Below are 112,988 nucleotides of genomic sequence, written 5' to 3'. Positions count from 1 at the left end.
CGCGGCCAGGCCGAGGGCGCCTGCCAGCACGATCGCCGTTCGTTTTGCATTCATCATGTGTTGGTCTTTCACGCGAATCGGGGAGGTTTCCGGCGCGGCCCTGCTGGTCGGCCGGACATTTCCTAGCTGCTGTCGCTTACGGATTTACCGGTGATCACCTCGCAGCCGGTAATCGTTTGTCACGGTATTCCCGCGGACGGAAGGGGGTCAACATCGGCTTTTTCGATAAAGTTTCTGTCGTAACTTGTTTTAAACACCCGGGTCCGGGGCCGCCCGATCTCGAACTCACGGCCGCCCGACCGGCACCACTGGGGGGCGGCCGAAAAGAGGGCAGCCGAAACACCTGTGGATCATTTGCCAGGGGACCAGGTCCAGGAGTCAGGGGCAGCGCTTCCACGCGAAGTCATAGCGTGCACTACTGCTCGTGGATTCCATCGACACAAAGCTCATCTTGTCGCTGCCCGAGGTTCCGGGATCCACGCGCAGCTCGGTGTTGATGTTGAGGGCGCGATCCTCGCCGCATGCCTTGTAGGCGAGGTGGGGCGTGGAGATCACGTCGGTGAACTGCCAACCATCGAAATACGGGCCCTGGAGCGCGTGATCGACCTTCGAATCGTCCCGTAGTCCCTGGAAATAGTAGCGCGTTCGCAGCCGGACGCTCGCGCCGCGCTCCAGCCCGGCGAAACCGCGGTAGTCGGCGCCGCCGATGGCGTAGGTGTAGTCGTGCGGGGCTTTGACCAGCAGGCTGATCTGGCAGTTCTTCCGGGAGGCCGTCACCGGCGCGCCATTGCCGGCGTAGGCGAGATCGCGGCTGTGGTTGACGGTGAAGCCGGTCCTGTCCTCGGACATCACGACCGTCCCCGACCCCTTCGCGCAGCCGGAGCCGTTGACGGAGACCACCTCGATGCTAGCGCCCTCCGGCATGGCCGGCGCCGGTGCCGCGGACGTGGGAGCAGCCGTCGGGGCGGTCAGGCCGAGGGTACCCGCTAACGCCGTCGCCGTACGTTTGGAATTCATCATGTGTTGGGCTTCCAACCGAATCGGGAGGGGGACCGGCGCGGCCCTGCTGGTCGCCCGGACATTTCCTGGCTGCCGTCGCTCGCGACTTCTCCTGCGATCACCTCGCAGCCGGTAATCGTTCGTGACCGTATTCCTATCCGAGGAAGGGGGTCAACGGCGTCTTTTTCGATAGACTTTCTGTCTTAACTTTTTTAAACATCGGCGTCCCAGGCAGTTCGATCTCATGCTCCCACCCGCCCCACCAGCCTCGAACGTTCCATCCTCCTGGAAAGGGTCGGCCGAAACTCCTGTTGATCGCTGACCGAAGCAGCGCTTCCAGAGGGCCGCCCGACCGCCGCGCGACCGACTCCCGGTGATCGGGCAATCACGCAAACGGTTGCTTGTGCTCACGCATCGAAAGGCGTTCGTGGCCGAAGGTGATGGGCTGTTTTCGAAAAAGCGCTTCTTCGCGGGTGAGCGTCTTCTCCATAAAATCGATAGGTCTCCATGGGCCGGTCCGGCGAAGGTGGACCCGTCCAAGCCCGGCGGCCCGGCCCTTGAAGTTAATCGAAGCCGTCCGCGTCCCCGGGGTGCGCAGGTGGGAGCCGCGCGGGTGGACCTGCGGCTGCTGTTGTCCAATCGGCGCATTGGGGGCCATGGCGCGATGAATGCCGGGAGTCACGGAGGGGGATCGGCCAAGGGGTGAGGCGGCGGCGCTGTATTGTGCCGGGTGAGACCGTTGTCCGCTGCCAATCGGCGGTGCCCTCCAGTTAAGGCCCTCGCGCCCGCCGCTCGGATTGTTTAGCCTGAAAACAACTTTTGTCTGGTTTGGTGGGATGATCATGGGTGAGCGTTTCGAGGAGCATCTGCCATCGGTTCCGGGCCTCGATCCGAACGTCGCCAATTCCGCTCGCGTGTGGGACTACTGGCTCGGCGGCCACCAGTTCTACGAGGCCGACAAGGCGATGGCCGACGAGATCGAGCGGGTGCTGCCCGATATCGTCGCGCAGGCGCGGGCCGACCGGCTCTTCCTGAGCCGGGTCGTGGAGTTCTTCGCGGGAGAGGCGGGCATCGGCCAGTTCCTCGACATCGGGACGGGCCTGCCGACCTCCAACAACACCCACGAGGTCGCCCAGCGCCTGCGCCCCGACGCCCGGGTCGTCTACGTCGACAACGACCCCCTCGTACTGGCGCATGCGCGCGCGCTGCTGACCAGCACGCCGCAGGGGGTCACCGCCTACCTGGACGCCGACCTGCACGACCCGGACCACATCCTGGACGAGGCGGGCCGCACGCTCGACCTCGACCGGCCCGTGGCCGTCACCATGCTCGGCGTCGTCTGGCACATCATGGAGGACGAGCAGGCGCGCCGGATCCTGGGCCGGCTGATGGGGCGGCTCGCCCCGGGCAGCCATCTGGCGATCAGCCACCAGACCGACGAGGTCACGGGCGTGCGGGCGCGGGACGCCGTCGAGATGTGGAACCGGGACGCCGCCCCCAAGGGCGTCTGGCGTTCCAAGCGCCAGTTGGAGGATCTGTTCGGCGCGGTGGGCCTGGAATTGCTGGAGCCGGGCATCGTGTCCTGCAATCGATGGCGGCCCGAAACCACCGACCTCCTGCCGGATGAGGTCGACCAGTTCGGTGGCGTGGGCCGAAAGCCCTGACCTTCCCGGCATGACCGCCTGCGCATTCCTGCCCGTATTTCGGTCGGGGTTTCCAGGTGCGCGGCGATCAGGCAAGCTTGCGGGGCGACCGACGGCAACCGGAGTCGGCCAGGCGGCAACCGGGGTCGGCCGTCGGAAACCGGTGGCAACCGGGGCTCGACCGGCGGTGCGTCCAGGGGAGGTGAGGCGTGCACACACTGTGGCTGCCGACGGAAGACCCCGACGCGCTGACGCGCCCCCGGCTGCTGTTGGCGGCCAAGCTACGTGACCTGCGCGAACGCAACGGCGTGACGTCCGAGACGGCGGGCGCGGCCATCGGGTCGCTGCCCCTGCTGAAGGCGATGGAGCGGGGGGTGACCGCGTCCGACCCGCACCACGTGATGGCGCTCGCCTCCCTGTACGACCTGACCGACCACGCCGCCCGCCTGCAACTTCTGCAACTTGCCCTCAGCTCGCGGCAGGAAGGCTGGTGGCAGCCGTACCGCCCGTTCATCCGCTCGTGGTTCCTGCCCTACCTCGGCGCGGAGCAGGCCGCCGAGATCATCCGCTGCTACACGGTCGGCGCCGTCCCCGACCTGCTCCAGCATCCCGCCTACGCCGCGCACGTGATCCGCGGCGCCAACCCGGGGGCCGACGCCGGCGAGCTGGCCAAACGCCTGGAACTGCGGATGCGGCGCCAGCGCGTCCTGCACGAGCGCAACCCGCCCCGGCTGTGGGCGATCATCGACGAGACCGCCCTCCGCCGCCGGGTCGGGACCCCCGAGACCACCTACCGCCAGCTCGACCACCTGCTGGACCTGTGCGAGCTGCCGCACGTGACGATCCAGATCATCCCGCTGACCGTCGGGCATGACCTGCCGCGCAGCCCGATCACGCTGGTGCGGGTGCTGCACGACCAGGACGTCCGGCAGGTGGTCTTCCTGCAACAGTTCAACGCCGCCTACTATCCGGATGATCACAAGCGGCACCTGTACGCGATGGACCTGCTGGCGGTCATCGCCGAGCCCCCCGCCCACACGCCCGGCCTGCTGCGGGAGATGATCTCCGCGCTGTGATCCGGCTGGGGACAAATGTCTCGTATGCCACAGAATTGACTCGGCGGGCGTGACAGGCTGGCCAGTGGCGACAGGGCCATCCCGTCCTGGACGATCACCTGTGCGCGGCGATCCCGCTCGCTTCACCGACAGCCTCGACGGACGTATCCTCCGATGCCGAGTGGACGCGGCGCGCCGAGGCGACGTGCAACGTTCAGCACCTGTCCGCACGCCAGCGCAAGGACGGACCGATGGCAACGACGCCGCGACGGACCCCGGCCCACCAGCTGATGGTCAACTGCCTGTACCACTCGCACATCCAGCACGGACAACCCCCGCTTCCACAGATCCTGCGGACGCTGAAGCGGCTTCCCGAGCTGTACACCGACTTCGCCGGCGCCGCCGACGGCACCGGCCTGTCGTCCACCGCGAACATCCAGAAGATCATCATGGGCTCGCACCACAGCCTGCCGAGCGCGGTGCAGCTGTCCCGGCTGATCCTCGCCTTCCAGCACCTGGCCTGGGCCGACGGCGTGCTCCGCAGCAATCCCGGGCTCTCGACCCTGCCCGGCTGGCAGGCGCTGCTGAGCGAGGCGCGGACCCTGGACAAGGAGCAGGAACGCCAGGGGATCTTCCTGCGGGACGCGCGACCCTACCCCGAGGAGCCGGTGCGGCTGCCCGTCCCGGGGCCGGGCTCCGAGCCGTCCCGCGCGCTGACCAGGGCCGAGCCGGTCGAGATGACCAGCATCGAGCTGCACGGCCTGACGACGCTCGGGCCCTACGCCCGATCGCTCGCCGTCCGGGCCGCGACCGGCGACCCCGGCGTCCTGTTCGAGGTGGCCCTCGCCCTGTTCGCCTCGGGCGACCCCTATGACCAGCGCGCGGAGTCGTTCGCCGCGAACGCGGCCGCCGCCGGGGTGTCGCCCGCCACCGATCTGCTCATGGCCTGCAAGGTGGGTTGCGCCGCGCGGGCGCAGTTGACCGTCCAGCAGGCGCGGGTCCTGGAGCATGCCGCCGCCTACTCGGGCGACGAGGACGCCGCGCTCTTCTTCTCCGGCTGCGTCGACCGCGCCGTCATTCCCGGGGCCAGGAAGACGGCGCCGCTCCTTGAGGACTGACCCGTTCGATTCGTGATCTGTTCTCGTCAGCCCGATCAGCGTTTCTTGGCGTTTCGTGGCTTTTCCTGCCGCGACCTGGTGGTTCACTTTGTTTTTTCCGGCCAAACCGGTACATAATCCAGGGTCGGTGCGCAAGGGTATGGGTGTTCATTCGCTCGTCCGGAGTCTCCCCACGATGCTGAACCTCCTCCTTGGCAGAGGCAATGGTCACGCCTTACGAAAAAGCTTCTTTACCGTGAGCCGCCGCCATGGCGCGGCGCCACGCTGCCCAGAGGAGGTCGAGTTGGCGATCGTCTTGACCACGACCTGGATGCTGGTCACCGGCAGACGGCTCCACCAGTACCCCGCCCTGCACGGCCTGGACTCCGAGCAATTGATCGAATTCTGGGCCGAGGCCGCGGACGGGACGGCGCCCTGGAAGGCGCCGACGAGCGAGACCACCGAGGACACGAGGTCATGAAACCCCGGTACAGGACCTGCTTCGCGGTCGACATCTCGCGTTTCACCGGCCGGGACGCGGTGCACCAGGCGCAGGTCCGCACCGCCATGCACGAGATGGTCAAGGCGGCGTCCGACGCCGCGAACGTCCCCTGGCGGTCGCAGAAGAACATCGACCGGGGCGACGGCGTCCTGGTCGTCACCGGAAGGGTCGGGGTCGAGGTGCTGTTCCGGGACTTCATCGCCAAACTCGGAGGCGCGGTGCGCGGATACAACATGCTCGCCTCGCCCGCCGAGAAGATACAACTCCGCCTGGCCCTGGACGCGGGCCATCTCCTCAAAGACGCCGAAGGCTTTTCGGGGATCGCGCTCAATCGGGCGTGCCGCATGCTGGACGCGCCCGAGTTCAAGGCGAGGATGACCGCGCGGAAGGCGGAGTTCGCCGTGATCACATCGAACGAACTCCACGAGGTCGTCCGCGGTTACCGGCTGCTCGACGACACGCAGCTCGAAAAGATCCCGGTCGATGTGAAGGAGACGCACACGGACGCCTGGATGTGGATTCCCTGACCACCCACTCGCACGGCATTCTCGGCGAGGCCCGCAATGGCGGGCTCGCGGCCTTCGGTGAGGACGCGAGGGGCCCTGCCGTCCTCGATCACGTGACCGATCGTCGCCGGGGCGCGGTGTCCCTGCCGGCGAAGAAGGCGACCAGGCTGCCCACCGCGAAGGCCAGAAGCAGGAAGGTGCCGACGGCGGCGCCGATGGTGGAGCCCCATTCGCCTTTGCCGCCGTCCGCCTGGACGAAACGTCCGACGTCGCGTCCCGGCAGCCGGTTTCCCGCTTTGACCGCGCCGTCGTCCGCTCCTCGCAGTTCGACGCCGTACCTCACCTCGTTCCCGGTCTGCGGCGTGAAACGGCCGTACCAGGAGCACCGCCGCGCGCACCGCCACTTCTCCGCGAGGAGGACGCCGGGGCGCCCGCGCCCGGCGGCGGCGTCACGCGTCGCCCCGCCCTCCTCGACCGCGAAGACGAGCAGGTACACCGCCCCCGCGAGCAGCGCCAGCGGCAGGGCGAGGCTCGCCGCGGTGACGAACATCGACGCCACGGACCGCCGCGTCCCCCTCGGTCCAGCGTCATCGATCATGGTCTGAGCATGCCGCCGGCGCGGCCGATTCGCCATAGCCGGGCACTTGCCGGCTTCGTTTTCACCGTGTGCCGCCGCCGAGGTCTCGCTTTACGAGAGCCATGAGTGATTGTACGGTCACTCACATGGCCCGAGGCATCCTCTCCACCGCCGAACTCCGCCGACCGGTCGTCGCGGCGACCGCCGTCCGGGCCTTCGCCCACGGCGGCTACCACGGCACGACCGTCGCGGACGTCGCGCGCGCGGCCAAGATCTCGCCCGCCTACGTCTTCAAGTTCTTCCCGAGCAAGGAGAAGCTGTTCGCCGCCGCCCTCGAATCCTGCTTCGACCAGGTCGTGGACGCGCTCGAACGCGGCGCGGGCGCCGCCGCCTCGGCGGACCCGGCGGACATCCTCGACGCGATGGGCGACGCCTACGCGCAGCTCATCGCCGACCGCACGCTGCTCATCCTCCAGGTGCACGCGCAGTCGGTCGCCGAGATCCCCGAGATCGGCGCGGGCCTGCGCGCCGGGCTCAAGCGGGTGGTCGAGCTGGCCAGGGCCCGCTCCGGAGCGCCCGACGAGGCCGTCCAGCGGTTCATGGCCTACGGCCAACTCTGCCACCTGATCGTGACGGCCGGGGTCGACGAGATCCCCGAGGGATGGGCGCGGCTGCTGGACGCCGGAATCCGCCACCCGTAGCCCAGGAATAGAACGCGTTCGCTCCAGGTTCTGAATCTCAGTAGAAGTGAGTGATCAGCCACTCACTCTCTCGCCCGAAGGGAAAAGGATCATGATCGTGCACGGCAACCGCTTCACGTTCAAGCCCGGCGCCTCCCCCGAGCAGGTCGAGGAGGCCCTGGAGAGCCTGCGAAACCAGGGGCGGTCCATCCCGGCCGTGACGTCCTTCACCGTCGGACGCGACCACGGTGGCGAGTACGAATGGGGCGCCACCTTCCTCATCGAGGACCTGGACGGCTACTGGGAGTACCTCACCCATCCCTCCCACCTGCGGACGGACCGGATCGGCCTGCCGCTCGTCGACAGGTTCGCCTCGTTCGACATCACCGACGACCTCGACCCCGGGATGGGCGCCAAGATCGCGGCCCTGCACCAGCGCCGCTACGACCGCGACCCCGAACTCACCCGCCTCGTCTCCGACCTGGGCGAATACAGCGGAAGTGCCGCGCCGGGCCCGCACGCCTGAGCAGGGTCAAAAGTCGCCCTCGGCGACCTGCAGCACGGTGAGGCCCAGGTCGGCGCGCCACATCCGCACGACCGACGCGCGATCGTCCAGGACGGCCGTCACGGGCCCGACCGGTGCCACGAACCTCTCATAGAGGGCGCGTTTGATGACCCGGTCGGGCCGGTGGTCCCCGGCCGGCCGCATCAGCAGCGCCTCACCCGGGACACCGACGTGCGCGGCGATCCACACACCGGTCGCCGCGCGGCACTCCTCCGACCGGCCCGACAGGTAGATGATCCGGTGCCCGGCCGCGTCCAGCGCGCGGACGACCTCCACGATCGGCGTGTGCGGGACGTCCTCTCCGACGCGGCTCCAGTCATAAGGGGAGCGGACGTCGTCGGTGTCCTGCCGGAGGGCCACGGTCCCGTCGAGATCGACCAGGTAGAGCCCCCGCGCGGCGGGCCTCGCCAGATGCGCGGCGCGGACGTCGTGCAGCCAGCTCTCGACACGGTCGCGGTCCGGCTCGTCCGGCAGCGGCGTGCGGGCGGCGGCGAAATCGTCCTCGGCCCGCGCCAGAACCCGGCGGGCCTCGGCGAGGTCACCGGCGGCGACGCGCTCCCCGAAGCCCAGATACCACCCCGGATCGGACAGCCGCACGTCCAGCTCACCCGTCCGGTACAGGCCGAGCCCCTGGTGGACGAGCCGCGCGAGATGGCGGGCGTGCTTGGCGGTCCGCTTGCGGGTGTCGGCGCTGAAGGACCCGTCCCCGCGGGTCTCCATTCGCTTGAACTGCTGCGTCGCGTATCCCAGATAGGCGTCCTTCACCCGCGCCGCCGACAGAAACGCCGCCCGAATCCCGATGAGCTGGTCGCCGAGAGCGGAACGGGCCTCATACAGCTCGTCGGGCAACCACATCAGCTCGGTGACGGTCGGATTCGCCTGAAGGGAGAGCGCGGCGAATTTCCCCGCCTCATGAAAGGTCACATCGGGTTTCGTCGTGACCGTCGTCGCCGCACGTCCGGCGGGCGGGGTCAAACCGTGGAACTCGACGGTCGGCGCCGCATACACGCCGAGCCGGTCGATGTCGGAACCGGGCCCCGCCAGCCCATAGGCGGTGGACCCGACAATGCCCGACAGCAGCACGTTCGCAGGCTCAACCATGGCACCCCCGCACGACACAGAACAGCACACCGCCGATCATGACATCCGCCGCCGCCGATGAGCACGACGTTTGGCAGGTATTGAACGTGTTGCGGGAGCCGGGCCGGGGACGACGTCGGTGGTCGTTCACCTCAGGAGGTCTCCCATGCGCCGCTCCCTGCCCGTGTCCGCCGGCTTCGCCGCGCTGGTCATCGCCCTGTCCGGCTCCCAACTCGCCACGGCGCCGCCCACCCGGGCGCCTCTGGCACACGTCGTGCTGGCGGTCCACGGCGGAGCCGGCTCCCTGCCCCGCGGCAGCCTGACACCCGAAGAGGAAAAGGCGTACCGCGACGGCCTGACCAGGGCCCTGCGAACCGGCTACGCGCAGATCAAGAAGGGTGAACCGGTACTGGACGCGGTCGAAAAGGCCGTCAACGTCCTGGAGGACGACCCGAACTTCAACGCGGGCAAGGGCGCCGTGTTCAACGCCGACGCCGAACAGGAACTGGACGCCTCCATCATGAACGGCCGCGACCTGCGATCGGGTGCGGTCGCCGGCGTCCACCACACCAAGAACCCCATTTCGCTCGCCCGGCTGGTGATGGAGAAATCCCCGCACGTCTTCATGGCGGGCAAGGGCGCCGACGACTTCGCACTCCGCAATGGCGTCCCGTACACCACCCAGGACTATTTCTGGACGCAGCGCCGCTGGAACCAGCTCATGGAGGCCAAGCACCCGAAGCCCGGCGCGAAGACCGAAACCGGTGGCACGGTAGGCGCGATCGCCCTGGACGGCTCGCACAACCTCGCCGCCGCCACCTCGACCGGCGGCCTGACCAACAAGCAACCCGGCCGGGTGGGCGACTCCCCGGTCATCGGCGCCGGAACATACGCCGACAACCGCACCGCGGCCATCTCCTCCACCGGCACCGGCGAAGCCTTTATCCGCAGCGTCGCCGCCCACGACATTTCCGCGCTCATGCAGTACGCCCACATGCCCGTGGCCAAGGCCGCCGCGACGGTGGTAAACGAAAAGGTCCCCGCACTAGGCGCGACCGGCGGCGTCATCGCCCTGGACCCCAGAGGCAACCTCGCCACCCCGCACAGCACCAAGGGCATCATCAACGGCTACATCACCGCGGACGGCAAAATCACCACCCGGCTCTACGACGACGAAACCCCCGCAAGTTAGCGGCTGACCGCGTCCCGCGCCACCATGACCAGGACGTGCGACGAGAGCGAAGCCCGGCGCAGGGCCTCGGTGAAGACCTCGATGACCCAGGCCGCGACGTCCCACCGCCATCCGCGAACGGAGCAGCCGAAAGTCTTGGCACGGTCGCCCTGCCGATCCTCCCAACCCGTGACCGCTCCCAGGGGATGCGCGAGGTCGCCCCTGGCGCTGACGCGGATCTTCCCCTGCCCCGTCTCCTCGACCGCCGATGCGATGGCATGGACGTCCACGCCGGGAGGCAGGCCCGCGACGGTGACGGTCACCTCGTTCTCCGGCTGAAGGAAGTCCGTCAGTTCGTGCCAATCGTTGATCGAGGCAAGCGCCTCCCGAGCGTCGGCGGCCACTTTCATGGGCACGACCGCGTGCACTCCGGCCAGCTCCCACGTGCCGACGGCGTCGAGCGTGTCCCTGAGGACCGCCGCGAGCGGATGAAACGGAAGCCGCTGGGCGGGATGGGGGCTGACCCTGACCTGGTACCAGGCGATTTCACGGATTCGCCGGTCCTGTGTCCAGTCTCCACCCGCTTCCAGATGCGACCAACGCCGGACGGACGGCCATCCGTAGGCGTCCGCCCGGCTCAGGGCGAGAGCGTTGACGCCATCCTCAACGCTCTCCACATCATCGAGCCGCCAGCGCTCGGTGACGACGGGGTTCACACGCAGCACCCCATGCAGCCCAAGGAACAGTTCGTGCCGCTCCACGTCGGCATATCTTGGACCCCGGGCCACGGCGCCTCACTCTCGACAAGGGTTCGGCGTCAGACCTTGCACTTAAGGGTGAAGCCATTGGAGTACCACTTTTCTGGACCGTCGGTGTAACCGATGATGTCGACATCGACCACGGTACGGAACTTGACCTTGGTCGTACGATTCTTGCACTTTTCCCGCGCGTTCGCTCGCTTGCTGCTCCCCGGACCGACGGTGCGCTTGCCCGTGGCGACCGTCTTCCACTTCGCGCCCTTGTGCGCCTGGAGCCAGACGGTGACCTTCGCCTTGGTGGCCTTGCCGGAGATCTTCTCCCACCAGCCGTGGACCGACACCTCCCCGCGCGTGATGTGTGGGTTGTCGCCCCTGGTCCTGAAGTACGTGACGTCTCCGGCCAGCACGGGTGCCTCGACGCCGGCGCGCTGCGCCCGCTGCGGCCCGCCGGCGGCAATCGCCTGGCCGCCGTCCGCCGGGGCTGGCGTCGCGGCCGACGCGGCAGTACCGAGCCCCGTCAAGGACAGGGTGGTCACGCCCAGAACGGCCCCTACCAGCAGCCTTTTATGAATGTTGCGAGGCAACTCTTGCACCTTTCATGAGAAATTGGGCGCGCGGAAGTCGGCTATGCCGTTGACGACGGATCGATAGCTGGATCACATCCGGGCACGCCGACTTATCCAGGCATTCCAATGAGATGTGTGGGTAGCGCGATGGTCGCGACGTATGTGCAGCGGATGAAGGGCGAGTGGCGCGCCCCTGATGGCCAGGCAGCGGCGCTTTCGCGGCGCTGTCCTCTCCTCGGGGGTCTTTTTGCGCCGAACATGCCTGAGGCGGGCGGCGCCGCGCCGAACGCGCCCGCCTCTGATCAAGATCATAACCGATGATGGCCGTTCCTTGATCATCATCGGAAGCGGAGAATCAGGGCGGAGCCCTACCGATGAGTCTCCGCGACGTCATCGGCGACGCACGCTGAGCGGTGTTTCCGCTGTTCCCCGCCCTGTTCCTGGCCGAGGCGGCTTTCCGCGCCGAGCGGTTCGGCGCCCAAATCCGACGGCGCCGACCGTTGAATACCTTGGCGGTTAGAAGTGTCAGCCACTGCATATTTACGTGGGCTGTCCCGAATGGCACAGTTCCATTGACGACAAGTCCTGAATCGATCACTATCCGTGCACGCACCCGCCCGCTCGGCGCTCACCACCGAGGCCCTCCTCCCTGCCGACCTTCGCCAAGGCGGATGAGGAGGAGCCGCGGGCCCTGGCGGGGGCGATTCGAACCCCCATGGCGGCCGGGGGCGCGGCTCCCGTCGTGTCGGGACGAGACCCTTCGCGTGCCCTGCTCCCCTATCGCGGACGGTGAGCGCGCAGGATCAAATCCGTGGTCTCGCTGCTGCCGAAGTGGGAGCGGCTGCGAGCCGAACCCGGACTCGCCGCCAAGGAGCAGGAGGAACTGGCGGGCACCGCGACCAGGAGCGGGCACGTCGAGCCGACCGTCCTGAGCGCATCCGACCGAATACTCGGCCAGCCCTTTATGGGCGGCGGAACCCTCACTGTCCCGCCACATTCGCTGCAACTCGGGATGGCGGTTAAGCTCGGCGATCCTGATGCGGAGCTGCGACTCGTGAAGCCGGAACGGTTCGCGATAGCCGCACCGCAATAGTGCGACCCGCTCGGCCTCGGCCAACTCCAGGACCCCGTAAGTCGCTGTACATGGCCTGCTTGCTGACACCGGCGACCGCAGACGCTCCAGGACTTCCACGTAGACGTCCGAGGGTGGAGGCTGCGAACCCCAGGTGGGGGCGATGAGGCCCAATCTCGGGGACGCTCTCGTGAGTCTCAGCAAGATCGGTTGCGAACCCTGGCAGGGGCGATGAAGACACGAGTCGAGGGATACGACGGCAACATCGTCTCGTTGTTGCGAACCCTCGTAGGGGCGATGAGGACGCGAAGGACGTGTGGGACGAGCCGATCGACACCGGGTTGCGAACCCTGGTAGGGGCGATGAGGAGCCCACGGTAAAGCTGTACGTCTGTTCGGGGGAGAGGGGGCGGGTTGGAGCGGGTTTTGCAGCGAGCCTTTGGTTGTGCTGTTGGGCCCGGTGTGGTGCTGAAATCTACACCTGCGGTGCGCCGAGTTCTGGCCGTTCGAGCTGAGATCGGCGGCTTCGTGGTCGGCACTGGTCTTCTGAGGTGTGCCGTCGTCGAGTACGGGAGGCCGTGTGCGGACGTCGGTCATCGGACGGACGTGTCGGCGAACTCCGCTACCCGGTCCGTCCAGTCCACGCCCGCGGTGGCGACCAGGAGCGCGAGGCGGCGCACCATCCGTCCGGCCGGCTCTGGTGCGAGGCCCAGGTCCTGGGTCGCCACGGCGACCGGGTCGGCCTGGTGGCCGATACCGATCGCGCATACGGCGGTGGTGACCTTCCGGTACGTTCTGCGGCGCGTCGCGTGCGGGTCGGGCTCGTCTGCGCGGGTTGTGAGCAGGCGGGTCAGCGTCGCGCGGGCATGGAGCCGGTCCGCTGCGAAGGCGTCCTGCGGGTCTGTGGGAGGCTCGATGTTCACCGGCTCCTCGATGTTGGCGGCGAAGAAGCCCGGGTTGGCCGTGCGGAGGGCGGACAGCGCCCTTCCCATGCGCCGGGACGCCTCCGCGTGCGTCAGGCCGTGGCGTTCCCGCAGGTCGTCCGGTACTTGGAACGGGTCGGAGACCCTGCGGCGTATGCGGAACACCACCATGATGAGCATCTCCAGACCCGCGGGATCCTCACGCAACGGGGCGGCCCAGACCGCCTGGCGCAGGTCCCGGTCCGGACGCGCCGCCGCGCCCCGGCGAACCGCGTCCGCGCGTCGCGTCTGCGCCTCCAGATGCCGCAACGGGTAGTGGACGAGTTGCGCCCGTGCGGCCCGCAGCCACGCGGGTTCGGCGATGTTCCCCGCTTCCCGAAGCCTGGGCGCCCACGCGCTGGAGTCCTGACCCTGTGCGTCTGCTGACAGCAGGTGTTCCCCCAGCAGGGCCATTTCTCGGACGGGCCGCCCCGCGCGGGTCGCCGGGACCTTGTCCAGGGCGGAACGCAGCCGCTTGAAGCTCGCCATGAGCAGGTCGTCGGCCGTCGCCTCGCAGTCGGCGCACCACCTCGACCCGGTCGGCGCGCCGCAGGCACGGCCGGCATGCCTTGCCCGGAGCAGTGGTCCGCGCGCTGCCGCGCGCAGCGCCGGGGCGATGAAGGCGTGGAACGCGTCGAACGCGATGTCGCCATCGGGGTGGGCCAGGTGGGAGAGGGGCCGCACGGAACCTCCTGAGGTAGTCCGAACAGACCGGCCGTCCCACGGACATGAATCCGGGGACCCGGTCTTCCTCAGGAGGCGCGAGGGCCTCGAAACGCTCTTCGGCCGCAGCCGTCGAACGCTCACCAGTATCGGAGTGACCCTCCGTTAACGTCAAGCGGCTTACCGGATCCGGGGCCGTGCGTGATCACCGGGCGTCCGCTCCCAGTTCTTCGAGTTGGGAGCGGAGGCGTGTGTAGTCGGCGACGAGCACCGGGCCCGGGTCGCTGCGTGGCCGGTCGAGTGCGTCGATGGCTCGACGTAGCTCTTCGAGGACCGCCTCGGGGGCGGGTGGCTTCTTCGACGGTCTTCGTGTACCCCGGCCGAGTTGTTCTTCGCGGAGTCTGTCGAGCAGGTGCGCGTAGGGGGTCTCGTTGCGGTAGGCGTTCAGTCTTGCGAGCGGTGTGAGGCGTTGCCTCAGGGATTTCCATGCGTCCCAGTCGAAGAGACCCGGGCGGAGCACCTCCACGGCTGTGTAGCAGGCCGGCCATGGCTCGTCCGCCAGGACGTGCGCGATCAGTTCGAGGCGTCGGCGGGCCATTTCGCGGCGGGTGTCCATGTTCGTGGTCGGCGCCGCGTGGCCGTACAGGTCGTGGTGGAGCCGGGCTGCCGTGTCGCGGGCGGCGGCGAGGGCCGGTGAGCCGGTGTCGAGGAGTTGCCAGGCGGTGCGTGTGTCGAGGCGGCGGACGGCCGACGAGGCGAGCCGGGCGAGGCGGGCGTCCATGCCGAGGCGGCAGAGGGCGAGGCCGGCCTCGTTGAGCACCGTGCGCAGCGCCCGGTCGCGGCCGAGTTCGGCGACGCGCAGCGGGCAGGCGGCGTTCAGGGACCACTGCACGCCCGCGGCGACCATGCCGTTGACCGCGACCGGCTTTCCGGAGTTGATGACGAGCAGGACCTCGTCCACGTCCCGGAGGCTGGTCGAGCCGTACCGGCCGGTCGGTTCGGCCTCGCCGAGCGCGGCGAGGAGGGCGGCGTTGATCGCGGCGGCGTCGCCCGGCTCGGTGGAGAAGGGGCCGAGGGCCGCGGCGTCGAGGCTGCCGGCGGGTGCGGTGGCGCGGGCGAGCGTCACCCAGGACCGGGCGCGCTCCATCGTCTCGCCGCTGGCGAGCAGGCGCAGCCTGATCCGGCCGGGCCGGGCGAGGGCGCCGCAGCGGTGGGACGCCCAGTCCATGACCTTGTGGACGGCGGCGTGCCCGTCCCTGTCGGCCGGGTCGTCCGCGGGGGTCTTCCCGACGCACATCAGGACGAGGACGTCGCCCGACCCGAGGACGGGCCATGCCGTCATGCCCCGTTGTTTCACCAGGCCGGGCACCGGGTCGGCCTTCTCCCACTGGTCGGCGTTCGCGAGCAGCGAGCCGGGCAGGCGGCGCGCCTCGGGCGGGGCGAGGTGCGCTTGGTGCTTGGCGCTGTCCTCGAAAAGGCTGATGAACTGCGCGTCGCCCACCAGGGCCGCGTGGTGCGTTCGGGGGATGGGCGAGAGCCTGCGGCGTGCTTCTCCGATCAGAGCGGCGCCGCCGTGGCGCTCCGGGTCGCTCAGCTTTCTCGCGAGTTCTTGCAGTAGTCGTCGTGCCGATGCGGAGACCGCGGCGTCCTCTTTGCGGGACGGCTTGCTGATCCGCTGGGTGAACCACGTGCGGAGCAGGGCGTGGTCGATGGCCTCGCCTCGCGCGAGACGCTCGAAGAAGGCGGCCTGGACGGTCGGCCACAGTTCGCGGAACTTGGTGAGCGCCCCCGCGTCCATGCCGGGGACGATGCCCTCGGCCAGGCTGATGTCGGCGCGCTGGCGGGCGGCGAGGAGCCGCCAGAGGTCCGCGTTCGACGGGTCGACCGTGGCGAGTTCGTCCCAGAAGCGATGCCGGAGCAGCCAGTCGCGAAGCGTGTCATGCGGGTCGATCAGGTCGCGGAGCCGGTAGGCGGCGGACGGATCGTCCACCGGCAGCAGGGTCATCGGCACACCCGTCTCGATGCCCGCGAGCAGGACCCCGGCGCCGAGGGCGTAGGAGCCGGCCCCCGAGGTCAGCAGGCATTCGCCGGGGGCGAGCGCGGTGAGCACGGGTTTGAGCGAATCGACGCCGTGCCGGACGGTGGGCTCGGCGACCTGGACGATGTGGAGCCTGTCGCGGGCGAACGTGCGGCCGCAGAGGCCGTCGGCGGAGCACAGGAGTTCCTTCATGTGCCGCGCGTGTTCCGCGAAGGGGCGGCGCGAGAAATTGTGGGTGTTCGTGGTCGCGATGATGAGCAGGCCGCTGATGTCGGTGCCGGTCTCGGCGAGGCCGTCGAAGACCTTGCGCAGGGGTCTGCGGTCGCCGGCGCTTCCGTGGAAGTCGATCGGGCCGGGGGTCGTCGCGAGCGGGGGCCGGCCGAGGTCGCCGCCGCCGATCGGGTGGATCAGCAGCGGCGCCGCGTCCGGCTCAGGAACTCTCTTCGTCGTGGACGTCAAGATCGCGGCCTCGGGGGTCGCCCGCGGAGGGGAGGGAGCGGCCTCGGTCTGGGGCGACGCTTCCGTCCTTGACCTTCTCGTTGGCGGTGAACCAGGCGTATGACTCTCCGGCGGGATTCGGGGGTGTGCGCGGTGCCCGTAGGCCCTTGGGACGCGCACGGGGGTAGTGGACGGGGAGATCGGCTCTGCCCTGCGCGGCCGCGCGGAACGCGCCTTCGATCGTGGCGAACCCCGGCTGGTTCGCCGCTTCCCGCTCGAAGGCCCGGACGCAGTTCTCCACCACGGTTTCGGCGGACGGGTCGGGGAGCTCTCCCGCGAGGTCGCGATAGTACTCCGACCATTGCGCGCCGGTGTGGAGTTTCGTTTCCCTCGGGTCCAGGGAGAGGCGGACGCTGCCGAACCCGAGCGGTTTGCCGAGGCCGAGGCGGTGGTGGTGGTCGTCGCCGAGTGTCAGCAGCCAGAGCAGGGCGCCCAGTTCCACCTCGGGAATGTCGCGGACGCCGATGCCGAAGGTGAACTCGGTGCCCTCGGCGATCCAGCCGCGCACGGAGCGGTTCTGCTTGTCGCGCTGCGGCTCGCCGGTCGTCTGGAACGCCGTCCCGTCGCGCGTGAGGCGTTCGTCGGCGGGCGCGTTCGGCCGCCGGTACTCCCGATACAGTTCGCCGTCGATGAGTTCCTGCGTGGGGTCGCCCGTCGATTCGGTCTCATTCCAGTAGGACTCGGCCGTCGCCGCCCGCCGATGATGCCAGTAGACCTTGCGTCCGCGGAGGGCACGGTCGGGGTCGCGGTGCACCTCGTTCTTGGGCGTGCCGTCTTTGATCGGCCGGTCCGGTTCGGCGGCGCTCTCGGAGAGGTAGAAGCGGCCCTGGGTGGGTTTCGGCTGGGCGAGGATCGACAGCGGCAGCCCGTCTCCCGGGAACCGTCTGACGGCCTGGCCGGGGGCGGTGACGCAGGTGACGCCGTTGACGCGCACCCTGCCCCGGTACGCGGCCGGACGGGTGCCGGATCCCTCCTGCGCGACCCAGCCGAACACGCGGTCGGCCGGGGACAGGTCTCGGAAAGAGGGGGCGGGCTCCACCTTGGGCGGAACCAGTTCGGCCGGACTCGCACTGGCGAGGTCGCGCGGGATCATGACCGGATAGAGCGCCTCGATTCGCCCTGTGGGCATGTACGCCCAGCAGAAGGTCCCCGGTGTGAGCCTGCGCCGGTCTTCGTTGTTCCGGTGGGGGCTGATGTCGAGTTCGCCGCCGGTCTCGATGTCCTGCTCATGTCGGCGATGGTGCTCCATGAGAGCGTCCCAGCGTTCCCGGAGCTCGTCGGTCAGCTTGACCCGGTTCGGATTCTGTTTGATGAAGACCCGCTCATCAAGCTTCTTCTCCGCGTTCTGGCCGGTGATGAATACATACCCCTCCACCCAGCCGCCGGGTCTGCTGCCGGAGTACGGCCTGATGTCGGTGACCTCTTCGGTGTTCTTGCCGCGCCTCGTCTTGACCCAGACGCGATCGCCGTGTTCCGGGGGCCGTTTCGGCGAATACCGGGGGCCGGGCCTGTCCCGGTAGGAGGAGAGCTTGACGGCGCCCCAGAACTCCAGTGTTCTGCCGTCGGCGCCGACGCGGACCGGGCGCATGTAGCGCGCGTCGTCGGCGATTCGCCGCCAGCCCAGCGGGTCGTCGTGGCCGTTGAACACACCGAACCGGCTGTTGGTGATCGCCTCGTAAGCGGTGCGCAGCATTCCCTTGAGCGCGGTGGCCGGTAGATGAGGGCGGCCGTCGCGCAGCAGTACCGGGTAGGTGAGGTGTCCTTCCTCGGCGCCCGGCGTGTTGTGGGCGCGGGCTGTGTCGAGTAGCAGCAAGGGTGTTCGGACGGTGAGCCGGACGCCGATCGTGCCCGTCCAGTTCTCCTCGTGCAGCCGGTCGGCGCCCTGCGGGACGGCGTCGGCGAAGGAACCCGTCATACCCTCGCGGGAGAAGGCGGGGACGAAGGTGTAGGGGTTGAGGAACGGCTCTCCGCGTCCGCGCGGATCGGGTTTGGCGGACGGCGTCGCACGTGCCTTCTTGGTGGGCGCCTTCCTGGCCCTCGGCGGCTGTGATCCTCCGACGGGCTTTCTGCGGAAGAAGACATCGCTGGGCTTGGGCGGCCTTGCCTCGGTCATACCTTCCCTCCGCGCAGCGGTTCTGAGACTTCGAAGGACAGCAGGCGTTCTTCGGCGATGTAGGCGTTGCCGTGCGCGCTGTCGTGGGCGATGTACTCGCGGGTCGTCAACTCCACGCGGTCGCCTCGGCCGAATTCGCCTGGAACGCGCAGGCTGCCGATGCGTTCCGTGGTGAGCGTCGTCCAGCCGTCCGACGTCATGACGGCCTTCCCCCACAGCAGGTAGCCGCCGTCCACGGTTCCGGCGGCGTTCACCGGATCGCACGGGGTGAAGGACGGAGGCAACGCCGTCGGGTCCTCGGTGAGCAGGACCGTGCGTCCGGAATCCTGAAGCCAGCGCAGTTCGGTGTGCTCGTCGAATGCGCGGGCCTCGAAGACACCCTGGAAAGTGGAGCGACGTGCTTCGGCGGTGGTGACGATCGCATAGCGCCATGGCGTGGTGAGCAGCGCGAACCCGTCCGGTGCGCTTTCCATGGCCTCGGTGAAGGTGAGGCCGTCGCATGCGGCGACGTGCAAGGTCGTGCCGGTCATCGCGCCCCTCCCGCGTATTCGCGCCACGCGGCCGCGATGTCGCCGTGCCGAAGGGCGTCTTCGAGAGTGGTCCGCGACGTCCAGCCGTTGCCGGAGAACTCGATGGACTCGATCGCGACATCGCCGAAACCCCGGTTGACCATGCCCCCGAGCGGGACACGGCGCTGCTCCAGATCTCGCAGGACCAGCAGGAGCAGCGCCAGGGCCACATTTCTGTGGCCTCCGAGCCGGGTGAGATCGACGGTCAGCCGGATCGGCTCCCAGTCGACGCCGTGCGGTTCGAGGACGCTGAACAGCAGGTGGTCGGCGGCGCCTCCCGTCCAGCGGTCGATCGCGACGTGGTCGGCCTGGTCGAGCCCGCGGGCCGCGAGCGCGTCGCGGATCGAGGGCGGCAGGTCCTTCGCGTCGTCGGGGTCCGGCGCGCCGTTCACCACGACGTCCCACACCTCGGAGGGGACGACCGTCTCGCTCACGCACTCGTGGACGGTCAGCGCCCCCGCGCCCCACGGGTGGGTGGACGGTTCGCGGCGGGCCGCCCCGAACAGGACGCAGACGGCGTCCAGCCCGTCGAGCTGTTCGAGAAAGGCTTCGGCGTGCCGCCGCGCGGCCGTGTCGCCTGCCGCGTCCTCGATCGGAGGGCGCGGGGCGTCGAGGCCGCGGGCGGTGCGTTCGATGAGTTCGGCGTGGCTGCGGAGGGCGCCCTTGATGGAGCCGCCGCTCAGCGTGAGCTTCAGCATGTCGGGCCCGAGCCGGGTGGTCAGCGGCAGCGTCTTGATCGCCGCGCCTTCACCGGCGGCCCGGACCATGACGGGCGCGTCCGGTTTCCACCGGAGCTGGACGGTCAACGTCTCGCGGCGCGCGGGCAGGGCGGCGGCCCCCGCGTCCACGCGCGACTCCTCGAACACCTCGGGCTCGCCGCCGAGGAAGGCGAGGAGGCCGGCTCGGCCGGTGAAGTCGTGTTCGTGGACGTCGAGCGGCGACGCCATCAGCGTCACGACGCCGAGGCCCCTGCCGTTGGCGGCGCCGACCCCGATCTCCTCGGCCTTCAGGGCGGCCAGCAAGGCGCGCAGGCGGGCGCGGTCACGGTCGAGGGTGTGGCCGGTCGTCTCGACGTCGAGGTCGAACGACAGAAAGTGCCCGGCCGGGACGATCGTGCGGGCGTACAGGAAGGCCGAGGCGGCGGCGCCGGTGACACGGTCGATGCCGACGCCGTGGACGACCGGCAGCGCATGCGGTCTGAGGGGTTCGTTCGGGATTCCGTCTCCGTCGGTCCCGGTCGTGGTGGTGACGACGGCGTCGCGGACGACGATCCGGCTGGCCTGGCCGGAGTCCGGCTCCCCGTCCCGGATGTATCCCCACATGTCGTCCAGCAGTGAAGTTTCGGGATCGGCGCCGCGCATCCAGTCGCGCAGGACCCCGGCGAGGCTGGTGCCGGGGACGTAGACGCGGTCCTGCCCGTCCACGGCGACGGGCAGCGCCTCGGCCGGATCGAGCGCGACACCGCCCACGTGCAGCGGCGTCTGGGTGCGCAGCCAGCCGCGCACGCGGAGCCTCCGGTCCATCGGACGTCCGGTCATGCGCGTGCCTCCTCGGGGCGGGCTTCCTTCCGGGTGCCGGCTTCCCCGCGGCCGTGCGCGTTCCTGCGGGCGTGGGCGTTCCTGCGGACGTGGGCGGCCAGGCATGCCGTGAGCAGCGAGCGCAGGGCCTCCGCTCGCAGCTCGCGGGGGAGGGCGTCCGGGCCGTCGACGGTCAGGCACAGGCCGCCCCGATCGTCGAATCCCAACGTCTCCCAGACGTCCTGCCTGGCCAGCAGGGTGCGGATCGCCGTGGTGATGTGCGGCGCGTTCCACCGTCCGGTGAGGCGGACGACGCGGGCCTCAAGCGCGTCCGGCTCCTCGCCGAGGTGGTCGAACAGGCGGCGGAGCGCGTTCAGCCGGGTCGCCGAGAGGTCGACGATCGCGCCGAGCACCTCGTCCGGCCGGGCGGCCCGCTCCTCGGCGAGCCGCCAGATCTCCGCGCGCCACGCGGCCGTCTCGATCAGCCGCGCTCCGGCGTGCCCCGGGTCGGTCGTGGGCAGCTTTCGCGCCGCCGGACCCGGCTGCTCGTGCGGCCGCCCGCCGCCGCCTTCCGGCGCCTTGTTCATGAGGAGGGGGTCGTTGATACGGATCTGGCCGAAGCCCTCGCCGCGCCGCTCGCCGATGCCCGACCGCTCGACCTCCGCCAGGACGTCCGCGCCGATGCGGCCCGCCTCCACCGCGAAGGTCAGGCAGCCGCCCGCCGCGAACCCGAGCAGGACCGGCCTCGGCAACCGCCATTTGCGGTGCCAGGAATCGGTTCGGGCGACCTCGTAGCTGGTCGGCGTCCGGTCGCGCTCGTGCAGGACCGGTACGAGCTTCACCCCCTCCGCTCCGGCGGCCGCGAACGTTCTGACGAGGAGAGCGGCGAGGTCACGCGGGTCGTCGCTCGGCGCGAGCCTGCCGTCGCGGACGAGGACGTCCGACAGCAGCCAGACGCTCAGGCGGCCCCCCGTCGTGATCGGCACCGCCTCGGACGCCGGCTCGGCGGGCTCGGCGGGCTCGGCGGTGACGGACACAAGGCCGTAGTCGTCCTTGCGGGACCGCCCCAGTTGCCACCGGCCCTCCAGGCTCGTCCACCAGCCGTCGGCCAGGATGCCGCGCCGGGCCCTGACCTCTGCCACCAGCACGGTCCCGGGCTTGAGCGCCTGGTAGACGTAGACGCCGCCGAGCGCCTGGGCGGGACGCTGCGACCTGTCCTCGATCGTGTTGTGCATCCTCAGGACGAACTCGGGCGCCTCGACCGCCACGTTCGGCGCGGCGGTGACATAGCCCTCACGCACCCGCTTGAACGACCTGCCCTTGGGGTGCCCCTCGGCCATGCGGTTGAGGTAGACGTCCCTGTCCTCCTTGTCGCGCTCGAAGACGCGGGGGACCGGTCGCCCCCGCGCCCCGCCCACCTGCGGGGTCGCGGGCGTCACCACGAGATCGCCGCAGCGCGCCGCCGCGGCGGCGGCGGGCGAGCCGAGCCGCTTCAGCACCGGCCCCAGCAGTATCCAGCCGGGCACATGGTCACGGCCCTCGACGAGGTTCCCGACGGTGCGGTGATGCGCGAGCAGCGGTGCGTCGAGCGTCATGCGCATGACGACGTGCTCCCAGCCGTCGCCCGCCACCGGTCTTCCAGCGGAGTCGGGTTGCGGCGGGCCTTCGGGGTCCGGCGGCGGCACCGGGTTCTCCGTCCAGCGCGCGAGATCGTCACCGCTCGGAGGCAGCCCCGCGCCCCCGAGATCGAGACGGCACCGGCCCGACCCCCTGCGCCGCTTCGCGCCGATCCCCTCCACCAGCCGCGCCCCCGCCCACAGCAGCGCGCGAGCGCAGCCGAGTTCCTCCTCCGTAAGCCCGGCCGGGAGCTCCGCCGCGCCTTCCAGCGTGACGCCGCCGCGCGCCATCTCGTCGAAGCGCAGCATGTCGTCCCTGGCCGCGCCGGTCGACGGGTCGTGCGCGACACCGGGTTTCACGAACGTCACCGCGTCGAGCAGGCGCCGGTCCCCCGCGATGGCCGGGCCGAGTCCGCCGGAAAGGCGGAGCGGACCCAGATAGCGCAGCGCGGCCGGACGCGGGTGCCGCGCCGGTGCCGCCGGTGTCTCGCCCGCCTCGGCGCTCAGGAAGGCCGGCTGGTAGCCGAACAGGTAGTCCACCCAGGAATGCCAGATGCCGGTCGCGGTCTCGGTGTCGAGGGCGCGTGCGGCGATCTCGCAACCGTCCCGCCAGACGCCGTTGAGGGACTTCGCCGGGACGAACGGCAGCCCGTGCTTCTCGTCCTTCAGCACCTGCCGGCTCAGCCGGCCGTACTGCCCGGTGCCCGCGCCGATGTGCCAGTCGCTCAGCATGCGCAAGGTCAGCGATACGGAATGGCTCATGACGCGTCCTTCGAACGCAGGAAGGGGGCGGCGTTCAGCGCGTCCAGGAGCCCCGTGCGGTGTGTACTCCCGTCCTGCCAGAACAGTGAGCCATCGTGGGCGAGCCCCTGCACCGCGTCCTTCCCCAGCCATGTGGAGACCACCTGGAATCGCGATTGCGCGGCCTCGCGTCCACGGAACAGGGCGGACCGCAGTTCGTGCGCCTGGGCCGCCGAGATGACGAGGCCTCCGTCCTCCCTGGCGGTCAGGGCGGCGACCTGTCTTTCCAGGTCGCGCCAGTGCCGGTGCCGCGCCCACTCGGCATCGCCGCCGTCCCCGACGACGTAGGGCTGCCCGGTCAGGCACGTGCCCCCGCCATCGACGGTCTGCTGCTCGCGCAGGCGCTCCAGGTCGGCGTACGCGCTCTCGAAGAGGACCTGGAACGACAGGGCGCTCCTGTCCTGCCCGAGCTTCTTCTTCACCACCTTCGCCTCGTCGGTCAACTCGCCGGCCAGATGGACGGCGCGGTGGAACGGATAGGCGCGCTTCACGATGGCGACCCCGGCGCAAGCACCCAGCCCGCGCAGGTCCTCCACGTGTTCGAGCACCCCGCCGACCGCGTCGTGCTCGCCGGCCAGCCGGGTGAACCCCTCCAGGTAGTCGCGTGCGAACCGCAGAGCCAGCTCACCGTCACAGACCACGGTGAGGTCGTCGCCGCCGAGAACGAGCGGGAGGACCGGCGGTTCGTCCGTGCCCGCCGACCATCCGGCGCCGCGCAGTTTCTCCAGCGCCGACCGGAAGGCGTCCCGTGCGCACTCGTCCACGCCTTCGGACAGGGCGCGGTACCTCCGTACGTAGTCCGCCGCGAGCCTGACGCCCTGCGCCGCCATGAGGGACGGGAAGCGCTCGAACACCTTCCCCATGCCGTTGCCGTCGGCATGGACCACCGCGACCCACTCCGCCTTGTGGTTCAGATGGTCGACGATCGAGGAGAGCTTGCGACGCGCCACCGCCTCGTCGTCGGCTTCGACGCAGAGCCCCATCTTGCCCGCCAGCCGCAGCAGCGCCCGATCGAAGGCGTGCAGTTTCGCCAGGCTCGGCGCCGACCGAGCCTCAGGCACCCGCCCCTCCGCAGGCAACCGCCGTTCCGCGAGCGCCCGCCGTTCCGTGAGTGGCCGCCCGTCCGCAGGCGGCCGCTCCTCCGCAGGCGACTGCCGTTCCGTGAGTGGCCGCCCGTCCGCAGGCGGCCGCCCCTCCATAGGTGACTGCCGTTCCGTGAGTGGCCGCCCGTCCGCAGGCGGCCGCCCCTCCATAGGCGACTGCCGTTCCGCGAGCGGCCGCTCCTCCGCAGGGGACTGCCGTTCCGTGAGTGGCCGCCCCTCCGCAGGCGGCCGCCGTTCCGTGAGTGGCCGCCCGTCCGCAGGCGGCCGCCCCTCCATAGGCGACTGCCGTTCCGTGAGTGGCCGCCCGTCCGCAGGCGGCCGCCCCTCCATAGGCGACTGCCGTTCCGTGAGCGGCTGCCCCTCCGCAGGCGGCCGCTCCTCCGCAGGGGACTGCCGTTTCGTGAGTGGCCGCGCTTTTATGGACGGCTGCTTTTCCGCAGGTGGCCGTCCCTCAGCCAGCAGCCGCCCTTGCATGAGCGGCTGTTCTTCCACAGGCCGCTCTCCTGCCGCGGGAGGCCGTCTGCCCGGGGGCGGCCCGCCCTCGGGGAACTCGACGACACCGCGAGCCGGAAGCCCGCTGGACCCGCACCGCGCCGCGATCGGCACGCCGGGAAACCGCAGCCTCGGCCCGCGCCTGCCCGCTCGGGCGACCACGAGAAGCTCCCGGGCGTCCGCGATGCACCGGGCGACCACCTCGGTGTCGCCCCATGTGACGGCCTCGCTGACCGCACCGCACACGTCCAGGCCCGGCGCCTCGCGCAAGGCCGCCCCGGTGATGATCCCGACGACCTTCCTGCCGACGTTCTCGTCCCTGACCAGCATCGTCACGCCGCCCGCGTTCGCGGTCACCACCTCGATGCCGTGCTCCTCGACGCGCTGCTCGCGGCCGTCCACGCCGGGCGCCCCCACCTCCGCCAGGGCTCTGTCGAGCCACTCGCCCTCGACGCAGGTGATCAGATGCGAAGCGCCGACGTTCTCGCGACGCTTGTTCGACCCGAAGATGTAGTTCTGGTTGCCCGCCGTGCTCAACACGACCGCGTACACGTCCACCCCGCGCCCCTTCTCACCGGCACCATCGACAGGGACTGATGGACGGACCCGCGACGGGCCCCGACGGTCGTTCAGAGCGGCGTGCTGAACGCGCCGATCGACCGCCTTCCGCCGAACACCGACGGTGACCGACTTCGGCCCCCGGGACGCACGGTCCGTCCCCGTGGGTCTCCCTGGCACCAGAACGGTGGCCGCCCGAGCCGTTGCACGGCGCCGGCGCCGCAGCGGGCCCTGGGTGCGGCCTCCGTCCATCAGTACGTCGCGTCCACGGCGACGGAGGCGAGGCGCGATGACCGAGACAACGAACGCACCGACGATGACGGTGGTCGGGGGGCCCGCCGCGACCCCGTCGCGGACCCACCGCGTGATCACCGACGGGGCCACCTGGAGCGGACTCGGTGGTGCGGGCGCGGGCGGGTTCGGTATCGAGGCCGCCAAGTCGATCATGACGGGAGCCCCGGCCGGACGCGGGTGGTTCGTGCTCGGCTGCCTCGCCGGGCTCGCCTGTCTGGGGCTCGGCGGGTGGCTGCGCGTCCGCGCGTCCGGCAGGACCCGGATCGGGCTCGTCGTCACCGCGTCCGACAGCGGACGCGGCGCCACGCGCGCCGCGGCGCTGGAGAACAAGGCCGTGGAGTACAGCCGGCGGACCTGCTCGGTCACCGTCCGGACCCGGCTCGCGCTCTCCGAGACCCGGCCGTGGCCCGCGGAGGGCGTCGACGCGCTCGCCGACGAGACGCTCGCGGCGGCGGGCATCGCGGAACGGCTGGTCAGCGGCGCCACCCGCGTCAACGTGATCCCGACGATGCCGCTGCCGGCCGGGTTCCGGTTCGGCGCCAGGATCGGCCACACCCACCCTCGCGAGATCGTCGTCCACGCGGTCCGGCAGGGGGACGGCGACCCGTCCTATTTCGCGGCGATCAGTCTCCGGGAGGGCCCGCTCACGACCGAACCTCTCACCGTGGAGCCGGTGGAAGCCATTGGGGGCGGGGACGAGTCGCGTGCGGCGCTCGCCGTGGACCTGCAGAACCTCGGTGCCGACTTCGTCCAGCCCGTTCGCGCCGCCTGCCGCGAGCACGGGATCGGCAACCTGCTGCTCCTCCGCCGGCACACCACCGGCCTGCTGGACGAGACCGCCGAGACCTACACCGCGATCGTGGAGCAGGTCTGCCGTGCGTGGCGGGATGCCGCCCTGCCGGCGGCGGCCCGCACCGGGCGGCACTCCGCCTTCCTCACCGGGCCGGTCGCCGTCTCCATCGCCCTCGGCGCCCGGCTCGCGCACATCCAGCCCGACCGCTGGACGGCCTTCGACTTCGACAACGCCTCCAGCACCTATACGCCCTTCCCATCCGATAGCGCGTAAAGGTCTGGATTTCACTAAAAGTGGGGATTTGTGGTGACCCCTCTGAGGGGCGATGAGCGCGAGCCTGCGGACGAATCCGACAAAAAACTCGATCAGTTGCGACCCCGGCAAATACCGTTCGAGTGGGTCGATCTCCCAGGTCAGCATATCCACTCCCGCGCGCCAGGCCACATTCGGACAGGCGATGTCGTGATCGAGTTTATTGAAGGCCCATCGTGCGCGCCGGGGGCCGCGTAACGTCCCGCGACGTGGTCGAAGAGCCGGGATCCACGCTCGCACGGGGGTCTGACAAAACGTCGTCCATCAGTCCCTCCTGAAGTTCATGTCTCCTGTTCGCGAGAAAGGACCGATTTGATGCGTTTGCGAGTAACTGTTCATACGGGGGCCCGGGAGCTTCCGTGGGAGGAGGTGTTGGCGCCTGGCCGGGCGTTGTCGTATGCGCTGCTGGAGCGGGGCGCCCCCGAGCTGGGGAAGGCCCTCCACGCGAACGGGTGGGGTCCGCTCGGGCTCGCTCCGTTCGGGTACGGCGCCCCGGTGTTCCCCGCGGCGCGGCGGCGGCGTGGCGTCTACGCCGCGGACGGCCCCGGCATCGTGGAGTTCGGCAGCCCGCTGGTCGCGGTGGTCGAGGGGTGGGCGGCCGCGCTGGCGTCGATCCCCGTGCTGGCCTGGGGAGCGACCGCGTTCATCGTCGACGGCGTCGAGCCGGTCGAGGCGCCGAGGTTCGAGTCGGGGAAGGCCGTCTTCCGCACCGAGACGCCGGTGGTGATGAAGAGCTCCGGACGGGATGATTCCGGCGCCCGCACGCACCGGCAGTCGTGGTGCCTTCCGGGCGAGCCCGAGTGGGACGTCTACATGCAGGGCAATCTGCGGCGCAAGGCGGCGACCCTCGGCCTGGATCCGGAGGTCACCCTCGAAAGCGTCGGCTGGATCGGGCCGAAGCGCTCCTTCGCGGTGGGGAGCGGCGGCGGCGGAAAGAAGCCGGGCGCCAGGGTCGAGGTGATGGTGTCCGGCGCGCCGGAGACGCTCTCGGCCCTGCACTCGTGGGGGCTCGGACAGGCCAACAGCACCGGCATGGGCTGGATCGGTGCCTGACACCGCCTCGAACCCGGCCCTGGTGCTGACCGCGAGCCCTTTGCAGCGCGTAGGGGCGTTCGCCTTGGCGGCACTCGCCAAGGCGGGGCACCCACGTGAGGTGTCAGGTGAGGTCCTCCACGACGCCGTCGGACGGATGACAGGCCATCTCCTGGAGACGGTCAAGGTGGCGAAGGCGGCGGATCCCGGCGGATTCTGGCTCGGCGCCAGTTACCTCCTGTGGCCGAATTCGAAGCTGAACCCGACCGCACGCGGGAAGCAGTCCTTTTCGGAGCGCGACCGGCTGATCCGGGAGTGGCGGGCGTATCCGGATCCGGCGGGATGGCCGGGGGCGCCGTGCGCGTACTGCGGACGCCCGGCCTGCGACTGGTACGGAAAGGTCGACATCCCTCTGGGCGCGAGCGCCGCGCACCGCAACACCACCGCGCCAGGTCACGAGGGCACGCCGTTGTGCTACCCGTGCGTCGCGAGCCTGTGGGCCTTCCCGTACGGGGCGTCGCTGTCGGGCGGCCGGGCCGCGCTGATGCATTCCTGGGACGACGATTTCCTGGCGAGGATGACCGCGACGACGGTCACGCGGACCCTGCGTCAGGCCTCCGCCGGGCCGTCCGAGAAGCAGAAGCCCGGCCCGTACGCACGTGAGCTGTGGGTGCTGCAAGCCGTGCGGGTCTACGGCCAGCGGATCACCTCCGGTGTGGAGCTGATCGTCTTGTCCAACTCCAACAAGGAGCAACTGCTCGCCACGCAGGAACTGAGCCAGCCGGTCGCGGAGTTCCTCCGGTCCACCAACAAGAACCCCAAGCGCAGTGCCGCGTATCCGGTGCTGGTAGCGACCCAGGGGACGAAGCAGGTTCCGGGAGAGGCGTTTCTGGCGAAGCGCGCCTTCACCCGTCCGGCGCAGGTTCTGGACTTCGCGATCGGACATGTGCTGAAGCAGATCTCGGCGGCGGCCCTGGTTCCCGCCGAAACGACCGTGTTGGGCCCACTCCTTTACGCCTACTGCCGTGAGGTACTGACCATGGACGACAAGGACGTCGAGCGGATAAGGGAACTGGCCCGCCGTCTGGCCGCCCTGCTGGGGCAGGACAGTCGCCGAGGGCCGTTCCGCGAATTCATCCAGGCCAACGGCAAGGGCGGGAACCTGCACGGCTGGTTCCGCTCCAAGGGCGTGGACTGGCTCCTTTTCGAGCGGCCGAAGGACACCCCGCCCGTCCTGCTGCCGGTGCGGGACTACCGGCTGCTGTTCGAGGACGAGCGGTCCTGGTCCTGGCGGCGGCTGCTGGTCTTCGCGGTGCTGGAGGCGCTGGCCGAGGCGGGATGGGAGCCGAAGGGCCCGCAGGAGGAACTCCAGGAGATCAAGGAACTGGTCGACGCCGTCGGCGGCGGCCAGGAGGAAGGGGTACAGCGGTGACGTTCCTGGTGGGGCAGCAGGTTCTCCAGATCAAGGCCGGTGCGCCCAACAACGGGCGGGGCGAGGACAACCGGGGCATGGTCAAGAAGTTCTCGACCGGCCGGGGGGACAGGTATCCGTATGTGTCCGCGCAGGCAGGACGCCGGTGGCTGCGTGACAGCCTGCCCGCCGGTGAGCCGACCTCGCCGGTGATCCGCAGCGGGGAGGGGAAGAAGCAGCAGGCGTACACGCGCGGCCGTCCCGACCTCTACCTGGACGACGACCTGTTCGGCTACATGATCGCGGTCAGGGCGGACGAGGCGGGCAGGTCGCAGACGTTCATGCGCGACACGGTGCTGGCGACCGGCACCCTGGTCTCGGTCGTCCCCGGCAACCCGGTCATGGACTTCGGCACGATGAGCCGCGACTTCGGGCCAGGGACGAACCCCGTCATCCACGAGCACGAGATGTACACCGCCGACCTGGCCGGCGACCTGCTCCTCGACCTGCCGCGCGCCGGAACCTTCGAGACCGGCGGCAGCACGACCAAGGCCGCGCTGCCCGGCGGCCTGGCGAAGGAGGTGGTCGAGCGGGGCGGCAGCGAGGTCGTCCTGCGCGACGTGCGGTGCGTGCGGTTGCCGATCGAGGAGCGGCGCCGCCGGATCGCGGTGCTGCTGCGGACGATGACGGTGGTCAAGGGCGGTGCCAAGCGGTCCGCCCACTACGGCGACCGGACGCCCGGCCTGGTGATCCTCGCGCCGGTCAAGGGCGGGACCAACCCGTTCACCCGGGTCGTCCGGGAGCGCGAGAAGGCGACCCACTTCGACGCCGACGTCCTGCGCGAGGAGATCGAGGCGTGGGCCGACGAGTTGGACGGCCCGGTACGCGTCGGGTGGGCTCCCGGGTTCCTCGGCAGCCAGCGCGACCGCGCCGGCAGCGACCTCGCCGACCTGATCAAGGAGGGGCGGCTCGTCCTCGGGCACCCCCGGACCGTCCTGAACACCCTGGCCGACGAGATCGAACGCGGCGACCACGACCACTGGTTCGACGACCCGCGATAGCGCGCCCGCGCCGTCCGCTTGGAGTACGCCCATGTCCGAAGCCCTGGAAGTGACCGTCACGGCTCCGGTCGTCAGCTTTCGCAACCCCCTCTATGACGGGCTGCAAATCGGGTTGCCCTGCCCGCCGCCGTCCACCGTCGGCGGGATGCTGGCCGCGGCCGCCGGAGGATGGGACCGTGTCCCCCCGCACACCCGGTTCGCCATGACCTTCCACGCCGCCGGATCGGGCCGCGACCTGGAGACCTACCACCCGCTCGGCAGCCCCGGCACCACGACCAACGCCACCATCAAGGACCGCGACTTCCTGGCCCTCGTCACGCTGACGGTCTGGCTCACCGAGGACATCGGCCTGTGGGCCCGCGCGATCCGCCGCCCGGTCTGGCCGCTGCGCCTCGGACGCAGCCAGGACCTGGTCGCCACCACCGCCCGCCGCGTCGAGCTGACCACGTCCACCGGCCGCCAGAACCACGCCGTCGTCCCGTTCGGCCTGCCGAACGCGACCGGCACGGCGATGCGGCTCACCACCGCCATCTCCGCCGACCGCGCCCGCTTCACCTGGGACGACTACCGGTACGACCCGGGCGGCGCGCGCACCGAGATCGACGCCGGCCTCGCCACCGGGGGCGGGCAGGCCCTCGCGCTCCTCCCACCCGTCCATCCGGACCGGAGCACCTGAGACCATGGCCGTGACGGACCTCAGAGCGAAGAGTTCGCCCAGGCCGGGAGTCCCCGGCGAGCTGCTGACCAGCCATCTGCTCAACACCCTGGACGCCGTGCGGGTGATCCGCGCCCGGGTGGGTGACATCCCCGGCATGCCACCCGAATTCTGGACGTCGGCGGCGCTCGCCGCGCTGCTCCACGACGCGGGCAAGGTGCCGGACGGCTTCCAAGGGATGATCGGCAACCTCGCCCGGCAGAAGCCGGTCGTCTGGGGTGAACGGCACGAAGTGCTGTCCCTGGGATTCGTGCGCCTGCTCCTGGCCGACCTGCCCGCCGAGCAACGTGACCGTGTGGCGGCGGTGGTGGCCGGTCATCACCGCCCTTTCACCTCGGGTCTGGAAAGGGCGTCCAAGCTGCCGCTGTTCACGCAGTACGCCGACGACCGCCCCGAGGACTTCGCCGGCAGGTTCACACCCGCGTCCCCGGAACGCCTCACCGCACTCATGGAATGGTTGCACGCCACCGGCCGCCGCTACCGGCTGCCGTTCCCCGAAACTGTCCCGGCCCATGACATCCGGCAACTGGCAGACGCCGCCCATCGGCAATTCCAGAACGTCATGGACCGCTGGGAATGGGAACTCCCGCCCGGCGACGCCGGCGGCACGACGGCCGTCCTGCTGCTGGGTGCGGTCACCATGGCCGACCACCTGTCCTCCGCGCACGCGCCCTTGGCCGCCCGGAACCCGCTGAACGAGAACTATCCCGCCCGACTGGCGGAGCGTCTCGCCGGCAAAGGCCACGCCCTGCGCCCGCAGCAACGACAGGCCGCCGACACCCTCGGCAACCTCCTCCTGCGTTCCTGGACGGGAAGCGGCAAAACCGAAGCGGTTCTCCTGTGGGCGACCACCCAGATCGACGACCTGGCAGCCCGCACGAACGGAAATCCCCGGGTCTTCTACCTACTGCCCTACCTGGCCAGCATCAACGCCATGACCGGTCGCCTCGCCGAAGACCTGCACTCACCCGACGGAATCGGCGTCGCTCATTCCAAGGCGGCCTCCTACCACCTCGCCCGGTCCCTTTCCGACGGATGCGCCGGTGATGACACCGACCTCACCGACGCCGCCGCCAAAGCGCGTTCCCGCGCGGAGGCCACCAAGAACTTCCGCGAACTCCTGCGCATCGGCACCCCGTACCAACTCCTCCGAGGCGCGCTGGCGGGGCCCGTCCATTCCAGCATCCTCACCGACAGCGCCAACTCGGTCTTCATCCTGGACGAGCTGCACGCCTACGACCCGCGCCGCCTCGGCATGATCCTCGCCATCCTCGGCTTCTGGCACCGCATCGGCGGACGCGTCGCCGTGCTCTCCGCGACCATGCCCACCGCCCTCGCCGACCTGGTCACCCGAGCCCTGGACGGCCGGACGACCCTGGTCCAACCGCCGGCGGAGCTCCAGCCTCCCGTCCGTCACCGGCTGCACACCCGCCAAGCCCACCTCACGGACGAGAGGTCTCTCGCCGAGATACGTCAACGACTCACCGACGGCCAATCCGTTCTCGTCGTCGCGAACAACATCCGCGATGCGATCGGCCTCTACGAAGCCCTCGGTCCCTTCTGCGTAGAACTCCACGGCGAAGGCTCCGCTCACCTACTGCACTCGCGCTACCGCCGCATGGACCGGACCGCCATCGAGACCGCCGTTCGGAAACGCTTCGCCAGCGGAACGCCCCGCCGACCGGGCCTGCTGGTCGGGACCCAGGCACTCGAAGTCTCCCTCGACCTCGACCTGGACTCCTGCCACACCTCGGCCGCCGACCTGGAAGCCCTCGTCCAGCGGTTCGGCAGAGCCAACAGGCTCGGCGCCCTGGCACCCGTCCCGGTGGTCGTCCACCAGCCCGCCTATGCCACCCGCGGCGGCGAGCTGTGGGCCGACGGCGTCTACGAGGCCGAGCCCACCCTGCACGGCTGGGACATCCTCACCCGCCACGACGGCCGGACCATCGACGAACAGGTCATCACCGGGTGGCTCGACGAGATCTACGCCGGCCCCTGGGGCCGCACCTGGGCCGAAAGGGTCGAATACCACCGCCGGGAGTTCGAAGCTGCGTTCCTGGAATTCTCGCACCCCTTCGACGACCGCTCCCACCTCGCAGAGGTGTTCGACCGCCAATTCGAAGGATCCGAAGTGATTCTTCGGCAAGACCATGACGACTACAGGACTTCCTTGGAGCAGGCGGACGACAAGGCGGTCTCCCGCCTGCACGCCGACCAGTACCTCATCCCCGTCCCGTCATGGTGCACATCCCTTGGCGGCTATGACAAACGCCTCAAGATATGCGTCGTAGAAGGCGACTACGACGAACACCTAGGCTTACGGGCCATCCATCCCGATCCACATGAAAAATACGAACCGGGTGAGATCCTTTGATCGAGGCCGAGGATGTCGGCGGCGTCCACATCAAATACCTCTACCACTGCCGCCGCCAACTGTGGCTCTACCTGCGCGGGGTCCGCCCCGAACATCTGAGCGGCAGCGTGCGGCTCGGCGAGGCCGTACACGAGACTTCGTACACCCGCCGCGGCCCGGTCGACCTCGGCGCCGCCAGACTCGACTTCATCGACGGCCGGCGCTGGGTCCACGAGGTCAAGTCATCGGCCCGTCCGACCCCCGCGGACGAGGCCCAGGGGCGGCACTACTGCTACCGGCTCGAACACATCGGCATCGACGCCCAAGGCGCGATCCTGCACTACCCCAGAACCCGCCGCACCCACCGCCATCCCTACACACCGGAGGCCGCCCGGCTGGCCCAGGCCGACATCGCCCAGGTCCTCGCCGTCGCCGCCGAGAGCACCTCACCCACCCGCCTGGCACGCTCGGCCTGCCGGGGCTGCGGCTACACCGACTACTGCTGGACGGAATGACATGCCCGCCGCCGCACGCACCTACTGGCTCACCGGCCCCTGCCGCATTCGCCGCAAGGACGAGTCGCTCGTCATCGAGCGCGAGGGCACCGGCAAGGTCCACATCCCGATCACCGACGTCCGCGACATCGTCGCCTGCGCCGAGACCGACATCAACACCTCGGTCATCGCGCTCCTGAACCGCCACCGCGTCAACGTCCACTTCCTGAGCCACTACGGCGACTACGCCGGATCGCTCCTCATCTCCGACACCAGCACGTCCGGCGAGACCGTCCTCGCCCAGGCCCGGCTGGCCGAGGACCCCGAGGCCGCACTCCAGGTCGCCCGCGCCATCGTCGCCTCCACTGCCTTCAACGTCCGCCGCGTCATCGACCGGAAGCTCCTCGCCCACCCCTACGACGTCCTGCGGAAGGAACTCGAAGCCGCCGAGAGCTCCGCCCGCCTCATGGGCATCGAGGGCAATTTCCGCCGATCGGCATGGGAGGTCCTCGACACCGAACTCCTCGGCTGGCTCCAACTCCGCGGCCGCAGCCGCCGCCCGCCCAAGAACGCCGGCAACGCGTTCGTCAGCTACGTGAACGGCATCACCTACGCCCGAACCCTCACGGCCCTGCGCCTGACACCCCTGCACACCGGTATCGCCTTCCTGCACAGCAGCATGGAACGCCAGCGCCACTCCCTGGTACTCGACATCTCCGAGATGTTCAGGCCCCTCTTCGCCGAGCGCCTGCTTTTGCGGATGAGCAAACGGAACCAACTCAAGGAGCACCATTTCGACAGCGGAGCCAACCAGGCCATGCTCAGCGAAACCGGGCGCAAACTGGTCGTCCAGGCCGTCCGCGACGAACTGTCCGTCACCGTCGCCCACCGCACCCTGAACCGGCCCGTCGCCTACGACGAACTGCTCTACCTCGACGCCCTGGCCCTCACCCGGCGATGCCTCGAAGGCACCCCCTACAAACCCTTCCGGATCTGGTGGTGAACCGTGCACGTCATCGTCGTCTACGACACCGCCGCCGAGCGGAACCCCCGCATCCTGCGAACCTGCCGCAAGTACCTGCACCACGTCCAGCGAAGCGTCTTCGAAGGCCAGGTCACCCAGGCCCAACTACGCCGCTTCCAATCAGAGGTCGAAACCCTCCTGGACCTCACCTACGACAACGTCATCGTCTACACCTTCCCACCAGGAACAACCCCCGTCCGCCACGCCTGGGGCGCCGCCGAACCCGCCCCCACCGACATCCTCTAGGGCTCGCCATAGAGCGGAAGCCAAACGTTTTCTCGTGGCTTCCGCCCGTCCGATCGCCGTTGCTGGCACAATCCGCGGCATGGAACGTGTGCTTGGAATCGGTGGGTACTTCATGAGGGCCGCCGACCCGGCGGCCCTCAACGCGTGGTATCGCGATTGCCTGGGTTTGGACACGGACAACAACGGCCTGTGGCGCCAGGATGACGGGCCGACGGTATTCGCGACGTTCGAGTCCGAGACCGACTATTTCGGGTCCCGCACCCAGCAGGCCATGCTCAACTTCCGCGTCCGCGACCTGGACGCGATGCTCGCGCAACTGCGCGTCAAGGGAGCGGACGTGGCGGAGGAAACGCAGGACATGGAAGGTGTCGGCCGGTTCGGCTGGGTCACCGACCCGGAGGGCAACCGGGTGGAGTTGTGGCAGCCCGCCTGACCGCTCGACCATGGCCCGGCAACCGCGCGGCACGCGCGTGACGGCGCGCCTCTCCGCGCCGGGTGGGTCAGAAGAACCAGGGGTCCAGGGCTTGGCCGTGCGGGACGATGTCGCTGAACCGGCCGCCGTAGAAGCCGAGCGGATCGCCCTCGCGGGTGCAGACGCCGGTCACCGCGCCGAACACGACCGTGTGGTCGCCCGCTTCGACGGTGCGCTCCAGGTCGCATTCGAGGTGGGCCAGTGCCTGCGGGACGACGGGCACGCGGTGGCCCTCGTACTCCAGGCCGAGTCCGGCGAAGTGGTCCTCTCCCCGCCGGGCGAAGCGGAGCGCGATCTCCTGGTGCCGCCGGGAGAGGACGTTCACGACGAATCCGCCTGCGGTCGTCACGGCCTCGACGCTGCGGGCGCCGTGGTTGAAGCAGACGAGCAGCAGCGGCGGGTCGAGGGAGACCGAGGTCAGCGAGTTGACGGTCATACCGTGCGGGACGCCGTCGAACTCGGTGGTGACCACGGCGACGCCGGTGGCGAACCTGCCCATGGTCTGGCGCATCAGCAGCGGGTCGATCAGTGACGGTGCCGTGGTCATCTCCTACTCCTTACCGCCTGCCGGGTAGCGGACCTCGAAGGTCAGGACGCCCTGCTCGGAACGCCAGGGACCATGCGGCATGCCCGGCGGACGGCACGCGTACTCGCCCGCGGAGAACGTCCGGTTCAGCGTCAGGTCCACGAACGAGCCTTCGAGGATGTAGACCTCTTCCCAGAAGTCATGCCTCTGCACGCCCATCGGCGTCGAGTCCGCGCCCGGGGCGTAGCGGAGGATCCGGGTGGCCACGCCGCTCTCGGGGTCCCTGCTCAGGATCCGTTCGGTGATGAGCGGGTCGTCGCCGGGGCAGACCGTGAACTCGACGTCGGTCACGGGGAAGAACTCGTACTCGGGCTTGCTCACGCCGGCGCCTCCTCCTTCAGGTCCGCGACGGGCAGTCCGGGCGCGTCGTAGGACGCGAGGAACTCCTCGACCGTGCGCACCGGGGTGTCGTAGTCGAAGTTGCGGAACGCGTAGCCCTTCACGACGAACGGGGCGCCGGCGTAGAACAGCTCGTACTGCTGGTGCCGTCCGGCGAACTCGCTGCCCACCGCGTCCCACGCGAGTTTGAACAGCTTGACCCGGTCCACCGAGGAGACGCCGGGACTGCTGACGTAGCGTTCCATGTCCTCGCGGGTGCCGGCGTTGAGCAGTTCGTGGACGCTGGAGGGAACCTGGAGGACGCCCCCGCCGACCAGGTCGCGCACGATGCCGATGACCCGCGGGTGGATCTCGGACTGGAGGCCCATCGCGCCGTACAGCGACGCGGCGCCGGGGCGCCAGAGGCCCTGGGCGTCGGGCGCCGCGGTGTGCTCGGCGGCGAGCACACCGGACTCGACGACGGAGACGAGGCCGGCGAGTTCGCCGAGCTTCTCGACCACGCCGGGGAACCTGTCGACGCCGTTCACCGCCGCGACCTTGCGGGCGATGCCCGCGAGGAAGTTCAGCTTGGTGGCGAAGCGGATCTGCGCCTGCCAGTTGCCGAGCACGTGGGCGGCGGTGTCGAAGAACTGCTTCCGCAGCCCCGGGACGTCCTTGTAGACGAAGACGTCCTTCCACGGGATGAACACGTCGTCGAAGACGAGCAGCGCGTCGCTCTCGTCGAAGCGCGAGCTGAGCGGGTAGTCGAACCCGCTGGTCGCGCCGGGCGCGTAGGGGCGGCGGCAGTAGAGGGCGAGGCCGGAGGCGTTCACCGGGACGGTGAAGCTGACCGCGAAGTCCTCGTCCTCGGGCTGGAGCGGCTTGATGCAGGAGACCAGGATCTCGTCGGCGACCGCGCCGCCGGTGGCGAGCATCTGGGCGCCGCGGACGACGATGCCGTCCACGCGCTCCTCCTTGACCCCGACCTGGATGAAGTCGCCCTCCCATGCGTGCGCGGTGGTGGCCCGGGAGACCTGCGGCGGGATGATCGCATAGGACACGTAGAGGTCGTTCTCGACGATCCGGCGGTGGTAGGCGAGGACGTTGCCGCGGAGCCCGCGTTCCTCGGCGAACGCCTCGGGATGGGCGGAGAACGCGGCGACGAAGGCCCCGACGTGGTCGGGGGAGCGGCCCACCCAGCCGTGGGTGTGGTCGGCCCAGACCTGGGCGGCGGCGCGGAAGGCCCGGAGGTCCTCCGGGCCGCGCGGGGGCAGGAAGAGCCGGTTGACCGGACGGCCGGACGCCTCGTCCACGACCTGCATGCCGTTCGCGGGGTCGGCGGCCAGGTCGAAGAGGCCGCCGATGGTGCGGGCGATCGGAGCGAACGCGGGGTGGCTCGCGACGTGTCCGACGGGGGCGCCGTCGACGATGACGCGGCGGCCGTCGTCGAGCGAGGCCAGATAGTCGGTGCTGGTGCGCATCATCCATTCCTTACAGTGACGGAGTAGGCCAGTTCTAGGGGGGCGCGGCCGGGGACCTGGAGGCGCATGCGCCAGTCCGTGCCGTAGCGGAAGCCGCCGTCCAGCAGCGGCATCGTGCCGCCGAAGAGCGCCAGGGCGGTGCCGCCGGCACCGCGCCGGTCCCACTCGGCGAGCACCTGGCCGGTCGGCAGCATCTGGGCGAGGGTGCCCTCCTGGTAGGGGGTGCCGTCCACCCAGCTGCGGGCGACGATGTCGTCCCAGGCGACCGCGGCCGGGTCGTCGCCGAGGTCGATCACGGTGGACGCGATGGGCTTGGGGCAGGCCGCCTTGGACAGGTGGACGTCCTGGCGCTCCAGCTCGCGATCGGTGTGGTCGGAGCCGACGGTGAGGTAGTGGCGGCCTCCGGCGCGCAGGAGGACCGGCTCGATCTCGCCCGAGGTCGACCTCCCGTCCACCGTGATCGAGGCGTCGGTGGTCAGCCGGTCGACGGCGATCTCGTAGAAGGCCGGGACGCCGTCCGGCTCGGGGACGCCGATCGCGGCGAGCTCCTCGATGTGGCGCCGGACGGCGTCCAGGTCACGGCCGGTGTATCCGGCCACGACGAGGTGGGACGGTGCGAAGGGTAGCTCGTCCCCCGCGTCGGTCCGCAGCCGGAGCCTGGTGGTCGCGGTGGTCACGCGTATCTCTCCTGCGTCGTCGGGACGGCGGGCCAGCGGCGATCCGCCAGCGCCGGGAACTCGGCGCGCACGCGCTCGGGCAGGTCGGGGTCGAGGTCGGCGAAGGTGAACCCCTCCTCGGTGCCGGCCTCGACCAGCACCTGTCCCCAGGGGTCGACGACGCGGCTCCGGCCGCCGAGGAGCACGCCGTGCTGCTCGCCGACGGCGTTGCACGCCACCAGGTACGCCTGCTGCTCCACCGCGCGCACGGTGGTGAACAGCCGCCAGTGCTCAAGGCGTCCGGCGGGCCACGCGGCGCAGACGGCCACCGACTCCGCGCCCTGGTCGACCAGGCTCCGGTAGAGCTCGGGAAACCGGAGGTCGTAGCAGGTGGTGATGCCCGTGGGCATGCCGGCGATTGGGTCGACGGACACGGAGGCGCCCGGGGTCAGGAGCTCCTGTTCGCGCGAGCCGTAACCGAAGACGTGCACCTTGCGGTACGTGCTCAGCACCGACCCGTCGGGGGCGATCACCACCGAGGTGTTGTGCAGCCGCCGGGCTTCGTCGACCTCCACGATGCTGCCCAGGTGCACATACAGGCCGAGGTCCGTCGCCCATGCGCGGGCCGCCGTGACCGTCGGGCCCGCCAGCGGCTCGGCCCGCGCGCCGTACTCGTCGAAGGCGAAATAGCCGACGTTCCACAGTTCGGGCAGCACCAGAAGGTCGGTCGCGCCCAAACCGCTTTCATGGCGGACGGCATCGCCGACCCGACGCAGCCGATCGGCCACGGATTCGTCATCGGGGCTGGCGACCTGGAGGAGCGCTACGCGCATCGACCCTTCCTTTCCGGGCGGTACCGATATCGGCCTCGGCCCACGTGAGCGGCTTACGCCGACGGGATTCCCGCGGCTTCCAGATGGGCGAGGAGTCGCTCGTTGAACCGCCGGCCGATCCGTTGCACCGCGTGCGGGCTCCCCTCGAACAGGACGCGCTCGGCCGGCAACGCCTCGGCCAGGGCGTCGGCGACGTCCTCGAAGCCGGGCGTCCCGCCGCCCGTGACCACGAGCTTGGGAAACGGGGCCCGCGCGAGCTCCTCCGCGGGGGCGCCCGTCTCCCACGGCCGTTCGGTCGTGAGGTTGCGGACGGCCTCCGCGAGCGGCGGCGGAAGCGGCGACGGCAGCCGCAGGTCGACGCCGAGCACCTTGAGGAAGCCGTCGGCGAAGGACGCGAGATCGGTGCCGTCGGCCGCGGCCCAGTGGTCGCGCAGTGCCGCGATGAGCCGGTCCGCCGCGGGCCGGCCGGCGCCGTTGGGCATCGCGGGCGGCTCGACCACCGTCAGCGACCAGACCTTCTTCGGCGCCAGCGCGGCGGCCCGCATGGCGACGACGCCGCCCATGGACGTCCCGACGAGGTGGGCGCCGTCGCCGAGCAGCTCGACGATCTCGCCCGCGTCGCGGTCGGGGTCGATGCGCTCCGTGCCCGGGCTGGGACTGTACCCCCGGCGGTAGGGGGCGATGATCTGGAACCGGTCCGCCAGGACCCGCTGCTCGCCGAAGGCGGCGGCGGCCGAGCTCAGGCTCCCGTGCACCATGACGACACGGGGGCCGGAGTCCCCCCACCGCTCCGCTGCGAGTTCGGTCACGAGAACGCTCCTCTCAGCGCCGCGAGGCCGCGTCGGCGGCCTGCGCCTCGGCTTCGGCCTTGGCCCGCGCGAAGGCGCCGTTGTCGATGTCGAGCCGGCGCGACTGGAACCTCCAGCCCTCGGGGGTGCGCACCGCGATGTCGGTGTAGATGCCCGTCGCCATGACGAACGGGGGCTTCTCGACCTGGAGCTTGGTGACCGCGCAGGTCGCGGTGGCGGTGTCGCCGTCCCCGTCGACGACGTAGTTCGTCATCAGGTGCCGGGCGCCGTCCTCCTTGCCCGCGGCGATGTGGCCGTTGATGAAGTCCCTGATCGCGTCGTGCCCGGTGAACGTGCCGTAGGTGGCGACGAACGAGCCGTCGGGGACCCAGGCCCCGACCCAGGCGTCGACGTCGTGGTCGTCGAGCGACCGCATCTGCGCGTTGGACAGCTCGATGATCGCCAGCTTGTCTTCAACAGGGAGAGCCATCGTGGAACGCTCCTGGTGCCGGGATGGACTGTGACGCGACGCACGCTACTGCAACTGGTACGTAGTATACAAGTACGTGATGCGCTACGCCTGATATGCTGAGTCGATGGCGAGGCTGAGCGGCATCGAGGCGGTCGAGCGTCCACCGACCCTGGGCAGGCGTGCCTATCTCCAGATACAGCAGGCGATCCGGGACGGTCTCATCACGCACGGGGAGCTGTACTCGGAGAACGAACTCGCCGAGTCCCTCGGCATGTCCAGGACTCCCGTGCGCGAAGCGCTGATCTCCCTCAACCGCGAGGGGATCATCGTCATCGAGTCCCAGCGCGGGTTCCGGCTCCGAGAGCTGTCGGAGGCCGAGCGGCAGGAGATCTTCGACCTGCGCGCCCTACTCGAAGGCTTCACCGCGAGCCGCCTGGCCCACAGCGCCACCGGCGAGGACGTGAGCCGTCTGCGCGAACTGATCGACGCGCAGGAGGCCCTCACCGCCACCGGCGACCAGTCCGAGTTCCTGTCGCTGGACGAGCGGTTCCACCTGTTGCAGACGCAGATCCTCGGCCTGCAACGCACCCACGCGACAATGGTCGGCCTGCGCGGCGCGATGTGGCTGATCGGCTACGAGGCACTGAGCCTTCCGCGCCGCCTGGAGGCGGTCGTCGCGGAGCACCGCGCCATCGTCGACGCCATCGAGCGCGGCGACGCCGAGGGCGCGGCGGAGGCGGCACGCGCCCACCTCGCGCGAACGGCCGGAGCCCTCAAACCGGTCGAATGACCTGATCCCGCGGCGCGCGGAGGGGCGGTCGAAAGGGCCGACCCTCCGCGTTTTCGCGTTCCCCCACTGCCCCGGTGCCGGAGCGGGTGCGGGCGGACGCGGCGGCGCTGAGCGATGGCTCCTCCGCGGCCGGAAGGGTGGCCGGGACCGGGGGCGTGGGGGCGTATGTGAGCAGCGGCACCTGGTCGCGACCGATTTCATAGTTTTCCTATAGTTATAGTTGGTATATGGTCATGGCGAAGTTCGTCCCAGAACGGGCGTTCTCTGGCCTGAGAGACGCGAGGAGTGCTCGTCCATGAGGGTGTTCCGCGCCGCCCGGACGTCGCCCGGTCGCGCCGTCGGGGTCGTCCTGCTCGGCCTGCTGCTGTTCCTTCTGCTGCTCTGGCCCCTGGTGATGCTCGGTGTTGGAACGTTTCGAACCAGCTCGCCGCTGGTGCCGGGCGGGTGGAGCGCCGACGCGCTGGGCCGGGTCGACGAGGAGGCCACCAGGAACGGCGCGCTGCGCAACTCGGCGATCCTCGCGGTGCTGTCCACCGTGCTCGGGGTGGCCCTGGCGGTCGTGCTGGCGTTCCTGTCGGAGCGGACCGACACCTGGCTGCGCCGGCTGATCCGGCCGATGGTGCTGGTCTCGGTGCTGATCTCACCCGCGTTCTACGCCATCGCCTACGACCTGCTCGCCAACAAGTACACCGGGACGCTCAACGTCGCCGCGCAGGACCTGCTCGGCACCGACGGGCACGTGGTGAACGTCGAGAGCTGGCCGGGCATCGTGTGCGTCTCCTCGCTGCACGCCTCGGCGTTCGTCTACCTGTACCTGGTTGGACCGTTCCGGGCGCTGGACCGCACCCACGAGGAGGCGTCCGCGGCCGCCGGTGCGGGACGGTGGCGGACCTTCTCGCGGATCAACCTGCCGCTGCTCACCCCGATCCTGTCCAGCGTCGTCCTGATCGGCCTGGTCAGCGGGCTGGAGTCGTTCGACGAGCCGCTGATCCTCGGCACCCCGGCCGATCTCGGGTTCCTGTCGCCGCGCATCTACGACCTGCTGACCGAGCACAACCCGCCCCGGTACGCCGACGCGAGCGCGATCGCGCTGGGCCTCGCCCTGGTCGTGGTGCTGCTGGCCGTGGTGCAGCACCGGGTGCTGGCACGCCGGTCCTACACCATCGTCACCGGCAAGTCGTACCGGACGGACGTCTGGCATCTGGGCCGGGCCCGCATCCTCGGCGGCGCGTTCGTCGCGGCCTACGGGGTGCTGGCCGTCCTGCTGCCGCTCGGGTCGGTGGTGTTCGCCTCGTTCCAGCCGTTCCCCGGCGTGGTCGGGGACCTGTCGACGAAGAACTACACGGCGCTGTTCAACAACCCGGAGATCCCCGGCGTCGTCCGGACCACGCTGCTGCTCGCGGTGCTCGGCGGGCTGGCCGCCGCGTCGCTGTCCTTCCTGCTGGCCGTGCTCGGCGCCCGCGCCGGACGGCGGAGCGGGGCGGTGCTGCGCGGTGTCACGCTGCTCCCGCTCGCCATGCCGGGCGTCATCGCCGCGATCGCCATGACCTGGGCGTACGCCACGGTCCCCGGCCTGCGGGAGCTGTACGGGACGGTCTGGCTGCTGATGATCGCCGTGGTGGTCGCCGTGCTGCCGGTGACCGTGCAGATCGCCTCCGGCGCGATCGCCCAGCTGCACCGCGAGCTGGAGGACGCCGCCCGGATCGCGGGCGCCACCGCCCTGCGCGCCCTGCTCACGGTCACCGTGCGGCTGCTGCTGCCCAGCCTGCTCTCCGGCTGGCTGCTGGCCGCCATCCTGATCACCGGCAACCTGGACGCCCCGCTGGTGCTGTCCGGGTCGGGCACGCGGACCGTCTCCGTGCAGACCTACCTGTTCTTCAACGACCAGAACCAGGGCCAGTCGGCGGCGCTGCTCACGCTCACCGTCGGCGCCGGCGTCCTGCTGGGCCTGGTGGCGGCGGCGGTCCGCGCGGTGGCCCGGCGCGCCGCGTCCCGCAGGAACGTCCCCCTGGTGGAGCCGGGTCTCGTCGCGCCCGAGCAGCCCCTCCCCACAGGAGTCTCCGCATGAGCGAGGTCCGCTTCACCGGCGTCCGCAAGTCCTACGGCGCGGCCGTCGTCGTCCCCGACTTCTCGCTGGACATCGCCGAGGGGGAGTTCGTCACCCTGCTCGGCCCCAGCGGCTGCGGCAAGACCACGATCCTGCGCTGCCTCGCCGGGCTGGAGCATCCCGACGGCGGCGTGATCAGCCTCGCGGGCGAGACCGTCTCCGACCCGGGACGCGGCGTCCGCGTCCCGCCGAACCGGCGCAACCTCGGCCTCGTGTTCCAGAGCTACGCGCTCTGGCCGCACCTGACCGTGTTCGGCAACGTCGCCTACCCGCTGAAGGTCCGCAGGACGCCGAAGGCGCAGATCAGGGCGAAGGTCGCGGACGCGCTCGCCCTCGTCGGGCTGGCCGGCACCGAGCGGCGGCAGGCGATGGCGCTGTCCGGCGGCCAGCAGCAGCGGGTCGCGCTGGCCCGCGCGATCGTGGCCGACCCGGCCGTCCTCCTGCTGGACGAGCCGCTGTCCAACCTGGACGCGCAGCGCCGCGCCCAGCTGCGCGCCGAACTGCGCCGCATCCACCGGGCGAGCCCGCGCACCACGCTGTACGTGACGCACGACCAGGTCGAGGCGCTCACCATGTCCGACCGGGTGGTCGTGATGGACGCCGGACGGATCCTCCAGACCGGCACGCCCGCCGAGGTGTTCCAGAGCCCGGAGACCGAGTTCGTGGCCCGGTTCCTCGGCTACGACAACCTGGTCGGCGGCACCGTCACCCGGACCGACGGCGACGCCGTCACCGTGCGCCCCACCGGATTCCCCGGCGAGCTGCACGTGTCCTCGGACCGCCAGGTGCGGGCCGGCGACAGCGTCACCGTCGCCTTCCGGGGCTCGGCCCTCAGCATCGCCGGCACGTCCGCGAACGGGCCGAACGCGCTGCGCGCACGGGTCGAGGACGCCGCCTACTCCGGCGACGCCGTGCACTACGCGCTGAGCCCGGACGGCGCGGACGGCCCGATCCGGCTGTCCGCCCACGTCCCCACGTCCGGGGCGGTGCCGCCCTCCGCCGTCGGCGACCCCGTCGATCTCCGCCTCGACCCCTCGGCTCTCGTCCTGCTCCGGGCCTGAACCGGATCTGACCGCGCCTGCACCGGGCCGCACAACCCTAAGGAAGACGAAGTGACCAGGATACGACGCAGGAAGCTGCTCGCCGGCGCGGCGATCGCACCGCTGATCGCCCTGCTCGCGGCCTGCGGCGGCTCCGACGCCGCCGGCGGCGGTGGCTCGGCCGGCCCCGCGAAGGCGGACGACCTCGCCGGGGTCGACGCGGCCGGCAAGGCCGAACTCGACCGGCTCTACAAGGCGGCCAAGTCGTCCGGGAAGACGACCGTCCACCTGTACTCGCCGTACGCGCCGTCCGACCCGAACGAGGCCCTCGGCAAGGTGTTCGCCACGTTCGCCGCCACCTACCCCGGCATCAAGGTCGACGCCCAACTGCTGTCCGGCGCGCAGCTGTTCGCCAAGGTGGACGGCGAGTTCGCCAGCGGCAAGCGCACCGCCGACGCGGTGCTCAGCGGCCCGAGCGACGTCGGCTACTTCCTCGGTCAAAAGCGCCTGGCCGCCTACGACCCGCCGACGGCGGCGAAGCTCGCCGCGGACTTCAAGGAGCCGGACCACCGCTACAACGTCCCGTTCCAGAGCCTGTTCGGCCTCGTCTACAACACCCGGCTGGTGCGCAAGGGCGAGGCGCCGACCACGCTCGCCGGCGTCCTCGACCCGAAGTGGAAGGGCAGGCTGACGTTCGGCCAGCCGAACGGGGTCAGCCCCACCGACTTCTCGCTGGCCACCCTGAAGACCAACGGCCTCCTCAACGAGGACCAGCTCAAGCAGCTCAACACGCTCGTCCCGGTGGAGAACCGGTACAAGAGCGTCGTCGACGCCGTGCAGGCCGTCGCGCAGGGCCGGTACGGCCTCACCATCTGGGGCCCCAGCCAGATCGCCGCCAACGCCAAGGAGCGGGGCGCGCCGATCGCCGTCGGCTCGCTCACCGACGCCTGGGTGCTCAACGGTCCCGGCTACGGCGTCCTCGAAGGCGCCCCCAACGCGGACGCGGCCAAGCTGCTGGAGACGTGGCTGTTCACCCCGACCGCCCAGAAGCAGATCGCGGAGTACTCCTACAACTACGGCACGATCCCGGGCTCGTCCGCCCCGCCCGGGTTCCCCGACCTGTCGGGCTACAAGCTCAAGTCCATCCCGGCCAAGGACTTCTCCGGGCTGCTGAAGCAGAACCAGCCGCGGTGGACCGCGATCTTCGGGGGGCCGAAGGCATGAGCGAGGTCAGCTTCACCACCGTCGTCGGCTCCGGCCTGGACATGTCCGGCGGTTCGGCGTTCGTGCCCGGCGACCGGCGGATCCGCGACTACCGGCAGGGCGAGATCGCCGAGACCGCCCGCGCGGTCGAGGACGCCGGGTTCGACCAGGCGCTGCTGGTGTACGAGAGCAACTGGCCGGACACCTTCCTCGTCGGCTCCGAGGTGCTGGCCGCCACCACCCGGCTGCGCACCCTGGTCGCGCACCGGCCCGGCTTCCACGCGCCCACCCTGGCCGCCCGCTCGCTGGCCACCCTGGACCGGTACTCCGGCGGACGGGCGGCGCTGCACGTCATCGCCGGCTCCACCGACTACGGCCAGCGGCGCGACGGCGACTTCCTGCCCAAGGCCGAGCGCTACGCCCGCGCCGAGGAGTACCTGGACCTGCTCAAACGCGAGCTGACCGCCACCGAGCCGTTCGACTACGAGGGTGAGCACTACCGGGTGCGGGACGCCTTCTCCGAGATCCGGCCGGTGCAGACCCCGCACCCGACGATCTTCTCCGGCGGGTCCTCGGCCGAGGCGCTGGAGCTGGCCGCCCGGCACACCGACGTGTACGCCACCTGGGGCGAGCCGCTGGCCGACACCGCCGCGCAGATCGCCCGGGTGCGCGAGTTGGCCGCCGCGCACGGCCGCGAGATCGGGTTCATGTCCAGCTTCCGGCCCATCCTCGGCGACACCGAGGAGGAGGCGTGGCGGCGGGCGGACGAACTGCGGGCGGCGGCCGAAGCCGACGGTCGCGCCAAGGCCAAGCGAACGCAGCAGCCCGAGAACGAGGGCTCCCGCCGCATCGTCGCGTTCTCCGAGCGGGCCGACCGGCACGACCGCGCCCTGTTCCTCGGCATCGCCCGCGCCACCGGCTCCCCGGTCAACCACTCCGCGCTGGTCGGCACCCCCGAGACCGTCGCCGAGGCCCTGGCGGACTACCACGAGCTGGGCGTCCACCACTTCCTGATCATGACCTACGGGACGCCCGCCCCCGAACTCGGCCGGGAACTGCTGCCGCTCACCCGGGAACGGATCGCTGCCCGGGCGTCCGCTCCGGCCGGCCGGAACTGAAAGGAGGCCGAGAGATGACGATCGAGTTCATCGGTCATGTGGACGACGGGCCGGCCCCTGGCGGCCGCGCCGCGCAGGAGGCCGAGGCCGCCGGGTTCGACCGGGTGATACTGACGTACGGGAGCTCCTCGCCGGACCCGTGGCTGGTCGCCGCCGAGGCCCTGCGCGCCACCACCCGGCTGAAGATCCTCATCGCGCACCGGCCCGGGGTCGTCGCCCCGACCGTGGCCGCCCGCAAGCTCGCCACCCTCGACCAGTTCTCCGGCGGCCGGACGTCCCTCCAGGTCATCGCCGGGTCCACCGACGATCGGCACCGTGACGGCGACTTCCTCCCCGAGGACGACCGGTACGCCCGCGCCCGCGAGTACCTGGACATCCTCGAACGCGAACTCACCGAACCCGAGCCGTTCGACTACGAGGGCGTGCACTACCAGGTCCGGGACGCCTTCTCCGAGATCCGCCCGGTGCAGACCCCGCTGATCTTCTCCGACGGCACGTCGCCCGAGGCCCTGGAACTGGCGGCCCGGTACTCCGACGTCCACGTGACCCCGGCCGAACCCCTCGCCGACTTCGCGAGGATCCGGCAGGCGGCCACGGAACACGGCCGCACCATCGAGTTCGCGATCGAACTCGACCCCGTCCTCGGCGACACCGAGGAGGAGGCGCGGGAACGCGCCAACGCGACAGGCCCCGACGTCGCCCCCGGGACCCTGCTGGTCGGCACGCCGCGAGCGGTCGCGGACACGATCACCGACTACCACCGGAAGACCGGCGCCACCCGGTTCGTGCTCGGCGCCCGCCACCACACCCACACCGAACTCGGCGAACGGCTGCTCCCGCTCGTCCGCGAACGGACCGCCGGGGGTTCCCGATGACGGTCCGGATCGGCGTCAACGGGCACGACCCGGTGCTGTACTTCCTGTCCACGCTCGGGCTGCTGGAGCCCGAACTGGACGTCGAATGGGTGCCGTACTCGCCCGGCCCCCGCGCGCCCTGGCTGCTGGGCGGCGACCTGGACTTCGTCGGCTGCGGCCAGACCCCCATGCTCCGCGCGCACGCCGACGACCTGCCCCTCGTCTACGTCGCCTCGTCCGCCAACCGGCCGCTGCAAGGGGCGCTGGTCGTCCGCGCCGACGGCCCGGTGCACACCCCCGCCGACCTGAAAGGCCGCCGGGTGGCCTTCCCCCCGCCCGCCTGGCCCGCCCAACTCGTCGCGGGCGCGCTCGACCAGGCCGGGCTGACGATCAGGGACGTCGAGACCGTCGAATCGGCAGGCGACGCCGACCTCGAACGGCTCCTCGCGGGCGAGATCGACGCCGCCACGATCCTCGGCCCCCGCCTCATCGAGGCGGATGAGACCGGCCGGGTGCGGCACCTCGTGCCCACCGACAGCGCGGTGTCCAACCGGCACCTGTTCGCCGCCACCAGGCGGTTCGCGGAGGAGAGCCGGGACACGCTGCGCACCGTCCTCACCGCGATGGAGCGGGCGAACCGCTGGGTGGTCGCCGACCACGCCCGCGCCGCCGAACGGCGCGCCGCCGAACGACGCTACGACGCGGCGAGTTGGGGCGGCTCCGCCCGCACCTGGGAGGCGATGCTCCGCCGCATGCCGTGGGGCCTGGCACCGATCGACAGCGCGTTCATCGACGAGCAGGACCGCCACGGCGCCCTGCTCGTCGCGGGCGGCCTCCTCGACCGGGCCGGCTCAGCCCGCGCCGCCTTCGTCCCGGACCTGATCTGGACCGTCCGCGAAGCCGTCCACCAAGCCCACCAACCCTGACCCGCGCCCACCAGGCAGGAAACGGACGCAACAATTCCTGATCGAAAACAGCGCCGACCACTGCGGTCGGCGCCGTTCCCATGGCCGCCCGGTGCGCTGCCGCATCGAGGCTGACCTCAGTTGTCCGTTTTCGCTAGCGACACTTGAGTCTGCGCTGAGCGCTGTATACATGGCGGCCATCCGGCCACCTGGATATGTAGGACCGGTAGGTGTAGGTGCTGCCCTTCTTGCAGCCCTTGGTCAAGGAGTAGCCTCCAGCGCCCCACCATTTCTTGTGGCGCAGGGTCTGCCATCCATACCAGCGTTTGCGCTGGAGGTTGCCCGTGTAGCTGCCCGACTTCGGGCAACCGCGCGTGGACCAGACACTGGCGGAGACTTCCCTGCCGGACAAGTACGGCGGGTTGGCCCCGAAGTGGCACGCGGCGGCCGGTGCGGTGGCTGTCCTTGCCGGCGTATCGGCCGATGCACTGGGCGTGATCGCGAGTGGAGCCACGGCCGCCACCGTGGCGACGGCATAGGAGATCGCCCTCTTGATGGCCATGCTTGTCCTTCCTGTCGGATGGACACAACGGTGACCATTGCTCGCCCCGATGGTCATCGTGGTAAACCTGTACTTTCGCTGCCGCGACATGCGGGTGATCACTTAAAGTTGGGTCCGAAAATGTTGAATCACCGAATACCGTCAGAGAAGTAGCAGAACTTATGGCCTGCCGTGGGCCACGCAGCCGGCCAAGAGCGCGGACATGGTCGGTTTGAGCGGCCGGAGCCTGGTCCGGCCGCGCGCGAGCTCTCCGGAACGCAGCCGCTGACTTCATCGCTGCGCGTCTGCCCATCCTGGAGCGGCTGGGCGAGCAGGGCGTCAACGCGTTCATCAGGATGGATCCGGAACAGCTGGCCGAGAACAAGCCCGCCTGGACGTTCGCCGCCAAAAGTGGCCCGTTGAGCTCCGGTGTCCGAACCGACGACCGCACTGTAGGTGAATGCCTCTCCCAAGCGCTGCCGAGTCTCCGCGAGTTCGGCATCGTCGTGCCGTCCTGATCCGGAGACCTACCAACTCCAGGTCAGGACGCCGCCCTCTGGGGGAACGGATAACATCCGCCTCGCCGACGTCCAGGCGCTAGTCCTCGCGGTGCCGCAAGGCTGCCATCCGCGTGGGCGGACGGGTGCGGGCCCGAGCGTCGCTCCGGAGCTTGCCGGCTCAGGAGGCGGAGCGGACCGGGTGGAGGCCGGGGCTGGCCGTCTGGGCCTTTGGGGCCGGGGGGCAGCGGCGAGGCTAGGGTGCCGCAGGCTCCGACCCTCGGGAGCTTCGCGACGTCATTAGGCGCGAAGCGGCCGCACGCGGCCAGGGCCTGCGGATCGAAAGCTCCAAGAGCAGCAGCGCAGCCCCGCAGAACGCTGGAGCCGGGAGAGCGGCGAGGGGCGTTGTTTTCGGGCGGTGCGGATCGGGGGCCGGTGGCTTCGCCGGGCGTCTGGTGTCCGATTCCTACAAGACCGGCGTCCCCTGCGTGAATACGTTGACCTGCATGAACCTACCTTTGGGCCAGGTCTTTCGACCTGGTGAGCCTGAATATGACGACGAGCGGCTGGGGCTCAACCGGGCGGTGGAGTCGTGTCCGGAATACGTGGTCGGCGCCGCGAGCGAACACGATGTGGTCGCCGCTGTGCGGATGGCGGTGGCGGAGGGACGGGCCGTCGGTGTGATGGCCACCGGGCACAGCCCGACGGTGGCGGCGGACGGCGCCGTGCTGATCAATACCGGGCGGATGAACGGTGTGGAGGTGAACCCGCAGGCCAGGACCGCCTGGGTGGAGGCGGGGACGCGGTGGCGGCAGGTCGTGGAGCGGGCCGGCGCACATGGCCTGGCCCCGCTCAACGGCTCCAGCCCGAATGTGGGCGCGGTGGGCTACACGACCGGCGGTGGCGCGGGCCTGCTCGGCCGCCGCTTCGGTTTTGCCGCCGACCACGTGCGGCGGCTGCGCATGGTCACCGCCGACGGCCGTCTACGCGAGGTCGGCCCCGACAGCGACCCTGACCTGTTCTGGGCGGTGCGCGGCGGCAAGGACAACTTCGGTGTCGTGGTCGGCATGGAGGTCGAGCTGTTCCCGGTGGCACGGCTGTATGGCGGCGGTCTCTACTTCCCCGCCGAAGCCACCGGCGACGTCCTGCACGCCTACACCGAATGGACCCGATCACTGCCCGAGCACATGGCCTCCTCGGTGCTGCTGGCGCAGAACCCGGACCTGCCCGCTGTGCCAGAGCCGCTGCGCGGCAGGTTCGTCACCCATGTACGGATCGCCTTCAGCGGTGCCGAAGGCGGAGAGGAACTGGTGCGGCCGCTGCGGGAGATCGGCCCCACCTTGATGGACACGGTGCGGGACATGCCCTACACCGAGGTCGGCACCATCCACCACGAGCCCACCGACGCCCCTTACGTGGCCTATGACCGAAACGTTTTCCTACACGACATCGACAAGGACGCGGCCGACACGCTCCTGGCCCACGCGGGGCCGGACGCGCAGCCCCCGTTCATCACCGAGCTGCGGCACTTCGGCGGCGCCTACGCCCGTCCACCCGAGGTCCCCAACTGCGTCGGCGGCCGGGACGCGACCTTCTGCCTGTTCACCGGTGCGACGCTCACCGACGCGACGCCAGCCCTGGAGTCGCGCGACCGGCTCCTGATGGACCTGCGCCCCTGGAGCACCGGCGGCACCAACATCAATTTCGCCGGCGTGGAGGACACCGCCCCCGACATCGTCCGCACCGCCTACCGGCCCGCCGACTACATCCGCCTGACCGAACTCAAGGCCGTCCACGACCCCGGCAACGTCTTTCGCATCAACTTCAACATCCCCCCGAAGGGGACGCCGGAATGACGGCGCGGCCGGATCCAGTTCAGCCCCGCTCCAACACGGTACGGGCCACGCCGGCGCCCTAGACGGCGACGCTGCCGACCCGAACGGCACCGCATTCGAACCTGCACACGATCACAATCACTTGGAGAAGTCTTGAGAGTCGGAATAGGGCTGCCCGCCGCCGTGCCGGACACGGACGCCACGGTCATCGGGAACTGGGCCGCGGAGAGCGAGGAGCGCGGCTTCGCCTCCCTGGGGGTGATCGACCGGCTGGTGTACGACAACCTGGACCCGCTGGTCGCGCTGGCCGCCGCGGCGGCCCGTACCGAACGCATCGAGCTGTTGACCACCGTCCTCAACGCCGGTTACCGCGCCAACCCCGTACTGCTGGCCAAGCAGATCGACTCGCTGGAGCGGCTGTGCGCCGGACGGCTGACCGTGGGCCTGGGCATGGGCGGCTGGCCCGAGGACTACGCCGCCAGCGGTGTGTCGATGACCGGGCGCGGCGCCGCGTTCGAGGCCGGTCTCGCGGCGATGCGCGCCGTGTGGCGCGGCGAGACGACCGGAGCCTCCGGCCAGGTCCCCGCCCTCCCCGAAGGCCGACCCGGACTGCTCCTGGCCGGCCTGGTCCCCGCCGGGTTCGCTCGCGCCGCCCGCCTGTCGGACGGCTGGGTGGCCCCGTCCTTCGGCCTGCAAACCCTCGAACAGGGCGTCGAGGCCGTCCACCGGGAATGGGCCAAGGCCGCACGACCCGGGCGGCCCCGCGTCATCGTCGAGCGCTACTTCTGCCTGGGACCCGGCGCGGCCGAGACCGCCGACGCCTACGTGGCGCACTACTACGGCCCCGACTACCTTCCTCACATCCAGCCCGACGTGCTGACCGACCCCGAGCGACTACGGCTGGAGATCGACCGCCTGACCGCGGCGGGCGCCGACGACCTGGTACTTCTGCCCTGCACGGGCGACCCCCGGCAGATCGGCCTGCTCGCCGATGCCCTCGACCAGACCTTCCGCACACCGGTCAAACAGGCGACACCCTGACCGCCAGGGAGCTTTGACTTGCAACGTTATAGAACGCCTTCCTCGATGATGAGGGCGTAACTCTCGCCGGTGCCGCCGAGGAGCGCACGGTCGCCTTAGACACGACGGCCGTATCGGTGCTGCTGGCCTGGCACAGGCACCGAGAGGAGGAGCGCCTCGCCGCCGGAGCGACGCCTGCCTCGACGAAGGCCGACACGGCTCCCGTTCCGCTGCCCCGCCGGATGTGATCTCGCTGGTGGCTCGACGCGAGAGGCGAGTCGAGCGCGCAGGCTAGCCACTTCCAGGACCCGGCCGGGAGCCCTGACCTCGGCTCGGTGGCACTGTCACGACGTCTCGTGCTCACCATGTCGATCCAGAGCCAGCATGGAACGCGACAGGGGTTTCGCCGGAGAACGCGATCTTCGGCGAAACCCCTGGTCAGGTGGCCGAGGATCGGGGATTTGAACCCCGGATGGGCGGTAAGCCCAAACCGCATTAGCCGCCCGCGGCGCTGCCTGAGGCGGCGCTGGCCGACACCCTCGCCGCGGTCGCCGCCAGCCGCCGCACCCTCGCGCTCGCTGGCGACCCCGGGGGTGGCTGCTGGAGGGGTCCCGCGTGGTCACGCAGCGCGGCGACGGCATGGGCGAGCGGCTCGCGCATGGCGGCGGCCTGCCGCAGCTCCCGACCGGCGATCTTGTAGCCGCCATGCTCGGCGGGATCCTGCTCGGCGCGCTTCCCTACCTCAGCTACGGCCTGCTGCCGCTTTACGCCGTGCCATTGACGGTGGTGGTGCTCGGCCGCCCGCGCCTCCCGATCCTGGTCGCGCTGACCCGCGGCCTGGTCGCGTCCTAGCCTTGCCCACCATCGGCGGGTTCTGGTGGTTCGACGGCGTCCGCGTCACACACACCACCTACCTGATCAGCCGCGGATCGGCGCAGCGGTCCTTCACCTACTACGCGTTCACAAACTTCGCTGTCCTGGGCCTGCTCACCGGCCCGCCATCGCCTATGCGCCCTCCAGGGCACTGCACACACTCCGACGAAGCTCAAAGCCCGCCGGGTTCGTCGACGGGCTCGAAGATCGGCTCAACTACGCGCACCCGAACCTCTCGGTCGCGGCGGCGTTGCTCGGCACCCTCGTACTGGACGTGTAAAGCCCTGGAGCTGATCGCCTCCCTTGGCGAGCAGATCGAGGCATAGGTGCCCGGCTCCGGTGAGTCTGTGATGCTCCTGGCTGGGACGGGGTCGTCGAACTGGGCAGGATGCGCTGCCGCGTCTGCTGGGACGCCATTCTCCGCCGATGCGTATTCAGCCCCCCGGGCCGTGGTTGCACGTTCCGGGTACTGGTGATTTCAAGGGTGGAGCTCTCCCCGGCTAGGACAAATCGCCCCCTTTCTATCCAATCGCGCCGTGCCCCGGCCTGCCGCTGACCTACCGGGTCGGCCTGGCAAAGACCGCGTCACGACCGGCGGCGCCCATGGCACGCCGACGCCGCGTCACAGTGGTGTCGGATCATCGCCCGGGGCACGGCGGTGGTGTAGCGCGCGGCCGAGCCGCAGGGCGTAGACGACGGCGCTGACGGCGAACAGGATGGCGGTGACCAGCCACCAGTGGCCGAGATAGTCCTGCTGGGTGCGTCCGGTGGCGTCGGTGTAGCTCGGACGCCCCCGCTGGATGATCACGGGGAGGAAGAGCAGCAACAACAGCCCGGCTCCCAGCGCCGGCAGCCTGACGTGGTTCACCGCCGATACGAGCGGCGGTGTCGGGGCGGGGGAGCGGTGCAGCGCCCGCAGGGCCCGGACCAGGGAACGATCGGCGAGGGCGTACAGGGGGAACGCCACGAGGTCGTGGCCGATGACGGCACCGGCGAACCAGACGAAGATCCACGGCCAGTGCGGAGCGGAGAGGGTTTGCGAGGTCGCGTACCCGGCCAGCGCGAAGCACACCGCCAAGGCGAGCAGGTGTAGCGGGGCGGCGCCGTAGAAGTTCTTGATCACCGCCAGCCTGTGCCGCATGTCAGCTATCCCGAAAGTCGATGGAGCGTACCCATTTGGTGTTGTGGACGCCCGGCAGCGCGGGCACGATGACGCGGGCGGGATAGCCGTGGTCCAAGGGCAGGTCGGTGCCGTTGACCTTCAGGGCCAGCAGCGCGTCGGGGGCGCGGATCTGGTTGGGCTGAAGCGTGGCCTGGTTGAAGGCCCCGCCGCGCTGGAGCGACCGGACGTGCGCCGAGGACGGGTGCCCGGCGCCGACCAGGGCGGCGAGGTCGCGCAGCCGTACACCGGTCCAGGTCTGCATGGTGGACCAGCCCTCGACGCAGGCGATGGGCAGCGCGGCGGTGTGCTGGGCCATGGCGAGCAGTTGCGGCCGCTCCAGCTGAACGGTGCGCGTGCCGCTGGTCAAGGTCAGGCGCCAGCCCGAGCCGATGTCGGCGGGCATGATCGCGGCTGCGGCCGCGGTCTGATTGATCGGGAAGTCCTCCGGTGTGTCCCGGTAGCCGCCCCGGGGAGCCAGCAGCGCCACCCGCCGGGCGGTACCGCCGATGCTCTGGCCCGCGACCATGACGGCGATCAGGGTGCTGCCGCCGCCCACCACGGCCAGCGCGCCGCGGCGGCTGAGGGTCGCCGGCGCCGGTTCGGCCGCTACCAGCCCGTCGGGGTCGGGGGGTTCGGGACGGGTGTCGGCGCGGGAGGTCCGGAGTTCCCGGCGGAGGGAGCGTGAGCGCAGCGCGCGGACGAGCTTCGGCAGTTTGATGGTGACGTGGGCGAGGAACGCGCCGGTGAACACCCATCCGCCGAAATAGTGGGCGGTGTAGAAGTCGAACGGGAACGCGTACCAGTACTGGATGTCCAGGACGCCGGTGACGATCTCGAACAGGATGCCGCCCACCAGCGACAACAGCGAGAGCCGTTCCAGGACCTGGGCGAGCGAACGAGCGGGCGGCCAAGCCCACAGCCTCGGTGCCACCGACCACAACTTGGCCAGTACGACCGGTATCAGGACCAGTCCCAGGCCGACGTGCAGACCCTGGTTCAGCCGGTACAACCAGATCGGCCGCGTGGGCCAGGTGAAGTACGGCAGGCGCAGCCAGCCGACATGGGCCGGGTAGGCCTGCCCGAACCACGGCGCATACGCCACGTAGGAGACCAGCCCTGTGACGATCACTACAGGGAGCGCCGCCAGCAGAACCGACCCGAACATCGAAGTCAGCCACGGCCCCCGCAACGGGCTGCGCCACGCCCGGGTCCGGCCGAACCCGGGCGGGCGCGCTCGCTCCAGGGCCCGCCAGAGCCTCGCCGGAAAGGCGGGTACGGCGGTCGCGCCGCCGCGACGCCGGTCACGTCCAGGCATGTGGCCAGGCGCCGATCACAGGGCCCACGAGGCCGTCGGGAGCGGTGTTCACGGCCCCGGCCCGGCACTACAGTCGATGCCAGTCACAAGCCCCCCTTTTCGTGGCCGCCAGGAGTGTCTGTCGTTCCCACGGCTATGGGGGTCCTAACTATCCTTAGCCTTTTGATAACGCCTGACCTGAATCAATGCCGCATAAGTGATATCTCGGTCGGGACGGCTCGTCGCCGGGCGGCCGTCGTCTCATTCGCGGGTCTGTGTGAAGGACCACCGAGAACGGAGACGACGGCCGTGCACCCCCTCTGGCAGCCGTTCGCCCAAGCGTCACGACCTGCGATAACAACTCGGCGAACGCGGACCTGGCCGGCCTGTCGGGCTTTCGCACCGAGCCGTATGCCTGTCTGCCCCGCTATAGCACCAAGCTATTCAACGAGGTCTTCAAGCTCTACAATGCCATCGGCCGCCGTCACCAGGAGGAAGGCTGGGACCTCGACAAGATCTCCCGCCGACATCGCACGACGCCCGAACGGGTTCAGGCCGCGATCAACGGGCCCGTTCTGCGCCGGTCCGCTTCCACGACCTGCGCCATGGCGCGGCGACGATGGCGCACGCGGCCGGAGTCAGCATGAAGGTCGTCTCGGAAATCCTCGGGCATGCGGACGAGGCGTTCACCGCGAACGTCTACGCGGTGGTGGCGGAGGAAACGCCGAGCAGGCCGCAATGTCGATCTCCGGCTTTCTCCAGCGCCGGGAAGGTCGGCGCTCGCCCCGGCTCCCGAGCACAGCGCCGACGTGCGGCTGTGCACCTCGTGTGCAGCCCAGCTAGGGGCGTGACCTGCGGATTTTCCGCTGTTGACCCGATTGTGCAGCCACGGGCCTGTTCCGGGCCCTCAAACGCGACTGCGGGGATGCGTCCAGCGATGCATCCCCGCAGGTCAGCTGGCGGAGGATCGGGGATTTGAACCCCGGATGGGCGGTAAACCCAAACCGCATTAGCAGTTCCATGTCACGCGTACTATGACGTAATTCGTATTCATGTTTCTGCAGGTCAAAACTCCACAGGGTGCACCCAGTCCACCATGATCCACCACAGTTGGTGCCCACCCTGTGCTCACCAGCCCGCCCCGACGACCACCTCCGCTAAGCCCTAACTCGGCACGAACCAGGGTGGCCGGGGCGGTCCGTCAAGGACGCGCCCCGGCCATCCCTTTGTCATCTAGGCCCATCGAGCACGACCGCATTGATACGCAACACCCGTGGGTCCACCCATGTGAGCCCACCCCGGTACAACGCTGGCCGAGAACCCTTCTCCTCAGTACCGTCCGGGCGTCTCATCGAACGTCCCTGTTCTAGCACAGCGGCGATCTCGCTCAACCAGTCCGGCAAGGGCCACCCATCAGAGAACCCTGGAAAGGGTGTGTCCGCCTCGTCAACCGCCCAGCGGCCAAGGTTGCCGTACGTCGTCTCACTCTTGCGCGCATCGACATACCAGCCGTACCAGACGTCTCCAGGGGTTCGTGCGAACGGCAGCAGCCCTTCCTCTCGACCCTCCCATTCTTGTGTAGGTGTCAGGTACTCGCGCACCAGCCAATCGAGTGGCAACATCGCCATGCCGGCCGGGAGAATTCCGGCGACCTCTACCGCGTCATCAGGCGCCGCGTCTTCGTCCACGCCGTCATGGATCCGATACCAAGCCGCCAGCCCCGCAGGAAGCTCCACGCCCATGACCTGCTCCGCCGCAACTAAGGCGGCTTCATCGGCAGGGGGGCGCAGCAATGCGGCAGAGACCGGCGCGTACGCCTGAAGCCAGGTCTCGATCCGGCCCCAGGCCATAACCAGCCGCTCCACACCATCAGCATCGACAGTCATGCGGCGATCCTACGGACGCCAAGGGTGGTCCAAACTTAGGACGTTCTTCGCGTCTGGCGAGGGGTGTCGGACGGACCGACGAGCCAGCAGCGGGGGCGGTACGGTCGGGGCGTGACGCACATCTCTTCCGACCGCACGAAGTGGACGATTCACGGCGAACGCGCGGTCGATGAGAACCGCCACATCCGCCTGTCGGTGGCCAGCGTCGAGCTGCCCACCGGAGTCCGCTTCGATCAGTACGTCCTCCGGTTGCCCCGCTGCGTCATGACCGCCGTGCTGGACGAGGCCGGCGAGAACATCCTGCTGATCTACCGGCATCGGTTCATCATCGACCGTTGGGACTGGGAGGTGCCCGGCGGGTACGTCGATCCGGGAGAGGATCCGGCCGCCGCCGCTGTGCGGGAGGCCGAGGAGGAGACCGGCTGGCGCCCTCGCAGCGTGGAGTTCCTGTACAGCTTTCAGCCGATGATCGGGTCCGCCGACGCGCGGCAGGATCTGTATCTGGCCTACGGCGCCGACCTGGTCGGAGAGCCGCACGCGGACGCTCCTCCTGTCCCACCGAACGTGATCTCGCTGGCCGATCGACGCAAGAAGCGAGATGAACACGCAGGGTAGTCACTTCATGATCCAGTTCGGTGGCTCTGACCTGGGCTCGGTGATACCGCCACGACATCTCGTGCTCACCATGTGCTATCCAGGGCCAGCAAAACGGACATATGGAACGCGACAGGGGTTTCGCCGGAGAATGCGATCTTCGGCGAAACCCCTGGTCAGGTGGCGGAGGATCGGGGATTTGAACCCCGGATGGGCGGTAAACCCAAACCGCATTAGCAGTGCGGCGCCATAGACCGGACTAGGCGAATCCTCCAGTTGCCCTCAGGCTCAGGACAGGCTACCGGTTCGGCGCGCCTACCGGCAAAGTCTGGCCCGGGGCGGCCTGAGATTAGTCCGGATCGCGGGGTTCCGCTCCCGGGGCCGCGGGAGCGGAGCGTCGCGATTCAGCCCAGGCGGAAGCCGGTGTAGCCGCAGGCCTTGCCGAGCTCGTTGCCGTGCTGCTGCATCGCGGTGAAGTTGGGCGAGCCGCCGGAGAGGTTGCCGGAGCTGAGACGTCGCAGGGTGGCGGCCGTGTCGTCGAGGTCGCTCGCGAACTTGGTCGCGGCGGTCTGGACGTCGCCGCCCGCGTTCTGGCCCTCGGTGCGGATCTTGGACGCCGCGTCCGCGAACCTCTGGGCGTTCGCCGCGGACCCGCTCGACGCGCCGCCGGAGGCGACGCTGCGCAGCTCAGACTCGATGTTCTTGCACGCGGTCTTCTTCTTGCCTCCGCCGGTCACGGAGTCGATCGGCCCGCACGCCGTAGAACCGAGCAGCACGCCACCGATGGCGAGGACGCCGACGAGCTTGGTGGCAGACATGCGCATAGGGGTTTCTCCTTCTAGGGGGGTTTGGGACATCGGACGAGGGTAGACCTCGCAGGTCACTCACGTCTCGATTACCCCTTTGGCGCCATCCCGCCACAAACGGTTCCGTGACCCAGATCACAATGCGTCGGGTCGTCGGGCGCTCGGGAGGCAGCGCGCAGGGCGGCCGGTGTCGCCGTGGCGCTGGACGTTGAGTCGCGGGGCGCGACGTCCCCGCGCGGGTCGGTGGCGACAGCGGGACGGTCCACAGGTGCGAGTGCCCTACACTGGAGGGGCGCGGGGCCGAGGAATCATATGCGCAATCACCCACGTGAGAGCTGCTAGACTCTCGCCCCGTTGGTAAAACTCCTGGTGAGAGCCAGGCGGCAAGCACCCGTAGCTCAACGGATAGAGCATCTGACTACGGATCAGAAGGTTAGGGGTTCGAATCCCTTCGGGTGCGCACAGTTCAGAGGTCTCTTCCGATCTTGGAAGGGGCTTCTTGCGTGGGGCTTGGGATTTGATCAGGTCCCGAAGAGGGCTCCATTCGTGGCCTCCACCGCCGCCTGATTGAGCCGATGGCCGTACCTATTCGTCGTGAGCGCGATGGACGTGGGCCCAAGGATCGGCGGACGACGTGCGACCGCGCCCTCCCCGCACCTCAGGTCGAGGCAGTTGTGATTGCGATGAACGGCGACTTCTTGCCTGGTCGATCGTGGGCGTTCGCCCCTCTTCGGCAGCCTCGTGAGGAGCTGCGACGCTTCCCGCTTGCCTCGGTGAGGACGGCGTTCACAGCTCACCCGCGACTAGGCGACCACAGTCCGAGTCGCTTGAGCCGTCGTTTCGCCGCGTGCCGGGTGTCTTGGGACTGAGGCCCGGTACTTTCCAGTGCGATCTCGTGGAGACGCTCGGAAAAGATGACGACTTCCTCGTCCGTCGTCCAGACCACGGCCTTGGAGAGCCAGTGGTCCGACCAAGCGTTCAGGCCCATGTCGATCACGGCCCTCAGCGCTTCGCCTACGTCGGGATCGCCGGCCCCAAGGCGGGCCCGCGCTTCGGACTCGACGTCAATCCGTGGACGCTCCAGGAGCGGTAGCAACCACATGCGGCCCCGGCTGAGTCGAACGCGGGACTCGTTCTCGGTGTCCACGGCCCACGTGCTGCCCACCAGGACCAGCCATGGCCCACTGGCCTTGACCGCCAGAACTGTACGGCTCACCGAGCACATCACGGCGAACAGTCTCCCCTGCACTTCGGACGATCCGGAAGGAGGGACGTCGGCCACGCGGGGTTGGGCGGTGGCTCCCTTAGGAGTTCGAATCCCTTCGGGCGCGCACCGGTCAGAGGTTCCTGGCGATCATCGCGAGGGATTTGGTGTTGGTGGGGCGACGCGGTCGGACGTGTCGAGACGTCCTTCGGAGCCTCGGGGACGTGGGTCATGGGCGGCTGACGTTCAGGATGGCGTGCACCGCGGCGTCGGTGTCGGCCAGGGAGGTCAGGACGATCTCCGCGCCGGCCGCTCTCAGGTCGGCCTCGCTGCTGGCGCCGGACGCGACCGCCACCACGCGGGCGCCGCCCTGGTGGCCGGCGTGCACGTCATGAGGGGTGTCGCCCACCAGGACCGTCCTGGACGCGTCGAACGTCTCGCCGTACTTGAGGGCCGCGCGGTCCTGCGCGAGCCTCACCAGGGGAGGGCGGTCGGCGTGGTCCAGGCCGTACGCGCCGACCTCGACGTCGACGAACCGCTCCAGCCCGAAGGCGCTCAGTTTGCACTCCGCTATCGGCCTCATGTTGCCGGTCAGCACGGACTGCACCACGTCGGACCTTGCGCTGAGCGCCTCCAGCACTGCCCGTGCTCCTGGCAGGACGCTGCCCCGCGCCTTGATCTCGTCCTGCCTGGCGGCGAACGCCCTGCCCAGCGCGTCGGTGAAGCTGAGCATGAGGTCGACCGTGGGCTCGACGTCGTGATAGCGCAGGGTCTCAGCGGTGATCGCCCGGTCCGTGCGACCGGCCATGTCCGCGACCCGCTCGATGGCGCGGCCGGTGAGCTGGTGGAACACGGTGGCATAGATCTCAGCGCTGAGTCCGCGGACACTGATCAGCGTGTGGTCGATGTCCCAGAGCACCAAGGTTCGCACGCACGCATCGTAGGAAACCCATCGCGCGGACGACGCGGCGGGACCGCCGGGCGCGCTCGGTGGCTTAGAAGGTGAGCGAGAACTCCGATATGGAATCGTAGGGGACGGCGCCCCACTGCCTCACCAGGACATCCCAGACGCGCCGCATCAGTGACCAGTCGGCTTCCCTCAGGAGTTGGACGGAGACCATCAGGTCACTTCCCCGGATGCCGTGGGTGTCACCGTCCGGGGTGAGTTCGAGGATCTCCTCGGCCAGCTCACGTGCGCCGGTCCACAGCTCGATGATGAGCGGGCTGGTCATCGTCTTCTTGTCGAAGAGATCGCACCAGGAAGCGCCGGGCTCCTCGCCCCTTTCCCGCACCAGGACGGGGCCACCGCTCTCAGAGACCGCCGCGATGAGTTGATCGAGGGCGTCAGAGGCCGCGACCTCGCCCCGTTTGGCGAAGAACTGCACGTGGTAGCTCATCTGCGCTCCCTGTCCAAGAGCCCGAAGGTATCCCTCGACAAGGACGTTTCTCGGGATGGCCTGTGACCATGGCTCTTCCCGACGACTAGTGGGGGTCCTTGTTGATGTCGAATCCGGACGACTCGTCCCAGGCGACGGCTGCCCATCTGTTGGTCAACGTCCGCCAGATGCGATCGACGAGGGCGTCGTCCATCTCGCCGCTCAGGGTGAGCTGCACTTGGAGGTCGCTTCCCCAGACTCCGGGAGCGTTGTCCGGTGAAGCGTCGATCACCTCTTCGGCGATGAAGGCGACACCCGCATGCATCTCCGTCCGATCCAGCCCGTGGCGATACCGCAGGCGGCGATCTCGTTGACGTAGTCGCCCGTGCCGGGTTTCGCCAGGATGGGAGGCCCCGCCGATTCGGTGAGGTTCACGAGTGCGGACGAGGCGTTCTCCTCGCCGCTGCGGCAGAAGAATGACAGGTGGTAGGCCACATCGGATCCTGGCTCGCGCGCCGTGCTTGTGGCAACAGCCGGGCGGCGGTCAGGCTGTGCGGCGGATCAGGAGGAAGCCGTCCCAGCCTTTGGCGCCCACTGTCTGGATCGCCGTGGCGTGCAGACGTGGATCGCGGGCGATTTCCGCCACGACCGCGCGCACGCCCTGAGTGGAGGCGTCGAGGGTCTCGGAATCGGTGACCGTGCCGTTGCGGACGACGTTGTCGATCACGATCACGGCGCCGGGGCGTGTCAGTGCCAGTGAGGCCCGGAGGTAGGCCGGGTTATTCGGTTTGTCGGCGTCGATGAACACGAAGTCATAGGGCTCAACCGCGTCGTCGATGAGGCGCTGTGCCGATTCGGTGGCAGGGCCCGCCAGGATCTCGACACGGTCGGTGACGCCCGCGCGTTCGAGGTTTTGCCGGGCGACCTCGGCGTTCTGTTCCTCCAGTTCCAGGGTGGTCACATGGCCGCCGTCGCCGACGGCGCGTGCCAACCAGATCGTGCTGTATCCGGCGAGGGTGCCGAACTCCAGCACGCGGGTGGCATCGGCCATCTGGCAGAGCATCCCCAGTAGCTTGCCCTGGTTGGGGGACACCTCCGCTCGCGGCATGGTGGTGCGCGTCCCAGATGTTCGGGCCGCGGTCAGCGCGTCGTCTTCGGCGACGAGGGCATCCTCGAAGTAGGCGTCGACCTCGCGCCAGGTCTGGTCCGATTCGTACATCTCCGGCTGCCTCCTCCGCTGAAACAGCGAACCATGATCCACTTTTGCACAACGAGCCTGCGCACGGCAGGGGCGCCGGCTCAGCCCGTCGGGTCCCAGAGGCCGCCCGCCTCGCCGCGAGCGAGGTGTTCGGCATAGACACCGGCTTTCCAGGCGATGAGGGTGCGGCACTCCTCCAGGGCCTGAATCTGTGCCTCCACGCGTTGCTGATGGGCGTCGAGGAGCCGTAGGCGGTCTGCCTCGTTGCCCGGACCGAGGCGCACCAGCTCGGCGAAGTGTTTGAGGTCGGCGAGCGGCATGCCGGATTCACGGAGTTTGACGCAGATCAGCAGCCAGTCGACATCGACGGGGGTGTAGCGCCGTCGTCCGCCCGCGGTGCGCTGGACGGGCCCGACGAGCAGCCCTTCGCGTTCGTAAAAGCGCAGTGCGTGGACGCTGAGCCCGGTGCGTTCGGCCACCTCGCCGATGCTCAGCTGTTCCGCGCGGGTTTCGGCGGTTTCCATGCCGTCCAGCCTAGGGCTTGATCTAGACCTCGCTCTAGCTCGTAGCGTCGTCGGCATGACCACCACTGATCAGCAGTCGCTCGGCTCCCCGTTCTCCGCTGCCAGTACCGCCGAGGACGTCATGGCCGGCATCGACCTCTCCGGCAGGACCGCCGTCGTGACCGGCGGATACTCCGGGCTCGGCCTGGCGACCACTCGGGCCATGGCGGCCGCGGGGGCCCGCGTCATCGTTCCGGCACGCCGGCCCGGTGTCGCCCGCGCCGCCCTTAAGGGCCTGGACGGCTGCGAAGTGATCCCTATGGATCTTACGGACCTCGGTAGCGTCCGCGTTGCCGGCGCGCGAATCAGCGAATCCCTCGACAGGATCGACTTCCTTATGGCCCTTGCCGGGGTCATGGCCACTCCTGAGTTGCGCATCGGCCCCGGTGGATGGGAGAGCCAGCTCACCGCCAATCATTTCGGACACTTCACTCTCGCGTGTGAGGTTTATCTGCTCCTGGTCGCTGGCGGTGCGCGTGTTGTCGTCAACAGTTCTGCCGGGCACACTCTGACCGACATCCGCTGGAATGACCCGCATTTTCGAACCGGTTATGATAAATGGCTGGCCTATGGTCAGGCCAAGACCGCCAATGCCCTGTTCGCCGTCCACCTCGACGCCCTCGGACGCGACGACGGCATCCGGGCGTTCGCCCTGCATCCGGGCAAGATCATCACCGGTCTCCAGCGGGAGATGAGCCTCCAGGAGCAGATCGACCGTGGCTGGGTGGACGAGCACGGCAACGTGGTCGGCGCCGGTTTCAAGACGCCCTCCCAGGGCGCCGCGACCGGTCTCTGGGCAGCCACTTCTCCGCTGCTGGCCGACCGCGGAGGCATCTACCTTGAGGACTGCGACGTCGCCCGCGTCTCCGCCCCCGGCGAGCCCATGGACGACGGCGGCGTCCGCGAATACGCCATCGCTCCCGAGTCGGCCGCGCGGCTCTGGGACCTCTCCGTCGCGGCGACCGGTGCTGCCCCGGTCCTCCGATGAACCCGGCGTGGTGGCGAGTCGGCTGTCGGTTGGGCGCTGTAGGCCGACGTGGCGCCCGACCGTGTCTCCGGGCTTAGGTCGCCTCAGCGTTCGTCGTGGTCGGGGGATATGCGGAGGTTGTTCGGGTGTTTTATCGCAAATGATCAGCCGGAGGGTTGGAAGGTAGTTGCCTACCGGGATGGGTTTCATATTTGGGAGTTGATCGATGGGGAGTGGCGTTCTGATCAACATGCCCGGTGGGTTGGGCCCCGGACGTGCGCTGCGTTGGGGCTCCTGGCTTGTCGGTTATGTGGTGGTGTCGACCTCTATTTCGCTTTTTAGGGTGTGCCTGCCCAGACTTCGGGGTGGACATGGGTTGAACGAATTGTGTGAGTTTGTCAATATGCCTGCGTGCGTTGCCCGACGCGGTGTTGCCTGCCCGTCATGACAGAAGGGATGGCGGAATGAGCGTCTTCGGAGTGGATTACGCGTGGGGACGGCCCGGCCCGTCCGCGCTGAGGAAGGCGGGGGCGAAGTTCGTCTGCCGCTACCTGTCGCATGACGCGACCGGGAAGAACCTGACGCGCGCCGAGGCGGAGCAGCTGTCGGAGGGCGGCCTCTGGCTGGTCGTGGTCTGGGAGACGGCGGCGTCGCGGGCGCTGTCCGGCAAGGACGGCGGGGTCGCGGACGCGGAGGACGCCGCCAAGCAGGCGCGGGCCTGCGGAATGCCGTCGGATCGTCCGATCTACTTCGCCGTGGACTTCGACGCCGAGTCCGGCCACCAGGCGGCGATCAACGCCTATCTGGACGGCGCGGCGTCCGTTCTCGGACGCAAGCGGATCGGCCTCTACGCGGGATACGGGCCGATCAAGCGGGCGTTCGACGCCAAGAAGATCACCTACGGGTGGCAGACGTACGCGTGGTCGGGCGGGCGCTGGGACTCGCGGGCGCACCTCCAGCAGTACTCGAACGATCACACCGTCAACGGTGTGGGCGTCGACTACAACCGGGCCATGAAGGACGACTACGGGCAGTGGCAGGTCGACCGGGCCCCCAAGCCTCCCTCGTCGCACGCGCCGAAGTGGCCCGGCCGGCACCTCACGCAGCCGCCCGTCATGCACGGTGATGACGTCCGGACGTGGCAGAGGCAGATGCACAAGCGCGGGTGGCGGATCAGCGTCGATGGTGCGTACGGCGCGGATTCGGAGCGGGTCTGCCGCGCGTTCCAGCAGGAGAAGCACCTCGGTGTGGACGGCGTCGTCGGGCCCGCGACGTGGCGGGCCGCCTGGGACGCGCCCGTCAGCTGAAATGTCGGTGGCGGAGGGTAGCGTGCCGACACGTGGGGGTCAGGTATCTCAAGGGGGACGCGACGTCCCCGCAGGCGAAGGGGGTGAAGATCGTCGCCCATGTCTGCAACGACCTGGGCGGCTGGGGGAAGGGCTTCGTCCTGGCGGTGTCGCGGCGCTGGAAGGAGCCCGAGGCGGAGTACCGCCGCTGGTACCGGGAGCGGGCGGGCAGCGGGTTCGGGCTGGGGGCCGTGCAGTTCGTCCAGGTCGAGAAGTACGTGTGGGTCGCGAACATGGTCGCGCAGCGGGGGGGTCAAGCGGAGCCGTAGGGGGCCGCCGATCCGGTACGAGGCGCTCGGACGGTGTCTGGAGGTGCTCGGAGGCAGAGCGGTCGAACTCGAAGCGAGCGTCCACATGCCACGTGTCGGTTGCGGGCTCGCCGGGGGGAAGTGGGAGCTGGTCGAACCGCTGGTGGAGCGGCATCTCACCGAGCGGGGCGTCGAGGTGACCGTCTACGACGCCTAGCCGTCACGCCCGGCTTCGCCACCGACTCTCCGTCGGCCGGCAGCAGTGCCGAGGTGTCGTCTGGGACGCCTGAAGGCCGCAGCATGAGGAGCGAATTCTCCGCCCACATAAGTCGGTGCCGCCTGCGAGTCCCGCTTGGCGCGCCGCGACCAGGTCCCCGGGCGGTCCCCTCGAACACCACCTGCGCGGGCGGGGTATCAAGGCGACCATCACCCAGCCCGCTGACCAGCGCGCCCAGCGCCAGCGTAAAGGCTCGGCCGGGGGCCGCCCGCCCGCATTCGACAAGCTCCAGTACCGGCGCCGCAACACCGTCGAACGCTGCGTGCACAAGTGGAAGCAGTACCGGGCGGTGGCCACCCGGTACGACAAACGCGACTACGTCTACAACGGCACACTCACCGTCGCAGCGATCATGATCTGGCTCCGCGACACCGTCCAAGAGCCATCAGAAACGCCCTAGGGCGCTTCTGATGAATCTTGGGCGGACCCAACGAGCAACGTGGTTGTTGCTGCTGTGGCAGCAGGTCGCCGAGAGGTGGTTTGTGGAGCCGTTCCAGGACCCGCAAGGTCGCCCTGATGATCCATCAGAAACGCCCTAGGGCCGCGTGTGGTGGTGTGGCGGAAGCGGTGCGGCTCAACGTTGGTGGATGCCGCTTTCGCGCCGGGGGCGCCACGTGGGGGTAGCCGGGGGGCTGGGTGCTTGGGGGTCAGGAGGGTGGGGGGAGGGTGATTCTCACGGTGGTTCCGGTGCCGGGGGCGGAGAGGAGTTGCGCGTGGCCGTGGTGGGCGGCGGCGATCGCGGCGACGATGGGGAGGCCCAGGCCCGCGCCTGTGGCGCCCTGCTCGGCGCGGTGGAAGCGTTCGAACGCGCGGGCTGCGTCGTCCGGGGACATGCCCGGGCCCTCGTCGGCGACCTCGATGACGCCCGGGGCGAGGCGGACGGTCGCCGGTGTCCCAGGGGGTGTGTGGGCGCGGACGTTGGCCAGGAGGTTCGCGAAGATCTGGCGCAGGCGCGCCTCGTCCACGGTCGCGATGAGGGTGTCCGGGGCGTCCAGCCGCACGGGGTGGTCGGGTGAGGCGGCCGTCGCGTCGGCGACGGCGTCCCGGGCCAGGACGACCAGGTCGGTGGGGACGGGGTGGAGCGCCGCCCCGCGATCCAGGCGGGCGAGTTCCAGCAGGTCGCTGACCAGGTTGTTCATGCGGTGCGCCTCGTCCTCGATGCGGCGCATCGCGTCGGGCAGCTCGTTCGGGCCGAGGGCGCCGTGCCGGTACAGCTCGGCATATCCGAGGATCGTGGTGAGCGGTGTCCGCAGCTCGTGCGAGGCGTCGGCGGCGAACTCGCGGACGCGCGCCTCGGAGCGGCTCCGGGCCCAGAACGCCTGCTCGATCCGGTCGAGCATCACGTTGATCGCACCGGCGAGGCGGGCGGCCTCGGTGCGCCTGCCGGGGCCCGGCATGCGGGCGCGCAGATCGCCGCCGGTCGTGATCGCGTGGGCGGTGGCGGCCATCTGGTCGAGCGGACGCAGGCCGCGGCCGATCAGGCGGCGGCCCAGGAGCGCCAGGGCGGCGAGCAGGACGGCCGCGGTGGCGACCTCGGTGAGGACGAGGTTGCGGACCGCCGAGGTGATCCCGGTCAGGGGCGCGGCCACGATCACGATGCCGTTGCGCCAGGGGCGCGCCACGGCGCGCAGCCCCGGGAGCGAGAAGGGGGCGAGGTCGCTCGCGCGGGCGTCGAGGGTGGCGCGGTCGATCCGCCGCACCTCGGCGACGGCCCGGTCGGGGTTCGGCGCGTCGCCGCTGAGCACCCGCACCTGGCCTGTGGGCGTGACGGCGAGCACCACGAACTGCGCTGGGGCGGCGCCCCCTTGGGGCGGGCCGAAGTGGGCGATCCGCCCGATGGCCCGGTCGCGGGTGGCCTGGAGCTGCCCGTCCACCCGGTGCATCAGGTAGCCGCGCAGGACGAGCGCGCTCACCAGGCCCATGATCGCCAGCCCGGCGAGCGTGACCGCCAGCAGCCCGGTCAGCAGCCGCGCGTTGAGGGTCATGGCCGCAGCGCGTAGCCCACGCCGCGCTGGGTGTGGATGATCGGCGTGCCGAGCGGGTCGAGCTTGCGGCGCAGGTAGCTGACGTAGGTCTCGACGACCTGGGCGTTGCCGTGGTGTTCCCAGCCCCAGACGCTCTCCAGGAGCTGGGTGCGCGACAGGACCTTCCCGGCGTTGCGCATCAGGTGGGCGAGCAGCCTGAACTCGGTGGGCGACAGGTCGACCCGGGCGCCGCCGCGCCGGACCGTCCAGTGCGCCTCGTCGAGTTCGAGGTCGCCGACGCGCAGCACCCCGTCGTCGCCGGGCGGGGAGGTGCCCGCCGGGGCCGTCCGCCGCAGGACGGCCCGGACCCGCGCGACGAGCGCCTCGATCGAGAACGGCTTGGTGACATAGTCGTCGCCGCCGAGCGTCAGCCCCCGGACGGTGTCGGACGGCGTGTCCCGCGCCGTCAGGAAGACCACCGGGACCTGGTCGCCGTCCGCGCGCAGCCGCCGGCACACCTCGAAACCGTCGAAGTCGGGGAGCATCACGTCCAGCAGGACGAGGTCGGGCCGACTCTCGGCCACCTCCCGCAGCGCGTCCCCGCCGGTGGCGGCGGTGGCGGTCGTGAAGCCGTGGAAGCGCAACGCCACCTCGATGAGGTCGCGGATGTTCGCCTCGTCGTCCACGACGAGCACCCGCCGGCTCTCGCTCATCGGCCCCCGCCCGCCCTCGGTTTCACGCCTGTCGTCCGCTCACCGGCTCCAGGGCTCCGCGGCCGGTCTCGGGTTCAGCCTGGTGCCCGCCGCCGCCTCCCGTCCAGTGCCGGCGCACGCTGGGGCGGGCCGGTCAGGGCTTCTTGGGGGCGCGGACCAGTTTGGCGGTGCGGGTGTTTCCGGAGCGCTCGCCGAAGACGAGGACCTGGTCGCCGTTGGCCAGTGCGGAGAGCGCGGACTTGTCGCCCTCCTTGCGGATCACGGTCTTCGCGTCGGTGGTCCAGGTCCAGGACACGCCGTCCTCGCTCCGGACGGTCAGGGTGGCGCCGGAGCGGGCGGTGACCGCTCCGCGCTGCCAGGTGGAGAGGTGGAAGCCGTCCTCGCGGCGGACGGTCGCCTCGCCGTGGACGCCTCGGAAGTCGCCCATGCCGTGCCGCCTCGGGTGGGCGTCGCCGTTTCGCTGGTGCATTCTCCAGGGCGCCCCCGACGGCTTGGACGAGGGCGACTCGGATGCGGACGGGCTCGGGGTCGGGTTCGCCGCCGCCGCCGGTACCGCCAGGTAGAGGCCGAGGCCGAGGAGGCCCGCCGACCCTATCCCGGCCGCGAGGGTCTTCTTGTTGGTGCGCATGGCCACATGTAACCGGGGATGCCTGGCAGAAGCCCTCCCAGAATCCTGGGAGAACCCTGGGAATCGGCGCTCGGTTTCGTGGAAGGCGCGGCGAAGAGGGAGCGTGCCTCCTTCGAGGGGATTGTGATGTGGGTCTCAGTTTGGGGTGAGGTGTCCTCCGTTCCGGGTGCGCCGGGAGTAGGGACGGTGAACGAGGGGCGGAGGACGGGATGACGGATCGTGCCTGTTTCACCGACTACGTCGAGGAGCATTCGGAACGTCTGCTCAGGACCGCGTACCTGCTGACCAGGGACTGGGCTCGCGCCGAGGACCTGCTCCAGACGGCGCTGGCCAAGGCGTGGGTCGCGTGGGGGCGGATCCAGGACGACCCGGGCCCGTACGTCTACCGGATCCTGACGAACACGCACGCGTCCTGGTGGCGGCTGCGGCGGCGGGGCGAGGTGCCGACCGAGCACCTGCCCGAGGTGCCCGGCGCGGACATCTCGCAGGCCGTGGACGACCGCGAGGTCATGTGGGACGCGCTCGGGCGGCTCTCGCCCCGGCAGCGTGCGGTGGTCGTCCTGCACTACTTCGAGGAGATGTCGGTCGAGCACGTCGCGGTCGTCCTCGGATGCACGGGTTCCACGGTGAAGACGCAGCTCCGTAGGGCTCTTATCCGGTTGCGGGTGGATCCGTCCCTGCACGTGTTGAAGGAAACGAGGTAGCGGTGCCTTACGCAGAGGAAGAACTGGCGACCGTTCTACGGGATCTCAGCGGGGGCGCCTCCCCCAACCCTGGCCGAGTCGACCAGGTCGTGCGCAGAGGGCGGGCCATCCGGCGCCGGCGGCGGGGCGGGGGGCTGGCCGCCGGGACGATGGCGGTCGCCGCCGTGGCCGCGCTGACACTGAGCCCCGGGACGGGGAACCGGCCCGTGGACGACGCCGTGCCGGTCGCGGTCCGGTTGCCCCTCAGGGTCGCGGCGCCCGAGGCGACGCGGCGGAGCGAGGCGCTGTCGCTGGTGCAGAGCGTGCGGCGGCAGCGGATGGGGGAGATGGCCGCGCTCCGCTTCACCGCGCGGAGCGCGAACACGCTGTTCAACGTGCGGTGCGCGGTGCCGAACTCCTGGCTGATCACCCGCCTCGACACGCCCGGACGTCCCGGGAGCGTCGGACGGTGCGGCCCGGACGACAACGTGTCGCAGCTCGACAAGCGGTCGGCGGGGCCGGGGTGGGTCGGGTCGGTACGGACCCTGGAGGTCTGGGTGCTGCCGCCGCAGGCGCCCGTCACCACGGAGACCAGCCCGGCCAGCGTCGCGCTCATCGCGTCCGAGACGGGGCTGTGGGACGGCGCCTGGGCCGTCGGCATCTACGACCGGACGACCTGACCCCGGATCAGCCGGCGGCCAGGGCCTCCAGGACCTGGTCGCCGTACTTGGCCAGCTTGTTCTCGCCCACGCCGCTGATCCGGCCCAGCTCGGCCAGGGAGGACGGCAGGGCGGTGGCGATCTCGCGCAGCGTCGCGTCGTGGAAGATCACGTAGGCGGGGACGCCCTGCTCCTTGGCGGTGGCGCCGCGCCAGGCGCGGAGGCGCTCGAAGACCGGGACGGCCTCGGGGGCCAGCTCGACCACGGCCTTGGCGGCCTTGGACGTCTTCGCGGCCTTGGCCGCCGGGCGCTCGGCCTCACGGCGCATCATGACCTTGCGCTCGCCGCGCAGGACCTCGGCGCTGGCCTCGGTCTGGAGGAGGGTGCCGTGGTCGCTCTCGACGGCGATCAGGCCCTGGGCGAGGAGCTGGCGGACGACGCCGCGCCACTCGGCCTCGCGGAGGTCGGCGCCTACGCCGAACGGCTTGAGGGAGTCGTGGTCGAACTGGATGACCTTGGCGCTCTTCTTGCCGAGCAGGATGTCGATGATGTGCCCGGCGCCGAACTTCTGGCGGCGCTCCCGGTCGAGCCGGACGATCACCGACAGGACCTTCTGCGCGGCGACGGTCGCGTCCCAGGTCTGCGGGGGTGACAGGCACGTGTCGCAGTTCCCGCAGGGTTCGCCGCCGGCCTGGCCGAAGTAGTTGAGGAGCTGGACGCGGCGGCACTCGACGGTCTCGCAGAGGGCGAGCATCGAGTCGAGGTGGGTGGCCTGGCGGCGGCGGTGCGCGGCGTCGCCCTCGCCGCCGTCGATCATCTTGCGGAGGTTGACGACGTCCTGGAGGCCGTAGGCGAGCCAGGCGGTGGAGGGGAGGCCGTCGCGTCCGGCGCGCCCGGTCTCCTGGTAGTAGCCCTCGACGGACTTGGGCAGGTCGAGGTGGGCGACGAAGCGGACGTCGGGCTTGTCGATGCCCATGCCGAACGCGATCGTCGCGACGATGACGAGGCCGTCCTCGCGCAGGAAGCGGGACTGGTGCTCGGCGCGGGTCCGAGCGTCCAGGCCCGCGTGGTAGGGGAGGGCCTCGATGCCGTTCTGGGTGAGGAACTCGGCGTGCTTCTCCACCGAGTTGCGCGACAGGCAGTACACGATGCCCGCGTCGCCCTGGTGCTCGTTGCGCAGCAGGTGCAGGAGCTGGCGTTTCGCGTCGGTCTTCGGCTCGATGCGGTACTGGATGTTCGGCCGGTCGAAGCTCGCGACGAAGTGCTTGGCCTGTTCGAGGCCGAGCCGGGAGGCGATCTCCGCGCGGGTCGCCTCGGTGGCGGTGGCGGTGAGCGCGATGCGCGGGACGTCCGGCCAGCGCTCGTGCAGGCCCGACAGCATCAGGTAGTCGGGACGGAAGTCGTGGCCCCACTGGGAGACGCAGTGCGCCTCGTCGATCGCGAACAGCGCGATCGTGCCGCGGTCGAGCAGCTCGATCGTGGACCCGAGGCGGAACCGCTCGGGGGCCAGGTAGAGCAGGTCCAGCTCGCCCGCCGCGAACTGGGCCTCGACGACGCGGCGCTCGTCGTGGTCCAGGGTCGAGTTGAGGAACCCGGCCTGGACGCCGAGGGCGCGCAGCGCGTCCACCTGGTCCTGCATGAGGGCGATGAGCGGCGAGATGACGATCCCGGTGCCCTTCCGGACCTGCGCGGGGATCTGGTAGCACAGCGACTTCCCGCCGCCGGTCGGCATCAGCACGAGCGCGTCGCCGCCGTCGACGACGTGGTCGATGATCTCGCCCTGCCCGTCACGGAACGCGTCGTAGCCGAACACGCGCCGCAGCGTCTCCAGCGCCTCGGGGGAAGCCATCGCCCCATCCTAGGAGCCGCCACCGACACCCGTCCCCGGGAACGCCTCAGGAACCGAGCCGCCCGACCAGCTCCGGCGTGATCTCGTCCAGGTGCCGGACGGTGTGCGCGGCGAGGTCCAGCGCCTCCGGGGCGGGCGGGTGCGCCTCGCGCGGCACGGCGATCACCGCCATCCCCGCCGCGTGCGCCGAGCGCAGGCCGTTCGCGGAGTCCTCGACGGCGACGCACGCCCCGGCCGGGACCTCCAGCCGCGCCGCGACGGTGAGGTAGCCGTCGGGTTCCGGCTTCCCCCGGTCGACCTCCTCGGTGGAGACGGTGGCGCGGAACAGGGCCTCCACCCCGAGCTTGCCGAGGGCGAGGTCGATCAGCGCGCGCGGCGACGAACTGGCCAGCCCCAGCGGACGGTACTCGGCCATCCGCTGGACGGCCTCCCGCGCGCCCGGCAGCAGCGGCGGCCCGTCCGCGTAGCGCTGGGACATCTGGTCGATCACCTCGTAGGCGACCTCGTCGGCCGTGACGCCCTCGACGAGGTCGGTCGCGATGTAGTCGGCCCACTCGGGGGTGCTCATGCCCATCAGCCGCTCCTGGGTGTCCGGGAGCCAGCGCCCGCCGCGGGCGGACACGTAGCCGCGGCGGACCTCCTCCCACAGCGGTTCGGAGTCGATCAGGACGCCGTCCAGGTCGAACACGATGGCCTGCACGGGCATGGGCCCCTCCTCGCTCGGCGTGGTCTCCCGGCAACGATCACTACCCGGTGCGATCGCCGGGGAACCCCCCGTACGAGCCGAACGGAAGTTCTCCCGCGGGGGAGGCGTCGTCCGGGGGGTCTCTGGCATGGTGGGGGGCCTCCGTCCCCCCTCCGGAGTCACAGCAGAGGAGATCTGCCCATGGTGTTCCTCGGTTTCCTACTCGTCGCGGCGGCCCTCGTGGTGGCGGTCGGCGTCGTCCTCGACAACACCGGTCCCGTGCACCTCACCCTCTTCGGCGAGACCGTGCCGGGGGTGGACGACCAGTGGCAGGTCTTCCTGGCGGGCGCCGCCGTCGCCCTCGTCTTCATCGCCGGGGCGATGCTCACGTTCCTCGGTGCCGGACGGGTCATGCGCGCCCGGCGGGACCTGCGCTACCTGCGCGAGGAGCACGAGGAGTCGCTCAGCACGCTGGAGATGGAGAAGCGCCAGCTCCAGCGGGAACTCGCGCGCATCCGGCAGAGCGCCGCCGCCGCGCAGCCCGCCGCCGCGCAGCCCGCGGCTCCGGAGACCGGGGTCCCGGTCCCGGCGGGTGCGGCGACGCGTCCCGTCGCGGCCGCGTCCCGGCAGCAGAACCCCGCCGCGTCGCCCTTCTTCCACCGCAACGAATGAGCCCTCCTCGTACCGGATGATGAGTGAGCCGCACGGCGAAATCGCCATGTAGAGGGATGGCAGGCGCGTCCCCGACCAGCATGATCGTGGTGTGCGGATACTTCTCAAGATCGGCATTACGGCGGCCGCCCTGGCGGTGGCCACCGCGCTGCTGGACGGCATCACGGTCTCCGGCGACACGGCCGGGCGGCGGGCGCTGACGCTGGTCGCGGTCGCGGCCATCTTCGGCCTTGTCAACGCCATCATCAAGCCGATCGTCAAGACGCTCGGCTGCGCCCTCTACGTCCTCACCCTGGGGCTCATCGGGCTCGTGGTGAACGGGCTGCTGCTGTGGCTGACCAGCGTCGTCGCCGACCGCCTGGACCTGCCCTTCCACGTCACCGGCTTCTGGCCCGCCTTCTGGGGCGCGATCGTCGTCGGCGTCGTCGGCTGGCTCCTCCACCTCGTCCTCGGCGGCGACGACGACTGACCCGGCCGCTAACCCCAGGTGAGCGACGCGGCGCGGGCTCGGGCGAAGGGACTGTCCTCCTCCTCCGGCCCGGCGCCGCCGACGAGGATCCAGCGGCGGGCGCGGACGGCGCCGACCAGCAGCTCCGCGTCGGTGAGGCGTCCCGCGTCCGCGACGATCAGAGTGTCGAACTCCTCCTCGGCGGCGGTGAGCCCGGCGCCGAGCGGGGTGCCGACGACCAGGTCGGCGGTGCGGAGCAGGCCCTCGGCCGCGCCGTCGGCGGCGGCCCCGCCGTCCAGGTAGGCGGTGAGCCGCTCGATCCTGGCCATCGCCCGCGTCTGGTGCGTGCTGATCAGCTCGGGATCGCCGACCGGGTCCGCGCCGCAGATCTCCCGGACGTTCTCGCGCGAGCGCGCCTCCGCCTCGACCGCGGTCTCCAGGTCCCGCTCGCGGGACGCCAGCTCCCGCTCGGCCTCCGCCGTGCGCCGCTCCAGAGCGGAACGTGTCTCGACGGCGTGCGTGGCCGCCGCCTCCGCGGCGGCCTTGGCCCGCCCGACGGTGGCGAGGGCCTCCTCCCGGGCCACGCGCGCGGCCTCCACCCGCTCCTCGATCGCCCGCGCGGCCTGCTGCGCGACGCGGGCCTCCATGCTCATCTGCGTCGCCTTGTCCACGGACTCGGCGGCCAGCCTCGCCTGCTCCTGGTAGGCGGCCGCCGCGCTCTCCCGCTCGGACGCGAGCCAGATGAGCTCCGTGCCGAGGCGCTCCTGCGCCTCCCGCGCGTGCGCGAGCCGCGTGCCGCCGTCGGACACGAACGCCGCGAGCTCCTGGTGGCGCCGCCCCGCCTTCTCCGCCGCGTCCTTGGCCTCCTGGGCGCGCCTGGCCGCCTCGTCCGCCTCCCTGGCGCGGGCCTTGACCTCGGCGCGCATGCCGCTCAGCCCGGACGGCGGGGACGCCACGTGCATGCGCTGCCCGAGCGTCATCTTCCGCTTCATCGCCGACAGCGCCGACTCCGCCGACACGAGCCGGTAGTAGGCCGCGTGGCCCTCCCCGGAGGCGTCCGCGTCGGCCGCCGTCAGCCGCTCGGCCTCCGCGGCGACGCCCGGGAGCGCCTCCTTCGCCCGCTCCAGCTCGTCGGTCAGCGACGCCTCAAGGTCGCGCGCCGCCTGGAGCTCGGCCTGCGCGGTCGTGTCGCGCGCGTGCAGCTCGGCGCAGCGGGCCTGGGCGGCGTCGGCGTCGCGGGTGCGGTCGCTCGCGTCGGCCGCCGCCGCGTCCGCCACCGCCTGGCGCCGTTCGGCCTCCGCCTTCGGGCCCGCCAGCTCGGCCTCCGCCTCGTCCTGGACGGTGATGAGCCGCTCCGCCGCCGCCTCGGCGTCGACCGCGCCCTGCTCGGCCGCCGCCTCCGCGGCGCCCGCGTCCTCGATCTCCTTGGTGAGCGCGGCCAGTTCGGCTTCCAGCTCCGCGCGGCGCCGCGTGTTCTCGTCCTGGACGGCGCGCAGCGCCGCCGCGTCGCGGGGCCACTGCTCCAGCCACATCAACCCGCGCTTGAGCAGCCGCGCCTCGGTCTCCCACGACTGCCGCCACGCCTCCCCCACGGGCCGGACGACCGCGTCGCGCACCCATTCCTCGGGCTCGCGGGGCGGCTCCGCCGGGTTCGGTAGGTCGGGGAGGGTCATGTCGAGGGCGCCCTCGTCGTCGAAGCTCAGCGGCCTGAACTCCACGGTGCCGTTGGAGCCGAACTCGCCGCGCGGGGTGGGGCCGTCCGGCTCGGCCGGGGGCGTCGCCGGGCGCGTCTCGATCAGGAGGGCGAAGACGTCGTCCCGCATGCTCCGCAGCAGTTCCGCGGCCCGCTCCTGGTCGGGGGCGAGGAGGAGCGCCCGCTGGCCGGCGTCCAGCGACTCCTGGACGGCGGCGCGGACGGCGGCGTCCTCGTCCCGCGTCTCCACGATCTGGACGTCATCGCCGGAGGTCAGGGAGCCCGGGGCGACGAGCAGCCTGGCCAGGCTCTCCCAGTCGCCGGCGACCCGCCCCTCCCGGAACGCGCGCACGGCCGCGATGTAGGGCGCCCACCCGACCGCCTCGGACGAGGACTCCCGCAGCCGCGCCTCGCGCTCCTCGAAACCCTCGGTCAGCGCGCCGTAGGTGGACTCGACCAGATTGGCGCCGTCCCAGCCGTCCTCCAGGATCACGCCCGCCTCGTCGTCCACGAGGGGCTCGACCTCCGGGAGCGGCGCGGTCCGCGCGACGGGCTCTGGCTCCGCGACAGGCGCGGGCTCCGCGACCGGCTCGACCTGCGCGACCGGCTCCGCGACCGGCTCGACCTGCGCGATCGGCGCGGGCTCCGAGACCGGTTCGTCCTGCGTGACCGGCTCCGCGACCGGCTCCGCGACCGGTTCGACCTCCGCGGTCGGCTCCGCCGCCCGCTCCGCGAGCGGGACGAGATCCGGAGCGTGAGGAGATCGCTCGTCCTCGTGCGGCTCGTTGGGCTCTGCTGACTGCTTCACCGACGCCATCCCGTTCCAGATCGACCCCGGGGCCGTATTTCTCCCCTTCTGCTCCGGACTAACGTCTCACAGCTTATGGATCAGCGGTGTGCGGCGAGAACGGCATGATGATCTTCGCCGGGGCCCGGCCGCGGATCCGGATGGACGAGGGCGCCCGACAGCCGGGGCAGCGCGTGCAGGAGGCTGTGCTCGGCGTCCACGGCGACCCGGTGGGCCTGGACGATCGTCGAGAGCGGATCGACGATCACGTCGCATTCGGCGCGCAGGCGGTGCCCGATCCAGCGGAGCCGGACCGAGCCGACGCCGAGGACGCCGCGCGTCCCCGCCAGGGCCTCCTCGGCGCGGTCGACGAGGCCGGGATCGACGGCGTCCATCAGGCGGCGCCACACCTCGCGGGCCGTCTGCCACAGCACGGCGAGGATCGCGAGCGTGATCAGCAGGCCGACGGCGGGGTCGGCCCAGGGGAGGCCGAGCGCGAGGCCCCCGGCGCCGAGCAGGACGGCGAGGGAGGCGAAGCCGTCGGTGCGGGCGTGCAGGCCGTCGGCCACCAGCGCCGCTGAGCCGATCCGGCGGCCCACGCGGACGCGGTAGCGGGCGACGAGCTCGTTCCCCACGAACCCGGCCAGCCCGGCCGCCGCGACCGCCCCAAGGTTTTCCACAGGCTGTGGATGGGCGAATCTGTGGACGGCCGCGTATCCGGCCGCCACCGAGGACGCGGCGACCGCGAGCACGATCACGACACCCGCGAGGTCCTCGGCGCGGCCGTAGCCGTAGGTGTAGCGGCGCGTCGGCGGGCGCCCGCCCAGCACGAACGCGACGCCCAGCGGGACGGCGGTCAGCGCGTCCGCCGCGTTGTGCAGCGTGTCGCCGAGCAGCGCGACGGACCCGGAGAACGCGAACACCACCGCCTGGACGAGCGTCGTGGCGCCGAGCCCGGCCAGCGAGATCCACAGCGCCCGCATGCCATCGGCGCCGCCCTCCAGCGCGGAGCCGACCCTGTCCGCCGTCCCGTGGGAATGCGGCCGCAGAACGTGGCGCAGCCGCCCGTGCCGATGCTCGCTCATCCCCCCACGATGACCCAGAAGTCGCGTTGCAGCACCTCGACAACAGCGGTGTTTTCGCAGGTGCGGCACGGTGGCCGCTACAGATCGGTGGTCAGTGCGGGTTGGTGGCCAGCAGCTCCGCCAGGAGGTCGTCCAGCGTGACGATGCCCGCGAACTCGTTCCGCGCGTCGTTCACGACGGCGAGCGGCGCGCGCGTGCGGCGCATCCGGCTGACCGCGTCCAGCACGGTCGTCTCCGCCGTCAGGACGGGCGCCGGGTGCGCCAGGTCGGCCGCGCGGCGTTCGCCGTCGGGTTCGGTGATGGCGGCGCGGACGTGCACGATCCCGGTCATCGTGCCGTCGGCCTCGCGGACGAGCAGCCGGTTGTGGCCGCTGGCGGTCGCCGTGCGGCGGATCTGCGCGGCGGTCGCGTCCGCGCCGATCGTGGTCACCGACGTGGCGGGCACGACCAGCGGCCCGACCGTCGCGACCCGCGCGGAGATGGCGCGTCCGAGCAGCTCGTGGTCGTGCCTGCCGATGAGGCCGAGGCGGCGGGACTCGCCGAGCAGGTGGCTGAGGCGGGCCGGGTCGGTGTGGCTGTCCAGCTCGTCCCGGGGCGTGACGCCGATCAGCCGCAGCAGCGCGTTCGTCGTGGCGTTCAGCGCCGACAGGACGGGGCGGGAGACCTTCGCGAAGCCGCGGAACGGCAGCGCCAGCAGCAGCGCCGACCGCTCCGGGTGGGTGATCGCCCAGGACTTCGGCGCCATCTCCCCCACGACCATGTGCAGGAAGGTCACGACCGCGAGCGCGCAGGTCAGCGCGATCGCCTTCGAGCCCGCCTCGGGGACCCCTGCGGCGTGCAGCGGCGGTTCCAGGACGTGCTCGAACGCGGGCTCGGTGACGATCGCGAGGCCGAGCGAGCACATCGTGATCCCGAACTGCGCGCCCGCCAGCATCAGCGACAGCTCGCGGACGCCCGCGACGGCCGCCACGGCGGGACGGCTGCCCTTGGCCGCCGCGCGTTCGAGCTGCGGGCGGTTGGCCGCCACCAGCGCGAACTCGGCCGCGACGAAGAACCCGTTCCCGATCAGCAGCAGGACGGTGATCAGCAGCGAGGTCAGCGGGTCCACGACACCTCCTGCTCGACGTCGGTCTCTCCGGAATCCGCCTGCCCGGTCTCCGCCGGAACCGCCACCGGGCCGGGGTCGGCCGGACGCGGCGCCGAGCCGCGGATGCGGATCTTCTCCGCGACGCGGCGCGCCACGCTGACGACCTCCAGCTCGACCTGCCCGGCGCCGTCCAGCGCGACCGTGAGGCGGTCGCCGGGGCTCGGCAGCCGGCGCAGCTCGGCCATGACGAGGCCGCCGAGGGTGTCGTAGGCGTCGCCCTCGGGCAGGTCGAGGCCGGTCAGCCGGCCGACCTCGTCGATGCGCATGCCGGCGTCGACCAGCCAGGAGCCGTCGGGGCCCGAGGTCGGGGCGTCCTCGCGGGCGTCGGTCTCGTCGGAGATCTCGCCGACCAGCTCCTCGGCGACGTCCTCGAAGGTGAGGATGCCGGCGAGGCCGCCGTACTCGTCCACGACGCAGGCGAACTCCTCGTTCGCGTCGCGCATGTGCTCGATCACGCCGTACAGCGGCTGGCTGCCCGGGACGAGCAGCGCCGGACGGGCGATCCGCGCGAGCGGCGTCGCGGGGTCGAGCGCGTCGTCGGCGACCTCGCGGACGCCGGCGACGCCGATGACGTCGTCGACCTCCTGCCCGTAGACGGGGTAGACGCTGTGCCCGCTCTCGCGGATCAGGTCGACGAGGTCGGCGGCGGTGGCGGTGCCCGGCAGCGTGCTGACCTGCGGGCGCGGCACCATGACCTCGTCCGCCGTCAGGTCGCCGAACGACAGCGCGCGCTCCAGCAGGCCGGACAGGTCGGCGGGCAGGTGCCCGGAGCTGTGCGACTTGCCGATGATGTCGCCGAGCTCCTCCAGCGTCGCGCCGCTGTGCAGCTCGTCGACGGGCTCGACGCCGACGGCGCGCAGCAGGCGCTCGGCGGCGCGGTCGAACAGCCGGATCAGCGGGCCCGCGACCGCCAGGTAGAGGAGGGTCGAGGCGGCCAGCGCGCGCGCCAGCGTCTCGGCGCGCGCGAGCGCGAGGTTCTTGGGGAACAGCTCGCCCAGCAGCATCTGGATGAGCGTCGCCAGGACGAAGCCGGTGGCGAGGGCGATCGCGCCGGTCGCGCCGGTCGGGACGCCCGCCACCTCCAGCAGCGGCTCGATCAGCTCGGCGAGCGCGGGCTTGGCGATGAAGCCGACGACCAGGGTGGTCATCGTGATGCCGAGCTGCGCGCCCGACAGCATGAACGACAGCCGGCCGATCACCCGCAGCGCCCGGCGGGCGGCGGCGTCGCGCTCGGCGGCCTGCTGGAGCGCCGCGCGGTCGGCGGCGACGTAGGCGAACTCCTGTGCGACGAAGTATCCGGTGGCGGCGGTGAGGATGACCACCGCGAGCACCCCCAGGGCCGCGCTCACCATCGGGCACCGGGTCTATGACTGGGGTCCGACACCGCGGACTCACCACTCCTCTCGTAGACGACCTACCTGCGTAACGCCACCTTGCGATGCGAGGTTCCTGAAGCACAAGGGTATGGGCGCGACCGGACGGCGGCCGAGGACGCGCTGGACACCCGCCGAAAGCGGCGCCGACACACTCCGCTCACCGCCCTGTACGCAGCGGAACGGCCGGACGGCGAAAAGCCCGAAAACTGGGCGAAAGGGGAGGGTGGCGGCCGGAGATGGACGCTTGTTTCATAGAGTGTCACGGATCACACTTATGGGTGAGCGCAAGCCCGATCCTGGAAGCGGTTCCCGCTCCCGAGCCGCCAGGACCGGGGGAGCTCACGGGGACCGAGAGAGCCGACCGCGGGACTGACGTGGAAGAAAGCGGGGCAGGGGCCGCCGCGCCCATGAGCCGGGAGGGCGTCGACCATGCCCTGCGCGGACTGCACGAGGAGCGGGAGCGGATCGCGTCCTCCCTGCTCGACCTCGACGGCCACCACGGCATCCGGCTGCTCAAGGGCGCCCGGCTCACCGGCGAGACGTGGCGGCGCTGGCAGGCGGCGCAGGCCAGGCTCGCGGTGCTGTGGCGGATCTTCGACGCCTACCAGCGCGTCCTGGACGCGGCGTCGGAGCTGCGCGAGCGCGCCTCCCGCCTGGACGCGGCGACGCTGGTGGAGCTGACCGGGATGCTGTCGGGGCTGTCGGTGGAGATGCCGGACGGCGAGATCCCCCTGGAGGCGCGGACGCTGCTCGGCCCGAGCGAGCGCCGGGTGACCCTGGACGAGGCGGTGGCGCTGATGTCGGAGGCGTACGCGTTCGTCGCCGGTGAGGTCGCGGCGGCGGACGCGGCATGGTCGGCACTGCTCGTCCCGCTGGAGGAGGCCGAGGAGGGCTGGCGCGAGACCGCCCGGCTGGCCCACTCGCTGGACGGCACCCGCCACCCCGAGCTGGACCGGCTGGGACGGGAGCTGACCGCGCTCGGCAGGCTCGTCCGCACCGACCCGCTGTCGCTCGTCAAGAATGGGAAGGCCGACACGACGCGGCTGGACCGCGTCCGCTCGACGCTGTCGTCGCTGCGCGGCGAGCTGTCGGGCGTGGCCCGGCTGCGCGACGGCTACGCCGAGCAGATGGAGCAGGTCACCGCGGCCATCGACGAGGTCGAGGCGCTGGAGCGGCGGGTCCTCGCCACCTACACGATCGTGCTGGAGAAGATCGAGTCGCCGATGCTGCCCGAGCCGGGGCTCGGCCTCGCCGCGGGGCTGCGCGACCGGTTCGGCGCGCTGGAGCGGCTCCGCGAGGCGGGCCGCTGGGTCGAGATGGCGGGCCGGGTCGCCGAGCTGGAGCGCGCGGCGGAGGACGCCAGGGAACGTGCCTGGAGCGATCTCCGGCTGGGCGCGGGGCTGCTCGACCGGCGCAACGAGCTGCGCGGGCGGCTGGAGGCCTACCGCGCGAAGGCCGCGCGCCTCGGGCTCGCCGAGGATGACAAGCTCACCCTGCTCTACGGGCAGGCCCGCGACCTGCTGTGGACGGCGCCGTGCGACCTGCGCGGATCGACGGTCGCGGTGGCGGAGTACCAGCGCGCGATCAGGGAGTGCGGGCCCGAGGAGACGGGGACCCCGCCATGATCCGATGCGCCCAGGACGGCTGCGCGGGCGGCGTCGAGGCCGACGGCTTCTGCGACGTCTGCGGGATGGCGCCGCTGCCCGAGCCGCCGCCGGCGAACCCGGCGGCGGTGGAGGCGACCGAGGCCGCGCGGGCGTCCGGGGCGTCCGGGTCGGCGCCGGTCGTGGTGCTCGCCGGACCCGAGGCCCCCGCCTCGGAGTCCTCCGGCCCGAGCGGCTCCACCGGCTCCACGGGCCCGACCGGCTCCGCGGGCTCCATGGGTTCCACGGGCCCGACCGGTTCCACGGGCTCGGCGGGCTCCGCCGGTTCCACCGGCTCGACGCGGCGCGGCATGCTCGGGGCCGGGCTGGTGGAGGTGCCGCCGGTCCCGGCCCGCGACCCCGCGTCCGCGATCATGCAGGATCCGCGGGTGCCGGAGAGCCGCCGCTTCTGCAGCCGCTGCGACGCGGCGGTCGGCCGCGGCCGGGACGGGCGCCCGGGACGCACCGAGGGCTTCTGCAAGAGCTGCGGGCACCCGTTCTCGTTCACGCCGAAGCTGCGCGCGGGCGAGATGATCGGCGGCCAGTACGAGGTGCTCGGCTGCCTCGCGCACGGCGGCCTCGGCTGGGTGTACCTGGCGCGCGACCACAACGTCAGCGAGCGCTGGGTCGTGCTGAAGGGCATGCTCGACACCGGCGACGCCGACTCGCTGGCCGCCGCGACCGCCGAGCGCGCGTTCCTGGCCGAGGTCGAGCACCCCAACATCGTCAAGATCTACAACTTCGTGAAGCACGCCGGGTCCGGCTACATCGTGATGGAGTACGTCGGCGGGCGGTCGCTGAAGGACATCCTGCTCTCGCGCCGCGACGCGGAGGGCGAGCAGGCGTCGCTGCCGCTCGGTCAGGTGATCGCCTACGGCCTTGAGGTGCTCAGCGCGCTCGGCTACCTGCACGGCGTCGGGCTGCTGTACTGCGACTTCAAGCCCGACAACGCGATCCAGTCCGAGGAGCAGCTCAAGCTGATCGACCTCGGCGGGGTGCGGCGCGCGTTCGACGTCGACAGCCCGATCTTCGGGACGCCCGGCTACCAGGCGCCCGAGATCGGCTCGCGCGGCCCGTCGATCACCTCCGACCTCTACACGGTCGGCCGTACGCTCGCCGTGCTGAGCATCCCGTTCGCGGGCTACACCCGGCGGCACCTGCGGAGCCTGCCGCCGCGCGAGGAGGTGCCGCTGTTCCAGCGGCACGAGTCCTACCACCGGCTGCTGCGGCGGGCGACGCACCCCGACCCCGCGCGCCGGTTCCAGAGCGCGGCGGAGATGGCGCAGCAGCTCACGGGCGTGCTGCGGGAGGTGCTGTCGGCCGAGGACGGGCGTCCCCGCCCGGCGCCCTCGGCGCTGTTCGGCCCCGAGCAGCACACCGCCGGGGCCGAGGTCGTCGCCAGCCCAGGCGAGGACCGCCGCGAGGACGCGGGCACACCGGCGGGGCTGCGTCCCGACGCGGGCTGCGCGTCGGTCCTCGTGCCGCTGGAGGCGCGGGCGGCGGCGGTGGCGCTGCCGGTCCCGCTGGTGTACGGCTCGGACCCGGCCGCCGCGTTCCTCGCGGGGCTCACCGCCCGCGACCCCGGCGACCTGGCCGCCGCGCTGGAGGCGGCGCCGGTCGCCTCCCGCGAGGTCAGGCTCGCGCTCGTCCGGGTCAGGATCGAGCTGGGCGGGCTCGCGGAGGCGGGCGCGCTGCTCGACGAGCTGGCCCGGGACGGCCCGGACGACTGGCGCGTCGACTGGTACCGCGGCGTCCGCGCCCTCGCCGACGGGCGCGCCGGCGACGCCTCCGCCGTCTTCACCGACCTGTACGACCTGATGCCGGGCGAGCACGCCCCCAAGCTCGCGCTCGCGTTCTGCCACGAGTGCCGCGGCGACACCGCCGAGGCCGGACGCTTCTACGAGACGGTCTGGCGCACCGACCCCACCCACGTGAGCGCCGCGTTCGGGCTCGCCCGCGTCAGGCTGGGCGTCCGCGACCGGGCCGGGGCCGAGCGCGTGCTCGACTCGATCCCCCGGGTCTCCAGCCACCACCTCGCCGCGCAGCTCGCGGCGGTCGCGGCGGCGGTGCGCGGGCGCCGCCCCCGCGACCTGGACGCGGCCTCGCTCATCGAGGCCGGCCGCCGGTTGCAGGCGCTCCGGCTCGACACCGAGCGGCGCGCGGCGTTCGCCGCCGAGGTGCTGGAGGCGGCGCTGGCGTGGGTGCGCGCCGACCGCGACCCGGCGCGTCCGGCGCGGGGGCAGACGATCCTCGGCGTGCCGATGCGGGAGGCGAGACTCCGGAGGAGGCTGGAGGAGAGCTACCGGGTGCTGGCCAAGCTCGCGGGCGGCCCCGAGCGGCGGCACGCGATGGTGAAGCGGGCCAACGCCGTCCGCCCGAGGACCCTGCTGTGAACCCCCGTGCTGTCAGACCCCGTGCTGTGAACCCCCGTGCTGTGAACCCCCGTGCTGTGAACCGCTGCCCGACCCGATCAGGGAGCCCGGCATGAGCGACCTTCCCGAGTTCACGATCCGCGTCGACCAGAACCCCTACCTGCCGGCGGGCGCCCGGGAGATGCACGCGATCGTCTCGGTGGAGGCCGCGAGCGCCGGCCCGCCGGTGCGGGCGCAGGCGCCGCGCCGCGGCCCGGCGGCCGAGATCATCATCGTCGACACCTCCGGGTCGATGTCCTACGGCGGCAAGCTGGTCGCGGCCAAGCGCGCCGCCCGCGCCGCCGTCAAGGCGCTGCGCGACGGCGTGCACTTCGCCGTGGTCGGCGGCGCGAACCAGCCGAGGATGATCTACCCGCAGGGCGAGCGGCTCGTCCGGGCGGGGGACCGGACGCGGCGCGGCGCGCTCGTCGCCATCGGGCGGCTGGACGCGGCGGGCGGCACCGCGATCGGCTCGTGGCTGCGGCTCGCCGGGAGGCTGTTCGAGGGGCACCGCGACGCCGTCCGGCACGCGATCCTGCTGACCGACGGCAAGAACCAGCACGAGAGCGCCGCCGAGCTGGACGCGGCGCTCCGGCACTGCGCGGACGCCTTCGTCTGCGACGCGCGCGGCGTCGGCACCGACTGGGACGTCGCCGAGCTGCGCAAGATCACCTCGGTGCTGCTCGGCGGGTTCCTCGACGTCCCCGACCCGGCCGACCTGGAGTCCGACTTCCTGTCGATGACGCGGGACGCGATGGGCAAGGAGGTCGCGGACGTGGCGCTGCGCGTGTGGACGCCGCAGCACGCGCGGCTGCGGTTCGTGAAGCAGATGGTGCCGCTCGTGGAGGACCTCACCGGCCGCCGGAGCGAGTCGGGCCGCCAGACGGGCGACTACCCGACCGGCGCGTGGGGCACCGAGGAACGCGAGTACCACCTGTGCGTCGAGGTGCCGCCGGGCGACGTCGGGCGGCAGATGCGCGCGGCCTGGGTGAAGATCGTCGTCCCGGCGGCGGGCGAGGAGCCCGAGCGGGAGCTGGCGCACGGCAGCGTCCTCGCCGAATGGACCGAGGACGAGGGCAAGTCCACCCGGATCAACGGGCGCGTCGCGCACCACACCGGGCAGTCCGAGCTGGCCGACGCGATCCGGGAGGGGCTGGAGGCGCGCCGCGAGGGCGACGAGGACACCGCGACGACCCGCCTCGGCCGCGCGGTCGTGCTGGCCCAGCGGGTCGGGAACGAGCAGATCGCCGGGCTGCTGGACCGGGTCGTGGACGTCGTCGATCCCGAGACCGGCACCGTCCGGCTGAAACGCGGGGTGTCCAAGGCCGACGAGATGTCGCTGGACACGCGCTCCGTGCGGACGGTGCGCACCCGCCACGGCGACCGGGAAGCGAACGAGGGCGGAGGCTGAGCCCATGTCGGACTGCCCGAACTGCGGCGCGCCACGCTCGGGCCGCTACTGCGAGATCGACGGCCACGACTTCGAGACCCCCGGACGGGTGGGCGCGCCCACGTTCGAGATGCCCGCCGCCCCCCGGCACACCTGGCTCAGGCCGATGATCCCGCCGCCGCGTCCGGGCAGGGCCAGGCCGGGTCCCCTGACGGCCGTGATCAACGCCGACCGGGACTACCACACCTCGGTGATCGCGCTGGAGGGGCCCGACTCGGCGGGGCTGGTGTTCCCGCCGTACTGCCCGGAGCGGCGCGTCCGGCTGTCGGGCGGCGAGGTGCGGATCGGGCGGCGCGGCGGTTCGGAGATCGACCTCGGCGTGCTTCCGGAGGACCCGGGCGTCTCGCACCTGCACGCGGTCCTCCTCGGGCAGCCCGACGGCACGTGGGTGCTGGTCGATCCCGGGTCCACCAACGGGACGACCCTCAACGGCGGCTCCGAACCGATCCCGGTGAACGTGCCCGTCCCGGTGGGCGCGGGGGACCGGATCCACGTCGGCGCCTGGACGACGATCACGCTGGCGCCGCCCGGGGGCCCGTCATGACGACGACGCGGAGGCGGCCGGTCTCCCGCGCGCTGCCACCCGTCCCGCCGGCCGAGCCGGAGACCAGGGCGGTCACCTTCGCCCGCGGACGATGGCTGCGCACCATCCCCGGGCAGATCCGCGCCTACGCGGTGGTGGCGCTGCTCGCGGTCGCCGCGCTGCTGGGCGTGCTCACGATGGCGGTCGGGAACGCGCGCGACTCCGTCCAGACGATCGGGCACGACGCGGGCCCGCAGGTGGTCGCGACCAGCGCGCTCTACTTCTCGCTCAGCGACATGGACGCGCAGGTCGCCAACATCCTGCTGATCGGGCGCGAGCACCGGCTCGGCATCGGCTACGACGAGTCGCTGCGCCTGTACGAGCGGCGCCGCGGGGAGGCGGTCGCGGCGGCCGTGCAGGCCGCGCAGCTCGCGGGCCGCGACACCGACCTGCGGACGACCGTCCAGGAGGTCCTCCAGGGCCTCGGACGCTACGAACGGCTCGTCGGTGGGGCGATGCTGCTGGACCGGCAGGCCGACCACGCGCCCGGGGAGCTGCCGAAACAGGTCATCGACGCCTACCGGCAGGCCACCGACCTGATGCGGCTCGAACTGCTGCCGAAGGCCTACAACATCACGCTCGACAGCGGCGCGGCCGTCCGGCAGGCGTATGAGACGAAGCGCTCGGCGGTGCTGTCGGGACGGACGTGGGTCGCGGTCACCGGGGCCATCGCGCTCCTGGTCCTCATCGCCGGGCAGGTGTACCTCACCCGCACGTTCCGCCGCCTGCTCAACCCGGCGCTGGTGCTGGCGACGGTCGTGACGCTCACGCTCGTCCTGGTCGGCGCGGGCCTGCTGTCGGCGCTCGCCGGGCACATCAGGACGGCCAAGCAGGACGGCTTCGACTCCGTCCTGGCGCTGTCGCGGGCCCGCGCGATCAGCCACAGCGCGTTCGCCGACGAGAGCCGCTACCTGCTCGACCCCGGCCGCGCCGACACCTACGAGCAGACCTACCTCGACAAGTCGCTCGCCGTGATCTACCCCGACATGGGCGCCAGGCCGGTGAACCTGGAGAGCTTCTACGCGGCCGTGAACGGCGGCATCGCGGGCTACAGGCCGGGCGACCCCGACCCCTTCCTCGGCTTCTTCGGGGACGAGGCGCGGGCGAGCGCCCGGGGCGGCGCGAGCGTAAACTTCGCGGAGGTGCTCCGGGCGTACCGGGTCGTCCTCGACTACGACCGGCGGATGCGCGACCTCGCGGCCAAGGGCGACCGCGCCGGGGCCGTGGACCTGCGGATGGGGCGCACGTCCACGGTGATCCGCGACTTCGGCACCTACGACGCCTCGCTCAGCGCTCTGACCGCCGTGCACCAGCGCGCGTTCGACACCGAGATCGCCGACGCCGACGGCGGGCTGCGCGGCTGGACCGCGCTGCCGCCGCTCGCTGGCGCCCTCATCGCCGTGCTGGTCGTCGCGGGCGTCCGTCCCCGGCTGGCCGAGTTCCGCTGACAGGAGTGACCCCATGCGCGCCACCCGCCTCGCCGCCGTCGCGGCCGGAACGCTGCTCCTGGCCCCGGCGTGCGGCAGTTCGGGGCCTGGCTCCGTCGCCGACCGGAAGTCCCTGGTCATCGGCGTGAAGGCCGACCAGCCCGGGCTCGGACGGCGGGGCCCCGACGGCGTCTACACGGGGTTCGACGTCGATGTCGCCGTCTACGTCGCGGGCAGGCTCGGCGTGCCGAGGAGCCGGCTCCGGTTCCGGACGACGAACTCCTCCGTCCGGGAGGCGGCGCTGGCGGCGGGCGACGTCGACCTGATCTTCGCGACGTACTCGATCACGGCCCGGCGCAAGAAGGCGGTCACGTTCGCCGGGCCGTACTACGTCGCGCACCAGGACACGCTCGTCCGGCCGGGCGCCGCCATCCGCGACGTCCGCGACCTGAAGGGCAAGCGGATCTGCGAGGTGACCGGGTCCAACTCGTGGCGGCGCGTCGTCGAGGAGCGCGAGATCGCCGCCACGCCCGTCACCGCGCCGACCTACGGCGCCTGCATGGACGACCTCGCCGCCGGACGCCTGGACGCCGTCTCCACCGACGACCTGATCCTCGCCGGCTTCGCCGCCGGCCGCGGCGGAAAGATCATCAACGCGCCGTTCACCGACGAGAAGTACGGCGTCGGCCTGCGCAAGGGCGACCTGGAGGGCTGCGAGGCCGTCAACCGCGCGCTCACCCGCATGTACCAGGACGGCACGGCCGGACGCCTGCTCGACAAGTGGTTCGGCGACTCGGGCCTCAAACTGACGACGAGCGTCCCCCAGTTCGAGGGCTGCACCTAGGAGGCCCTCCGCGGCCTCCGCCGCCGGGCGAGGGCCTGGGCCTAGTGGGAGAGGAGCCCGACGCCGCCGTAGCGGTGGACGGCCGGGACCCGCGACCCCGCCCCCGGCCGCCACCGCGAGCAGGTCACGATGCCCGGGGTCAGCGGCTCCGTCCCCCCGAAGAACGCCGAGATCTCCTCGGGTGTGCGGCTGACCACCCCCGGCGCGGTCGTGGTGTTCCAGTGCGCGACCGCCCGCTCCATCGCGGCCGGGCTGAGCACCCCGGTCAGGTGTCCCACGACGAGATGGCTTCCGGGCGCGAGCGCCGACAGCAGCCGCTTCACGATCCACTGCGCCTCCTCGCCGTCGCCGACGTGCTCCAGCACCCCGAGCAGGAGCAGCGCGACCGGGCGCCGGAGGTCCAGGGTCTCCGCCGCGCCCAGGAGGATCGCGTCGGGGTCGCGCAGGTCGGCGAGCAGGTGCGCGACGGCGCCCTCGGGGCGTCCCGTCATCAGCGCGCGGGCGTGCGCCATGACGACCGGGTCCTTGTCGGCGTACACGACCCGCGCGGAGGGCACCACGGCCTGCGCGACCTCGTGCGTGCCGTACCGGGCGGGCAGCCCCACGCCGATGTCGAGGAACTGGTCGACGCCGCTCTCCGCCAGATGGCGGACGGCCCTGCTTTGGAAACCCCGTTGGGCCCGTGCGGCCCGGCCGAGATGCGGAAGCATCTCCGTCAGTTCGATGGCGACCTCCGCGTCCGTGCTGTAGAAGTTCTTTCCGCCCAGCCAGTAGTCCCATACGCGCGCGCTGTGCGCCGGCCTGGATGTCGGCCCCCGTTGATCCCCCGCGTTGGGTCGTGGCTTCATCGCGCCCCGGAAGGAGCGAGTTAGACCAGACATGACTCGGACGATAGGCCGCCTCCGTCACACGGTCGGTCACACCGTCGGCGCCCGGGAACCGCGCACGCGCGCGGTCATCGAGCGGCGCGCGCACCCCCGCGCACTTCCGCCACGCCGCCGATGATGCGCATCTTGCGTTCCGTCCACGGCTGGTCGGGACGCCACCGGCCGACGTCGACCAGGCCCGGCTCGACCAGCGGCAGCCCGCAGAACAGCCGCTCGATCTGCGCGGGGCTGCGCAGGTACAGCGAGAAGACGCTGCCGGGGTCGCGGGCGTCCAGGTAGGGGCGCAGGCGCGGGTCGAGGCCGTCGTCGCTGATATGGGTGACCGCCATCAGGCTGCCCGGCGGCAGCGCCCCGGAGTAGCGGCCGAGCGCCTCGACGAGCGCGCCGGTGCCGAGGTCCTCGCCGGTGTCGCCGAGGTGCTGGAGCGTGTTCACGCACAGCAGGCCGACCGGCTCGCCGAAGTCCAGGTGCGAGCGGGCCTCGCGCAGCACCGCGTCGACGTCGCGCAGGTCGAGTTCGCGGAACACGATGCCCTCGCCGTCGGCCATCAGCGCGTTCGCGTAGGCGCCGACGTTGGGGTCGTTGTCGACCAGCAGGAGCCGCGCGTCCGGCGCGACCTGCCGCGCGATCCGGTGGACGTCGCGCCCCTCCGGGTCGGGCATGCCGGTGCCGAGGTCGAGGAACTGCCGGACGCCGCGCCCGCCGATGTAGCGGATCATCCGGACGACGCAGTCGCGCTTCTCCCCCGACAGCTTCCAGGTGTCGGTGCCGGTCTCCTTGATGATCCTGGCGATGAACGCGCGGTCGGCGGCGTAGTTGTCCTTGCCGCCGAGCGTGACGTCCACGACCCCCCGCGCGGTCGGGCGGGCCCGGAGGTCGGGAGGGCGCTCGTCCTCGCACTGCGGAGACCGCTGCCGGGGTCGCCACAGCAGCGCGGGGTCGTCGGCGCGGATGCGGTCCCGCATGCGCTCCAGCCGCGCGCCGGGCGAGGTCTCCAGCAGGCGCTCGAACGACTCGGCCGCGTGCCGGAAGGCGAGCAGGGCCTCGGCGCGGCGTCCCGTGCGGTGCAGGTCGAGCATGCGCAGCGCGTGCAGCCGCTCGTTCAGCGGGTCGAAGGCGAGGAACCCCGATATCTGCTCGGCGAGCCCCGGGCCGTGCCGTCCGAGGTCGAGCCGCGTCTCGACCAGCGCCTCGGTCACCTGGACGCGGCGGGTCAGCAGCGGCGCGAGGTAGGCGTCCATCGCCGCGGTCGGCGGGAAGTCCGGCAGCGGCGCCTCGCCCGGACGGTTCCGCCACAGCGCGAGCGCCTCCTCGTACAGGCTCGCGGCCCGCTCCAGGTTCCCCCGGCGCCGCTCCTTGTCGGCGAGCGTCGCGGCGTTCCCGAACTCCTCCACGTCGAACTCGTCCCCGGGGCCGCGGACGAGCCGGTACCGCTGCACGCCCGCGTGGTCGACCTCGGTGGCGAGGCTCTCCTCGCCGCGCGGGAGCAGCCGCCGCGCCCGGTACACGAGCGTTCGCGGGGCGGACGTGCTCTCCGGCGGGTCGTCGTCCCACAGCAGCGAGCGGAGCTGCTCGGCCGACAGCGCCCAGTCGCGTAACGCGAGCACGCTCAGCAGGTGTCTGACGCCGCGCTTGCGCACCCGCCCCTCGCCGAAGCCGAGTGGCCGCCCTTCGGCGTCGGTGACCGTCAGCTCACCCAGGACAGAGAATCTCACGGGGCGTCTCCCTCCAGGCCAGTCGATGCTCGCATGACAAGCTGTCGATTTGCCTGACATTTTGCCGTGGGAAAAGCCGCCGTTTCCACTTATTACATGATTTGCCAGCTTGGCCGCGCGTTTTCCGTATCGCGGGATGGCGGAACCGGCCTTTCGCGACGGCCAATTGCCGGACGGAAGGCGGAGGTCAGGTGCTGCCGGTGCGGTGGTCCTCCGGTGCGGCGGTCAGCGACCCGAGCGCCTCGCCGAGCGTCTCGTGGATCGGGATGAACTTGTCCACCCCGGTGATCTGGAAGACCCGCTGGACGCGCGGGGGCAGTGCGACGAGTGCGACCCGTGTGCCGCGTTCGAGGGCGCGCCGGTTGGCGGCCACGATGGCGTTCAGCCCGGTGGAGTCGCAGAACGTGACCTGCCGCATGTCGACGACGAGGGGGTCGCCCACGTCCACGACCTCGAACAACGCCTGCTCGAAGCGCGGACGGGACACCACGTCGATGTCGCCCCGCACCCGGGCGAGGGTGCAGCGCTCGTCGCGCATCAGATGGATGTCGAAGTCCATTTGGACACCTCATGCCCCGACTTGGGAGGGCCCAGAGCCCGTCCCAGGTGCCTCCTCAGGATCGCGCACCCGTGCCCGCATTTGAAGAACGTGCAGGCAAAGGACCAGGTCGCCTGGCCCGGCCCCGGGCCCCCGCCCCGGTGGCGGGACGCCGCGTCCCGCCGCCGGGCGGCCGCGGAAACGGCGCAATAACCTACTGTAGGGAAACTTACTTATCGGTAAGAATGGTGGCCGCCCGAAGCCCCCGGCCAATGGCGCCGACCCGCGTTCCCCGGTACGGACCCGCCCAGTATAGGCTTGCCGGTGCGCACGTGACCTGCGGCAGGCCCATTGTTGACCGGCACCCCCGCGGGAAAAGCAGGCGGTGACCCGGGCCCGGATCGGCGCAGAGGTTACAGTGGCGGTGCCGAATTCGGGAGGCTTGGTGTTCTACACGTTCATGACGCGCGTGGTGCGTCCGATCCTCTGGCTGCTTTTCCGCCCCCGGGTGGAGGGCGGCGAGAACGTGCCGAGCTACGGCCCGCTCATCGTGGCCAGCAACCACCTGTCGTTCATCGACAGCTTCATCATCCCGCTGGCGGTCCCGCGTCCGGTGACCTACATCGCCAAGGCCGACTACTTCGAGGGCGGCGGGCTGAAGAAGGGCTTCGTCCGCTGGTTCCTCACCAACCTCGGGCACGTCCCGGTCCGGCGCGGCGCCCGGCGCGCCGCGATGGGCGCCCTGGAGCAGGCCGCCGAGATCCTCGACAACAGCGGCGCGTTCGCGATCTACCCCGAGGGCACCCGCTCCCCGGACGGGCGCCTCTACCGCGCCCGCACCGGTGTCGGCTGGCTGGTCCTCACCTCCGGCGCCCGCGTCCTGCCGGTCGCGCTGGAGGGCACCGAGAAGATCCAGCCGCTCGGCGCCTCGCTGCCGCGCGTGTTCGGGCCCCGGCCGACCGTCCGCATCGGCCCCCCGATGGACTTCTCCCACTACGACGACCTGCCGCCCGCCAAGGCCCGCCGCGCCATCGCCGACGAGATCGTCGAGACGATCCAGAAGATGTCGGGCCAGGAGTACGCCGGGGTCTACAACGAGCGGGCCGACCAGAAGGGCTGAGCCCACCGGAACGGGCGCCAGGGCGTGTCGCCGGAGGATCTCGCGCGATTCGGGCCGTAGTGTCGCCCGCATGGCCCACAGGCTCCTCCCGTTCATGCTCCCGGTCACCCTGGTCGCGACGCTGGCGGCGGTGTCCGCCTGCGGAGGCGGCGGGGAGGAGCGCGCGCAACCCGTCCGCGCCGGAAAGGCCGTCCTCACCGGCGGGTACACCGCCGCGCAGCTCGAACAGGCGCTGCTGGTCGAGACCCCCGGCTACCGCCGCAACGGCGAGCCCGACTCCGGGGAGTACGGAACGATCAAGGCGTTCCAGGACCTCGAACAGCTCCGCAAGCAGCTCACGGTCGACAAGCCGCGCTGCCAGAACGGCGGGACGGGCGCCGTGGGAGGCCCGGTCGGCAACGTCGAGGCCGACACCCCCGCCGCGCTGGCCGCCTTCACCGCCCCCAACGGCCAACTGGTCACCGAGACGCTGATGGGCGTCCCGGACGCCGACGCCGAGAAGCAGGTGAACGCGCGCGTCCCCCCGGGCTGCCTGACCTTCCACACCAGGATGGGCCGGCAGTGGTCGGAGCACCGGGTGACCGAGACCGTGCGCGGCGACATCGGCGGCGGCTCGCGGGCGGTCGGGGTGACCACCGTGACCGGCCGCGACCGCGCCTACACCTGGTACGTGGTGTTCAAGGACCAGCGCTACCTGGGGACGGTCAGCGTGTTCGGCCCCCGCGCCACCCGCCAGGAGGCCGAACGCCTGGCCAGGGAGTCCCTGACCCAGGCCCGCCGGATCCTCGGCTAGCAAGGCCCCCCGGTCCCGGCGCCGGGGCTGTGATCGACAACCTGAGCCAGTAATCTGAACCGGCGGACACCCGCCGCGCGACCGCTTCCGAAGGCAGGTTCGGGCTTGCGAGAACCTGTTCGCGGGGCGAACCGCCGGGCGGGTTCGAAGCGGTGCCGGCGAGCGCCGCGGTGCCCGCCGAGGGAAGGCGCTCCGCGCCTGACGCCGAGGACAACGCGAGGGGGCACATGATCGGGCGGGAGGGGCGGGTCACCGGGAGGATCGGGGCCGGCCTGGTCGGGGAGGTCATGATCCCGATTCGCGGGGGCGTCGAGGCGTTCTACGCGCATCCCGTCGATCCGCGCGAGGAGTTCGGCGTCGGCACGATCGTCGTCGTGGTCGAGTACCACCCGCCGAGGACCGTCTACGTGGCGCAGGCGCTCGCCTAGACGGCGGTCAGGCCGTATCCGGCTCCCGCGGGGCCTCCGCGGCCGTTCCCGCGATGATCGGAGCGGGGCGGAAACCCTTGGTGAGGAGCCAGATGCCCAGCGACGCCTCCCAGATGATCTCTGGCACCGTGAACAGGACGTTCAGCGGGGACGTCTGCTCGTAGGCGCCGAACAGCACGGCGGTCGCCGTGGCGAAGGCGATGGGGCCCCCGATGAGCCCGATGAGCGCCATCGGGCGCGGCACCAGGCCCGACCGGTACATCAGGTAGCCCAGCAGCAGCCCGTTGCCGAAGCCCGCGCAGAAGGCGGGGCCGAGCAGGAACGTCTGGTCCTTGACCGCCGTCAGCGCCCGGCCCACCAGCACGGCGTCGGCGCCGCCCTCGCCCGCCAGGTCGTGCCGCAGGGCGACGACGGCGAGCACGCAGGCGACCCCCGCGACGATGAAGGTCGAGTCGAGGATGCGCGCGCCGAAGTAGCCGAGCGCGATGCTCTCGCTCTGCCGCTTCAGGACGGGGAACAGCACGACCGCGGTGGCGATGTTCGACACGGCGGTGAGGATCTCCAGGAGGGCGCCCAGCCGCACCTGCGTGTCCGCGCCCGATCCCAGGATGTAGTCCGCGTCGTTGAGGACCGGGTCGTACAGCACCACCGCCGGGATCGAGAAGGCGAAGGTGAGGACGAACCAGACGCCGGCGATCCTGGCGGTCCGCTGGACGGCGGCCGCCGGGGCGTCCGGAGTCGGAGATCCGATCGTGTTCACGTGACTCCCCAGGCGTGGATCAGCCCCCCGGCCCTTGCCGCGTGCATCAGAGAGCCACGGCGGCCGGTCGCTGTCTCCACCTGCCGCTGGCCGGTTTCAGCCGTCCGGGGAGAGGGGGCGGATGGGTAAATTTACGAAGTTTCCCCTGGACGCGAACCGTTCGATCATTTTCCGCGTCTAGGAGGAAACGCGTACGGACTCGTTCGAAGAGGCCCGTCGCCCGAGGGGAGGAAGCCGAATGCCCGTGATCGTCGCGGCGGTAGCCGTGGTCGTCGCCATCATCGTGCTGATCGTGTTGTTCAAGATGGTCTGGCGGGTCGCCGAGCCCAACGAGGCGCTGATCATCTCCGGGCTGGGCGCCAAGTCCAAGCCGATCGACGGCCTGGACAGCCTCGGGTTCAAGATCGTCACGGGCAAGGGCACCTCGGTGCTGCCCGGCTTCCAGGTCGCCCGCCGGCTGCGGCTCGACAGCCGCGCCGCCAACCTTGAGGTCAAGTGCGTCACCCAGCAGGGCATCCCGGTGAAGGTGCGCGGCGTCGCCATCTACAAGGTCGGCGACGACTTCGTGTCGATCGCCAACGCCGCGCGGCGCTTCCTTGAGCAGCAGGGGTCGATGGACGCCGCGATCCACGAGCTGTTCACCGGCCACCTCCGCTCGATCATCGGCAACCTCACCGTCGAGGACCTCATCCTCAACCGCGAGCGGCTCACCAGCGAGACGCGCAGCTCCGCCGCCGACGAGATGAGCAAGCTCGGCCTCGTCGTCGACTCGCTCCAGATCCAGGAGATCGACGACGAGACCGACTACATCACCAACCTCGGCCGCCCGCACGCCGCCCGCATCGCCTCCGCCGCCCGCATCGCCGAGGCCGAGCGCGACCAGGAGGCCACCCAGCGCGAGCAGGAGGCCCTGCGCGAGAACGCCGCGGTGATCCGCGACACCGAGATCAAGAAGGCGGAGTATGAGGGGCAGGTCAACCAGGCCGCGCAGCAGGCGCGCCAGGAGGTCATCCTCAAGGAGACCCGCAACGCCGAGCTGGAGGCCGAGCGCACCGAGAAGCGGCTGGAGAGCGAGGTCCGCAAGCCCGCCGACGCCCGCGCCTACGAGCAGGTCAAGCTGGCCGAGGCCGACCGCGAGCAGCGCATCGCCCAGGCCCAGGCCGCCGCCACCGAGATCCAGCTCAAGGCGCAGCGCGAGGCCGAGGCCACCCGCATCCTCGGTGAGGCGCAGGCCGACGCCACCCGCCAGAAGGGCCTCGCGGAGGCCGAGGCGATCAAGGCCCGCGCCGACGCGCTCGCCCGCAACACCGACGCGGTTATCGCGCAGCAGCTCGCCGAGCAGTGGCCCCAGATCGTCGAGGCGGGGGCCAAGGTCTTCGGCAACGTCGACAACATGGTCGTGCTCAACGGCGCCGAGGGCATCGAGGACATGCTCGCCAAGGCCCTCACGCTGGGCGGCACCGGCCTCGGCGTCGCGCGCCAGCTCCTCGCCGGCATGAGCGGCCCCACCGGCCAGAACGGCGCCGCCCCGGCGAACGCCCAGATCCCCACCGTGCCCGTCGAGGTCCCCAAGGAGAACTGACCTCCGTCGACCGTCCACTCAGGCCCCGCCGCCCCGGCGGGGCCTGAGCCATTGGGAGCCGAGGCGCACAAGGGTCGCCATAGACTTCCCCCATGTCCGTCCCGCGGCTCGCCGTCACCGTCGACCTTGTCGTCCTCACCGTGCGGGAGCAGCGCCTCTGCGCCCTGATGTGGCGGCGCGACCGGGCGCCCTACGACGGGACGTGGTCGCTGCCCGGCGGCTTCATCCAGCTGGACGAGGACCTCCCGGTCGCGGCGTCGCGGCTGATGGCCGAGCGGGCGGGGCTGGCCGACGTCCGCATCCACCTGGAGCAGCTCGCCACCTACGGATACCCCGACCGCGACCCGAGGCAGCGGGTCGTCAGCGTGGCCTATCTGGGGCTGGCGCCCGACCTGCCCGCCTCCAGCCGCGCGCAGGTGCTGTGGACGTCGGTCGACGAGCTGACCACCCGCGACCGGGCGGCCTTCGACCACCGGCGGATCCTGTGCGACGGGGTGGAGCGGGCGCGGGCCAAGCTGGAGTACACCTCGCTCGCGGCGGCGTTCTGCCCGCCGGAGTTCACGGTCGCGGAGCTGCGGCGCGTGTACGAGATCGTCTGGGGCACCGTCCTGGACCCCCGGAACTTCCACCGGAAGGTCACCGGCGCCGACGGGTTCCTGGTGCCGACCGACCGGACGACGACCCGCGACGGCGGACGCCCGGCGCGCCTGTACGGGCGCGGCGCCGCCGAGCAGCTCCGGCCGCCGATGCTCCGCCCCCCGCCCGAGCGAAGGGCCCTTTGACCTGGGGGGACGTTTCGAGCACGGTGCGGCCGTTGCTAGGTTCTCACCCTATGAACGGTGACTCGTCCGAAGTGTTGGGACTGCTCGTCCGGGACATCGGGGACGCCGGCGTCGCGGAGATGGCCGGTTCGCCCGGCCTGGCCGCGGCGGTGGACCAGCACGTCGCCACCCTCCGCGACGAGCTCGGTGCCGCCGGCGACGACGAGCTGATGGGCTACCTCCGCGACTTCGCCGAGGAGGCGTTCAACCGGGGCTGGTGGCCGCGCGACACCCGCGACTGGGAGTTCGTCCGGATCGTCGCGGTCTGCTGGCTGCTGCGGTCGGACCGGTGACGCCGCGCTTCCGGTGACGCCGCGGTTCCGATCACGCGCCGGTTCGGGTGACCGTCCACTATGTCCAAAGCGCGGCGATACGTAGGCTGGGTGCCGACCACCCATGTTCACCTGGAGGACAACGGTGTCCGAAGTCACCACTCCGCGCTTCCGCTCCGTCCTCGACCGGTTCGTGGCCTACAAGCCCGGCAAGGTCGTCGTGTCGCCCGAGGGCCGCTCGTTCAAGCTGTCCTCCAACGAGTCGCCGCAGGGCCCGCTGCCCTCGGTGCTGGACGCGATCGCCGAAGCGGCGGCGAACATCAACCGGTACCCCGACAACAACGCGACGGCGCTGACCGAGGCGATCGCGGCCCACGCCGGCGTCCCGGCCGATCATGTCGCGGTCGGCTGCGGCTCGGTCGGGGTGTCCCAGATGCTGCTTGAGGCCGTCGCGGAGCCGGGCGCCGAGATCGTCTACGCGTGGCGGTCGTTCGAGGCGTACCCGCTGCTGGTGGCGCTGTCGGGCGGGACGCCCGTCCAGGTGCCGCTGCGCGAGGAGACCCACGACCTCGCCGCGATGGCGGACGCGATCACCGACCGCACCCGGCTGGTCTTCGTCTGCAACCCGAACAACCCGACGGGCACGGTCGTCGGCCGCGCCGAGATCGAGGCGTTCCTCGACCGCGTCCCCGAGGACTGCCTGGTCGTCCTGGACGAGGCGTACCGCGAGTACGTCCGCGACGAGGAGGTCCCGGACGGGCTGACGCTGATCGGCGACCGCCCGAACCTCGCGATCCTGCGCACGTTCTCCAAGGCCTACGGCCTGGCCGGGCTGCGGATCGGCTACCTGGTCGGGCACCCGCTGGTGGCCGGGTCGATCCGCAAGACGTTCCTGCCGTTCAGCGTCAACTCCGTCGCGCAGGCCGCCGGGATCGCCTCGCTGGCCGCGACCGACGAGCTGCTCGCGCGGGTCGAGGGCACGGTGAAGGAGCGCGACCGGGTCCGCGGCGCCCTCGTCGAGGACGGCTGGACGGTCCCGCCGACCGAGGCCAACTTCGTGTGGCTGCGGCTCGGCGAGCGGACCATGGAGTTCTCGGAGGCGTGCGACGCGGAGGGCGTGAGCGTGCGCCCGTTCGCGGGCGAGGGCGCCCGCGTCTCGATCGGCTCGCCGGAGGAGAATGACGCGTTCCTGGCCGTGGCCAGGGCCTTTCCCCACCGGAACTGACCTCGCCGCCTCCCCGCCCCCGGACCGCGGTGTCCGGGGGCGGCGTGACCGCCGCCGTCAGCCGGTGGTGGCCTTCGGGCCGAGCTTCTCGACGATCAGGCGGTAGAGCTGGCGCGGACGGCCGGGCTGCGGCGTCCGGTTCGGCGGGAGCGGCCAGGCGAGCCCTTCCTCGACGAGGGTGCGCAGCAGGCGCCGCGCGGTGCGGGGGGTGACGCCGAGCATCTTGCCCGCGTTCTCCGCGTCCACGATGAGGGGTTGGTCCTGGTCGCCGAGCTTGTCGGCGAGGCGCGCGAGGATCTCCAGACCCTTCGGCTTCGCCTGCGGCTGGCTGCGCGGCGGGGTGCGGGGCGCCGGGACCAGCGCCCGGCCGTCGCGGTCGAGCGCGAAGCCCTGCGCCCGCTGGGAGCTCTGCGAGCGGGCGAGCGCGGCGCGCGCGTGGTTCTCCGCCTCGTGCGCGGTGCGCCCCATGCCGATGCCGACCTCGATCGCGAGGCCGAGCTCCTCCCGGACCCGCTCGACGAACGGCGGCGTCCGGAAGCCCTCGGTGGAGGCGGTGACCGATCCGCGCGTGGCGATGACCAGGTAGCTGTGGTCGTCCAGCGGCCACACCGAGGCGTTCATGCGGTGCGCCTCCTGGAGCAGGACGCGGTGCAGCGCCAGCTTCAGTTCGTCCCGCCAGTAACGGGGGGTCACGCGGCGGGGCGTCTCGCGCAGCGTCGGGACGTCCACGAGCACGACGACGAGCTGCGACTCCTCCAGCCGGTGGTGGGCGCCGAGCAGCGCCGCCGTCTGGAGGGAGCTGCGGATCGCCGCGCCGGTCGGCCGGACGCGGATGGTGGGCACGCCCGCCATCTCCATCCGTTCCGCCGTCGCGTGCACGCAGGTCATCGCGACCGTGGTCGCGCCGCGCCGCCACAGCCGCTCGTGGAAGGCGGCGAGCGTGCCGGGCCCGGCGGCCTCCTCACGCAGGTGCACCTGCTCGGTGCCGAGGCTGATCTCGGCGTAGGCCTCCTCGACCTCGGCGCGTCCGAGCACGTCGATGCTCACCCGCGACGGGTCGAAGCGTTCGTCCAGTGATGCGCGTAGCAACGCGCCTTGCAGGGCGGCGCCGTTCAACGGGACGTAGGTGGCGGGCATCGTGAGAACCCCCGCCTTGCGGGCGAAGTCGTACGGCACCGGGCTGGCGAACAGACACACGTCCACACCCGATCCGAGCCGCACGACCTTGTCGGCCGCCTCCTGTTCGTCCCTGTAAGCGGCGGCCACCAGCCGGCTTGGTACCGGTGTGGGGCCGTGGCCCATCAACATGACCCTCTCGACGAGGTCATGCGGGCCTACGACGCCGATCGTGAGATCGGGTGTCACCGACCCCGTTCGTGCGGCCGTCATCGATGATCTCTCGCTTCCGGTCCATCCTCTCGGCGGAGACCCGGTGGCCCCAGCCACGCGTTCGCGCACGTTTCGCCCAACGGTTGACTCATGGCTCGTCGCCCCTGCCTTCTGACCCAGCACCGCAGTTCCCGTGCGATTCGTTCCTCAGTGGGCAGATCGGGTCAGGGCGACGATGTGTGACGCCCAGACGCGAAATCGAATCAAGAGTGCGGCGAAAAAGTAACCTACGCGACCCCCTAGTCAGTAATTTGTCACCATTCGGCCAGCCTTGATCCTGCATCTTCGGTCGTCCGAAGTTGAAAAACAAGACCCGAAATCGCCGCTAGAGGGCCCTCCTGACGCTGTTGCGCACTGAAGGGACCCTTGTGCGGTCCGATCGGTTTACGCGCAGGCCGAAATCCACCGACCCGGTGTCGGACCGGCCGGAAATACGAGTGATCCGTTCGCGCGGCCGTGACTCTCCGGGGCGGTGATTTTTTACCGCGTTACGGTCAGGTCCATCGGGAGCGTTCCAGAGCTTACATCCCAGGTCAACGCGTCGGCGTGGCGGACATGGAACCGTCACTCCATAGCCAGGTGTAGTTGGCCGGTGACGCCATGTCGACAGATTTGGGGGCGGACCGCCGCCGGGGGTTACAACCCCGGTAAGGACCCACTTTGGAGTTGGTCAGGTCGGGCCCCCGCGCCCGGCCACTTGCGGCCGCCCCCGGAGCCCGAGTGACCGCTCGGTCGTCCGTGACCGTCCGTGCACGCGTCTGACACGCGAACGAGGTTCGGTCATGATGCGAGAAAGGTCAGTTGTCATACGAAATACAAATGACACTGAATAAGAACGCGCGAGCCCGCGGGGCGCCGGAGGCGGCCCCGCGGGCTCGGGGTGGCTCGGGGGTGGTGGCTCGGGGGTGGGAGGACTACTCGGCTTCGCGGACGATGTCGGCGCCGAGCGAGGACAGCCGTTCGGCCGTGTGGGCGTGGCCGCGGTCGAGGTAGTACGCGGAGGTGATCGTGGTCTCGCCCTCGGCGGCGAGCCCGGCGAGCACCAGCGCGCTGCCGCAGCGCAGGTCGTGGGCCTCGACCTCGGCGCCGCGCAGGCCGCGCGGGCCGTTGACCTTGGCGCGGTTGCCGTCCACCTCGATGTCGGCGCCCATCTTGCCGAGCTCGTGGGCCAGCTTGAAGCGCCCGTCGAAGATCCGCTCGTAGATGTAGGACGGGCCCTCGGCCAGGCACGACAGCGCCATGATCGGCGACTGGAGGTCGGTGGCGAAGCCCGGGTACTCGTCGGTGATGACGTTGATCGGACGGAGCGTCCGGTCGCGGTGGACCTGGAGGACGGCGCCCCGCTGGTGGAACTCGACGCCCATCTGCTCCAGCTTGTCGGCGGCGACGCCGAGGTGCTCCAGGCTCGCGCCGACGAGGCTCAGGTCGCCGCCGGTGATCGCGGCGGCCATCACGAAGACGCCGGCGTCGATCCGGTCGGGCATGACGCTGTGCTCGACGGCGGTCAACTCGTCCACGCCCTCGACGGTGATGAACCCGGTGCCGCCGCCGCTGATCTTGGCGCCCATGGCCTGGAGGATCGCGATGTTGTCGAGCACCTCCGGCTCCAGCGCCGCGTTCTTGATCAGCGTGGTGCCGCGGGCGAGCGCCGCCGCCATGATCAGGTTCTCGGTGCCGGTGTGCGAGGGGGTGTCGCAGTACAGCGTGCCGCCGCGCAGGTCGCCGGCCTTGATGTGGATGATCCCGTCGCCGTTGTCGGCCACCTGCTCGGTGACGGTGGCGCCCATCCGTTTGAAGCCGTTGTAGTGGAAGTCCAGGTTGCGGCTGCCGAGGTTGCACCCGCCGACGCCCTCGATGACGGCCTCGCCGAGCCGGTGCAGCAGCGCCGGGACGAACAGGAACGAGCCGCGGAACCGGGAGGCGATGTCGGCGGGCAGCACCGGGCTGCTGAGCGAGGACGCGTCGATGACCAGCGTCCGCTCGGTCTCGTGCAGCTCGGCCTTCGCGCCGATCGCCCGCGCGAGCTCCACCGCGCGCCGCACGTCCTCGATGATCGGGACGTTGCGCAGCACGGTGCGGCCCGTGGAGGCCATCAGCGAGGCGCCGATCATCGGCAGGACGGCGTTCTTGGCGCCCTGGATGAAGACCGTGCCCTGCAACTTCCGGCCGCCGCGCACGCGGTACCGAACCTCGTGGCCCATGCTCATGTCCGCCTAACTCCTTTTGGGTGCCGTCAACGGTGCTACCGGATCACGTGGGTCTGCTGGCGGATCACGAGGGCCGGGCGCGCCGAACGTGTCCCCCCTGCCCAACGGGACCCCAGTAAACCACCGAGGCGGAGATGGGGCGTCCGGTCCGCGCCACCCCGGCGCCGCTCTGTTCGGTGAGATACCCGGGGGTTCGCAAAGGTTCGGCCTCCGGGGCAAATTCACCGCCCGGACCCGCCGCGCCCGCCCCGCCACTAGGGTGATCTTCATGGACGAATCCCCCGGCTGGGACGCCATCGACGCCGCCCTGCGCCCCCTCTACGGGGACACCGCGCCCTACCATCTGGGCACCGTGCACAAGTGGTCGCTCGGCGGTCCGGACCCGCTCGACGGCATCAGCGTCTACCCGCGCGCCGAGCCGGTGCCGCACTGGCACTTCGTGTCCTACGGGATGTCGGAGCTGTACGAGAAGGAGTCCGAGGACCCCGACGAGTCGGGCTGGGGGTTCGAGTTCACCTTCCGCCTCGTCCGCGACCCGGCCGAGGAGACGCCGCCGGTCTGGGCGGCGAACCTGCTCCAGAACCTCGGCCGATACGTGTTCAACTCGGGCAACTGGTTCGAGCCGGGCCACCACATGAGCGTCAACGGGCCGATCGCCGCCGAGCGCGAGGACTCCGACATCCGCGCCGTCGGCTTCGTCCTCGACCCGGAGCTGGGCGAGATCGCCACCCCGCACGGCAGCGTCAAGTTCTTGCAGGTCGTCGGGCTCGCGACCGAGGAGTACGAGGCGGTCCGGCAGTGGAATGCCGGGGCCTTCATGGACGCGCTCGCGCCCCACCTGCCGCTGTTCGTCACCGACGTCGACCGCCGCTCGCTGCTCGCCGCACCGGAGCTGGCGCGAGCCGTCCGGGAGGGGATCGCGCGGGACGGCTCCAACAGCGGCCTCCTGTACGTGACCACCGCGCATTGGGAGCGCGACGCCGGAGCCACCACGCTCCGCCTCGGCGCGCTCCAGGCGACGGCGGTCGCCGAGTCGCTGCGCGGACGCCTGCCCTTCGGCCGCGAACTGCTCCTCCAGACCGAGGACACCGTGCTCGCGTTCCGCCCGGCCGACGCGTTCGCCGTGGAGCAGCCGGGCGAGGGCGTGCTGGAGGTGCACGTCCCGCCGTCCGCCCTCGACGACCTCACCGCGACGCTGCGCCCCACCGCCGGGAGCATGGCGGTGGCGTCCCTGCCCGGCCTCACCGTCGAGATCGTCCCCACCGCCATGCGCGACCGCTACGGCAACGAGACCGGCGAGGTGGTCGGCTAGCCGCCCGCGCCGCTCAGGCGAAGGCGCGGCCGGTCAGCCGTTCGTAGGCCTCCACGTACTTGGCGCGGGTGCGCTCGATGATCTCGGGCGGCAGCGGCGGCGGCGCCGCGCCGGAGGCACGGTCCCAGCCCGACGCGGGCGACAGCAGCCAGTCGCGGACGAACTGCTTGTCGAAGGACGGCTGCGCGTGGCCGGGCTCCCACCCGTCCAGCGGCCAGAAGCGGGACGAGTCGGGCGTCAGGACCTCGTCGGCGAGCACGAGTTCGCCGTCCGGCGCCCAGCCCAGCTCGATCTTGGTGTCGGCGACGATGATGCCGCGCTCGCGGCCGAGTTCGGCGCCGCGCCGGAAGACCGCGAGCGTCAGCTCGCGGACGCGGGCCGCGACGCCCGCGCCGACGGCCTGCTCGACCTGCTCGAACGTCATCGGCTCGTCGTGCTCGCCGACCGGCGCCTTGGTGGTCGGGGTGAAGATCGGCTCGGGCAGCGCGGAGCCGTCCACGAGGCCGGGCGGCAGCGGCACGCCGCAGACCGTCCCCGTCGCCTGGTAGTCCTTGAGGCCCGAGCCGGTGAGGTGGCCGCGCGCGACGCACTCGACCTTGACCATGTCGAGGCGGCGCGCGACGACCGACCGGCCGGCCCATTCGGCGGGCGCGCCGTCCGGCAGGTCCGTCGAGATGACGTGGTTGGGCAGCAGGTCCGCGAGCTGCTCGAACCACCACAGCGACAGCTGGGTCAGGATGCGGCCCTTGTCCGGGACCGGGGTGTCCAGGACGTGGTCGAACGCCGAGATGGTGTCGCGGGCGACCATGAGCAGCTCGCCGCCTGGCAGCTCGTACAGGTCCCGGACCTTGCCGCTGTGCAGGTGCTTCACTTGTACTCCAGGATCTCGACCGGGTCGCCGACCGCGAGCGCGCCGACCGTGCGGGGGATCGCGTCCTGCCCGAACACGATCTCCTGGTCCCGGGTGCGGTAGGACGCGAGGGTCCGCAGCGGCTCCCGGCCGCGCTCGGCGGTGTCCTGGTCGGTGGTGGTGACGACGCAGCGCCCGCGCGCCTTCACCAGCTCGACCACCGTCTCGCCGACGCGCAGCAGCCGGACCTCGTCCTCGCCGAACGCGCCGAGCCCCTCCACGACCATGCTCGGCCGGAACCGGTTCATCGGGAGCGGCTCGTCCAGCCGCCCGTTCAGCTCGGCGAGCGACTCGGCGGAGATGAGCAGCAGCGGGTAGGCGTCGGCGAACATCAGCACGCCGCCGCCCCGCCCCGTGGCGCGACTGCCGGTGAAGCGCACCAGCCGGCAGTCGCGCCCCAGAAACGAGGAGAACCAGGCGGCGGCCTCGTCCCCCTGGTCGACGCCCTGGCACTCGTACCGGTGCACGGTCACGTCCAGGACGTCGCCGTCGTCCGCCGCCTTGTGGACGAGCGTCTCCATGCCCGGCGCGTCCACCGACAGGACCTCGCCGTTGTAGGCCGGCCGCATCAACGCCATCGACGCGGTGGTCCGCTGCGACATGAAGCGGCCGTCGGGCGTGACGAGCATGAACTCGCGGTCGTACCGCACCCCGCGGTCCGTCAGCTCGGCACGCTCCAGTGATGTGCCGCGGCCGCTCTTGAGCGGATACACGTTCAGTTCGGTCAGCGTCGCCGGCAAGGTCCCCTCCAGTGGTCGTTGCATCCGTGTCGAACGTCCCCGCCCGTCCCGATCATCCCGCCGGGCGGGGTCAGGCGAGGGCGGAGAGGCGGTCGAAGACGGGGGACAGGCGCTCGACGAAGCGCTCGGGGCGGCAGACGGCGTCCAGGCGCGCCTCGTCCAGCGTGAGGCCCGCCGCGGCGGCGTGCGTGCGCAGCGTGTCGCGGAAGGGGACGCCGGTCTCCCAGGTCTCCATCGCGGCCTTCTGGACGAGCGGGTACGCCTCGTCGTCGCGCGACATGCCCGCCTCGACCAGCTCCAGCAGGACGGTCGAGGTGTAGATCAGGCCGCCGGTCGAGTCGAGGTTGGCCCGCATCCGCGCCTCGTCCACGACCAGGCCGGACATGAGCCGGTTCGTGAGGTTCAGCATGTAGTCGAGCGCGATCGAGGCGTCCGGGAGCGCGATCCGCTCCGTCGAGGAGTGCGAGATGTCGCGCTCGTGCCAGAGCGGGATGCCCTCCAGCACCGGGACGACCTGCGCGCGGACGATCCGCGCCATCCCCGCGAGCCGCTCGGAGATGATCGGGTTCTTCTTGTGCGGCATCGCCGACGAGCCCTTCTGGCCCTTGCCGAACGGCTCCCACAGCTCGCGGACCTCGGTCCGCTGGCCGTGCCGCACCTCCAGCGCGACCGCCTCGCACACCGTCGCCATGATCGCCAGGGCCGAGACCCACTCGCTGATCCCGTCGCGGATCACGACCTGCGTCGAGACGTCCGCGCTCTTCAGCCCGAGCTTGCGCGCGACGTGCAGCTCGACGGCCGGGTCGATGTTGGAGTAGGTGCCGACGGCGCCGGAGATGGCCATCACGCCGACGGCCTCGCGGGCGCGGCGCAGGCGGTCGCGGGAGCGGGCCATGGCGAACGCGAAGTCGGCGACGCGGTGGCCCCACACGTCGGGCTCGCCGTGGATGCCGTGCGTGCGCCCCACCCGCAGCGTCGCCCGGTGCGCGAGCGCGTGGTCGCGCAGGGTCGCGACGAGCGTGTCGGCCTTGGCGAGCAGGATGTCGGTGGCCTCGACGAGTTGGAGCGCGAGCGCGGTGTCGAGCAGGTCCGAGGAGGTCATGCCGAAGTGGACGTACCGGGCCGCCTCGCGCGGCTCGGTGTTGTCGGCCCACGCCGACAGGAAGGCGATCACGTCGTGCTGGGTGACCGCCTCGATCGCGTGCACCGCCTCCGGCGTCGGCGGCGGCGCCTTGCGGACCGGCTCGACCACCTCCGGCGGGATGGTGCCCGCCTCGGCGTGGGCCTCGACGACGAGGACCTCCACCTGGCACCACAGCTCGTATTTGTGCGCGTCACTCCAGACGCGGCCCATCTCCGGAAGCGTGTACCTCTCGATCACCCGACGATTGTCCCAGGTCGCCCGCCGTGCCCGAGCGCCCGGGTCTCAGCCGGCCCGGCCGGCCGGCTCGGCGGCCTCCAGCGCGATGTCGGTGCGGTGGTGGGAGCCGCGCAGCGAGATCTCGGCGACGGCGTCGTAGGCCGCCGCGCGGGCGGTGGCCAGGTCCGGCCCGGAGCCGACCACGTCGAGGACGCGGCCGCCGGAGGCGACGAGCCGCCCCTCGGCGTCGCGGCCGGTGCCCGCGTGCAGCACGTAGGCGCCCTCGACCACGTTCGCCTCGGCCAGCCCCGTGATCTCGTCGCCCTTGACCGGCGCGGACGGGTAGCCCTCGGCGGCCACCACGACCGTGACGGCCGCGCCCGGCCGCCACTCGGGACGCAGCGCCGGGTCGAGCCCGCCGATCGCGCACGCCTGGAGGAGCGTCGCGAGCGGCGTGGCCAGCCTGTCCAGGACGACCTGCACCTCCGGGTCGCCGAACCGGGCGTTGAACTCGATCACGCGCAGGCCCCGGGACGTCAGCGCCAGACCCGCGTACAGGACGCCGACGTAGGGCGTCTCGCGGCCGCGCAGCTCGTCGACGGTCGGCTGGACGACCGTCGCCATGATCTCCTCCACGAGGCCGTCGGGCGCCCAGGGGAGCGGTGTGTAGGCGCCCATCCCACCCGTATTGGGGCCCTCGTTCCCGTTGTAGGCGCGCTTGAAGTCCTGCGCGGGCAGCAGCGGGACGGCGTGCACCCCGTCGCACAGCGCGAACAGCGACACCTCCGGGCCGTCCAGGAACTCCTCGACGACCACGCGGTCGCAGGACGCGGCGTGCGCGGCGGCGGCCGCCCGGTCGTCGGTGACCACCACGCCCTTGCCGGCGGCGAGCCCGTCGTCCTTCACCACGTAGGGCGGGCCGAACGCGTCCAGCGCCGCCTCGACCTGCGCGGTCGTCTCGCAGACGCGCGCGTCGGCGGTCGGGACGCCCGCCGCCGCCATGACCTCCTTCGCGAACGCCTTGGACCCCTCGATGCGGGCGGCGGCGCGGTCGGGCCCGAAGCAGGGGATGCCGGCCGCGCGCAGCGCGTCGCCGACCCCCGCCATCAGCACCACCTCGGGGCCGACGACGACGAGTTCGATGCTGAGCCGCCCGGCCAGCTCGGTCACGGCGACGGGGTCGGTGGGGTCGAGCTGGTGGTTGTCCGCGATCGCCGCCGTGCCCGGGTTGCCCGGGGCGCAGTGGAGGGCGCTGACGGCTGGGTCGCGGTGCAGGGCGCGGGCGAGCGCGTGCTCGCGGCCACCCGATCCAAGGACGAGTACTCGCACGTCACGCGAGCTTAGTGGTCCCGCCCCCCGCCCGCGTCCCGCGCCCCGCGCCGCCCCGCGTCCGGGCGCGGGGCGGGCGCGTGACGGTGAGGCGGCCGTCACACGGGTCACGGGTGAACCTTCGCATTGCGCCCGGCGTCCTAAATATCGGCTGGTAAGCTGCGACGGGCTTGACGCCCGCTGTCGAAGGTGCGGAAGGAGGTGGTCGGGATGAGTCCTGGTGATCCTTGCGGTTCGCCGGAAAACCCTCACAGTCCGAGCAGGACTGTCCATCCGTCCGCCTCCATCTGGCGTCCGGCCGTCGCCCGCGTGCGTTCCCTGAGCTGATCCAGCCCGGGTCGAGCGCGCGCGTTACGCGTGTGGCCGGAGGGTTAGGAGCACCTCATGGCCATGACCAGAGTCCGCCCCAGCGGCTTGTTCAAGACGCGCGGGCGCCCCACCGCCGCGCCGATCCGCCCCCGCGACTCCGCCGTCATCGACTGGGCCGCCTACATCGACGGGCACCGCGCCTCCACGGCGACCGTCGAGGACGCGGTGCGCCTCATCCGCGACGGCCGCCTCACCGCCGACGGCGACTCCGCGGGCTTCGTCTGGGTCGGGCTCCACGAGCCGTCCGCGACCGAGCTGGCCGAGCTGGCCGAGGTCTTCGGCCTGCACCCGCTCGCCGTCGAGGACGCGATCCACGCCCACCAGCGGCCCAAGCTGGAGCGCTATGACGACGTGCACTTCGTCGTGATGAAGACCGTCGGCTACGTCGCGAGCGGGCCGGGCGGCGCGGAGGTCGTCGAGACCGGCGAGATCATGATCTTCTGCGGGCCGGACTTCGTCGTCACCGTCCGGCACGGCGCGCACGGGGCCCTCGGGCCCGTCCGCGAGCAGTTGGAGCGCGACCCGGCCCGCCTCGGCAAGGGCCCGGCGGCCGTCCTGCACGCCGTCGCCGACCGCGTGGTGGACGGCTACGTCTGCGTCGCCGACGCCGTCCAGGAGGACATCGACGAGGTCGAGGAGGCCGTCTTCTCCCCCGAGCGCACCGACGAGTCCCGCCGCATCTACCGCCTCAAGCGCGAGGTCATCCAGCTCAAGCGCGCCGTCGGCCCGCTCGCCGGCCCGCTGCGCAACCTGTCGGGCCGCCGCTTCGTGCCCGCCGAGATCAAGGAGTACCTCCGGGACGTCGAGGACCACCTCACCCGCGTCCGCGAGCAGGTCGAGTCCTACGACGAGCTGCTGAACCCCATACTCCAGGCCCACATGACACAGGTGACCGTCGCCGACAACCAGGACATGCGCAAGATCTCCGCCTGGGGCGCGATCTTCATGGTCCCGACGGCCATCGCCGGGGTCTACGGGATGAACTTCGACTTCATGCCCGAGACGCAGTGGCGCTACGGCTACCCGCTGATCCTCGCCGTCATCGGCCTGGCCTGTCTCTCCCTCTACCGAGGCTTCCGCCGCAACGGCTGGCTGTGACTATTCAAGTCCCGGCCCAAGGCACTCGCCTGGCGGCTGTGTTCATGAAGTCCCGGCCCACCGCCCTCGCCTGGCGGCTCGGGCGGTGACCGTGCCTTGGCGGGCGCGGCATCGCTTCGCGATCTTCCCGGTGGGGCTCGCCTCCGGCTTCGCCCCACCGCTCAGCTACGCGCCCGCGCGGTGGCTGAGGCGGCTCTCTAGGCGCGGACGGCCAACGCCAGGTCCGGGTAGTCGGTGACGAGCGCGTCCACGCCGTATTTGGTCAGGCGCGACATGTCCTCGGGCTCGTTGACCGTCCACGCGATGACGGGGAGCGCGGCGGCGTGGGCGTCATCGACCAGGGCCGGGGTGATCAGCGTGTGTTCGGGCGACAGTGCGGTCGCGCCGATCGCCGTGGCGGCGGCGACCGGGTCGTCCGGCGCGAGTCCGGCGAGCCACGCGGTGCCCGGGACGAGCGTCTTGCGCTCGACCAGTGCCACGCGGCCGAGCGCCGGGTGGCGGTGGGCCTCCGCGAGGACGCGCCAGTCGAAGGCCAGCAGACGGCTCCTACGGGTCACCCCCGCCCCCTCCAACACGGACGCGACGGCCGACACGAACAGGGCGATGTCTTCGCCGGGCCAGGTGGGGTCGGTCTTCAGCTCCACCGACAGCCGCACCTCGGACGGCGCCAGCAGCGCGCACGTCTCGGCGAGCGTCGGGACCGGGGTGCCCGGCAGCGGGAGCTGCGTCGCCGTGAACGCGTCGTCGCGTCGCCGGACGCCCGCGTCCACGGTCTTGAGCTGCTCCAGCGTGAGGTCCCCGACCGCCTTGCCGACATAGGGGAACGCCGGGTCACCGGGACGCGCCGGCCTCGTGTCGGACAGGGTCACCGGCGAGAGGACCTGGTCGTGGACGAGGACGACCGCGCCGTCCGAGGTGAGGCCGACGTCGAGCTCGACGGCGTCCACGCCCAGCGCGAGCGCGTGGGCGAAGCCGGGGAGGGTGTTCTCCGGACGAAGCCCCCGCGCCCCCCGGTGGCCGTGGACCTCGACGGTTCGCGTCACGTCACCGCACGCTAGCGCCGGCGCCTCGGGCCCTGGTGGACATGGGGTAAAGGCGCCAGTCAGATGAGGGGACGCAGCGACAGCGTCTGCTCGCGGCCGGGCCCGACGCCGATCGCGGAGATCTGGGCGCCCGACATCTCCTCCAGCGTCCGGACGTAGGCCTGCGCGTTCTTCGGCAGGTCGTCGAACGTCTTCGCGGCCGTGATGTCCTCCTTCCACCCGTCCAGGTGCTCCAGGACGGGCTTGGCGTGGTGGAAGTCGGTCTGCGTGGTCGGCATCTCCTCGACCCGCTCGCCGTCGATCTCGTAGGCGACGCAGACCGGGACGCGCTCCAGGCCGGACAGGACGTCCAGCTTGGTGAGGAAGTAGTCGGTGATCCCGTTGACCCGGGTGGCGTAGCGGGCGATCACCGCGTCGAACCAGCCGCAGCGGCGGTCGCGGCCGGTGGTGACGCCGTACTCGCCGCCGGTCGTGCGCAGGAACTCGCCCTGCTCGTCCAGCAGCTCGGTGGGGAAGGGGCCGGAGCCGACGCGGGTCGTGTAGGCCTTCAGGATCCCGATCACGCGGCTGATCCGGGTGGGGCCGATGCCCGAGCCCGCGCACGCCCCGCCCGCCGTCGGGCTGGAGGAGGTGACGAACGGGTAGGTGCCGTGGTCGAGGTCGAGCAGGGTGCCCTGGGCGCCCTCCAGCAGGACGACCTTGTCGTCCTCCAGGGCCTTGTTCAGCACGAGCGAGGTGTCGGCGACGAACGGCCGCAGCCGCTCCCCGTAGGCCAGGTACTCCTGGACGATCGGGCCCGTCTCGATCCGGCGCCGGTTGTAGACCTTCGTCAGGACCTGGTTCTTCTCGCGCAGCGACAGGTCGAGCTTCTGGTTCAGGATGTTCGGGTCGAACAGGTCCTGGACGCGGATGCCCATCCGGTTGATCTTGTCGGCGTAGGCGGGGCCGATGCCGCGCCCGGTCGTGCCGATCCTGGCCTTGCCGAGGTAGCGCTCGGTGACCTTGTCCAGGGCCCGGTGGTGGGGCATGATCAGGTGCGCGTTCCCCGAGATCAGCAGCCGTTCGCAGGTGATCCCGCGGTCCCGCAGCCCGTCGATCTCCTGGAGCAGCACGGCCGGGTCGATCACGACGCCGTTGCCGATCACGGGGACCACGTCGGGGGAGAGCACCCCGGACGGCAGCAGGTGCAGCGCGTAGCTCTTGTCGCCGATGACCACCGTGTGGCCGGCGTTGTTGCCACCCTGGTAGCGGACGACGTAGTCGACGTCCCCGCCCAGCAAGTCGGTGGCCTTGCCCTTGCCCTCATCTCCCCATTGGGCTCCGACAAGAACGATGGCCGGCATGCCGCTGTTCCCTTCCCACGACGAAGGCCCCGGTCGCCGCAAGAGCGAAGGGGCCTCTTGCGATCAAAGCGTACCCGTACCTGGACCTAGAGGAAAACGCACGCCGTCCGGGGGTGGGCCCCGCGAAAACGATCAGCGGTGCTGATCAGCCGCCGAGGACGTCGGCCGCCGTGGGGCTGCTGTCGCTCAGGAACGTGCGGCAGCGCTCGGCCTCGTCGTCCTCGCCGATCGCGGCGGCGGCGCGGCCGAGGGCGTGCAGGGCGCGCAGGAAGCCCCGGTTGGGCTCGTGCTCCCACGGGACGGGCCCCTGCCCGCGCCAGCCGGCGCGGCGGAGCTGGTCGAGGCCCCGGTGGTAGCCGGTGCGCGCGAAGGCGTAGGAGTCGATCACACCGCCCCTGGCGAAGGCGCGGTCGGCCAGTTCGGCCCAGGCCCCCGGGTAGTCCGGGTGGCGCGCGGCCACCTCGAACGGGTCGACGTCGTTCGCCAGGGCCTCCCGGGCCTCGGCGTTGTCCGGCAGTTCGGTCGGAGGCACGCCGCCGAGCAGGTTGTGGGTCATCGGGTCATCGTAGGTCGGCGCGCCTCGCCACGCCCACCCCGGGGCGCCGACTGCCGCGGCCGCGGAGCCGCGAGCCCTAGGTCCTGTCCGGTGGATCTGGGTGTTTGGCTGAGGCTGATCTGTGTCCTGGGTTGTGATGGTGGACATGGTGCGTCGTCATGAGCTCACCGATGCCGCCTGGGCGCGGATCGAGCCGTTG

General features: G+C 71.1%; 107 protein-coding genes, 2 tRNA genes and 1 pseudogene (1 of these 110 running past the window's edge). 55 read left to right on the top strand and 55 right to left on the bottom strand.

All coding sequences use genetic code 11. The annotated features are described in order from the left end of the window. Together GNZ18_RS31500 and GNZ18_RS31495 are read right to left on the bottom strand one after the other, a co-directional pair. Positions 1-54 carry the beginning of a DUF4360 domain-containing protein gene (locus GNZ18_RS31500; protein WP_156220290.1) on the bottom strand. Its footprint begins 579 nt before the window's first position, so only the first 54 of its 633 coding nucleotides appear in the window; the start codon lies at positions 52-54; its stop codon lies off the left edge, out of view. Between the two features lie 324 nt (positions 55-378). Continuing rightward, positions 379-1,020, bottom strand: a complete 642-nt coding sequence (locus GNZ18_RS31495) for a DUF4360 domain-containing protein (RefSeq protein WP_156220289.1) — start codon at positions 1,018-1,020, stop codon at positions 379-381. Between the two features lie 821 nt (positions 1,021-1,841). On the opposite strand from GNZ18_RS31495, the gene GNZ18_RS31490 reads away from it, so the two are divergent. The 5 genes from GNZ18_RS31490 (at position 1,842) to GNZ18_RS31470 (ending at position 5,823) form a co-directional block, all read left to right on the top strand. Continuing rightward, a complete protein-coding gene (locus GNZ18_RS31490) occupies positions 1,842-2,663 on the top strand; it encodes an SAM-dependent methyltransferase (protein ID WP_156220288.1) in 822 nt (273 codons plus the stop codon). A gap of 188 nt (positions 2,664-2,851) precedes the next feature. Then, entirely contained in the window at positions 2,852-3,718 is an 867-nt protein-coding gene (locus GNZ18_RS31485; protein WP_156220287.1) for a DUF5753 domain-containing protein, read from the top strand. A 230-nt stretch (positions 3,719-3,948) separates the two neighbouring features. Beyond that, on the top strand, positions 3,949-4,815 hold the full coding sequence (locus tag GNZ18_RS31480; RefSeq protein ID WP_156220286.1) for a hypothetical protein: 867 nt from the start codon (positions 3,949-3,951) through the stop codon (positions 4,813-4,815). A 283-nt stretch (positions 4,816-5,098) separates the two neighbouring features. After that, positions 5,099-5,275 (top strand): hypothetical protein, encoded by a 177-nt coding sequence (locus GNZ18_RS31475; RefSeq protein ID WP_156220285.1) that lies wholly within the window; start codon positions 5,099-5,101, stop codon positions 5,273-5,275. Beyond that, positions 5,272-5,823: a hypothetical protein gene (locus tag GNZ18_RS31470; RefSeq protein WP_156220284.1), complete on the top strand. Its 552-nt coding sequence runs from the start codon at positions 5,272-5,274 to the stop codon at positions 5,821-5,823. Before GNZ18_RS31475 ends, GNZ18_RS31470 begins: the two co-directional genes overlap by 4 nt. Before the next feature lie 88 nt (positions 5,824-5,911). Here the strand turns inward: GNZ18_RS31470 and GNZ18_RS31465 are convergent, their stop codons facing one another. Further along, positions 5,912-6,400: a hypothetical protein gene (locus GNZ18_RS31465; protein WP_156220283.1), complete on the bottom strand. Its 489-nt coding sequence runs from the start codon at positions 6,398-6,400 to the stop codon at positions 5,912-5,914. A gap of 125 nt (positions 6,401-6,525) precedes the next feature. On the opposite strand from GNZ18_RS31465, the gene GNZ18_RS31460 reads away from it, so the two are divergent. Both GNZ18_RS31460 and GNZ18_RS31455 read left to right on the top strand, forming a co-directional pair. Further along, complete coding sequence (locus GNZ18_RS31460; RefSeq protein ID WP_156220282.1) at positions 6,526-7,080, top strand: TetR/AcrR family transcriptional regulator; 555 nt, start codon at positions 6,526-6,528, stop codon at positions 7,078-7,080. Between the two features lie 91 nt (positions 7,081-7,171). Beyond that, positions 7,172-7,585, top strand: coding sequence for a Dabb family protein (locus GNZ18_RS31455; RefSeq protein ID WP_156220281.1), 414 nt, complete (start codon positions 7,172-7,174; stop codon positions 7,583-7,585). A 6-nt stretch (positions 7,586-7,591) separates the two neighbouring features. Here the strand turns inward: GNZ18_RS31455 and GNZ18_RS31450 are convergent, their stop codons facing one another. After that, positions 7,592-8,725, bottom strand: a complete 1,134-nt coding sequence (locus tag GNZ18_RS31450; RefSeq protein ID WP_156220280.1) for a phosphatase domain-containing protein — start codon at positions 8,723-8,725, stop codon at positions 7,592-7,594. Between the two features lie 145 nt (positions 8,726-8,870). On the opposite strand from GNZ18_RS31450, the gene GNZ18_RS31445 reads away from it, so the two are divergent. Next, complete coding sequence (locus tag GNZ18_RS31445) at positions 8,871-9,896, top strand: isoaspartyl peptidase/L-asparaginase family protein (RefSeq protein ID WP_156220279.1); 1,026 nt, start codon at positions 8,871-8,873, stop codon at positions 9,894-9,896. Here the strand turns inward: GNZ18_RS31445 and GNZ18_RS31440 are convergent. The 10 genes from GNZ18_RS31440 to GNZ18_RS31395 all read right to left on the bottom strand — a co-directional run bounded on the left by GNZ18_RS31440 (position 9,893) and on the right by GNZ18_RS31395 (position 24,108). Next, a complete protein-coding gene (locus GNZ18_RS31440; protein ID WP_156220278.1) occupies positions 9,893-10,636 on the bottom strand; it encodes a hypothetical protein in 744 nt (247 codons plus the stop codon). The two genes, GNZ18_RS31445 and GNZ18_RS31440, sit on opposite strands and share 4 nt — an antisense overlap. Positions 10,637-10,692: 56 nt before the next feature. Next, the gene (locus GNZ18_RS31435) at positions 10,693-11,169 is read right to left on the bottom strand and encodes a hypothetical protein (RefSeq protein WP_156220277.1); all 477 of its coding nucleotides are present in this window, start codon (positions 11,167-11,169) and stop codon (positions 10,693-10,695) included. Between the two features lie 658 nt (positions 11,170-11,827). Beyond that, positions 11,828-12,196, bottom strand: coding sequence for a TetR family transcriptional regulator C-terminal domain-containing protein (locus GNZ18_RS44115; RefSeq protein ID WP_376766290.1), 369 nt, complete (start codon positions 12,194-12,196; stop codon positions 11,828-11,830). Between the two features lie 667 nt (positions 12,197-12,863). After that, positions 12,864-13,916: a hypothetical protein gene (locus GNZ18_RS31425; protein ID WP_156220275.1), complete on the bottom strand. Its 1,053-nt coding sequence runs from the start codon at positions 13,914-13,916 to the stop codon at positions 12,864-12,866. 184 nt (positions 13,917-14,100) lie between these two features. After that, positions 14,101-16,392, bottom strand: coding sequence for a hypothetical protein (locus GNZ18_RS31420; protein ID WP_156220274.1), 2,292 nt, complete (start codon positions 16,390-16,392; stop codon positions 14,101-14,103). Beyond that, positions 16,364-18,544, bottom strand: a complete 2,181-nt coding sequence (locus tag GNZ18_RS31415) for a TIGR03986 family type III CRISPR-associated RAMP protein (protein ID WP_156220273.1) — start codon at positions 18,542-18,544, stop codon at positions 16,364-16,366. The genes GNZ18_RS31420 and GNZ18_RS31415 overlap by 29 nt, the downstream gene beginning before the upstream one ends. After that, a complete protein-coding gene (csx19, locus tag GNZ18_RS31410; protein WP_156220272.1) occupies positions 18,541-19,074 on the bottom strand; it encodes a type III-D CRISPR-associated protein Csx19 in 534 nt (177 codons plus the stop codon). The genes GNZ18_RS31415 and csx19 overlap by 4 nt, the downstream gene beginning before the upstream one ends. Continuing rightward, positions 19,071-20,651 carry an RAMP superfamily CRISPR-associated protein gene (locus tag GNZ18_RS31405; protein ID WP_156220271.1) on the bottom strand — a complete coding sequence of 527 codons (1,581 nt, stop codon included), beginning with the start codon at positions 20,649-20,651 and terminating at the stop codon, positions 19,071-19,073. Before GNZ18_RS31405 ends, csx19 begins: the two co-directional genes overlap by 4 nt. After that, complete coding sequence (locus tag GNZ18_RS31400) at positions 20,648-23,008, bottom strand: RAMP superfamily CRISPR-associated protein (RefSeq protein WP_156220270.1); 2,361 nt, start codon at positions 23,006-23,008, stop codon at positions 20,648-20,650. Before GNZ18_RS31400 ends, GNZ18_RS31405 begins: the two co-directional genes overlap by 4 nt. Continuing rightward, complete coding sequence (locus GNZ18_RS31395) at positions 23,005-24,108, bottom strand: Cas10/Cmr2 second palm domain-containing protein (protein ID WP_156220269.1); 1,104 nt, start codon at positions 24,106-24,108, stop codon at positions 23,005-23,007. The genes GNZ18_RS31400 and GNZ18_RS31395 overlap by 4 nt, the downstream gene beginning before the upstream one ends. 718 nt (positions 24,109-24,826) lie before the next feature. Here GNZ18_RS31395 and GNZ18_RS31390 point away from each other — a divergent pair. From GNZ18_RS31390 to GNZ18_RS31340, 11 genes are all read left to right on the top strand, one after another. After that, entirely contained in the window at positions 24,827-25,156 is a 330-nt protein-coding gene (locus tag GNZ18_RS31390) for a hypothetical protein (protein ID WP_156220268.1), read from the top strand. A 333-nt stretch (positions 25,157-25,489) separates the two neighbouring features. Next, positions 25,490-26,560 carry an SAVED domain-containing protein gene (locus GNZ18_RS31385; RefSeq protein WP_156220267.1) on the top strand — a complete coding sequence of 357 codons (1,071 nt, stop codon included), beginning with the start codon at positions 25,490-25,492 and terminating at the stop codon, positions 26,558-26,560. Between the two features lie 408 nt (positions 26,561-26,968). Then, positions 26,969-27,652, top strand: coding sequence for a CRISPR-associated endoribonuclease Cas6 (locus tag GNZ18_RS31380; protein ID WP_308165841.1), 684 nt, complete (start codon positions 26,969-26,971; stop codon positions 27,650-27,652). A gap of 22 nt (positions 27,653-27,674) precedes the next feature. Continuing rightward, the gene (locus GNZ18_RS31375) at positions 27,675-29,063 is read left to right on the top strand and encodes a hypothetical protein (RefSeq protein WP_173390941.1); all 1,389 of its coding nucleotides are present in this window, start codon (positions 27,675-27,677) and stop codon (positions 29,061-29,063) included. Continuing rightward, the gene (gene cas7i / locus GNZ18_RS31370) at positions 29,060-30,103 is read left to right on the top strand and encodes a type I-B CRISPR-associated protein Cas7/Cst2/DevR (protein ID WP_312874859.1); all 1,044 of its coding nucleotides are present in this window, start codon (positions 29,060-29,062) and stop codon (positions 30,101-30,103) included. The genes GNZ18_RS31375 and cas7i overlap by 4 nt, the downstream gene beginning before the upstream one ends. A 31-nt stretch (positions 30,104-30,134) precedes the next feature. Next, complete coding sequence (cas5, locus tag GNZ18_RS31365; RefSeq protein ID WP_156220263.1) at positions 30,135-30,779, top strand: CRISPR-associated protein Cas5; 645 nt, start codon at positions 30,135-30,137, stop codon at positions 30,777-30,779. A 4-nt stretch (positions 30,780-30,783) separates the two neighbouring features. Beyond that, positions 30,784-33,192, top strand: coding sequence for a CRISPR-associated helicase Cas3' (gene cas3 / locus GNZ18_RS31360; protein WP_156220262.1), 2,409 nt, complete (start codon positions 30,784-30,786; stop codon positions 33,190-33,192). Beyond that, positions 33,189-33,686, top strand: a complete 498-nt coding sequence (locus tag GNZ18_RS31355; protein ID WP_156220261.1) for a CRISPR-associated protein Cas4 — start codon at positions 33,189-33,191, stop codon at positions 33,684-33,686. Before cas3 ends, GNZ18_RS31355 begins: the two co-directional genes overlap by 4 nt. Position 33,687: 1 nt before the next feature. After that, positions 33,688-34,668 (top strand): CRISPR-associated endonuclease Cas1, encoded by a 981-nt coding sequence (gene cas1 / locus GNZ18_RS31350; RefSeq protein ID WP_156220260.1) that lies wholly within the window; start codon positions 33,688-33,690, stop codon positions 34,666-34,668. 3 nt (positions 34,669-34,671) lie between these two features. Beyond that, positions 34,672-34,935: a CRISPR-associated endonuclease Cas2 gene (gene cas2, locus GNZ18_RS31345; RefSeq protein WP_312874858.1), complete on the top strand. Its 264-nt coding sequence runs from the start codon at positions 34,672-34,674 to the stop codon at positions 34,933-34,935. Positions 34,936-35,014: 79 nt separating this feature from the next. Further along, positions 35,015-35,368, top strand: a complete 354-nt coding sequence (locus GNZ18_RS31340) for a VOC family protein (protein WP_156220259.1) — start codon at positions 35,015-35,017, stop codon at positions 35,366-35,368. A 67-nt stretch (positions 35,369-35,435) separates the two neighbouring features. Here GNZ18_RS31340 and GNZ18_RS31335 read toward each other — a convergent pair whose 3' ends face one another. The 7 genes from GNZ18_RS31335 to GNZ18_RS31305 are packed head-to-tail and all read right to left on the bottom strand — an operon-like array spanning position 35,436 to position 40,559. After that, complete coding sequence (locus tag GNZ18_RS31335) at positions 35,436-35,954, bottom strand: flavin reductase family protein (protein WP_156220258.1); 519 nt, start codon at positions 35,952-35,954, stop codon at positions 35,436-35,438. 3 nt (positions 35,955-35,957) lie between these two features. Further along, positions 35,958-36,314, bottom strand: coding sequence for a cupin domain-containing protein (locus GNZ18_RS31330; RefSeq protein WP_214615862.1), 357 nt, complete (start codon positions 36,312-36,314; stop codon positions 35,958-35,960). Next, positions 36,311-37,792, bottom strand: coding sequence for a 4-hydroxyphenylacetate 3-hydroxylase family protein (locus GNZ18_RS31325; RefSeq protein ID WP_156220257.1), 1,482 nt, complete (start codon positions 37,790-37,792; stop codon positions 36,311-36,313). Before GNZ18_RS31325 ends, GNZ18_RS31330 begins: the two co-directional genes overlap by 4 nt. Then, positions 37,792-38,469: a DUF2848 family protein gene (locus GNZ18_RS31320; protein ID WP_214615864.1), complete on the bottom strand. Its 678-nt coding sequence runs from the start codon at positions 38,467-38,469 to the stop codon at positions 37,792-37,794. The genes GNZ18_RS31325 and GNZ18_RS31320 overlap by 1 nt, the downstream gene beginning before the upstream one ends. Continuing rightward, the gene (locus GNZ18_RS31315; protein ID WP_156220256.1) at positions 38,466-39,281 is read right to left on the bottom strand and encodes a carbon-nitrogen family hydrolase; all 816 of its coding nucleotides are present in this window, start codon (positions 39,279-39,281) and stop codon (positions 38,466-38,468) included. Before GNZ18_RS31315 ends, GNZ18_RS31320 begins: the two co-directional genes overlap by 4 nt. 53 nt (positions 39,282-39,334) lie before the next feature. After that, on the bottom strand, positions 39,335-40,090 hold the full coding sequence (locus tag GNZ18_RS31310; RefSeq protein ID WP_156220255.1) for an alpha/beta fold hydrolase: 756 nt from the start codon (positions 40,088-40,090) through the stop codon (positions 39,335-39,337). A 13-nt stretch (positions 40,091-40,103) separates the two neighbouring features. Further along, positions 40,104-40,559, bottom strand: coding sequence for a nuclear transport factor 2 family protein (locus GNZ18_RS31305; RefSeq protein WP_156220254.1), 456 nt, complete (start codon positions 40,557-40,559; stop codon positions 40,104-40,106). Positions 40,560-40,665: 106 nt separating this feature from the next. On the opposite strand from GNZ18_RS31305, the gene GNZ18_RS31300 reads away from it, so the two are divergent. The 7 genes from GNZ18_RS31300 (at position 40,666) to GNZ18_RS31270 (ending at position 48,579) form a co-directional block, all read left to right on the top strand. Then, entirely contained in the window at positions 40,666-41,331 is a 666-nt protein-coding gene (locus tag GNZ18_RS31300; RefSeq protein ID WP_156220253.1) for a GntR family transcriptional regulator, read from the top strand. Between the two features lie 295 nt (positions 41,332-41,626). Next, positions 41,627-43,399: an ABC transporter permease gene (locus tag GNZ18_RS31295; protein WP_156220252.1), complete on the top strand. Its 1,773-nt coding sequence runs from the start codon at positions 41,627-41,629 to the stop codon at positions 43,397-43,399. Further along, on the top strand, positions 43,396-44,499 hold the full coding sequence (locus tag GNZ18_RS31290) for an ABC transporter ATP-binding protein (RefSeq protein WP_156220251.1): 1,104 nt from the start codon (positions 43,396-43,398) through the stop codon (positions 44,497-44,499). The genes GNZ18_RS31295 and GNZ18_RS31290 overlap by 4 nt, the downstream gene beginning before the upstream one ends. Positions 44,500-44,550: 51 nt before the next feature. After that, the gene (locus tag GNZ18_RS31285) at positions 44,551-45,702 is read left to right on the top strand and encodes an ABC transporter substrate-binding protein (protein ID WP_156220250.1); all 1,152 of its coding nucleotides are present in this window, start codon (positions 44,551-44,553) and stop codon (positions 45,700-45,702) included. Beyond that, positions 45,699-46,799, top strand: a complete 1,101-nt coding sequence (locus GNZ18_RS31280; protein WP_156220249.1) for an LLM class flavin-dependent oxidoreductase — start codon at positions 45,699-45,701, stop codon at positions 46,797-46,799. Before GNZ18_RS31285 ends, GNZ18_RS31280 begins: the two co-directional genes overlap by 4 nt. Positions 46,800-46,813: 14 nt before the next feature. Further along, a complete protein-coding gene (locus GNZ18_RS31275; protein WP_156220248.1) occupies positions 46,814-47,674 on the top strand; it encodes an LLM class flavin-dependent oxidoreductase in 861 nt (286 codons plus the stop codon). Beyond that, entirely contained in the window at positions 47,671-48,579 is a 909-nt protein-coding gene (locus tag GNZ18_RS31270) for an ABC transporter substrate-binding protein (RefSeq protein WP_156220247.1), read from the top strand. The genes GNZ18_RS31275 and GNZ18_RS31270 overlap by 4 nt, the downstream gene beginning before the upstream one ends. A 133-nt stretch (positions 48,580-48,712) precedes the next feature. On the opposite strand, the gene GNZ18_RS31265 is transcribed toward GNZ18_RS31270, so the two are convergent. Beyond that, a complete protein-coding gene (locus GNZ18_RS31265) occupies positions 48,713-49,120 on the bottom strand; it encodes a hypothetical protein (protein ID WP_156220246.1) in 408 nt (135 codons plus the stop codon). 982 nt (positions 49,121-50,102) lie between these two features. On the opposite strand from GNZ18_RS31265, the gene GNZ18_RS31260 reads away from it, so the two are divergent. From GNZ18_RS31260 to GNZ18_RS31250, 3 genes are all read left to right on the top strand, one after another. Beyond that, positions 50,103-51,452, top strand: coding sequence for an FAD-binding oxidoreductase (locus GNZ18_RS31260; RefSeq protein WP_156220245.1), 1,350 nt, complete (start codon positions 50,103-50,105; stop codon positions 51,450-51,452). A gap of 132 nt (positions 51,453-51,584) precedes the next feature. After that, positions 51,585-52,472, top strand: coding sequence for an LLM class flavin-dependent oxidoreductase (locus tag GNZ18_RS31255; protein ID WP_156220244.1), 888 nt, complete (start codon positions 51,585-51,587; stop codon positions 52,470-52,472). A gap of 594 nt (positions 52,473-53,066) precedes the next feature. Beyond that, positions 53,067-53,303: a hypothetical protein gene (locus GNZ18_RS31250; protein WP_156220243.1), complete on the top strand. Its 237-nt coding sequence runs from the start codon at positions 53,067-53,069 to the stop codon at positions 53,301-53,303. 643 nt (positions 53,304-53,946) lie between these two features. Here GNZ18_RS31250 and GNZ18_RS31245 read toward each other — a convergent pair. Beyond that, positions 53,947-54,465, bottom strand: coding sequence for a hypothetical protein (locus GNZ18_RS31245; protein ID WP_156220242.1), 519 nt, complete (start codon positions 54,463-54,465; stop codon positions 53,947-53,949). A gap of 1 nt (position 54,466) precedes the next feature. Further along, positions 54,467-55,651 carry a molybdopterin-dependent oxidoreductase gene (locus GNZ18_RS31240; protein WP_214615878.1) on the bottom strand — a complete coding sequence of 395 codons (1,185 nt, stop codon included), beginning with the start codon at positions 55,649-55,651 and terminating at the stop codon, positions 54,467-54,469. A 571-nt stretch (positions 55,652-56,222) separates the two neighbouring features. Here GNZ18_RS31240 and GNZ18_RS31235 point away from each other — a divergent pair. Next, positions 56,223-56,759 (top strand): tyrosine-type recombinase/integrase, encoded by a 537-nt coding sequence (locus GNZ18_RS31235; RefSeq protein ID WP_312874874.1) that lies wholly within the window; start codon positions 56,223-56,225, stop codon positions 56,757-56,759. Positions 56,760-57,009: 250 nt separating this feature from the next. On the opposite strand, the gene GNZ18_RS31230 is transcribed toward GNZ18_RS31235, so the two are convergent. Further along, the gene (locus GNZ18_RS31230) at positions 57,010-57,666 is read right to left on the bottom strand and encodes an SMI1/KNR4 family protein (protein ID WP_156220240.1); all 657 of its coding nucleotides are present in this window, start codon (positions 57,664-57,666) and stop codon (positions 57,010-57,012) included. A gap of 111 nt (positions 57,667-57,777) precedes the next feature. On the opposite strand from GNZ18_RS31230, the gene GNZ18_RS31225 reads away from it, so the two are divergent. Next, the gene (locus GNZ18_RS31225; protein WP_312874857.1) at positions 57,778-58,281 is read left to right on the top strand and encodes an NUDIX domain-containing protein; all 504 of its coding nucleotides are present in this window, start codon (positions 57,778-57,780) and stop codon (positions 58,279-58,281) included. Between the two features lie 160 nt (positions 58,282-58,441). On the opposite strand, the gene GNZ18_RS31220 is transcribed toward GNZ18_RS31225, so the two are convergent. Next, a tRNA-Ser gene (locus GNZ18_RS31220) sits at positions 58,442-58,534 on the bottom strand. Between the two features lie 130 nt (positions 58,535-58,664). Next, entirely contained in the window at positions 58,665-59,078 is a 414-nt protein-coding gene (locus tag GNZ18_RS31215; protein WP_246250787.1) for a hypothetical protein, read from the bottom strand. A 375-nt stretch (positions 59,079-59,453) separates the two neighbouring features. On the opposite strand from GNZ18_RS31215, the gene GNZ18_RS31210 reads away from it, so the two are divergent. Beyond that, a tRNA-Arg gene (locus GNZ18_RS31210) sits at positions 59,454-59,526 on the top strand. A gap of 333 nt (positions 59,527-59,859) precedes the next feature. On the opposite strand, the gene GNZ18_RS31205 is transcribed toward GNZ18_RS31210, so the two are convergent. The 6 genes from GNZ18_RS31205 to GNZ18_RS31180 form a co-directional block, all read right to left on the bottom strand. Continuing rightward, a complete protein-coding gene (locus tag GNZ18_RS31205; RefSeq protein ID WP_156220238.1) occupies positions 59,860-60,213 on the bottom strand; it encodes a hypothetical protein in 354 nt (117 codons plus the stop codon). 286 nt (positions 60,214-60,499) lie between these two features. Then, a complete protein-coding gene (locus GNZ18_RS31200) occupies positions 60,500-61,201 on the bottom strand; it encodes an HAD family hydrolase (protein WP_216651499.1) in 702 nt (233 codons plus the stop codon). 64 nt (positions 61,202-61,265) lie between these two features. Continuing rightward, positions 61,266-61,667, bottom strand: a complete 402-nt coding sequence (locus GNZ18_RS31195; RefSeq protein ID WP_156220237.1) for a hypothetical protein — start codon at positions 61,665-61,667, stop codon at positions 61,266-61,268. A gap of 85 nt (positions 61,668-61,752) precedes the next feature. Beyond that, entirely contained in the window at positions 61,753-61,971 is a 219-nt protein-coding gene (locus GNZ18_RS31190; RefSeq protein ID WP_156220236.1) for a hypothetical protein, read from the bottom strand. 219 nt (positions 61,972-62,190) lie between these two features. After that, positions 62,191-62,865 (bottom strand): O-methyltransferase, encoded by a 675-nt coding sequence (locus GNZ18_RS31185; protein ID WP_156220235.1) that lies wholly within the window; start codon positions 62,863-62,865, stop codon positions 62,191-62,193. Positions 62,866-62,945: 80 nt separating this feature from the next. After that, complete coding sequence (locus GNZ18_RS31180) at positions 62,946-63,377, bottom strand: MerR family transcriptional regulator (protein ID WP_374225429.1); 432 nt, start codon at positions 63,375-63,377, stop codon at positions 62,946-62,948. A 46-nt stretch (positions 63,378-63,423) separates the two neighbouring features. Here GNZ18_RS31180 and GNZ18_RS31175 point away from each other — a divergent pair, with 46 nt between their 5' ends. The 4 genes and pseudogenes from GNZ18_RS31175 to GNZ18_RS31160 all read left to right on the top strand — a co-directional run. Beyond that, positions 63,424-64,395 (top strand): SDR family NAD(P)-dependent oxidoreductase, encoded by a 972-nt coding sequence (locus GNZ18_RS31175; RefSeq protein ID WP_156220233.1) that lies wholly within the window; start codon positions 63,424-63,426, stop codon positions 64,393-64,395. Positions 64,396-64,838: 443 nt separating this feature from the next. Then, positions 64,839-65,681, top strand: a complete 843-nt coding sequence (locus GNZ18_RS31170) for a glycoside hydrolase domain-containing protein (protein WP_156220232.1) — start codon at positions 64,839-64,841, stop codon at positions 65,679-65,681. Between the two features lie 32 nt (positions 65,682-65,713). Further along, on the top strand, positions 65,714-65,989 hold the full coding sequence (locus tag GNZ18_RS42670; RefSeq protein ID WP_246250786.1) for a macro domain-containing protein: 276 nt from the start codon (positions 65,714-65,716) through the stop codon (positions 65,987-65,989). A 374-nt stretch (positions 65,990-66,363) separates the two neighbouring features. Further along, positions 66,364-66,645, top strand: a pseudogene (locus GNZ18_RS31160) (hypothetical protein); the annotation flags it as partial. A 247-nt stretch (positions 66,646-66,892) separates the two neighbouring features. Here the strand turns inward: GNZ18_RS31160 and GNZ18_RS31155 are convergent. The 3 genes from GNZ18_RS31155 to GNZ18_RS31145 form a co-directional block, all read right to left on the bottom strand. Next, a complete protein-coding gene (locus GNZ18_RS31155; protein ID WP_156220230.1) occupies positions 66,893-68,230 on the bottom strand; it encodes a sensor histidine kinase in 1,338 nt (445 codons plus the stop codon). Continuing rightward, the gene (locus GNZ18_RS31150; protein WP_156220229.1) at positions 68,227-68,922 is read right to left on the bottom strand and encodes a response regulator transcription factor; all 696 of its coding nucleotides are present in this window, start codon (positions 68,920-68,922) and stop codon (positions 68,227-68,229) included. The genes GNZ18_RS31155 and GNZ18_RS31150 overlap by 4 nt, the downstream gene beginning before the upstream one ends. Positions 68,923-69,055: 133 nt before the next feature. Then, positions 69,056-69,550 (bottom strand): DUF5666 domain-containing protein, encoded by a 495-nt coding sequence (locus GNZ18_RS31145; RefSeq protein WP_156220228.1) that lies wholly within the window; start codon positions 69,548-69,550, stop codon positions 69,056-69,058. A gap of 209 nt (positions 69,551-69,759) precedes the next feature. On the opposite strand from GNZ18_RS31145, the gene GNZ18_RS31140 reads away from it, so the two are divergent. Together GNZ18_RS31140 and GNZ18_RS31135 are read left to right on the top strand one after the other, a co-directional pair. Then, a complete protein-coding gene (locus tag GNZ18_RS31140; RefSeq protein ID WP_156220227.1) occupies positions 69,760-70,254 on the top strand; it encodes a SigE family RNA polymerase sigma factor in 495 nt (164 codons plus the stop codon). 89 nt (positions 70,255-70,343) lie between these two features. Beyond that, entirely contained in the window at positions 70,344-70,913 is a 570-nt protein-coding gene (locus tag GNZ18_RS31135; protein ID WP_156220226.1) for a hypothetical protein, read from the top strand. A gap of 7 nt (positions 70,914-70,920) precedes the next feature. Here the strand turns inward: GNZ18_RS31135 and recQ are convergent, their stop codons facing one another. Together recQ and GNZ18_RS31125 are read right to left on the bottom strand one after the other, a co-directional pair. After that, positions 70,921-72,741, bottom strand: a complete 1,821-nt coding sequence (gene recQ / locus GNZ18_RS31130; RefSeq protein ID WP_156220225.1) for a DNA helicase RecQ — start codon at positions 72,739-72,741, stop codon at positions 70,921-70,923. A 46-nt stretch (positions 72,742-72,787) separates the two neighbouring features. Continuing rightward, complete coding sequence (locus GNZ18_RS31125; protein WP_156220224.1) at positions 72,788-73,447, bottom strand: HAD family hydrolase; 660 nt, start codon at positions 73,445-73,447, stop codon at positions 72,788-72,790. Positions 73,448-73,627: 180 nt separating this feature from the next. Between GNZ18_RS31125 and GNZ18_RS31120 the strand changes: the two genes are divergently transcribed. Continuing rightward, entirely contained in the window at positions 73,628-74,098 is a 471-nt protein-coding gene (locus GNZ18_RS31120) for a hypothetical protein (RefSeq protein WP_216651498.1), read from the top strand. 91 nt (positions 74,099-74,189) lie between these two features. Continuing rightward, a complete protein-coding gene (locus tag GNZ18_RS31115) occupies positions 74,190-74,567 on the top strand; it encodes a phage holin family protein (protein WP_242882503.1) in 378 nt (125 codons plus the stop codon). Between the two features lie 8 nt (positions 74,568-74,575). On the opposite strand, the gene GNZ18_RS31110 is transcribed toward GNZ18_RS31115, so the two are convergent. The 4 genes from GNZ18_RS31110 to GNZ18_RS31095 form a co-directional block, all read right to left on the bottom strand. Beyond that, complete coding sequence (locus tag GNZ18_RS31110; protein WP_156220223.1) at positions 74,576-77,047, bottom strand: hypothetical protein; 2,472 nt, start codon at positions 77,045-77,047, stop codon at positions 74,576-74,578. A gap of 80 nt (positions 77,048-77,127) precedes the next feature. Then, complete coding sequence (locus tag GNZ18_RS31105) at positions 77,128-78,111, bottom strand: cation diffusion facilitator family transporter (protein ID WP_156220222.1); 984 nt, start codon at positions 78,109-78,111, stop codon at positions 77,128-77,130. Between the two features lie 91 nt (positions 78,112-78,202). Then, positions 78,203-79,219 (bottom strand): hemolysin family protein, encoded by a 1,017-nt coding sequence (locus GNZ18_RS31100; protein ID WP_214615901.1) that lies wholly within the window; start codon positions 79,217-79,219, stop codon positions 78,203-78,205. Then, positions 79,207-80,610, bottom strand: a complete 1,404-nt coding sequence (locus GNZ18_RS31095; protein WP_156220221.1) for a hemolysin family protein — start codon at positions 80,608-80,610, stop codon at positions 79,207-79,209. Before GNZ18_RS31095 ends, GNZ18_RS31100 begins: the two co-directional genes overlap by 13 nt. 431 nt (positions 80,611-81,041) lie before the next feature. Here GNZ18_RS31095 and GNZ18_RS31090 point away from each other — a divergent pair, with 431 nt between their 5' ends. The 6 genes from GNZ18_RS31090 to GNZ18_RS31065 all read left to right on the top strand — a co-directional run bounded on the left by GNZ18_RS31090 (position 81,042) and on the right by GNZ18_RS31065 (position 88,992). Further along, the gene (locus GNZ18_RS31090; protein ID WP_156220220.1) at positions 81,042-82,259 is read left to right on the top strand and encodes a hypothetical protein; all 1,218 of its coding nucleotides are present in this window, start codon (positions 81,042-81,044) and stop codon (positions 82,257-82,259) included. Further along, on the top strand, positions 82,256-84,670 hold the full coding sequence (locus GNZ18_RS31085) for a serine/threonine-protein kinase (protein ID WP_156220219.1): 2,415 nt from the start codon (positions 82,256-82,258) through the stop codon (positions 84,668-84,670). The genes GNZ18_RS31090 and GNZ18_RS31085 overlap by 4 nt, the downstream gene beginning before the upstream one ends. Before the next feature lie 91 nt (positions 84,671-84,761). Continuing rightward, positions 84,762-86,099, top strand: coding sequence for a vWA domain-containing protein (locus GNZ18_RS31080; RefSeq protein WP_156220218.1), 1,338 nt, complete (start codon positions 84,762-84,764; stop codon positions 86,097-86,099). Positions 86,100-86,103: 4 nt separating this feature from the next. Beyond that, positions 86,104-86,682, top strand: coding sequence for an FHA domain-containing protein (locus GNZ18_RS31075; protein WP_156220217.1), 579 nt, complete (start codon positions 86,104-86,106; stop codon positions 86,680-86,682). Further along, a complete protein-coding gene (locus tag GNZ18_RS31070) occupies positions 86,679-88,169 on the top strand; it encodes a GlnX family signal transduction membrane protein (protein ID WP_156220216.1) in 1,491 nt (496 codons plus the stop codon). Before GNZ18_RS31075 ends, GNZ18_RS31070 begins: the two co-directional genes overlap by 4 nt. A gap of 13 nt (positions 88,170-88,182) precedes the next feature. Beyond that, positions 88,183-88,992, top strand: coding sequence for a glutamate ABC transporter substrate-binding protein (locus GNZ18_RS31065; protein WP_156220215.1), 810 nt, complete (start codon positions 88,183-88,185; stop codon positions 88,990-88,992). 41 nt (positions 88,993-89,033) lie between these two features. On the opposite strand, the gene GNZ18_RS31060 is transcribed toward GNZ18_RS31065, so the two are convergent. The 3 genes from GNZ18_RS31060 to GNZ18_RS31050 form a co-directional block, all read right to left on the bottom strand. After that, positions 89,034-89,873, bottom strand: coding sequence for an SAM-dependent methyltransferase (locus GNZ18_RS31060; RefSeq protein WP_242882490.1), 840 nt, complete (start codon positions 89,871-89,873; stop codon positions 89,034-89,036). A gap of 74 nt (positions 89,874-89,947) precedes the next feature. Further along, positions 89,948-91,594: an SAM-dependent methyltransferase gene (locus GNZ18_RS31055; RefSeq protein ID WP_173390940.1), complete on the bottom strand. Its 1,647-nt coding sequence runs from the start codon at positions 91,592-91,594 to the stop codon at positions 89,948-89,950. A 187-nt stretch (positions 91,595-91,781) separates the two neighbouring features. Further along, positions 91,782-92,153, bottom strand: coding sequence for an STAS domain-containing protein (locus GNZ18_RS31050; RefSeq protein WP_156220213.1), 372 nt, complete (start codon positions 92,151-92,153; stop codon positions 91,782-91,784). Positions 92,154-92,577: 424 nt separating this feature from the next. Here GNZ18_RS31050 and GNZ18_RS31045 point away from each other — a divergent pair, with 424 nt between their 5' ends. From GNZ18_RS31045 to GNZ18_RS31035, 3 genes are all read left to right on the top strand, one after another. Beyond that, on the top strand, positions 92,578-93,252 hold the full coding sequence (locus GNZ18_RS31045) for a lysophospholipid acyltransferase family protein (RefSeq protein ID WP_214615906.1): 675 nt from the start codon (positions 92,578-92,580) through the stop codon (positions 93,250-93,252). Between the two features lie 70 nt (positions 93,253-93,322). Further along, positions 93,323-94,045, top strand: coding sequence for a hypothetical protein (locus GNZ18_RS31040; protein WP_156220212.1), 723 nt, complete (start codon positions 93,323-93,325; stop codon positions 94,043-94,045). A gap of 227 nt (positions 94,046-94,272) precedes the next feature. Beyond that, positions 94,273-94,473, top strand: a complete 201-nt coding sequence (locus GNZ18_RS31035; protein WP_156220211.1) for an NfeD C-terminal domain-containing protein — start codon at positions 94,273-94,275, stop codon at positions 94,471-94,473. Positions 94,474-94,480: 7 nt separating this feature from the next. Here the strand turns inward: GNZ18_RS31035 and GNZ18_RS31030 are convergent, their stop codons facing one another. After that, a complete protein-coding gene (locus GNZ18_RS31030; protein ID WP_216651497.1) occupies positions 94,481-95,233 on the bottom strand; it encodes a DUF4386 domain-containing protein in 753 nt (250 codons plus the stop codon). 238 nt (positions 95,234-95,471) lie between these two features. Between GNZ18_RS31030 and GNZ18_RS31025 the strand changes: the two genes are divergently transcribed. The 4 genes from GNZ18_RS31025 (at position 95,472) to hisC (ending at position 99,133) form a co-directional block, all read left to right on the top strand. Next, on the top strand, positions 95,472-96,815 hold the full coding sequence (locus GNZ18_RS31025) for an SPFH domain-containing protein (protein WP_156220209.1): 1,344 nt from the start codon (positions 95,472-95,474) through the stop codon (positions 96,813-96,815). A gap of 92 nt (positions 96,816-96,907) precedes the next feature. After that, positions 96,908-97,597 (top strand): NUDIX hydrolase, encoded by a 690-nt coding sequence (locus tag GNZ18_RS31020; RefSeq protein WP_156220208.1) that lies wholly within the window; start codon positions 96,908-96,910, stop codon positions 97,595-97,597. Between the two features lie 50 nt (positions 97,598-97,647). Beyond that, on the top strand, positions 97,648-97,929 hold the full coding sequence (locus GNZ18_RS31015; RefSeq protein ID WP_156220207.1) for a DUF6401 family natural product biosynthesis protein: 282 nt from the start codon (positions 97,648-97,650) through the stop codon (positions 97,927-97,929). A gap of 103 nt (positions 97,930-98,032) precedes the next feature. Continuing rightward, complete coding sequence (gene hisC / locus GNZ18_RS31010) at positions 98,033-99,133, top strand: histidinol-phosphate transaminase (protein WP_156220206.1); 1,101 nt, start codon at positions 98,033-98,035, stop codon at positions 99,131-99,133. Positions 99,134-99,190: 57 nt separating this feature from the next. On the opposite strand, the gene GNZ18_RS31005 is transcribed toward hisC, so the two are convergent. Both GNZ18_RS31005 and murA read right to left on the bottom strand, forming a co-directional pair. After that, positions 99,191-100,522, bottom strand: coding sequence for a transcriptional regulator (locus GNZ18_RS31005; protein ID WP_156220205.1), 1,332 nt, complete (start codon positions 100,520-100,522; stop codon positions 99,191-99,193). A gap of 914 nt (positions 100,523-101,436) precedes the next feature. After that, positions 101,437-102,723: a UDP-N-acetylglucosamine 1-carboxyvinyltransferase gene (gene murA / locus GNZ18_RS31000; protein WP_156220411.1), complete on the bottom strand. Its 1,287-nt coding sequence runs from the start codon at positions 102,721-102,723 to the stop codon at positions 101,437-101,439. Between the two features lie 274 nt (positions 102,724-102,997). Between murA and GNZ18_RS30995 the strand changes: the two genes are divergently transcribed. Next, entirely contained in the window at positions 102,998-104,041 is a 1,044-nt protein-coding gene (locus GNZ18_RS30995; protein WP_156220204.1) for a suppressor of fused domain protein, read from the top strand. 13 nt (positions 104,042-104,054) lie between these two features. On the opposite strand, the gene GNZ18_RS30990 is transcribed toward GNZ18_RS30995, so the two are convergent. From GNZ18_RS30990 to purD, 4 genes are all read right to left on the bottom strand, one after another. Next, the gene (locus tag GNZ18_RS30990) at positions 104,055-104,912 is read right to left on the bottom strand and encodes a phosphoribosylaminoimidazolesuccinocarboxamide synthase (RefSeq protein ID WP_173390938.1); all 858 of its coding nucleotides are present in this window, start codon (positions 104,910-104,912) and stop codon (positions 104,055-104,057) included. After that, a complete protein-coding gene (locus GNZ18_RS30985) occupies positions 104,909-105,691 on the bottom strand; it encodes an MOSC domain-containing protein (protein WP_156220203.1) in 783 nt (260 codons plus the stop codon). The genes GNZ18_RS30990 and GNZ18_RS30985 overlap by 4 nt, the downstream gene beginning before the upstream one ends. A 70-nt stretch (positions 105,692-105,761) precedes the next feature. Continuing rightward, positions 105,762-107,072 carry an adenylosuccinate lyase gene (purB, locus tag GNZ18_RS30980; protein ID WP_312874856.1) on the bottom strand — a complete coding sequence of 437 codons (1,311 nt, stop codon included), beginning with the start codon at positions 107,070-107,072 and terminating at the stop codon, positions 105,762-105,764. A gap of 45 nt (positions 107,073-107,117) precedes the next feature. After that, positions 107,118-108,380, bottom strand: coding sequence for a phosphoribosylamine--glycine ligase (gene purD, locus GNZ18_RS30975; RefSeq protein ID WP_312874855.1), 1,263 nt, complete (start codon positions 108,378-108,380; stop codon positions 107,118-107,120). A 384-nt stretch (positions 108,381-108,764) separates the two neighbouring features. Between purD and GNZ18_RS30970 the strand changes: the two genes are divergently transcribed. After that, the gene (locus GNZ18_RS30970) at positions 108,765-109,847 is read left to right on the top strand and encodes a magnesium and cobalt transport protein CorA (RefSeq protein ID WP_156220201.1); all 1,083 of its coding nucleotides are present in this window, start codon (positions 108,765-108,767) and stop codon (positions 109,845-109,847) included. 197 nt (positions 109,848-110,044) lie between these two features. Here GNZ18_RS30970 and GNZ18_RS30965 read toward each other — a convergent pair whose 3' ends face one another. The 3 genes from GNZ18_RS30965 to GNZ18_RS30955 form a co-directional block, all read right to left on the bottom strand. Beyond that, the gene (locus GNZ18_RS30965; protein WP_312874854.1) at positions 110,045-110,890 is read right to left on the bottom strand and encodes a glycerophosphodiester phosphodiesterase family protein; all 846 of its coding nucleotides are present in this window, start codon (positions 110,888-110,890) and stop codon (positions 110,045-110,047) included. Positions 110,891-110,949: 59 nt separating this feature from the next. Continuing rightward, positions 110,950-112,233 (bottom strand): adenylosuccinate synthase, encoded by a 1,284-nt coding sequence (locus tag GNZ18_RS30960; RefSeq protein ID WP_156220200.1) that lies wholly within the window; start codon positions 112,231-112,233, stop codon positions 110,950-110,952. 145 nt (positions 112,234-112,378) lie between these two features. Further along, positions 112,379-112,789 (bottom strand): DUF3151 domain-containing protein, encoded by a 411-nt coding sequence (locus tag GNZ18_RS30955; protein WP_156220199.1) that lies wholly within the window; start codon positions 112,787-112,789, stop codon positions 112,379-112,381. Positions 112,790-112,988 lie beyond the last annotated feature (199 nt).

Origin of the sequence: Actinomadura litoris (assembly GCF_009733595.1) — a bacterium.
Classification (GTDB): Bacteria; Actinomycetota; Actinomycetes; order Streptosporangiales; family Streptosporangiaceae; genus Spirillospora; species Spirillospora litoris.
The sequence above is the reverse complement of the archived record's forward strand: the minus strand, read 5'-3'. Positions and strand labels throughout refer to the sequence as shown.

What these genes read in the sequence shown, in the direction of transcription:
- GNZ18_RS31495 (WP_156220289.1), bottom strand. Translation starts at nt 1,020, where the DNA reads ATGATGAATTCCAAACGTACGGCGACGGCGTTAGCGGGTACCCTCGGC.
- GNZ18_RS31490 (WP_156220288.1), top strand. Translation starts at nt 1,842, where the DNA reads ATGGGTGAGCGTTTCGAGGAGCATCTGCCATCGGTTCCGGGCCTCGAT.
- GNZ18_RS31480 (WP_156220286.1), top strand. Translation starts at nt 3,949, where the DNA reads ATGGCAACGACGCCGCGACGGACCCCGGCCCACCAGCTGATGGTCAAC.
- GNZ18_RS31470 (WP_156220284.1), top strand. Translation starts at nt 5,272, where the DNA reads ATGAAACCCCGGTACAGGACCTGCTTCGCGGTCGACATCTCGCGTTTC.
- GNZ18_RS31465 (WP_156220283.1), bottom strand. Translation starts at nt 6,400, where the DNA reads ATGATCGATGACGCTGGACCGAGGGGGACGCGGCGGTCCGTGGCGTCG.
- GNZ18_RS31460 (WP_156220282.1), top strand. Translation starts at nt 6,526, where the DNA reads ATGGCCCGAGGCATCCTCTCCACCGCCGAACTCCGCCGACCGGTCGTC.
- GNZ18_RS31455 (WP_156220281.1), top strand. Translation starts at nt 7,172, where the DNA reads ATGATCGTGCACGGCAACCGCTTCACGTTCAAGCCCGGCGCCTCCCCC.
- GNZ18_RS31450 (WP_156220280.1), bottom strand. Translation starts at nt 8,725, where the DNA reads ATGGTTGAGCCTGCGAACGTGCTGCTGTCGGGCATTGTCGGGTCCACC.
- GNZ18_RS31445 (WP_156220279.1), top strand. Translation starts at nt 8,871, where the DNA reads ATGCGCCGCTCCCTGCCCGTGTCCGCCGGCTTCGCCGCGCTGGTCATC.
- GNZ18_RS44115 (WP_376766290.1), bottom strand. Translation starts at nt 12,196, where the DNA reads ATGTGGCGGGACAGTGAGGGTTCCGCCGCCCATAAAGGGCTGGCCGAG.
- GNZ18_RS31415 (WP_156220273.1), bottom strand. Translation starts at nt 18,544, where the DNA reads ATGACCGAGGCAAGGCCGCCCAAGCCCAGCGATGTCTTCTTCCGCAGA.
- csx19 (WP_156220272.1), bottom strand. Translation starts at nt 19,074, where the DNA reads ATGACCGGCACGACCTTGCACGTCGCCGCATGCGACGGCCTCACCTTC.
- GNZ18_RS31405 (WP_156220271.1), bottom strand. Translation starts at nt 20,651, where the DNA reads ATGACCGGACGTCCGATGGACCGGAGGCTCCGCGTGCGCGGCTGGCTG.
- GNZ18_RS31400 (WP_156220270.1), bottom strand. Translation starts at nt 23,008, where the DNA reads ATGAGCCATTCCGTATCGCTGACCTTGCGCATGCTGAGCGACTGGCAC.
- GNZ18_RS31390 (WP_156220268.1), top strand. Translation starts at nt 24,827, where the DNA reads ATGCACCGGGCGACCACCTCGGTGTCGCCCCATGTGACGGCCTCGCTG.
- GNZ18_RS31385 (WP_156220267.1), top strand. Translation starts at nt 25,490, where the DNA reads ATGACCGAGACAACGAACGCACCGACGATGACGGTGGTCGGGGGGCCC.
- cas5 (WP_156220263.1), top strand. Translation starts at nt 30,135, where the DNA reads ATGTCCGAAGCCCTGGAAGTGACCGTCACGGCTCCGGTCGTCAGCTTT.
- cas3 (WP_156220262.1), top strand. Translation starts at nt 30,784, where the DNA reads ATGGCCGTGACGGACCTCAGAGCGAAGAGTTCGCCCAGGCCGGGAGTC.
- cas1 (WP_156220260.1), top strand. Translation starts at nt 33,688, where the DNA reads ATGCCCGCCGCCGCACGCACCTACTGGCTCACCGGCCCCTGCCGCATT.
- GNZ18_RS31340 (WP_156220259.1), top strand. Translation starts at nt 35,015, where the DNA reads ATGGAACGTGTGCTTGGAATCGGTGGGTACTTCATGAGGGCCGCCGAC.
- GNZ18_RS31335 (WP_156220258.1), bottom strand. Translation starts at nt 35,954, where the DNA reads ATGACCACGGCACCGTCACTGATCGACCCGCTGCTGATGCGCCAGACC.
- GNZ18_RS31325 (WP_156220257.1), bottom strand. Translation starts at nt 37,792, where the DNA reads ATGCGCACCAGCACCGACTATCTGGCCTCGCTCGACGACGGCCGCCGC.
- GNZ18_RS31315 (WP_156220256.1), bottom strand. Translation starts at nt 39,281, where the DNA reads ATGCGCGTAGCGCTCCTCCAGGTCGCCAGCCCCGATGACGAATCCGTG.
- GNZ18_RS31305 (WP_156220254.1), bottom strand. Translation starts at nt 40,559, where the DNA reads ATGGCTCTCCCTGTTGAAGACAAGCTGGCGATCATCGAGCTGTCCAAC.
- GNZ18_RS31300 (WP_156220253.1), top strand. Translation starts at nt 40,666, where the DNA reads ATGGCGAGGCTGAGCGGCATCGAGGCGGTCGAGCGTCCACCGACCCTG.
- GNZ18_RS31295 (WP_156220252.1), top strand. Translation starts at nt 41,627, where the DNA reads ATGAGGGTGTTCCGCGCCGCCCGGACGTCGCCCGGTCGCGCCGTCGGG.
- GNZ18_RS31290 (WP_156220251.1), top strand. Translation starts at nt 43,396, where the DNA reads ATGAGCGAGGTCCGCTTCACCGGCGTCCGCAAGTCCTACGGCGCGGCC.
- GNZ18_RS31280 (WP_156220249.1), top strand. Translation starts at nt 45,699, where the DNA reads ATGAGCGAGGTCAGCTTCACCACCGTCGTCGGCTCCGGCCTGGACATG.
- GNZ18_RS31275 (WP_156220248.1), top strand. Translation starts at nt 46,814, where the DNA reads ATGACGATCGAGTTCATCGGTCATGTGGACGACGGGCCGGCCCCTGGC.
- GNZ18_RS31270 (WP_156220247.1), top strand. Translation starts at nt 47,671, where the DNA reads ATGACGGTCCGGATCGGCGTCAACGGGCACGACCCGGTGCTGTACTTC.
- GNZ18_RS31265 (WP_156220246.1), bottom strand. Translation starts at nt 49,120, where the DNA reads ATGGCCATCAAGAGGGCGATCTCCTATGCCGTCGCCACGGTGGCGGCC.
- GNZ18_RS31260 (WP_156220245.1), top strand. Translation starts at nt 50,103, where the DNA reads ATGAACCTACCTTTGGGCCAGGTCTTTCGACCTGGTGAGCCTGAATAT.
- GNZ18_RS31245 (WP_156220242.1), bottom strand. Translation starts at nt 54,465, where the DNA reads ATGCGGCACAGGCTGGCGGTGATCAAGAACTTCTACGGCGCCGCCCCG.
- GNZ18_RS31240 (WP_214615878.1), bottom strand. Translation starts at nt 55,651, where the DNA reads ATGTTCGGGTCGGTTCTGCTGGCGGCGCTCCCTGTAGTGATCGTCACA.
- GNZ18_RS31230 (WP_156220240.1), bottom strand. Translation starts at nt 57,666, where the DNA reads ATGACTGTCGATGCTGATGGTGTGGAGCGGCTGGTTATGGCCTGGGGC.
- GNZ18_RS31215 (WP_246250787.1), bottom strand. Translation starts at nt 59,078, where the DNA reads ATGTCTGCCACCAAGCTCGTCGGCGTCCTCGCCATCGGTGGCGTGCTG.
- GNZ18_RS31195 (WP_156220237.1), bottom strand. Translation starts at nt 61,667, where the DNA reads ATGAGCTACCACGTGCAGTTCTTCGCCAAACGGGGCGAGGTCGCGGCC.
- GNZ18_RS31190 (WP_156220236.1), bottom strand. Translation starts at nt 61,971, where the DNA reads ATGCATGCGGGTGTCGCCTTCATCGCCGAAGAGGTGATCGACGCTTCA.
- GNZ18_RS31185 (WP_156220235.1), bottom strand. Translation starts at nt 62,865, where the DNA reads ATGTACGAATCGGACCAGACCTGGCGCGAGGTCGACGCCTACTTCGAG.
- GNZ18_RS31175 (WP_156220233.1), top strand. Translation starts at nt 63,424, where the DNA reads ATGACCACCACTGATCAGCAGTCGCTCGGCTCCCCGTTCTCCGCTGCC.
- GNZ18_RS31170 (WP_156220232.1), top strand. Translation starts at nt 64,839, where the DNA reads ATGAGCGTCTTCGGAGTGGATTACGCGTGGGGACGGCCCGGCCCGTCC.
- GNZ18_RS31155 (WP_156220230.1), bottom strand. Translation starts at nt 68,230, where the DNA reads ATGACCCTCAACGCGCGGCTGCTGACCGGGCTGCTGGCGGTCACGCTC.
- GNZ18_RS31150 (WP_156220229.1), bottom strand. Translation starts at nt 68,922, where the DNA reads ATGAGCGAGAGCCGGCGGGTGCTCGTCGTGGACGACGAGGCGAACATC.
- GNZ18_RS31145 (WP_156220228.1), bottom strand. Translation starts at nt 69,550, where the DNA reads ATGCGCACCAACAAGAAGACCCTCGCGGCCGGGATAGGGTCGGCGGGC.
- GNZ18_RS31140 (WP_156220227.1), top strand. Translation starts at nt 69,760, where the DNA reads ATGACGGATCGTGCCTGTTTCACCGACTACGTCGAGGAGCATTCGGAA.
- recQ (WP_156220225.1), bottom strand. Translation starts at nt 72,741, where the DNA reads ATGGCTTCCCCCGAGGCGCTGGAGACGCTGCGGCGCGTGTTCGGCTAC.
- GNZ18_RS31125 (WP_156220224.1), bottom strand. Translation starts at nt 73,447, where the DNA reads ATGCCCGTGCAGGCCATCGTGTTCGACCTGGACGGCGTCCTGATCGAC.
- GNZ18_RS31120 (WP_216651498.1), top strand. Translation starts at nt 73,628, where the DNA reads ATGGTGTTCCTCGGTTTCCTACTCGTCGCGGCGGCCCTCGTGGTGGCG.
- GNZ18_RS31105 (WP_156220222.1), bottom strand. Translation starts at nt 78,111, where the DNA reads ATGAGCGAGCATCGGCACGGGCGGCTGCGCCACGTTCTGCGGCCGCAT.
- GNZ18_RS31095 (WP_156220221.1), bottom strand. Translation starts at nt 80,610, where the DNA reads ATGGTGAGCGCGGCCCTGGGGGTGCTCGCGGTGGTCATCCTCACCGCC.
- GNZ18_RS31090 (WP_156220220.1), top strand. Translation starts at nt 81,042, where the DNA reads ATGAGCCGGGAGGGCGTCGACCATGCCCTGCGCGGACTGCACGAGGAG.
- GNZ18_RS31085 (WP_156220219.1), top strand. Translation starts at nt 82,256, where the DNA reads ATGATCCGATGCGCCCAGGACGGCTGCGCGGGCGGCGTCGAGGCCGAC.
- GNZ18_RS31080 (WP_156220218.1), top strand. Translation starts at nt 84,762, where the DNA reads ATGAGCGACCTTCCCGAGTTCACGATCCGCGTCGACCAGAACCCCTAC.
- GNZ18_RS31075 (WP_156220217.1), top strand. Translation starts at nt 86,104, where the DNA reads ATGTCGGACTGCCCGAACTGCGGCGCGCCACGCTCGGGCCGCTACTGC.
- GNZ18_RS31070 (WP_156220216.1), top strand. Translation starts at nt 86,679, where the DNA reads ATGACGACGACGCGGAGGCGGCCGGTCTCCCGCGCGCTGCCACCCGTC.
- GNZ18_RS31065 (WP_156220215.1), top strand. Translation starts at nt 88,183, where the DNA reads ATGCGCGCCACCCGCCTCGCCGCCGTCGCGGCCGGAACGCTGCTCCTG.
- GNZ18_RS31060 (WP_242882490.1), bottom strand. Translation starts at nt 89,873, where the DNA reads ATGTCTGGTCTAACTCGCTCCTTCCGGGGCGCGATGAAGCCACGACCC.
- GNZ18_RS31050 (WP_156220213.1), bottom strand. Translation starts at nt 92,153, where the DNA reads ATGGACTTCGACATCCATCTGATGCGCGACGAGCGCTGCACCCTCGCC.
- GNZ18_RS31040 (WP_156220212.1), top strand. Translation starts at nt 93,323, where the DNA reads ATGGCCCACAGGCTCCTCCCGTTCATGCTCCCGGTCACCCTGGTCGCG.
- GNZ18_RS31035 (WP_156220211.1), top strand. Translation starts at nt 94,273, where the DNA reads ATGATCGGGCGGGAGGGGCGGGTCACCGGGAGGATCGGGGCCGGCCTG.
- GNZ18_RS31025 (WP_156220209.1), top strand. Translation starts at nt 95,472, where the DNA reads ATGCCCGTGATCGTCGCGGCGGTAGCCGTGGTCGTCGCCATCATCGTG.
- GNZ18_RS31020 (WP_156220208.1), top strand. Translation starts at nt 96,908, where the DNA reads ATGTCCGTCCCGCGGCTCGCCGTCACCGTCGACCTTGTCGTCCTCACC.
- GNZ18_RS31015 (WP_156220207.1), top strand. Translation starts at nt 97,648, where the DNA reads ATGAACGGTGACTCGTCCGAAGTGTTGGGACTGCTCGTCCGGGACATC.
- hisC (WP_156220206.1), top strand. Translation starts at nt 98,033, where the DNA reads ATGTTCACCTGGAGGACAACGGTGTCCGAAGTCACCACTCCGCGCTTC.
- GNZ18_RS31005 (WP_156220205.1), bottom strand. Translation starts at nt 100,522, where the DNA reads ATGACGGCCGCACGAACGGGGTCGGTGACACCCGATCTCACGATCGGC.
- murA (WP_156220411.1), bottom strand. Translation starts at nt 102,723, where the DNA reads ATGGGCCACGAGGTTCGGTACCGCGTGCGCGGCGGCCGGAAGTTGCAG.
- GNZ18_RS30995 (WP_156220204.1), top strand. Translation starts at nt 102,998, where the DNA reads ATGGACGAATCCCCCGGCTGGGACGCCATCGACGCCGCCCTGCGCCCC.
- GNZ18_RS30970 (WP_156220201.1), top strand. Translation starts at nt 108,765, where the DNA reads ATGGCCATGACCAGAGTCCGCCCCAGCGGCTTGTTCAAGACGCGCGGG.
- GNZ18_RS30960 (WP_156220200.1), bottom strand. Translation starts at nt 112,233, where the DNA reads ATGCCGGCCATCGTTCTTGTCGGAGCCCAATGGGGAGATGAGGGCAAG.
- GNZ18_RS30955 (WP_156220199.1), bottom strand. Translation starts at nt 112,789, where the DNA reads ATGACCCACAACCTGCTCGGCGGCGTGCCTCCGACCGAACTGCCGGAC.